This window comes from Halomonas sp. MMSF_3323 (assembly GCF_030733595.1).
Classification (GTDB): domain Bacteria; phylum Pseudomonadota; class Gammaproteobacteria; order Pseudomonadales; family Halomonadaceae; genus Halomonas; species Halomonas litopenaei.
Window position 1 is genome coordinate 1 of the sequence record NZ_JASHIT010000011.1, and the last position, 113,731, is coordinate 113,731.

General features: G+C 62.8%; 109 protein-coding genes, 1 tRNA gene and 3 pseudogenes (1 of these 113 cut by a window edge). 66 read left to right on the plus strand and 47 right to left on the minus strand.

Features of this window, described 5'->3' with window-relative positions; genetic code table 11:
* From RBB39_RS07210 to RBB39_RS07235, 6 genes are all read left to right on the plus strand, one after another.
* On the plus strand, window positions 1–1,047 hold a 1,047-nt coding region (locus RBB39_RS07210), incomplete at its 5' end, for an RHS repeat-associated core domain-containing protein (RefSeq protein ID WP_306168980.1).
* A gap of 3 nt (window positions 1,048–1,050) precedes the next feature.
* Window positions 1,051–1,503 carry a DUF2247 family protein gene (locus tag RBB39_RS07215; protein ID WP_124804585.1) on the plus strand — a complete coding sequence of 151 codons (453 nt, stop codon included), beginning with the start codon at window positions 1,051–1,053 and terminating at the stop codon, window positions 1,501–1,503.
* A 112-nt stretch (window positions 1,504–1,615) separates the two neighbouring features.
* Window positions 1,616–2,179, plus strand: coding sequence for an RHS repeat-associated core domain-containing protein (locus RBB39_RS07220; RefSeq protein WP_306168987.1), 564 nt, complete (start codon window positions 1,616–1,618; stop codon window positions 2,177–2,179).
* Complete coding sequence (locus tag RBB39_RS07225; RefSeq protein WP_124804583.1) at window positions 2,140–2,736, plus strand: suppressor of fused domain protein; 597 nt, start codon at window positions 2,140–2,142, stop codon at window positions 2,734–2,736. Before RBB39_RS07220 ends, RBB39_RS07225 begins: the two co-directional genes overlap by 40 nt.
* A gap of 215 nt (window positions 2,737–2,951) precedes the next feature.
* Window positions 2,952–3,749, plus strand: coding sequence for an RHS repeat-associated core domain-containing protein (locus RBB39_RS07230; protein WP_306168981.1), 798 nt, complete (start codon window positions 2,952–2,954; stop codon window positions 3,747–3,749).
* Window positions 3,743–4,210: a hypothetical protein gene (locus RBB39_RS07235; protein ID WP_157033025.1), complete on the plus strand. Its 468-nt coding sequence runs from the start codon at window positions 3,743–3,745 to the stop codon at window positions 4,208–4,210. The genes RBB39_RS07230 and RBB39_RS07235 overlap by 7 nt, the downstream gene beginning before the upstream one ends.
* A 573-nt stretch (window positions 4,211–4,783) precedes the next feature.
* Here RBB39_RS07235 and RBB39_RS07240 read toward each other — a convergent pair.
* From RBB39_RS07240 to RBB39_RS07260, 5 genes are read right to left on the minus strand one after another with little or no spacing between them, the layout of a single operon-like run.
* Window positions 4,784–6,502 carry a thiamine pyrophosphate-binding protein gene (locus RBB39_RS07240; RefSeq protein WP_045992097.1) on the minus strand — a complete coding sequence of 573 codons (1,719 nt, stop codon included), beginning with the start codon at window positions 6,500–6,502 and terminating at the stop codon, window positions 4,784–4,786.
* A gap of 36 nt (window positions 6,503–6,538) precedes the next feature.
* Window positions 6,539–7,312 (minus strand): CoA ester lyase, encoded by a 774-nt coding sequence (locus tag RBB39_RS07245; protein ID WP_052704300.1) that lies wholly within the window; start codon window positions 7,310–7,312, stop codon window positions 6,539–6,541.
* Window positions 7,313–7,315: 3 nt separating this feature from the next.
* The gene (locus RBB39_RS07250; RefSeq protein WP_045992098.1) at window positions 7,316–8,599 is read right to left on the minus strand and encodes a TRAP transporter large permease; all 1,284 of its coding nucleotides are present in this window, start codon (window positions 8,597–8,599) and stop codon (window positions 7,316–7,318) included.
* On the minus strand, window positions 8,596–9,096 hold the full coding sequence (locus RBB39_RS07255; RefSeq protein ID WP_071211098.1) for a TRAP transporter small permease: 501 nt from the start codon (window positions 9,094–9,096) through the stop codon (window positions 8,596–8,598). The genes RBB39_RS07250 and RBB39_RS07255 overlap by 4 nt, the downstream gene beginning before the upstream one ends.
* Before the next feature lie 5 nt (window positions 9,097–9,101).
* Window positions 9,102–10,079: a DctP family TRAP transporter solute-binding subunit gene (locus RBB39_RS07260; RefSeq protein WP_287163740.1), complete on the minus strand. Its 978-nt coding sequence runs from the start codon at window positions 10,077–10,079 to the stop codon at window positions 9,102–9,104.
* A 398-nt stretch (window positions 10,080–10,477) separates the two neighbouring features.
* Between RBB39_RS07260 and RBB39_RS07265 the strand changes: the two genes are divergently transcribed.
* Window positions 10,478–11,686 carry a M24 family metallopeptidase gene (locus RBB39_RS07265; protein ID WP_287163738.1) on the plus strand — a complete coding sequence of 403 codons (1,209 nt, stop codon included), beginning with the start codon at window positions 10,478–10,480 and terminating at the stop codon, window positions 11,684–11,686.
* 13 nt (window positions 11,687–11,699) lie between these two features.
* On the opposite strand, the gene RBB39_RS07270 is transcribed toward RBB39_RS07265, so the two are convergent.
* On the minus strand, window positions 11,700–12,596 hold the full coding sequence (locus RBB39_RS07270; protein WP_045992101.1) for a LysR family transcriptional regulator: 897 nt from the start codon (window positions 12,594–12,596) through the stop codon (window positions 11,700–11,702).
* Between the two features lie 270 nt (window positions 12,597–12,866).
* Here RBB39_RS07270 and RBB39_RS07275 point away from each other — a divergent pair, with 270 nt between their 5' ends.
* The 3 genes from RBB39_RS07275 (at window position 12,867) to RBB39_RS07285 (ending at window position 17,973) form a co-directional block, all read left to right on the plus strand.
* Window positions 12,867–14,348: a sodium:solute symporter gene (locus RBB39_RS07275; protein ID WP_045992102.1), complete on the plus strand. Its 1,482-nt coding sequence runs from the start codon at window positions 12,867–12,869 to the stop codon at window positions 14,346–14,348.
* A gap of 337 nt (window positions 14,349–14,685) precedes the next feature.
* Window positions 14,686–16,677, plus strand: coding sequence for a methyl-accepting chemotaxis protein (locus RBB39_RS07280; RefSeq protein WP_306168982.1), 1,992 nt, complete (start codon window positions 14,686–14,688; stop codon window positions 16,675–16,677).
* 165 nt (window positions 16,678–16,842) lie between these two features.
* The gene (locus RBB39_RS07285; RefSeq protein WP_204248930.1) at window positions 16,843–17,973 is read left to right on the plus strand and encodes a polysaccharide lyase family 7 protein; all 1,131 of its coding nucleotides are present in this window, start codon (window positions 16,843–16,845) and stop codon (window positions 17,971–17,973) included.
* A gap of 333 nt (window positions 17,974–18,306) precedes the next feature.
* On the opposite strand, the gene RBB39_RS07290 is transcribed toward RBB39_RS07285, so the two are convergent.
* Window positions 18,307–18,383: transfer RNA gene (locus tag RBB39_RS07290), tRNA-Arg, on the minus strand.
* A 242-nt stretch (window positions 18,384–18,625) separates the two neighbouring features.
* Here RBB39_RS07290 and RBB39_RS07295 point away from each other — a divergent pair.
* Window positions 18,626–19,495, plus strand: a complete 870-nt coding sequence (locus RBB39_RS07295) for a cytochrome c5 family protein (protein WP_239452525.1) — start codon at window positions 18,626–18,628, stop codon at window positions 19,493–19,495.
* A gap of 152 nt (window positions 19,496–19,647) precedes the next feature.
* On the opposite strand, the gene rep is transcribed toward RBB39_RS07295, so the two are convergent.
* From rep to pyrE, 3 genes are all read right to left on the minus strand, one after another.
* On the minus strand, window positions 19,648–21,714 hold the full coding sequence (gene rep, locus RBB39_RS07300) for a DNA helicase Rep (protein WP_045992104.1): 2,067 nt from the start codon (window positions 21,712–21,714) through the stop codon (window positions 19,648–19,650).
* Window positions 21,711–22,211 carry a tRNA (uridine(34)/cytosine(34)/5-carboxymethylaminomethyluridine(34)-2'-O)-methyltransferase TrmL gene (gene trmL, locus RBB39_RS07305; protein WP_045992105.1) on the minus strand — a complete coding sequence of 167 codons (501 nt, stop codon included), beginning with the start codon at window positions 22,209–22,211 and terminating at the stop codon, window positions 21,711–21,713. The genes rep and trmL overlap by 4 nt, the downstream gene beginning before the upstream one ends.
* A 98-nt stretch (window positions 22,212–22,309) precedes the next feature.
* On the minus strand, window positions 22,310–22,999 hold the full coding sequence (pyrE, locus tag RBB39_RS07310; RefSeq protein WP_045992106.1) for an orotate phosphoribosyltransferase: 690 nt from the start codon (window positions 22,997–22,999) through the stop codon (window positions 22,310–22,312).
* Between the two features lie 118 nt (window positions 23,000–23,117).
* Between pyrE and RBB39_RS07315 the strand changes: the two genes are divergently transcribed.
* A complete protein-coding gene (locus tag RBB39_RS07315; protein ID WP_045992107.1) occupies window positions 23,118–23,885 on the plus strand; it encodes an exodeoxyribonuclease III in 768 nt (255 codons plus the stop codon).
* Between the two features lie 109 nt (window positions 23,886–23,994).
* Here RBB39_RS07315 and rph read toward each other — a convergent pair whose 3' ends face one another.
* Window positions 23,995–24,732: a ribonuclease PH gene (gene rph, locus RBB39_RS07320; protein ID WP_045992108.1), complete on the minus strand. Its 738-nt coding sequence runs from the start codon at window positions 24,730–24,732 to the stop codon at window positions 23,995–23,997.
* Window positions 24,733–24,966: 234 nt separating this feature from the next.
* Here rph and RBB39_RS07325 point away from each other — a divergent pair, with 234 nt between their 5' ends.
* The 3 genes and pseudogenes from RBB39_RS07325 to RBB39_RS07335 form a co-directional block, all read left to right on the plus strand.
* Window positions 24,967–25,830, plus strand: a complete 864-nt coding sequence (locus RBB39_RS07325) for a YicC/YloC family endoribonuclease (protein ID WP_045992109.1) — start codon at window positions 24,967–24,969, stop codon at window positions 25,828–25,830.
* Window positions 25,831–26,204: 374 nt separating this feature from the next.
* The gene (locus RBB39_RS07330; protein WP_035414229.1) at window positions 26,205–27,425 is read left to right on the plus strand and encodes a site-specific integrase; all 1,221 of its coding nucleotides are present in this window, start codon (window positions 26,205–26,207) and stop codon (window positions 27,423–27,425) included.
* A gap of 170 nt (window positions 27,426–27,595) precedes the next feature.
* Window positions 27,596–28,624: pseudogene (locus RBB39_RS07335) on the plus strand (IS256 family transposase); the annotation flags it as partial.
* An 865-nt stretch (window positions 28,625–29,489) separates the two neighbouring features.
* Here the strand turns inward: RBB39_RS07335 and merR are convergent.
* The gene (merR, locus tag RBB39_RS07340) at window positions 29,490–29,897 is read right to left on the minus strand and encodes an Hg(II)-responsive transcriptional regulator (protein WP_045993860.1); all 408 of its coding nucleotides are present in this window, start codon (window positions 29,895–29,897) and stop codon (window positions 29,490–29,492) included.
* Between the two features lie 71 nt (window positions 29,898–29,968).
* Between merR and merT the strand changes: the two genes are divergently transcribed.
* From merT to RBB39_RS07380, 8 genes and pseudogenes are all read left to right on the plus strand, one after another.
* Entirely contained in the window at window positions 29,969–30,319 is a 351-nt protein-coding gene (merT, locus tag RBB39_RS07345) for a mercuric ion transporter MerT (RefSeq protein WP_045993861.1), read from the plus strand.
* A 12-nt stretch (window positions 30,320–30,331) separates the two neighbouring features.
* A complete protein-coding gene (gene merP, locus RBB39_RS07350) occupies window positions 30,332–30,628 on the plus strand; it encodes a mercury resistance system periplasmic binding protein MerP (protein WP_045993862.1) in 297 nt (98 codons plus the stop codon).
* 2 nt (window positions 30,629–30,630) lie between these two features.
* Window positions 30,631–30,888: a mercury resistance system transport protein MerF gene (gene merF / locus RBB39_RS07355; protein WP_045993863.1), complete on the plus strand. Its 258-nt coding sequence runs from the start codon at window positions 30,631–30,633 to the stop codon at window positions 30,886–30,888.
* A pseudogene (gene merA, locus RBB39_RS07360) lies at window positions 30,887–32,287 on the plus strand (mercury(II) reductase); the annotation flags it as partial. The gene merF and the pseudogene merA, both read left to right, overlap by 2 nt.
* A gap of 70 nt (window positions 32,288–32,357) precedes the next feature.
* Complete coding sequence (locus RBB39_RS07365) at window positions 32,358–32,672, plus strand: helix-turn-helix transcriptional regulator (RefSeq protein ID WP_201771152.1); 315 nt, start codon at window positions 32,358–32,360, stop codon at window positions 32,670–32,672.
* A gap of 54 nt (window positions 32,673–32,726) precedes the next feature.
* Entirely contained in the window at window positions 32,727–33,176 is a 450-nt protein-coding gene (locus RBB39_RS07370; RefSeq protein ID WP_045993866.1) for a hypothetical protein, read from the plus strand.
* A 15-nt stretch (window positions 33,177–33,191) separates the two neighbouring features.
* Window positions 33,192–33,404 (plus strand): rhodanese-like domain-containing protein, encoded by a 213-nt coding sequence (locus RBB39_RS07375; RefSeq protein ID WP_052704443.1) that lies wholly within the window; start codon window positions 33,192–33,194, stop codon window positions 33,402–33,404.
* Window positions 33,405–33,530: 126 nt separating this feature from the next.
* Entirely contained in the window at window positions 33,531–34,496 is a 966-nt protein-coding gene (locus RBB39_RS07380) for an arsenic resistance protein (RefSeq protein ID WP_045993867.1), read from the plus strand.
* Between the two features lie 172 nt (window positions 34,497–34,668).
* Here RBB39_RS07380 and RBB39_RS07385 read toward each other — a convergent pair whose 3' ends face one another.
* The 7 genes from RBB39_RS07385 to RBB39_RS07415 all read right to left on the minus strand — a co-directional run bounded on the left by RBB39_RS07385 (window position 34,669) and on the right by RBB39_RS07415 (window position 42,089).
* Window positions 34,669–35,232: an SCO family protein gene (locus RBB39_RS07385; protein WP_306168983.1), complete on the minus strand. Its 564-nt coding sequence runs from the start codon at window positions 35,230–35,232 to the stop codon at window positions 34,669–34,671.
* Between the two features lie 25 nt (window positions 35,233–35,257).
* Window positions 35,258–35,722 carry a copper chaperone PCu(A)C gene (locus tag RBB39_RS07390; RefSeq protein ID WP_035470183.1) on the minus strand — a complete coding sequence of 155 codons (465 nt, stop codon included), beginning with the start codon at window positions 35,720–35,722 and terminating at the stop codon, window positions 35,258–35,260.
* Window positions 35,700–36,473 carry a cytochrome c oxidase assembly protein gene (locus RBB39_RS07395; RefSeq protein ID WP_071211138.1) on the minus strand — a complete coding sequence of 258 codons (774 nt, stop codon included), beginning with the start codon at window positions 36,471–36,473 and terminating at the stop codon, window positions 35,700–35,702. The genes RBB39_RS07390 and RBB39_RS07395 overlap by 23 nt, the downstream gene beginning before the upstream one ends.
* Before the next feature lie 313 nt (window positions 36,474–36,786).
* The gene (locus RBB39_RS07400; protein ID WP_239452581.1) at window positions 36,787–37,782 is read right to left on the minus strand and encodes a L,D-transpeptidase family protein; all 996 of its coding nucleotides are present in this window, start codon (window positions 37,780–37,782) and stop codon (window positions 36,787–36,789) included.
* A 101-nt stretch (window positions 37,783–37,883) separates the two neighbouring features.
* Entirely contained in the window at window positions 37,884–39,356 is a 1,473-nt protein-coding gene (gene lnt, locus RBB39_RS07405) for an apolipoprotein N-acyltransferase (RefSeq protein ID WP_157033094.1), read from the minus strand.
* Window positions 39,357–39,390: 34 nt separating this feature from the next.
* Window positions 39,391–39,894 (minus strand): signal peptidase II, encoded by a 504-nt coding sequence (gene lspA / locus RBB39_RS07410; RefSeq protein WP_035470171.1) that lies wholly within the window; start codon window positions 39,892–39,894, stop codon window positions 39,391–39,393.
* Window positions 39,891–42,089 (minus strand): heavy metal translocating P-type ATPase, encoded by a 2,199-nt coding sequence (locus tag RBB39_RS07415; RefSeq protein WP_035470168.1) that lies wholly within the window; start codon window positions 42,087–42,089, stop codon window positions 39,891–39,893. Before RBB39_RS07415 ends, lspA begins: the two co-directional genes overlap by 4 nt.
* An 89-nt stretch (window positions 42,090–42,178) precedes the next feature.
* Here RBB39_RS07415 and RBB39_RS07420 point away from each other — a divergent pair, with 89 nt between their 5' ends.
* Window positions 42,179–42,637: a helix-turn-helix domain-containing protein gene (locus tag RBB39_RS07420; protein ID WP_045993872.1), complete on the plus strand. Its 459-nt coding sequence runs from the start codon at window positions 42,179–42,181 to the stop codon at window positions 42,635–42,637.
* Window positions 42,638–42,943: 306 nt separating this feature from the next.
* Here RBB39_RS07420 and RBB39_RS07425 read toward each other — a convergent pair whose 3' ends face one another.
* From RBB39_RS07425 to RBB39_RS07435, 3 genes are all read right to left on the minus strand, one after another.
* Entirely contained in the window at window positions 42,944–44,167 is a 1,224-nt protein-coding gene (locus RBB39_RS07425) for a M23 family metallopeptidase (RefSeq protein WP_197037084.1), read from the minus strand.
* Window positions 44,164–44,802, minus strand: coding sequence for a thioredoxin domain-containing protein (locus tag RBB39_RS07430; RefSeq protein WP_231498567.1), 639 nt, complete (start codon window positions 44,800–44,802; stop codon window positions 44,164–44,166). Before RBB39_RS07430 ends, RBB39_RS07425 begins: the two co-directional genes overlap by 4 nt.
* Before the next feature lie 139 nt (window positions 44,803–44,941).
* Window positions 44,942–45,856, minus strand: coding sequence for a cation diffusion facilitator family transporter (locus RBB39_RS07435; RefSeq protein ID WP_035470160.1), 915 nt, complete (start codon window positions 45,854–45,856; stop codon window positions 44,942–44,944).
* A 206-nt stretch (window positions 45,857–46,062) separates the two neighbouring features.
* Between RBB39_RS07435 and RBB39_RS07440 the strand changes: the two genes are divergently transcribed.
* Entirely contained in the window at window positions 46,063–47,445 is a 1,383-nt protein-coding gene (locus RBB39_RS07440; RefSeq protein ID WP_045993875.1) for a DegQ family serine endoprotease, read from the plus strand.
* A 280-nt stretch (window positions 47,446–47,725) separates the two neighbouring features.
* On the opposite strand, the gene cadR is transcribed toward RBB39_RS07440, so the two are convergent.
* The gene (gene cadR / locus RBB39_RS07445; protein WP_045991695.1) at window positions 47,726–48,133 is read right to left on the minus strand and encodes a Cd(II)/Pb(II)-responsive transcriptional regulator; all 408 of its coding nucleotides are present in this window, start codon (window positions 48,131–48,133) and stop codon (window positions 47,726–47,728) included.
* Between the two features lie 97 nt (window positions 48,134–48,230).
* On the opposite strand from cadR, the gene RBB39_RS07450 reads away from it, so the two are divergent.
* Both RBB39_RS07450 and RBB39_RS07455 read left to right on the plus strand, forming a co-directional pair.
* Window positions 48,231–49,127, plus strand: coding sequence for a cation transporter (locus RBB39_RS07450; RefSeq protein ID WP_045991694.1), 897 nt, complete (start codon window positions 48,231–48,233; stop codon window positions 49,125–49,127).
* Window positions 49,128–49,320: 193 nt separating this feature from the next.
* Window positions 49,321–49,542 carry a hypothetical protein gene (locus RBB39_RS07455; protein ID WP_045991693.1) on the plus strand — a complete coding sequence of 74 codons (222 nt, stop codon included), beginning with the start codon at window positions 49,321–49,323 and terminating at the stop codon, window positions 49,540–49,542.
* On the opposite strand, the gene RBB39_RS07460 is transcribed toward RBB39_RS07455, so the two are convergent.
* The 4 genes and pseudogenes from RBB39_RS07460 to RBB39_RS07475 all read right to left on the minus strand — a co-directional run bounded on the left by RBB39_RS07460 (window position 49,543) and on the right by RBB39_RS07475 (window position 55,144).
* Complete coding sequence (locus tag RBB39_RS07460; RefSeq protein WP_045991692.1) at window positions 49,543–50,163, minus strand: class I SAM-dependent methyltransferase; 621 nt, start codon at window positions 50,161–50,163, stop codon at window positions 49,543–49,545.
* A 67-nt stretch (window positions 50,164–50,230) separates the two neighbouring features.
* Window positions 50,231–51,883, minus strand: coding sequence for a multicopper oxidase family protein (locus RBB39_RS07465; RefSeq protein ID WP_035470148.1), 1,653 nt, complete (start codon window positions 51,881–51,883; stop codon window positions 50,231–50,233).
* A 38-nt stretch (window positions 51,884–51,921) separates the two neighbouring features.
* Window positions 51,922–54,321, minus strand: a pseudogene (locus tag RBB39_RS07470) (heavy metal translocating P-type ATPase).
* 100 nt (window positions 54,322–54,421) lie between these two features.
* Window positions 54,422–55,144 carry a cytochrome c biogenesis CcdA family protein gene (locus tag RBB39_RS07475; protein WP_045991691.1) on the minus strand — a complete coding sequence of 241 codons (723 nt, stop codon included), beginning with the start codon at window positions 55,142–55,144 and terminating at the stop codon, window positions 54,422–54,424.
* A 251-nt stretch (window positions 55,145–55,395) separates the two neighbouring features.
* Between RBB39_RS07475 and RBB39_RS07480 the strand changes: the two genes are divergently transcribed.
* The 13 genes from RBB39_RS07480 to RBB39_RS07540 all read left to right on the plus strand — a co-directional run bounded on the left by RBB39_RS07480 (window position 55,396) and on the right by RBB39_RS07540 (window position 67,333).
* Window positions 55,396–56,028 carry a peroxiredoxin gene (locus RBB39_RS07480; protein ID WP_045991690.1) on the plus strand — a complete coding sequence of 211 codons (633 nt, stop codon included), beginning with the start codon at window positions 55,396–55,398 and terminating at the stop codon, window positions 56,026–56,028.
* Window positions 56,029–56,110: 82 nt separating this feature from the next.
* Window positions 56,111–56,518 carry a heavy metal-responsive transcriptional regulator gene (locus tag RBB39_RS07485; protein ID WP_045991689.1) on the plus strand — a complete coding sequence of 136 codons (408 nt, stop codon included), beginning with the start codon at window positions 56,111–56,113 and terminating at the stop codon, window positions 56,516–56,518.
* Between the two features lie 87 nt (window positions 56,519–56,605).
* Window positions 56,606–59,095, plus strand: a complete 2,490-nt coding sequence (locus tag RBB39_RS07490; RefSeq protein ID WP_213229526.1) for a heavy metal translocating P-type ATPase — start codon at window positions 56,606–56,608, stop codon at window positions 59,093–59,095.
* 26 nt (window positions 59,096–59,121) lie between these two features.
* Entirely contained in the window at window positions 59,122–59,256 is a 135-nt protein-coding gene (locus tag RBB39_RS07495) for a hypothetical protein (RefSeq protein WP_023005305.1), read from the plus strand.
* 63 nt (window positions 59,257–59,319) lie between these two features.
* Window positions 59,320–60,150, plus strand: coding sequence for a thiol:disulfide interchange protein DsbG (gene dsbG / locus RBB39_RS07500; RefSeq protein ID WP_052704265.1), 831 nt, complete (start codon window positions 59,320–59,322; stop codon window positions 60,148–60,150).
* 57 nt (window positions 60,151–60,207) lie between these two features.
* Window positions 60,208–60,906, plus strand: a complete 699-nt coding sequence (locus tag RBB39_RS07505) for a TVP38/TMEM64 family protein (protein WP_045991687.1) — start codon at window positions 60,208–60,210, stop codon at window positions 60,904–60,906.
* 60 nt (window positions 60,907–60,966) lie between these two features.
* Window positions 60,967–62,955 (plus strand): heme lyase CcmF/NrfE family subunit, encoded by a 1,989-nt coding sequence (locus RBB39_RS07510; protein ID WP_045991686.1) that lies wholly within the window; start codon window positions 60,967–60,969, stop codon window positions 62,953–62,955.
* A complete protein-coding gene (locus tag RBB39_RS07515) occupies window positions 62,952–63,476 on the plus strand; it encodes a DsbE family thiol:disulfide interchange protein (protein WP_045991685.1) in 525 nt (174 codons plus the stop codon). Before RBB39_RS07510 ends, RBB39_RS07515 begins: the two co-directional genes overlap by 4 nt.
* On the plus strand, window positions 63,467–63,943 hold the full coding sequence (locus tag RBB39_RS07520; protein WP_045991684.1) for a cytochrome c-type biogenesis protein: 477 nt from the start codon (window positions 63,467–63,469) through the stop codon (window positions 63,941–63,943). The genes RBB39_RS07515 and RBB39_RS07520 overlap by 10 nt, the downstream gene beginning before the upstream one ends.
* The gene (ccmI, locus tag RBB39_RS07525) at window positions 63,940–65,187 is read left to right on the plus strand and encodes a c-type cytochrome biogenesis protein CcmI (protein WP_045991683.1); all 1,248 of its coding nucleotides are present in this window, start codon (window positions 63,940–63,942) and stop codon (window positions 65,185–65,187) included. The genes RBB39_RS07520 and ccmI overlap by 4 nt, the downstream gene beginning before the upstream one ends.
* A gap of 64 nt (window positions 65,188–65,251) precedes the next feature.
* Window positions 65,252–66,064, plus strand: a complete 813-nt coding sequence (lgt, locus tag RBB39_RS07530) for a prolipoprotein diacylglyceryl transferase (RefSeq protein WP_045991682.1) — start codon at window positions 65,252–65,254, stop codon at window positions 66,062–66,064.
* Window positions 66,061–66,570, plus strand: coding sequence for a protein-disulfide reductase DsbD N-terminal domain-containing protein (locus RBB39_RS07535; RefSeq protein WP_239452508.1), 510 nt, complete (start codon window positions 66,061–66,063; stop codon window positions 66,568–66,570). Before lgt ends, RBB39_RS07535 begins: the two co-directional genes overlap by 4 nt.
* A 31-nt stretch (window positions 66,571–66,601) precedes the next feature.
* The gene (locus tag RBB39_RS07540) at window positions 66,602–67,333 is read left to right on the plus strand and encodes a sulfite exporter TauE/SafE family protein (protein WP_045991681.1); all 732 of its coding nucleotides are present in this window, start codon (window positions 66,602–66,604) and stop codon (window positions 67,331–67,333) included.
* Here the strand turns inward: RBB39_RS07540 and RBB39_RS07545 are convergent.
* Window positions 67,330–67,758, minus strand: a complete 429-nt coding sequence (locus RBB39_RS07545) for a MerR family transcriptional regulator (RefSeq protein ID WP_083970235.1) — start codon at window positions 67,756–67,758, stop codon at window positions 67,330–67,332. The genes RBB39_RS07540 and RBB39_RS07545 overlap by 4 nt on opposite strands.
* A gap of 256 nt (window positions 67,759–68,014) precedes the next feature.
* Here RBB39_RS07545 and RBB39_RS07550 point away from each other — a divergent pair, with 256 nt between their 5' ends.
* From RBB39_RS07550 to RBB39_RS07585, 8 genes are all read left to right on the plus strand, one after another.
* Window positions 68,015–68,254 carry a hypothetical protein gene (locus tag RBB39_RS07550; protein WP_045991679.1) on the plus strand — a complete coding sequence of 80 codons (240 nt, stop codon included), beginning with the start codon at window positions 68,015–68,017 and terminating at the stop codon, window positions 68,252–68,254.
* A gap of 116 nt (window positions 68,255–68,370) precedes the next feature.
* The gene (locus RBB39_RS07555) at window positions 68,371–69,024 is read left to right on the plus strand and encodes a redoxin domain-containing protein (protein WP_306168984.1); all 654 of its coding nucleotides are present in this window, start codon (window positions 68,371–68,373) and stop codon (window positions 69,022–69,024) included.
* A gap of 64 nt (window positions 69,025–69,088) precedes the next feature.
* Window positions 69,089–69,529 carry a DUF411 domain-containing protein gene (locus tag RBB39_RS07560; RefSeq protein WP_035414165.1) on the plus strand — a complete coding sequence of 147 codons (441 nt, stop codon included), beginning with the start codon at window positions 69,089–69,091 and terminating at the stop codon, window positions 69,527–69,529.
* A 15-nt stretch (window positions 69,530–69,544) separates the two neighbouring features.
* On the plus strand, window positions 69,545–70,108 hold the full coding sequence (locus RBB39_RS07565) for a TlpA disulfide reductase family protein (RefSeq protein ID WP_071211088.1): 564 nt from the start codon (window positions 69,545–69,547) through the stop codon (window positions 70,106–70,108).
* Window positions 70,105–70,485, plus strand: coding sequence for a hypothetical protein (locus tag RBB39_RS07570; protein WP_185696437.1), 381 nt, complete (start codon window positions 70,105–70,107; stop codon window positions 70,483–70,485). The genes RBB39_RS07565 and RBB39_RS07570 overlap by 4 nt, the downstream gene beginning before the upstream one ends.
* A gap of 18 nt (window positions 70,486–70,503) precedes the next feature.
* Window positions 70,504–71,247, plus strand: coding sequence for a cytochrome c biogenesis CcdA family protein (locus RBB39_RS07575; protein WP_045991676.1), 744 nt, complete (start codon window positions 70,504–70,506; stop codon window positions 71,245–71,247).
* A 77-nt stretch (window positions 71,248–71,324) separates the two neighbouring features.
* The gene (locus RBB39_RS07580; protein ID WP_249742928.1) at window positions 71,325–72,131 is read left to right on the plus strand and encodes a YCF48-related protein; all 807 of its coding nucleotides are present in this window, start codon (window positions 71,325–71,327) and stop codon (window positions 72,129–72,131) included.
* A gap of 31 nt (window positions 72,132–72,162) precedes the next feature.
* The gene (locus tag RBB39_RS07585; RefSeq protein WP_249742927.1) at window positions 72,163–72,582 is read left to right on the plus strand and encodes a cytochrome c; all 420 of its coding nucleotides are present in this window, start codon (window positions 72,163–72,165) and stop codon (window positions 72,580–72,582) included.
* Window positions 72,583–73,302: 720 nt separating this feature from the next.
* Here RBB39_RS07585 and RBB39_RS07590 read toward each other — a convergent pair.
* Both RBB39_RS07590 and RBB39_RS07595 read right to left on the minus strand, forming a co-directional pair.
* Complete coding sequence (locus RBB39_RS07590) at window positions 73,303–74,160, minus strand: DUF3800 domain-containing protein (RefSeq protein WP_287163699.1); 858 nt, start codon at window positions 74,158–74,160, stop codon at window positions 73,303–73,305.
* Window positions 74,161–74,403: 243 nt separating this feature from the next.
* A complete protein-coding gene (locus tag RBB39_RS07595) occupies window positions 74,404–75,240 on the minus strand; it encodes a LysR family transcriptional regulator (protein ID WP_045991673.1) in 837 nt (278 codons plus the stop codon).
* 114 nt (window positions 75,241–75,354) lie between these two features.
* On the opposite strand from RBB39_RS07595, the gene RBB39_RS07600 reads away from it, so the two are divergent.
* Window positions 75,355–77,121: a SulP family inorganic anion transporter gene (locus RBB39_RS07600; protein ID WP_213229518.1), complete on the plus strand. Its 1,767-nt coding sequence runs from the start codon at window positions 75,355–75,357 to the stop codon at window positions 77,119–77,121.
* 38 nt (window positions 77,122–77,159) lie between these two features.
* On the opposite strand, the gene RBB39_RS07605 is transcribed toward RBB39_RS07600, so the two are convergent.
* A complete protein-coding gene (locus RBB39_RS07605) occupies window positions 77,160–78,449 on the minus strand; it encodes an aminotransferase class V-fold PLP-dependent enzyme (RefSeq protein WP_213229516.1) in 1,290 nt (429 codons plus the stop codon).
* A 330-nt stretch (window positions 78,450–78,779) separates the two neighbouring features.
* Here RBB39_RS07605 and RBB39_RS07610 point away from each other — a divergent pair, with 330 nt between their 5' ends.
* Window positions 78,780–79,496, plus strand: coding sequence for a GntR family transcriptional regulator (locus RBB39_RS07610; RefSeq protein WP_108131992.1), 717 nt, complete (start codon window positions 78,780–78,782; stop codon window positions 79,494–79,496).
* A 137-nt stretch (window positions 79,497–79,633) separates the two neighbouring features.
* Here RBB39_RS07610 and RBB39_RS07615 read toward each other — a convergent pair whose 3' ends face one another.
* From RBB39_RS07615 to RBB39_RS07640, 6 genes are all read right to left on the minus strand, one after another.
* Window positions 79,634–80,878 carry a cysteine desulfurase-like protein gene (locus RBB39_RS07615; protein WP_213229514.1) on the minus strand — a complete coding sequence of 415 codons (1,245 nt, stop codon included), beginning with the start codon at window positions 80,876–80,878 and terminating at the stop codon, window positions 79,634–79,636.
* Between the two features lie 101 nt (window positions 80,879–80,979).
* Complete coding sequence (locus tag RBB39_RS07620) at window positions 80,980–81,726, minus strand: amino acid ABC transporter ATP-binding protein (RefSeq protein ID WP_045991702.1); 747 nt, start codon at window positions 81,724–81,726, stop codon at window positions 80,980–80,982.
* Window positions 81,727–81,808: 82 nt separating this feature from the next.
* Entirely contained in the window at window positions 81,809–82,480 is a 672-nt protein-coding gene (locus tag RBB39_RS07625; protein ID WP_108131989.1) for an amino acid ABC transporter permease, read from the minus strand.
* A 62-nt stretch (window positions 82,481–82,542) separates the two neighbouring features.
* A complete protein-coding gene (locus RBB39_RS07630) occupies window positions 82,543–83,355 on the minus strand; it encodes a transporter substrate-binding domain-containing protein (RefSeq protein WP_213229512.1) in 813 nt (270 codons plus the stop codon).
* 67 nt (window positions 83,356–83,422) lie between these two features.
* Window positions 83,423–84,337, minus strand: coding sequence for an allantoinase PuuE (locus tag RBB39_RS07635; protein WP_213229510.1), 915 nt, complete (start codon window positions 84,335–84,337; stop codon window positions 83,423–83,425).
* A 283-nt stretch (window positions 84,338–84,620) separates the two neighbouring features.
* Window positions 84,621–85,475: a hypothetical protein gene (locus RBB39_RS07640; protein WP_306168985.1), complete on the minus strand. Its 855-nt coding sequence runs from the start codon at window positions 85,473–85,475 to the stop codon at window positions 84,621–84,623.
* Window positions 85,476–85,824: 349 nt separating this feature from the next.
* On the opposite strand from RBB39_RS07640, the gene RBB39_RS07645 reads away from it, so the two are divergent.
* The 3 genes from RBB39_RS07645 (at window position 85,825) to hpaI (ending at window position 89,550) form a co-directional block, all read left to right on the plus strand.
* The gene (locus RBB39_RS07645) at window positions 85,825–87,300 is read left to right on the plus strand and encodes a peptide MFS transporter (RefSeq protein ID WP_253554712.1); all 1,476 of its coding nucleotides are present in this window, start codon (window positions 85,825–85,827) and stop codon (window positions 87,298–87,300) included.
* 96 nt (window positions 87,301–87,396) lie between these two features.
* Window positions 87,397–88,671, plus strand: a complete 1,275-nt coding sequence (locus RBB39_RS07650) for an alpha/beta fold hydrolase (protein WP_306168986.1) — start codon at window positions 87,397–87,399, stop codon at window positions 88,669–88,671.
* Between the two features lie 21 nt (window positions 88,672–88,692).
* Window positions 88,693–89,550, plus strand: coding sequence for a 4-hydroxy-2-oxoheptanedioate aldolase (gene hpaI, locus RBB39_RS07655; protein WP_213229506.1), 858 nt, complete (start codon window positions 88,693–88,695; stop codon window positions 89,548–89,550).
* Window positions 89,551–89,614: 64 nt separating this feature from the next.
* On the opposite strand, the gene RBB39_RS07660 is transcribed toward hpaI, so the two are convergent.
* From RBB39_RS07660 to RBB39_RS07675, 4 genes are all read right to left on the minus strand, one after another.
* Window positions 89,615–90,556: an MvdC/MvdD family ATP grasp protein gene (locus RBB39_RS07660; protein ID WP_213229504.1), complete on the minus strand. Its 942-nt coding sequence runs from the start codon at window positions 90,554–90,556 to the stop codon at window positions 89,615–89,617.
* A 58-nt stretch (window positions 90,557–90,614) separates the two neighbouring features.
* Entirely contained in the window at window positions 90,615–92,177 is a 1,563-nt protein-coding gene (locus RBB39_RS07665) for a M43 family zinc metalloprotease (protein WP_213229502.1), read from the minus strand.
* Between the two features lie 108 nt (window positions 92,178–92,285).
* Window positions 92,286–92,591, minus strand: a complete 306-nt coding sequence (locus tag RBB39_RS07670; protein ID WP_045991662.1) for a hypothetical protein — start codon at window positions 92,589–92,591, stop codon at window positions 92,286–92,288.
* Window positions 92,592–92,717: 126 nt separating this feature from the next.
* On the minus strand, window positions 92,718–94,211 hold the full coding sequence (locus tag RBB39_RS07675) for a M28 family metallopeptidase (protein WP_213229500.1): 1,494 nt from the start codon (window positions 94,209–94,211) through the stop codon (window positions 92,718–92,720).
* A 576-nt stretch (window positions 94,212–94,787) separates the two neighbouring features.
* On the opposite strand from RBB39_RS07675, the gene RBB39_RS07680 reads away from it, so the two are divergent.
* Window positions 94,788–96,008, plus strand: a complete 1,221-nt coding sequence (locus RBB39_RS07680) for an MFS transporter (protein ID WP_213229498.1) — start codon at window positions 94,788–94,790, stop codon at window positions 96,006–96,008.
* A 230-nt stretch (window positions 96,009–96,238) separates the two neighbouring features.
* Here the strand turns inward: RBB39_RS07680 and RBB39_RS07685 are convergent, their stop codons facing one another.
* Window positions 96,239–97,195, minus strand: a complete 957-nt coding sequence (locus RBB39_RS07685) for a phosphatidate cytidylyltransferase (protein ID WP_287163690.1) — start codon at window positions 97,193–97,195, stop codon at window positions 96,239–96,241.
* A complete protein-coding gene (locus RBB39_RS07690) occupies window positions 97,188–98,036 on the minus strand; it encodes a 1-acyl-sn-glycerol-3-phosphate acyltransferase (protein ID WP_287163689.1) in 849 nt (282 codons plus the stop codon). Before RBB39_RS07690 ends, RBB39_RS07685 begins: the two co-directional genes overlap by 8 nt.
* A gap of 331 nt (window positions 98,037–98,367) precedes the next feature.
* On the opposite strand from RBB39_RS07690, the gene gmk reads away from it, so the two are divergent.
* From gmk to RBB39_RS07720, 6 genes are all read left to right on the plus strand, one after another.
* Window positions 98,368–98,985 (plus strand): guanylate kinase, encoded by a 618-nt coding sequence (gene gmk, locus RBB39_RS07695; protein WP_045991659.1) that lies wholly within the window; start codon window positions 98,368–98,370, stop codon window positions 98,983–98,985.
* A 243-nt stretch (window positions 98,986–99,228) separates the two neighbouring features.
* A complete protein-coding gene (gene rpoZ, locus RBB39_RS07700; protein WP_045991658.1) occupies window positions 99,229–99,486 on the plus strand; it encodes a DNA-directed RNA polymerase subunit omega in 258 nt (85 codons plus the stop codon).
* Between the two features lie 63 nt (window positions 99,487–99,549).
* Complete coding sequence (locus RBB39_RS07705; RefSeq protein WP_045991657.1) at window positions 99,550–101,682, plus strand: bifunctional (p)ppGpp synthetase/guanosine-3',5'-bis(diphosphate) 3'-pyrophosphohydrolase; 2,133 nt, start codon at window positions 99,550–99,552, stop codon at window positions 101,680–101,682.
* An 84-nt stretch (window positions 101,683–101,766) separates the two neighbouring features.
* Window positions 101,767–102,156: a RidA family protein gene (locus RBB39_RS07710; protein WP_045991656.1), complete on the plus strand. Its 390-nt coding sequence runs from the start codon at window positions 101,767–101,769 to the stop codon at window positions 102,154–102,156.
* 72 nt (window positions 102,157–102,228) lie between these two features.
* Complete coding sequence (gene thpR / locus RBB39_RS07715; RefSeq protein ID WP_083970231.1) at window positions 102,229–102,738, plus strand: RNA 2',3'-cyclic phosphodiesterase; 510 nt, start codon at window positions 102,229–102,231, stop codon at window positions 102,736–102,738.
* A 383-nt stretch (window positions 102,739–103,121) separates the two neighbouring features.
* Window positions 103,122–103,616: an acyloxyacyl hydrolase gene (locus RBB39_RS07720; protein WP_052704262.1), complete on the plus strand. Its 495-nt coding sequence runs from the start codon at window positions 103,122–103,124 to the stop codon at window positions 103,614–103,616.
* 338 nt (window positions 103,617–103,954) lie between these two features.
* On the opposite strand, the gene RBB39_RS07725 is transcribed toward RBB39_RS07720, so the two are convergent.
* Window positions 103,955–104,833, minus strand: a complete 879-nt coding sequence (locus tag RBB39_RS07725; protein ID WP_045991655.1) for an SDR family oxidoreductase — start codon at window positions 104,831–104,833, stop codon at window positions 103,955–103,957.
* A gap of 116 nt (window positions 104,834–104,949) precedes the next feature.
* On the opposite strand from RBB39_RS07725, the gene RBB39_RS07730 reads away from it, so the two are divergent.
* Together RBB39_RS07730 and recG are read left to right on the plus strand one after the other, a co-directional pair.
* A complete protein-coding gene (locus RBB39_RS07730) occupies window positions 104,950–105,867 on the plus strand; it encodes a hydrogen peroxide-inducible genes activator (protein WP_045991697.1) in 918 nt (305 codons plus the stop codon).
* Window positions 105,864–107,945, plus strand: coding sequence for an ATP-dependent DNA helicase RecG (gene recG / locus RBB39_RS07735; protein ID WP_045991654.1), 2,082 nt, complete (start codon window positions 105,864–105,866; stop codon window positions 107,943–107,945). The genes RBB39_RS07730 and recG overlap by 4 nt, the downstream gene beginning before the upstream one ends.
* A 45-nt stretch (window positions 107,946–107,990) precedes the next feature.
* Here the strand turns inward: recG and RBB39_RS07740 are convergent, their stop codons facing one another.
* The 3 genes from RBB39_RS07740 to RBB39_RS07750 form a co-directional block, all read right to left on the minus strand.
* On the minus strand, window positions 107,991–108,347 hold the full coding sequence (locus RBB39_RS07740; RefSeq protein WP_045991653.1) for a hypothetical protein: 357 nt from the start codon (window positions 108,345–108,347) through the stop codon (window positions 107,991–107,993).
* Window positions 108,348–108,438: 91 nt separating this feature from the next.
* Window positions 108,439–108,714 (minus strand): HU family DNA-binding protein, encoded by a 276-nt coding sequence (locus RBB39_RS07745; protein WP_045991652.1) that lies wholly within the window; start codon window positions 108,712–108,714, stop codon window positions 108,439–108,441.
* A 342-nt stretch (window positions 108,715–109,056) separates the two neighbouring features.
* On the minus strand, window positions 109,057–110,217 hold the full coding sequence (locus tag RBB39_RS07750; RefSeq protein ID WP_045991651.1) for an FAD-dependent oxidoreductase: 1,161 nt from the start codon (window positions 110,215–110,217) through the stop codon (window positions 109,057–109,059).
* Window positions 110,218–110,378: 161 nt separating this feature from the next.
* Here RBB39_RS07750 and RBB39_RS07755 point away from each other — a divergent pair, with 161 nt between their 5' ends.
* The 4 genes from RBB39_RS07755 to phoR all read left to right on the plus strand — a co-directional run.
* Window positions 110,379–111,017 (plus strand): chorismate lyase, encoded by a 639-nt coding sequence (locus RBB39_RS07755; RefSeq protein WP_083970230.1) that lies wholly within the window; start codon window positions 110,379–110,381, stop codon window positions 111,015–111,017.
* A gap of 197 nt (window positions 111,018–111,214) precedes the next feature.
* Window positions 111,215–112,108: a 4-hydroxybenzoate octaprenyltransferase gene (gene ubiA / locus RBB39_RS07760; RefSeq protein WP_045991650.1), complete on the plus strand. Its 894-nt coding sequence runs from the start codon at window positions 111,215–111,217 to the stop codon at window positions 112,106–112,108.
* Window positions 112,109–112,222: 114 nt separating this feature from the next.
* On the plus strand, window positions 112,223–112,912 hold the full coding sequence (gene phoB, locus RBB39_RS07765; protein ID WP_045991649.1) for a phosphate regulon transcriptional regulator PhoB: 690 nt from the start codon (window positions 112,223–112,225) through the stop codon (window positions 112,910–112,912).
* Window positions 112,913–112,972: 60 nt separating this feature from the next.
* Window positions 112,973–113,731 carry the 5' portion of a phosphate regulon sensor histidine kinase PhoR gene (gene phoR / locus RBB39_RS07770; RefSeq protein WP_045991648.1) on the plus strand. 570 nt of this gene lie beyond the right edge of the window, so the window shows 759 of its 1,329 coding nt (coding positions 1–759); its start codon is at window positions 112,973–112,975; its stop codon lies beyond the right edge, outside the window.

Here is a 113,731-nt window from a genome sequence, read left to right on the forward strand (position 1 = left end):
CGCATGCGCGCCCGCTACGCCTACGACGGCCTCGGCCGACGGGTGTGGAAAGAGGTGAACCGCCAGGGCCAGCCCAGCGAGCTGACGGTGTTCAACTGGGACGGTGACCTGCTGCAAAGCGAAGAGCGCTTTCTCGGTGGTCTGCCGCCGCTGTTTCGCCCCGAACGGCTCGAACTGGCCCGCGAGAACCCCGAGCGGCCTCACTCGCTACCGATCGCCCAGCGCTGCCATCGGCTCGAGTATCCCGGCCTCACCCCCGAACGGCGGGTGATCTACCTGTTCGAACCCGACAGCTTCGTGCCCGCCGCCAAGCTCGAAAACCGCTTCGAGGCCGTCCACACCCGCAGCGGCACCGGGGCGGTGCTCTACACCGAATACCAGCCAACCGAACCGACGCTCTACAGCATCCACACCGACCACCTCGGCACCCCGATGGAGCTGGCAGAATGCGACGGCAAGCTCGCCTGGGTCGGCCACTACCGCGCCTGGGGCAAGCTCATCCAGGCCAGTGACGGCCACGGCAACCCCAGCACCACCGACAACCCCCTGCGCTTCCAGGGTCAGTACCTGGATGACGAAACCGGGCTGCACTACAACCGCCATCGGTACTATGATCCAGAGACGGGACGCTTCACCACCCAGGACCCCATCGGCTTGGCCGGCGGCGAAAATCTGTACATGTATGCCCCCAATCCGACAGGATGGGTGGATCCGCTGGGGTTGAGTAGCAGAAAAGAATGCAATTGCCAACTTTCCGGTTCGGTTTTAAACAGCCCTCGCACAGGAAATGCCAACAAATTAGATGAAGAGCATGCATTCCCAGACATCGTCGATAATTATTCTGTTCGGGCTCAGCGCTTCGACATAGAAACGAAAGCACCGGGGGGTACAGTTGATAGAATTTCTGAGCTGAGACAAGTCGAGGGGAGTTTAAATGGAAAAGAGGGTGTTTTTGAATGGATTGTTGATCGTGGTAATGTAACACATAGAAGGTTTATTGCGGGAGGTACAGTGACGGGTTTCCCTAATCAAACGCCAAGTAGATAAGACATGTTGACAAAACTGCTTTCTAAGTTAGACGTTTTAACCATTGGAGTCGCTGCCTACGGTTACTCGCGACGATGGATAAACAAATGTGAACTGGGGTACTTGGCAAGCGCTGTTGTTGAGAAAAATAGGCTGTCAGAAGACTCAGAGTTAATCTACTTGTCCGCCCCAGGAATATTGGAGGATGAAGAGCTGGACAAACTGGTCCATATCGCAATAAAAGATGAAAAAGAGGATGCCATGAAAAAGATATGGTTGCTTTGCCACCTCTTAGAAATAGAGCAATCTGAGATGAAAGAAGATGATAAGCTTGCTACTCTTCAAGACGTTTATGTGAAATTCAACTACCCTGAAAACATGTCCGCGTGCAGCATTTACTCTCAGGATAAAACACCGCCTCTTATGGCAATGTCATGTCTGATATCTAAATTAGAGAAAGATACAGAGAGCTTTTAGGAATATCATAGAAGACATTTAATTAACGGAGCGAAGTGGCAGTCTCAATGAGCAGGTGCAACACGGCGGTCTCGATGAGCAAGTGCAACACCTGATCGATCACTATGCCTAGATCGGCCACTACCGCGCCTGGGGCAAGCTCACCAAGGCCAGTGACGGCCACGGCAATCCCAGCACCACCGACAACCCCCTGCGCTTCCAGGGTCAGTACCTGGATGAAGAAACCGGGCTGCACTACAACCGCCATCGGTACTATGATCCAGAGACGGGACGCTTCACCACCCACGACCCCATCGGCCTGGCCGGCGGCGAAAATCTGTACATGTACGCCCCCAATCCGACAGGATGGGTGGATCCGCTGGGGTTGGCTAAAGGCACTAATGAGCGAGGACAAATTACAAGCAGAACATCGTGGCGAAAAAGCACGGTTAGAGCCACTTGGGAGAACGCAAACGAAGGGCCATCAGGCGGGCGTTTATGTCCAAAGTGTGGAGTAGAGGTAAATGTAGCTCCAGAGACAGGGCCTAGAGATTGGCATATAGAGCATGATCCAACTCCATGGTCAAATCGAGATTTTCCTGACGATGTAACGAGGCCACAAGTCATAGAGAACTATCAAGAAGGAGTCATATTGAAATGCCCAAGATGCAATATGTCAGAAGGAAACAGGAAGTAAAAAACACTTTCATAGATCACTTCGAAAAAAGTCTAGGCGAGATAGAGAAAGGGTGGAGGATCTCCACTCTTTCTCGTGACATTCAAGTAGTAAAGAGCCACCCAGAATACTTCGACGGAGTGGTAGCTTACTCGACGCTTGGTTTAAGCAGCCGCCCGTACAGGCTGAAAAACTCTGAAAAAAACATCAGATGCGAGCTTTTCCTACTAATCCCTCAGGAATACAAGTTTTCTCACATCCCTTCGATATTCGAAGATGTTGTCAACATTATGGATTCTGAAGGAAATGCATTCTCTCGAGGAGACATTATTGGACCAAAAGGAGAACTTTTCAAAGGCTACAGATTTACCTCTTTGTATGTCGCACCTTCGTTTGTTCTTCCAGATTTTGCAAATGAATTCTTAATAGAAGGAAATGAAGTTATTTTTATATGGTTAGTGCCAATAACTACTAGCGAGTGCGAATTTGTAAAAAACCAGGGTTGGGAGATGTTTGAAAATCGCCTAGAAGAGGATGATGTCGACGCAGTTGATATCGAGAGGTCAGCTGTCGTATAAATTTTGCTCTCCATCATTGGGTGTGGAATTCCCTCATGAAGCGAAAACAACCGTGAGCGCTATCGCCATAACATTGAGCCTGGTCAGTTGCAGCGCACACTTGCACCTGACCCGAGCGGCGGGAGCAAGATTTTCACGGCTACACCCGCGTCTTTTTATACCCCCAGTACCAGCACAATCTGGTCACCCACTACGCCCACCGCAGTGGCCTGGCGGTGGAGCTCGAGTGGGACTGGCCGGGCAAGGCCGAGGGCGCCCTGCCCGCCGCCAAGCTCGAAAACCGCTTCGAGGACGTCCACACCCGCTGCGGCACCGGGGCTGTGCTCTACACCGAACACCAGCCAACCGAACCGACGCTCTACAGCATCCACACCGACCACCTCGGCACCCCGATGGAGCTGGCCGGGCAGGATGGACAACTCGCCTGGGTCGGCCACTACCGCGCCTGGGGCAAGCTCACCCAGGCCAGTGACGGCCACGGCAATCCCAGCACCACCGACAACCCCCTGCGCTTCCAGGGCCAGTACCTGGATGAAGAAACCGGGCTGCACTACAACCGCCATCGGTACTATGATCCAGAGACGGGACGCTTCACCACCCAGGACCCCATCGGCCTGACCGGCGGCGAAAATCTGTACATGTACGCCCCCAATCCGACAGGATGGGTGGATCCGCTGGGGTTGAGTGGCGCGGAAACTCCAACGAGAAGAGCTGAATTTAGAGCTGCCAAACGTCAAGCCGGCATACCACAGTCATCACAGTTTGATACCCACAAGTATGTTTACGACAACAATTACGAGAATCGAACAGTTTATCAGTTCGGAGAGCAGCCTGGGGACCGTCGCTATGTAGTTCTCCATGAAGATGATCAGTTTGGACGTGGGCCACACTTCCACGGCGCAACTGACTCAAAAGGCGATCCAATGGAGCCAGGACGATATGACCAGCTACCAGGGCATCACCCAGAAGATGATAGAGGTTTTTCAGCTAGCAGAAGGGGGTGCTCATGTTAGCTAGAAAGCAGCGCATAGAAGATTTAAAAGATATTCAAAGAATGAGAGGAATACTATTTTCTCTAAAAATTGAGGATTGCTTTTCTCCGAAAGACTTTACCACAGGTGGTTTGGCAGCAAACCTTATGCAAATAGCATTTGAAAAAGCAATATCTCATGAGATCGAAAAATTTAACTTTCCCAACAGCGACCCAATCGAAAAAAACACGTCAAATTCATTAACTTTTGAAAAAAAACAAGAAATAGTAGATGGATTTATTTCTCAATTAGACAATAAAAAAATAACACTTCTTTCTTGGAATAAACGAGTCTTTGGCCTGACCTTCAGCAGTAGAAACCTAGATTGCTTGAGGGTTGCGTTAAAAAACATTGAGGGAGATATTGTGCTTATTTCTGAAGATGCTGATCACGGGCTTTGTCTCTTAGAAGAAGAGAATTTTATCAGGCTCTCTGAGTGGTAAATAGCTGATCTTCGACGCTGGATGTCGCATTCAGTAAAAATAGCATTGGAAGTCACAATGCCTGCATCAACCAGCGCATCAACTTGATCTTACCCAGCAATCGTGGACACCTGCTTCGACGGGCGCACCCGCCACTACCGCTACGACGATGGCGGCGCCCTGATCGAGCTTCGCGAAGGTGAGCTGGTCACCACCTTCACCCGCGACGCCATGGGCCGGATGCTGGAACGCGAGAGCCAGCGACCCCATGGGCCAGCCGGCGCCCACCACCCGCTACACCGAATCACCCTTGTGGTGCCAATTTCGACACGGCGTTCTTCGGTCAATCAGAAGCTTACGCGCCCAACTGTCGAACCTGAGTGGTCACACCTGACCAAGCCCGCGCGGGGCCGATCCCCCTGCTCAGCGAGTCTTCAGGGACTTTAATCCGTCGCTACACGGGCCTGGACCAGGGCGCTCGCGCGCCTTTCTTTACCGGCGCTACCGCGCCTTTTTAGATTGGCGTTATCGCGGCTTATGCAATGGCACTAGCGCAGCTTATGCAATGGCACTAGCGCGGCTTATGCAATGGCGCTATCGCGCCAGGGCAGCCTCGCGGATGGCGCTCAGGCGCTTGCCCGGGGCGATGCCGTCGGCCTCGTAGCGCAATTCGATCAGCGCCGGACGGCGTTCGCGCTCGGCGAAGGCCAGGGCGCGCTCGAAGGCGGCGTCGAAGTCCTCGTCACGCTCGACGATCTCGCCCAGGCCGCCATAGGACTCGACCAGGGTGGTGAAGGCCGGGTTGGTGAAGGTCAGGGCGATCTCGCGGCCGGGAAAGTCGTTTTCCTGGTGGGCGCGGATGGTGCCCCACATGCCGTTGTTGAACAGAAGGATCACCAGGCCGACGTCGTACTGCAGCGCCACCCCCAGCTCCTGCAGGTTCATCTGGAAGCAGCCGTCACCGGCGAAGCACACCGCCGGGCGATCGGGGTGCTCGAGCTTGAACGAGATCGCCGCCGGCAGGCCGTAGCCCATGGAGCCCACCGTCGGCGCCAGCGAGCTGCCGAGCCCAGCGAAGCGCACGTAACGGTGGGCGTACAGCGCATAGTTGCCGGCCCCCACGCTGATGCAGCCCTGGCCGTCCAGGCGACGATCGACGCTGGCGGCGACCTTGTCGAGACTCAGCGGCCCCGGGGCCGGCTGGGGCTCAAGCGTCGCCAGGTAGTCGGCGCGCGCGGCGCGCGTCTGGTCGGCCCAGCGCGGTGAGGTGTCCGGCGCCAGCCCGTCCAGGGCGGCGGCGAAGCCCACCACGTCGGCGTTGATGGCAAGCTCGGCATGATAGACCCGGCCCAGCTCTTCGGGATCCGGGTAGACGTGCACCAGCGTCTGGCGCGGAGTCGGCGACTGGATCCACGAGTAGCCTTCGCTGGTGGCCTCGCCCATGCGGGTGCCGACGGCGATCAGCAGGTCGCTATGCTCAAGCCGCTCGCGCAGGGCGTCGTCCATGGCGAAGCCGACGTGGCCGACAAAGCGCGGATCGCGCTGGTCGAAGCACTCGAGCCGGCGCCAGGCCACCCCCACCGGCAGATCGAAACGCTCGGCGAAGGCCGCCATCTGGGCCTGAGCCTGTGCCGTCCAGCCGCTGCCACCGATCAGCAGGAAGGGCCGCTCGGCCTCGGCCAGACGCGCCTTGAGCGCCTCGAGCTGAGCCGCGCCGGGGTGGGAATGCAGCTTGGCCATGGGCTGGGCGTCGGCCACCTCGGCCTCGCCCCACAGGGTGTCTTCCGGCAACGCCAGCACCACCGGACCGGGACGCCCGCTGGTGGCGACGCGATAGGCCCGGGCGATGTACTCGGGGATACGATCGGTGGCATCGATCTGGGCGACCCACTTGGCCATGGGGCCGAACATGCGACGGTAGTCGATCTCCTGAAAGGCCTCGCGCTCGACGAAGTCGTTCCCTACCTGGCCGATGAACAGGATCATCGGGGTCGAGTCCTGAAAGGCGGTATGCACCCCGATGGAGGCGTTGGTGGCCCCCGGGCCACGGGTCACGAAGCAGATGCCCGGCTCGTTGGTCAGCTTGCCGTAGGCCTCGGCCATGTAGGCGGCGCCGCTTTCCTGACGACAGACGATGGGCTCGATGGCGCCCCGATGCTCGTTGAGGGCGTCGATGCAGGGCAGATAGCTTTCCCCTGGCACCAGAAAGACCCGGCGGGCGCCGTGGGCGCGCAACTGGCCCATCAGGATCTGGCCGCCATTACGGCGCGCAAGGGACGTGGTTGGCGAAAGCGTGGAGGCTGGCAGGCTCATGTCAGGGTTCTCGATATCGTTGTTGGTAAAGACGGTTCAGGCGTCTGTCAGGGCGCGGTGCAGCGGGGCGATGTGTTCGGGCAGCACCACGCAGCGGGCACGAAAGCCCCGCGCCATGGCCCACTCGAGGTCTTGCTCGAAGCCCTCGCGGTAAGGCCAGGGGCCGTCGATGGCCAGACACTCGGCCTTGGCGCAGGCGTCGACGAAGCGCTGGCGCCAGGGCGCCAGGACGCTGGCCCGCTCGCCTGGCTCGGCGTCGGCGGCGATGCCCAGATCACGCGACAGATCGCCACTGCCGAGAAGCGCCGCGTTTACCCTTGGACTTGCCTTGAGGATCTCCGCTGCGGCGCCCACACCGGCGGCGCTCTCCAGCGTCGGTATCAGCGCGGTACAGCCCTGTTCGAGGCCGACGCGACGCTCTTCGCGGGCCAGTGCCAGGGCCAGCAGCACGATGTCCATGGAGGACTCGACCTGGGGCAGGAAGATGGCCGCAGGTCGTGCCCGCATCAGCGCCGCCAGCTCGCCCTTGCCGCCCTGGGTCAGCGGGTTGATGCGCGCCATGGGCAGCCGCTGGTGCTGCCGGCAGCGCTCGGCGAAGGCGACAAAGTCGTCGCAGGCCTGGCGGCGATCGGCGGCCGGGGTGAACTCCTCCAGGTCGACGATGATGGCCTCGGCGCCGCTGTCCAGCGCCTGGTCCAGGCGTGCCGGGTCATGCCCCGGCACGAACAGCCAGCTGCGACACTGGGCCAGGGGCTTGGGGGACTGGGCCGAGGAGGCCCGGGACGAAGGAGTCGGGATCAGGGGCTCCATGGGTCACTCCATCAGGTTCGGCAGGAACAGCACGATGTCGGGCACAAAGGTGATCAGCAGCAGTACCGCGACCATCGCCCCGAGCATCAGCCCCAGGTAGCGCAACGACTCCATCACGCTGATTCCGGCGATGCGGCAGGCGGCCATCAGGTCGACCCCCAGCGGCGGGGTGTTGGCGCCGATCGCCAGGTTCACCGTCAGCAGCACCCCGAAGTGCACCGGGTCGATGCCGTACTGCACCAACAGCGGCATGACGATGGGGGTGACGATGATGATGATGGCGATGCTTTCCATGAAGGAGCCGAGCACCAGCAACACCACGGTCAGCAGCAGCAGTACGCCGTAGCGGCTGTCGGTGATCTCGCCGATCAGTGTGGCGATGGCCTGGGGCACCTGTTCGTAGGTCAGGCCCCAGGCGAACATGCCGGCGGCACCGATGATGACCAGGATGGCGCCGGAGGTCTCCGCGGTGGCAATGACGCTGTCGACGATGTCCCGAAGGCTCAGGCTGCGATAGACCAGGGTGCCGACGATCAGCGCATAGACGATGGCCGAGGCGGCGGCTTCGGTGGGGGTGAAGACGCCGAAGCGGATGCCTCCGATGATCAGCACCGGCACCAACAGCGCCGGCAGGGCGGCGATAAAGGCACGCTTGCGCTCGCCGGGCTCGGGCCGGGTACCGCCGGACCAGCCGTTGCGGCGTGACACATAGATGGCCACCCCCACCAGCGCCAGGGTCAAAAGCAGGCCGGGGATCACGCCGCCCATGAACAGCTTGCCCACCGAGGTGTTGGAGGTGGTGCCGTAGACGATCATCACGATGCTCGGCGGGATCACCGTGCCGATGGAGCTGGCGGTGCCCACCAGGGCGCTGCTGAAGCCGCGGTGATAGCCGCTGCGCTGCATCGCCGGCAGCAGCATGCTGCCGATGGCGATGACGTCGGCCACGCCAGAGCCTGACAGCGCCCCGAACATCATGCAGGCCAGCACCGCGACCACCGCCAGGCCGCCGCGGATGTCGCCCACCAGCGCCATGCACAGGCGCACCAGACGCTGGGTCAGTCCGGCGTGATTCATCAACTGGGCGGCCATCACGAACAGCGGAATGGCCAGCAGGGTGAAGCTCTCCATGCCCGCCACGAACTGCTGAGCAGAGACCATCATCGGCGCCGCGCCGAACATCAGCAGATAGGACAGCACCGCCAGGATCAGGCCGAAGGCGATGGGAATGTCGATCAGGATCGCCAGGGCGAAGACGCCCACCAGGGTCAAGGCACCAAGGGTCATGAGGCGTCCTCCTGTGGCAGCGGCTGGCGCGCCAGCAGATGGTCACACTGCGCCAGCGCCATGCCGGCGCAGCACACCGGCACCGACAGATACACCAGCCCCGCAGGTAGCTGCAGCGCCGTGGTGGTCTGGCTCATGGTCAGCCAGGCCAGGTCCCAGCCAGCCTTGGCCAGCAACAGCAGCATCACCAGCAGCAGCAGGTCAGTGGCCCGGGTGATCCCTCTGCGAACGGCGGGGGAACTCACCAGCAGCGGCATCAGTCCGGCGCTCAGGTGGCTGCGCTTGTAGGTGCAGGCCACGCCGGCCAGCAGCGCGGTCCACACCAGCACCAGCTGGGGCAGCTCTTCGGCCCAGTGGGGCGGTGCCCCCACCACCCAGCGCATGAACACCGAGTAGGCGACCAGCGCCGCCAGCAGGGCGGCGCCGATGCCGGCCAGCGCCAGGCACAGGCGCGAGACGAAACGCGCCACGGGATGCAGCAGGCCGTGCACGGTCATCGCGCTCACTGCCCTTCGCGATAGCGCTTCACCAGCGCCATCAGGTCGCTGCCAAAGACGTCTTCGTAGTCGGCCCAGACGCCCTGGACGGCGGCATTGAACGGCGCGGTATCGACCTCGTTGACGCTCATGCCCTCGGCCTCGAGCTCGGCCACAAGACGCGAGTCGTCCTCCTGGGTCATCCGACGCTGTTCGTCACGCCAGGCGTCGGCCAACTGCTGGACTACCGCCTGGTCGTCCTCGGACAGGCGCTGCCAGACGTTGTTGGCGACGGTCAGGCAGGCCGGTGCCCATACGTGTCCGGTCAGCGAGACGTAGTCCTGGACCTCGAAGAAGGACGAGGAATGGATGATCGACAGCGGATTTTCCTGGGCGTCGAATACCCCCTGCTGCAGCGCCGAGTAGAGCTCGCCGAAGGACAGCGGGGCCGGACTCGCGCCAAGCGCGGTGAAGGTATCCAGGCGCATCTTGTCCGGGGTTACCCGGATCTTCAGGCCGGCCAGGTCCTCGGGGGTCTCGACCGGGCCCTGGTTGTTGGTGACGTGGCGAAAGCCGTTCTCCCACCAGGACAGGATCTTCATGTTGTAGTCGGAAGCGATGGCTTCCAGCGCCTCGCCCAGCTCACCGTCGTAGGCGGCGTAGGCGTCCTGGCGGTCCGCCCAGGAGTAGGGCAGCTCGACGATGCCGAAGCGGGCGTCCAGCGGCTGGAAGGAGCCGCAGCCGATCACCCCGGCGGGAACGCTGCCGATCTGCATGCCTTCGACCATGGTCTTTTCGTTGCCGAGCTGGCCGCTGGGGAAGACCTGGAAGTTGACGCGACCCTCGGTGGCCTCGCGCACCTCGTCGGCGAAGCCTTCGGCGGCGATATGCCAGCTATGGGTCGGGGCCAGCACGTGGCCTAGCTTGATGTCGAGGGCCTGGGCCGAGGTAGAAAGACAGGCGAAGGCGCCAAGCGCCAGCAGGGGGAGCATCCTGGAGGTCATGGGGGTACCCGTTGAGTCGTTGTGATTGTGATCTGGGCCCGCCACCGCTTTGTTGACGGCAAGACAGGCGTCACTTGAGACTCGGCCAGGTAGGCGTATTAGACAATTTTCAAGATTTTATGCTTTGCATAAGCCTGATTTATGCAAAGCCATTGGACAGTGGCCAGGGTGGCCCTTCGACAGGCCTGGGGCGGCAACCACAAGCGCTTCCAGACACTCCTTTAGCGCACTGTTCAAGAACCATTTTTCTGGCGCAAATGGGGGCATTTGCGGTTGTGATTGGCGCCGTTGACGGCTCCACGGCGATAGTCGATCCAGCGTGGTGGTCAGCGTCAAGGCTGGCGCCAGCGCAGGATGAGAACCACCGCCCTGTCGGCCAAGAATTACAAGGAGCCCCTATGCAACTGCCCTCTCTGATCGAGATCCCCAACGGTGAAAAGGTCACCCCCACCTTCAGCGACGCCGAGATGCAGGGCCGCCTGGCCCGTCTACGCCAGCACATGGCCAAGCAGCAGGTCGATGCCGTGGTCCTGACCTCCTATCACAACATCAATTACTTCAGTGACTTCGTCTATTGTCGCTTTGGCCGCGACTATGGACTGGTGGTGACCCAGGAAGGCTTTACTACCGTTACCGCCAACATCGACGGCGGCCAACCGTATCGGCGCAACCGTCTGGGCGACAACATCGTCTACACCGACTGGCAGAAGGACAACTTCTTCAAGGCCATCATGCGGCTATGCGAAGGCAAGCGACGCATCGGGGTGGAGTTCGACCATCTGACCCTGGCCAACCGCGACAAGCTGGAAAGCGCCCTTGGCGAGGTGGAGCTGGTCGACATCGGCGTACCCACCATGCAGATGCGCATGATCAAGTCCGCCGAAGAGATCGCGCTGATCCGTCAGGGGGCGCGTATCGCCGACGTGGGCGGTGTCGCGGTACGCGACGCCATCGCCGCCGGGGTGCCCGAGTACGAGGTGGCCCTGGCCGGCCAGAGCGCCATGGTGCGCGAGATCGCCAAGACCTACCCGCAGAGCGAGCTGATGGACACCTGGGTATGGTTCCAGTCCGGCATCAACACCGACGGCGCCCACAATCCGGTCACCAGCCGTCGCGTGCGCCCCGGCGACATCCTGAGCCTCAACACCTTCCCGATGATCTCGGGCTACTACACGGCGCTGGAGCGCACCCTGTTCTGCGAGCACGCAAGCGATGCCCATCTGCGGCTGTGGGAAATCAACTGCGAGGTCCATGAGCGCGGACAGCAGCTGATTCGCCCCGGTGCCCGCTGCAGCGACATCGCCCACGAGCTCAACGAGATCTTCGCCAGACACGACGTTCTCAAGTACCGCACCTTTGGCTACGGGCACTCCTTCGGCACCCTGAGCCACTACTACGGCCGCGAGGCGGGTCTCGAACTGCGCGAGGACATCGATACCGTACTGGAGCCCAACATGGTGGTGTCGATGGAGCCCATGCTGATGATTCCCGAAGGCCAGCCCGGCGCCGGTGGCTACCGCGAGCACGACATCCTGGTGGTCAAGGAAGACGGCGCCGACAATATCACCGGCTTCCCCTACGGGCCGGCGCACAACATCGTGGGTTGAACCGATCCGGCGATCACCGGCCGGGACGTGACATGGGGGGCCGCTCGCCCCCCATGTCGGCGAGCCCGGCCCTGAGGTAGTTCAGCACGTGGTGCGCCGCCACGGACAGCTCGCCGGTCTGGTAGTGCAGGCCGAAGGTCACCCGTCCAAGCTCGGGCAGCCGGTCCGCCCCATCCACGCAGTGCAAGTGGTCGGGGCTGACGCTGCGCGCCAGGGCGGTCACACCCAGGCCCTCTTCCACCGCGGTGAAGATACCGAGCAGGCTGGTACTGGCGTAGCTCACCCGATAGGGCATCGCCCTGGCCCTCAACGCCGCTTCCGCCGCCGAGCGGTACAGGCACCCCAGGGGATAGGTGACCAGAGGCAGCGGCGCTTCACCCTCGAGCAATGCCGTGTCGCCGACCACCCAGACCAGGTCATCTACCCGGATATCCCGAGCATCGCGATCATCGTCGACCCTTTCCGGCTCCATCACCAGGGCGATATCGTAGTGATGCCGGTGAAAACGCTGGAGTATGACCCTGCTGATCTCACAGTCGACCTCGACCTCGATATTGGGGTAGACCCGCGCCAGATTCCTCAGCACTCGCGGCACAAATGCCAGCTCGAAATCGTTGGGAATACCTAGCCTTACCTTGCCACTGACGCCCCCTCCGCAAAGCTTCTCCACCAGCCGGTCATTGATCGCCAGCATGGCCCTGGCTTCCTGGTAGAGATAGTCACCATCCTGGGTCATTTCCAGCTGACTTCCGCGCAGAAACAGGCGAGTACCCAGCATCTCCTCGAGCTTCTTCATCTGCAGGCTGATGGCGGGCTGGGAACGCCCCAGGCGCTCTCCTGCCGCGGTAAAGCCTCCCAGCTCATTGATGGTCACGAAGGTACGCAATAACTCACTCGGTATCGTCTTCAACCTGGGGCCTCATTGGCATAGATCATGCATCGATTTGTCGTTCTTATTGGTCGCATCAGCGGCAAGAAAATACCTTGAATCTGTCGATGGAAATCGACGCTACCTCTCGACGACTGCCGATTGTCGACGTCCAACAACAAACAATAGAGGCTTCCTCATGAACTCCTGGGTATTGACCACCTTTGCCATTCTAACGCTCTACATGCTGATTCACACCGGTGCAGCCTACCTGCGTCGAGAACTCAAGGCCCGCCAACCGAGGTGACGCACATGGATTCCTTTACCCTGTTCAATTGGGCGCTTCTGCTGATGACCTTCGGCCTGATGCTCTATCTGGGCTACCTGTCCTCGCGGCGCATGCGCAAGGATGACGCCGCCGGCTTCCTGGTCGCCGGGCGCTCGCTGGGGGCCTTCGTCGGTGCCGGTACCATCGTTGCCACCGGATTCAGCGGCTGGGGCTTCATGGGCTCGCCCGGGGTCACCTACCAGTTTGGTGCCATCGAGGTGCTGGGCAACTTCTTCTTTGCACCGGCGATGGTCATCGCGGTGCTCTACTTCGCCCGCTTCATGCAGCGCAAGGCGATCGAGATGGGCAGCAACACCATCCCCGAGTACATCGGCCAGTCCCACGGCGGCGGCGCCATGGGGCGAGTGCTGCAGGCGGTATCGGCGATCATCACCGTAGTGCTGCTACTGGTCTTCCTGACCAGTCAGATCAAGGCGGTGGGGCTTCTGGGTGCCAGCTGGCTGGGCATCGAGCTCGACCAGAGCGCCATGCTGATGGTCGGGGTGATCATCCTCTACACCATGCTCGGGGGGCTGGCCGCGGTAGCCTGGACCGACACCATCATGGTCTGGGGCATGGCCCTGGCGGCGGTCATCATCGTCATCCAGATGCTGACCACCATTGACGTGAACGAGTGGGAAAGCGGCTTGAACGCCATCGACCCGGAGCTGCTGAACCCGACCAACGGGGCCCACTACGGCGCCTCCCGAGGCAACGTCTTCCTGGTCCTGCCCTACGCCTTTCTGTTCGCGGCGGTGCTGCCGTTCATGGCGATCCGCTTCCTGGCCTTCAAGCCCGAGGTCAAGCTGCACAAGGTCGGTATCTACGTCGCGGTGCTCGGCGGCCTGCTCAGTCTGATTCCGCTGGTCGGGCTCTACGTCAGGGTCAAGCTGCCGGGACTGGCGGACCCCGACAGCGCCATGCCGGTCTATCTCGAGCAGTTCATGCATCCGGCGATCCAGGGCGTCATCACCTTGTTCATCATCTTCGCCATGAAGTCCACCGCCAACTCCCTTTTGCACACCGTGGCCTCCAGCGTCTCCCACGACCTGCGCCTGGCGATCTTTGCCGAACGCCAGCCTTCGGCACGGCGTGTCCTGGGCCTGAACCGGGCCGCGGTGCTGGTGCTCGGGGTGCTGGCGCTGCTGATGATGCTCTACGCACCGCCCTTCATGCTGTCCTGGCTCGGTATCCTCGGCACCGGCACCCTGCTCGCCAGCCTGATCGGCCCGGTGTTCATCTCGACCTTCTGGCAGGGCTCGGCCTGGGGGGCGCTGGCGGCCATGCTCGGCGGCTTCTTCACCAGCGGCTACATGATGCTGTTCGCCGATGTGGGCTGGTTGATCGGTCCGCTGACCGGCTGCGTGGTGTCGTCGGCTCTGTATATCGGCGTGACCCTCGTCGGCCGTAGCCATCGCGCCCATGCCCGCCATCCGAACGCATCCCTCCCTGACCACCCTGCTTGACCGAAAACATCCCTCCGACTCGCCTCAGGACCAGGGTTCTGAGGTTTAGGCAAAAAGACAAGCCGCCTTCCGAGGCGGCCATTCTCGTGAAACCTCCGTCACCCAGCGAATAGTCGCGGTCAAACCTGAGCATCATGGCCGAGAACCGGCTGCTCTCATGACCCAGATCATTGGTGCGAAGCGCTTTAGCATATTCCTCTCAACTTGACGCTTTCATGGGTCGATAACCCTGGCATCGCTGCTAATCGGAGGCAGTCCGAGCGATGAGCAAGCCAGGAAATGACTTCGCTCATGCCAGGACTGCCGGTTGGCCCCTCCCAGCATGAGCCCGCTGCCAATGACATCACTCCTTGATCGCCTGACCATGGGAAGAAAGTTCTTCCTGGTGCTTTTCTTGCCGCTGCTTTCCATCCTGTGGATGACGCTCTCCACGGTGCTGGAACGTCAGGCGGTCGTTACCCGGATGGACAATCTTCAAGAGGTGGCGATCCTCGGGCGTCATTCGGCCAATCTGGTGCACGAACTTCAGCGCGAACGGGGGATGACGGCCGCCTTTCTCAGCAGTCAGGGCCGCAACTTTCATACAGAGCTACCAGTGCAACGTGAGGCGACCAATACCCAGGCCGAATCATTTGACCGCTACATCGCTGACATCGATTTTTCCCGTCACGACCCTCGAATCGAAGCACAGGTCGATCTGGCGAAGCGTCTGCTTGAGGGAAAGGATGACCTACGGCGCAAGGTCGATGGTCTCGACATAACTGCCGAAGCATCGACAGACGCTTATACCAACATCAACGAGGCACTGATCGATATCGTCGCCAAGCTGACCTTTGGCGTCGACCAGGGAGAGGTCGCCCGTCAGCTGACGGCCTATTATGACCTTTTGAACATCAAGGAGCTGGCCGGCATAGAACGGGCGGTACTGGCGGCATCTTTCAGCGCCGACGCGATATCGCCTGCAATGTTCAGGAAGCTGCTTTCGTTGATCGTGAAGTCCGATGTGCACAAGAAGAACTTCTTCGAGCTTTCATCACCGAGGGTTCAGGAGGAGCTCAAGACGCTGACCGACAGCGCACTTGGCGAGCGTTTGAATGCCATGCGCAGCGTGGTCCTCGAAAAGGCCTCAAGCGGCGGCTTCGGTATCGATCACCAGGAGTGGTTCGAGGCCCAGACCGAGTATATCGATGGCATTCAGCAGATCTCCCGGTCGGCAGAGCAGTACCTTCTGGCACGTATTGACGACTTGCAGAAAGCGTCCTTCAGCTACCTGCTCAAGCACGCCCTGGTCATGCTTGCCGTCTTGCTCGTCACCCTTGCCTTTTCGATCATCACCGCCCGTAGCGTGGTTCGTCCCCTCAAGGCTGCCCTGGCAGACATCCGCAAGCAGAAGGATGACCTGACCAAGCGACTGGAGGTCCCTGGCAAGGACGAGCTGTCTCAGCTTTACCGCGCCTTCAACGACTCGCTGAGCAATATTGCCAGCCTGGTGGTCAACCTGAAGAAGAGCGCCAGCGCCGTCGAGGTGGTCAGTGGAGAAATCACCCGGGGCAACCAGGACCTGGCGAGCAGAACGGAGCAGCAGGCGGCCTCACTGATCCAGACCGCTTCCAGCATGGAGCAGATCACCGCCACCGTGAAGCAGACCTCGGACTCCGCTCGCCAGGCGCAGGAAATGACCCGTGAAGTCGCCTGCCGCGCCAACGACCTGAGCCAGACCGCCGCCCAGACCCACACAGCCATGGAACAGATTCGCGACGCCAACCAGGAAGTCACCAGGATCGTCGAGGCCATCGACGACATCGCCTTCCAGACCAATATTCTGGCCCTGAACGCTTCGGTGGAGGCGGCACGCGCCGGCGACCAGGGTCGAGGGTTTTCGGTGGTGGCCTCGGAGGTGCAGAAACTCGCCAGCCGCTGCGCAGAGGAAGCCACCCTGATCCGCCGGTTGATCACCACCAGTACGCAGCGGGTCGACAAGGGGGAGCGACTGGTGGCTTCCACCAGCGAGGCGCTGGTCACCATCTCCGAGCATGCCCAGCAGACGGCGACCCTGGTGTCGGAGATTTCCACCGCGGCGACCGAGCAGTCGCTGGGTATCGAACAGATCACTCAGGCACTGGCGCAACTCGAGGACGTCACCCAGCGCAACACCGGCCTGGTCGAACGCGTTGCCACCGCCAGCGAGTCCCTCGACAAGCGGGCTCGCGACATGGCCTCGCTGGTGGGCCGCTTCAAGGTCGATGTGCCAACGGCCCTTCACGCCACGTCGGAAGACGGGCCGCTTATCGGCTCACCCCAGGCCACCCTTGTCGACTGCCACGCGTAGGCCCTACAGGTTCCCCGCCTTGCCGCCCTTCCGGGCGGTTTTTTTATCAGGCATGGAACCCATACAAACAAAACCTCGTTTTATTTTTGATGAATCATCTTTGACAATATTGAAACGCAATTCTAGCCTTGCTGATGCCACCCCAGCACAACAAGGAACAACGCCGTGCTCGAACACGACCATCTCAGCCGTTTTCTCTCCCACCGCCATTCCCTTTGCCAGCCCCTTTACCAGTCTCTTCGACACCCCCTTCGCAAGCCCCTGATCGTCGCGCTGTCGGCCCTGGCCGTCTCCTCCTTCGGTGTATCCTCCATGGCCGCCGACGAGGGTACGCCACCGGCGCAGGTCTTCGACCTCACGACCTGGAAGTTGACCCTGCCCATGGACGCTGACGGCGACGACGACGTCGACGAGATATCGGTCGGCGAGCTTCAGTCCTATCAACATCCGGACTACTACTATCTGAACAACAACAATCATCTGGTCTTCGTGACCCCCAATAGCGCCTTCACCACCCCCAATTCCAGCAATGCACGCACGGAACTGCGCCAGATGCTGGCCGGCGCCGACGACGCCTTCGGCCCCAAGGCACCTGAGCAGAACTTTGCCCTCGCCTCCCACCCCGAGGCTGACCGCTACGCCCAGATCGGCGGCTACCTCGATGCCACCCTGCGGGTCGATCACGTCGCCGAGCGCACCGACAAGCCCGACCGGGCGGCAGCCTACTCGGTGGTCATCGGCCAGATCCACGCCGGCAAGGACGAAGCGGTGCTGGCCCAGGACAATGGCTTCGGCCACGGCAACGAACCGCTGAAGATCTACTACAAGAAGTTTCCCGACCACGAGACCGGCTCGGTGTTCTGGAACTACGAACGCAACCTCGAGAAGGATGACCCCGAGCGCATCGATATCAGCCACGCGGTGTGGGGCAACGACTGGAGCGGCAGCGAGGATCCGGGCGAGGCGGGCATCGCCCTGGGCGAGAGCTTCCGCTATCGGGTCGAGGTCAAGGACGACGTCATGCACCTGACCTTCGCGTCAGACGGCCACCCCACCCGCACCTTCGAGCAGAACCTGGCCGACAACGTCGGTCCCGACGGCGAGGTCGACGAGGCCGACCATCCGCACGGCTACGCCGGTGACTGGATGTACTTCAAGGCGGGTTCCTATAACCAGTGCAACACCAAGCCGGAATCTGGCGCCTGCCTGGGTACCGGGGTGTGGGAGACCGACCAGCAACACGGCGACTACGCCCAGGTCGTGTTCAGCGAGCTGGATAGCGGCCCGGTCGAGTAAGCGTCTAGCGAGCGCCCGGAAACGTCCACGCCAGAGAAGAGCAACGTCCACGTCAGAGAAGCGTAACGTTCACGCCAGGGGCGAAGCTGCCGCTTGCTCCTGGCCAACGGCGTTCGGCAACAAAGGCCGACTTGATCCAGATCAGCAAAGACGCTTTCGCCTCAAGGGCGAACTTCGGCAGAAAACCGTGCACTTTCAAGCATGTGCTCGTGCAGCAATGGGCAAATTCAACGGCAGTAAATGGCCCGATTCGAGCGCTCGATGCCCCCCTGCCGACCTACCATCCAGACATGAAAAAGGGCCTACGACAGTGTCGTAAGCCCTTGAATTCTATGGCGCGCCCTAAAGGATTCGAACCTTTGACCTTTGCCTCCGGAGGGCAACGCTCTATCCAGCTGAGCTAAGGGCGCGCGGTGCCGCCTGAACCTGTCACGCGGCGAGCCATATCCTACCTTGCGCACCCGCTGGTGTCCACCCAAGGCCGTGCCCGAGGCCCGTGGCGCCACCTTCCCGGCGACGGGCGACATTTTCCCGTCTCGAGCGATCTCGCTATACTGCCGGCACAGCGTGACGCCCGGCGATAGGGACGATGGCCGTGCTCGGCGCCACCAACAATAACTTCCATCAAGCGACCGTTACAGAGGTGGTGAGAGTGAAATCCAGCAAGCTGATCATGGGGTGTCTGATCACCCTGGGCCTGGGCTCCGGCCAGGCGATGGCACAGGACGATGCCGAGCGTGAGGCCATGGCCGAGCGCCTGGCCCCGGTAGGTTCTGTGTGCCTCGAAGGCCAGGAATGCGGCAGCGCCATGGCCGCCGCGTCAGGCGGCGGTGACGCCGCAGCGTCGGGCGGTGGCGTCGATGGCGAAGCCGTCTACGGCGGCATCTGCATGGCCTGCCACGATACCGGCGTCGCCGGCGCACCCAAGCGTGGCGACGAAGCGGGCTGGGCCGAACGCACCACCAAGGGCTTCGACACCCTGCTGGATCACGCTCTTAACGGTTTCAATGCGATGCCGGCCCGTGGCGGCAACCCGAACCTGTCCGATGAAGAAGTCCATGCGGCGGTGGCTTACCTGGTCGAGCCGGTGATGGAAGTGCCGTCAAGCGACGCAGGCGCCAGCGAGGCGGCCCCTGCCGAAGAGACAGCATCGGATGACAGCGCCGCTGCCGGTGAAGCAGCAGCAGGTGAGGACGCTGCCGCCACCGATGCGGCTGGCGACGAAGCAGGTGGCGACGACGCCGCTGCGGCCAATGCAGGCTCTGCCGAGGTCGACCCGGCGGTGGCGGCCATCGATGGTGAAGCGGTATACGGCGGCATCTGCATGGCGTGCCATGAAGCCGGTGTCGCCGGCGCCCCGGTTCGCGGTGACGCCGCCGCCTGGGAGCCGCGCCTGGCCAAGGGCATGGACACCCTCTATGACCACGCCATCAACGGTTTCAACGCGATGCCGCCCAAGGGTGGCAACCCGAGTCTGTCCGATGACGAGATCAAGGCGGCCGTCATTTACATGACCCAGTAAATCGACTCACGCGATATAGCAGCGGGGCGCCCATGGGCGCCCCGTTTGCGTTGGTCTGCTGGCGAGGCCTGGTCCTGCACTCGGGTCGTGCCAAGCCTTGATGCCATCGGGCTTATCCACAGCCTGTGGCGATCCAGCGACTGTGGATGGATTCAGTCCAGCAGCGAGCGCAGCCCGGCGATGGCGCTCTTGCCCCGCTCCTGCTTGCGCTCGGGGTCCTCCCGGTCGGCGCGTCCTTCCCACTCCAGATCATCCGGCGGCAACTCGTCGAGGAAGCGGCTCGGGGCGCAGTCCATCAGCTCTCCGTAGGCCTTGCGCTGGCGCGCCAGCGTCATGGTCAGGGTACGCCGGGCACGGGTGATGCCAACGTAGGCCAGACGGCGCTCCTCCTCAACGGTGCCGGCCTCGATGGAGTTGCGGTGAGGCAACAGCTCTTCCTCGAGACCCATCAGGTAGACGTGGGGGAACTCGAGGCCCTTGGAGGCGTGCATGGTCAGCAACTGCACACGATCCGAGTCATCTTCTTCCGCTTGTTGCTCGAGGATATCGCGCAATACCAGGCGCGAGATCGCCGATTCCACGTCGTCGGTTTCGGTATCGGTGCTGGCGGTGTTCTCTTCCGGATCGGCCTGCATCGACTTCTCGAGCTGGTCGATCAGGATCCACACGTTGGCCATGCGCCGCTCGGCGATGGTGGGGGCGCTGGCGTTCTGGTAGAGCCAGGCCTCGTAGTCCATCTCGCGTATCATCTCGCGGATCGCGGCGATGGCATCGCCCTGGTCCATGCGTCGGCGCACGCCATCGATAAAGTGGGTGAACCGCGTCAGGCGCTCCACCGCGCGGGCCGGCAGCTGCTCGGCCAGGCCCAGCTCGTGACAGGCGGCAAACAACGAGACGCCGCGCTCGGTGGCGTAGTTGGCAAGCTTTTCCAGGGTGGTCGGGCCGATCTCGCGACGCGGCACGTTGACGATACGCAGGAAGGCGTTGTCGTCGGCCGGATTGATCAACAGCCGCAGGTAGGCCATGGCGTCCTTGATCTCGCCCCGGGAGAAGAACGAGGTGCCGCCGGACAACTTGTAGGGAATCTGGTAGTGCTGCAGCTTCAATTCCAGCAGGCGTGCCTGGAAGTTGCCGCGGTAGAGCACCGCGAAGTCGCGCCATTCGGCGCGCTCCTTGATCCGGCGGGTCAGGATCTCGCTGGCGACCCGCTCGGTCTCGGCCTCCTCGTGGCGCGTGACCACCACCCGGATCGGATCGCCCTGGCCCATGTCCGACCACAGGGTCTTGTCGTAGACGTGGGGGTTATTGGCGATCAGGGTGTTGGCGGCGCGCAGGATGGTGCCGGTGGAGCGGTAGTTCTGCTCCAGCTTGATCACCTTGAGCCGCGGAAAGTCCTCGCCCAGGGTCACCAGGTTCTCCGGCCGGGCACCGCGCCAGGCGTAGATCGACTGGTCATCGTCGCCGACCACGGTGAAGGTCTGGCGCTCGGCCATCAGCATGCGTACCAGCATGTACTGGCTGACGTTGGTGTCCTGATACTCGTCCACCAGCATGTAGTGGATCTTGCGCCGCCAGCGGGCCAGCGCCTCGGGGTCGTCGCGCAGCAGCACCACCGGCAGCAGGATCAGGTCATCGAAGTCCACCGCGTTGTAGGCCTTGAGGTGGCGAACGTAGGCCTCATAGACCCGGGCGGCGTACTGCTCGTCTTCGGTGGCGGCGTGGGACAGCGCCTGGCCGGGCAGGATCAGGTCGTTCTTCCAGTTGGAGATCACTCCCTGGACCTGATTGATCTGGTCGGCGTCGACCTGGGCGTCCTTGTTCATCAGATCGCGCAGCAGCGCCTTGGCGTCTTCCGGATCGAACAGTGAAAAGCCCGGCTTGTAGCCCAGCGCCTTGAGCTCGCCGCGAATGATGTTGAGGCCGAGCGTGTGGAAGGTCGACACCGTCAGGCCGTGGCCTTCACGCCCCTGCAGCATCGAGCTGACCCGCTCCTTCATCTCGCGGGCGGCCTTGTTGGTAAAGGTCACCGCGGCGATGCGCCGGGCGCTCATGCCGCACTCCTGGATCAGGTAGGCGATCTTGGTGGTGATCACGCTGGTCTTGCCGGAGCCGGCCCCGGCCAGCACCAGGCAGGGACCGTCGATGAAGTGCACGGCCTCGCGCTGACGCGGGTTGAGGCCACGGATGCGTTCACGGATCGTCTTCACAGGTGCATTCATGCGTCGTCCTGGGCGCCGGGCTGGACATCGAGTCGCGCCGCGCCGTCGAAATCGAGTTGTCGCCAGGCCTCGAACACCAGCACCGCACAGGCGTTGGACAGGTTCAGGCTGCGGCTGTCCGGCAGCATCGGGATGCGCAGGCGCTGCTCCGGCGGCAGTGAATCGAGCATCGCCTGGGGCAGGCCACGGGTCTCGGGGCCGAACACCAGGGCGTCGCCGGAACGATAGTCGGGCTCGTGGTAACCACGCCGCCCGCGGGTCGAGACGGCGAAGACCCGAGAAGGCGAAACCTCTTCGATGAACGTCTGCCAGTCGGCGTGGACCCGGACCCGCGCCCACTCATGGTAGTCCAGCCCCGCGCGCCTGAGGCGCTTATCGTCTAGGGTAAAGCCTAACGGCTCAATAAGGTGCAGGCGAAATCCGGTATTGGCGCACAGGCGTATCAGATTGCCGGTGTTCGGCGGAATCTCGGGTTGATAGAGCACCACGTCGAGCATTGGACATCACCAGGATCGCGGCGGAGGACGATGTGAGGCAGGGAGATCACCGAGGCCTTCCAGGGAGGAAGACCTCGGCGCAAGGAAGCCATAGCGACTCAGGCGCTGACGCCGTAGCGTTCGCGGTAGGCACGGATGGCCTCGGCGTGGGGTTTGAGGGTATCGCCCCCGCTCTGTTCGAGGTAGGCCAGCACCTGGTCGAGGCCGACGATGCTGACCACCGGGATGCCGAACTCGGCCTGCACCTGCTGGATGGCGCTCTTGTCGGTGTCGTCGCTGGCGCGCTCCTGCCGATCCAGCGCCACCACCACCCCGGCGGCCTGGGCGCCGGCGCCGTCGATCAGCCCCATCACCTCACGGATCGCCGTACCGGCGGTGATCACGTCATCGATGATCATGATGCGACCGTCGAGCGCGGCCCCGACGATGTTGCCGCCTTCGCCGTGGTCCTTGGCCTCCTTGCGATTGAACGCAAAGGGCAGATCACGGTCATGATGATCAGCCAGCGCCACGGCGGTGGTCGCCGCCAGCGAAATGCCCTTGTAGGCCGGCCCGAACAGCACGTCGGCCTCGATCCCGCTTTGCTCGATGGCCTTGGCGTAGAAGCGCCCGAGGCGCGCCAGGGCGCGGCCGGTCTTGAACAGGCCGGCGTTGAAGAAGTACGGGCTCACCCGCCCCGACTTCAGGGTGAACTCACCGAAACTGAGCACGCCCTCGCCGATGGCGAACTCGATGAACTCCCGCTGGTAGGGATGAAGGCGCGCCGCGCCTGGCGGTTGAGGTGCCATGTCAGCCACGAGGCCTCCTGTCCAATTGCCTGGCCTTATCACGTTTTTCTCGACCGGCCATTTACCCAAACGTCGAAACGTCGGGTATCATACACGCGCGACGCAAAAGGGACCACGTATGAAAATCGCCACCATCAATGTAAACGGCATCCGCGAGGCCGTCGGTCGAGGCTTTCTCGACTGGCTCGCCAACCAGGACGCCGACGTTGTCTGCGTCCAGAACATCAAGGCCAAAAGCTTCGAGCTGGACGACAGCATTCTTTATCCTGAGGGCTACGAGGGTTACTTCCTCGACGCCGAACAGGACGGTTTCTCAGGGGTCGGCCTCTACTGCCGCAAGATCCCCAAGGCCATCATGTACGGCCTGGGCTTCCCCCAGTGCGACCATGAAGGACGCTTTCTGCAGGCCGACTACGATCGCTTCTCGATCGCCAGCTTCCTGATGCCCGACGGCAGCGATCCTGACGCCAAGCAGGCGTTCATGGCCCAGTACCAGGAATACCTGTCGAAGATGGCTCGCAAGCGCCGCGAGTACATCATCTGCGGCACCTGGCACATCGCCCACAAGACCATCGATCTGGCCAACTGGGCCGACAACCAGACGACGCCCGGCTTCAAGGCCGAAGAGCGCGCCTGGATGGACCAGGTGTTCGGTCCCACCGGCTTCATCGACACCTTCCGCGAGATCAACCGCGACGGTGACGAGTACACCTGGTGGCCGGCGCTGGACCAGGATCAGCCGCGCTCCCGTCAGGAGGGCTGGCGCCTGGACTACCAGATCGTCGGGCCGAACTTCCGTCGCCATATCACCGACGCCTGGATCGACTACGACGCCACCTTCTCGGAGTTCGCGCCGCTGATCGTCGAGTACGACCTGCAACTGTAAGCCTCCCTTCGTCGCCGTCTGGCCCGAGTCCGGGGCCGGACACGAAAGCGCCGGCCCCTCAGGGGGCCGGCGCCTTCGTTCATGCGACTCATCTCGTCACGGCGACCGCTCAGGCGCGATTGCCGAGCGCCTCACGCTGGTGCTCGAACAGCTCGTTCCCGGCCTTTTCGGCCAGATCCAGCATGGCGTTGAGCTGACCACGGGTGAAGGTGCCGGACTCCGCCGTGCCCTGGACCTCGATCAGCTCGCCGGATTCGCTCAGCACCACGTTCATGTCGGTATCGGCGCTGGAGTCTTCCGGGTAGTCGAGATCCACCACCGGCTGACCGCGATAGAGCCCCACCGATACTGAGCTTACCAGCTGCGAAAAGGGGTCGGTCTTGATCAGCTTCTCGCGCTGCAGGTAGCGGATGGCGTCGATCAGTGCCACACAGCCCCCGGTAATCGAAGCGGTACGCGTGCCACCATCGGCCTGGATCACGTCGCAGTCCACGGTGATGGTGAACTCGCCAAGCTTCTTCAGGTTCACCGCCGCGCGCAGCGAACGCCCGATCAGACGCTGGATCTCCAGGGTGCGGCCGCCCTGCTTGCCGCGTGACGCCTCGCGCCCGCTGCGCGAGTGGGTCGCCCTCGGCAGCATGCCGTACTCGGCGGTGACCCAGCCCTGCTTCTTGCCCCGCAACCAGCGTGGCACGCCGGCCTCGACGCTGGCGTTGCACAGCACCTTGGTGTCACCGAACTCGACCAGCACCGAGCCTTCGGCGTGGCGGGTGTAGTCACGGGTGAGACGAATCTCGCGGGTCTGGTCAAAAGCGCGTCCGCTGGGACGACGGATGTCCGTGGACATGGCACCTCTCTTGGTCGACACGCCTCTTGCCGCGGCATCGCCTGGCGCAGCGAAGGGGACGACGTCGATCATGGAATGGAAAACGAAGGCCGCCCATTCTACACGCCTTGGCCGATGAATCGGGTACACTGCGCTCACCGGTGTCGAGCCCACCCTCGACGGCCCTGCGACACCACCGTGCCCGACGCCAGGAATTCGCCAGGAATTCGCCAGGAAATCGCCAGGAGACCGACCATGGTTCACAGCATGACCGCCTTTTCGCGCCAGGACCTCGAGGCCGAGTGGGGCAGCCTGCAGCTCGAGCTGCGCAGCGTGAACCAGCGCTACCTGGAGCCGCACTTCCGACTGCCCGAGGCCCTGCGTGACCTCGAACCCGGCTTCCGCGACGCACTGCGCAAGCGCCTGGCCCGGGGCAAGATCGAGTGCACCCTGCGCTTCGATGCCAGCGACAAGAGCGACAGCCTGAGCGTCAACCACGAGCGCCTCGCCGCCCTGTCATCGGCACTGGCCGAGGTACGCGCCACCCTGCCCGAGGTGCACATGCCCGACGCCCTGGCCATGCTCGGCCATCCTGGGGTGCTCGAAGGCGGTGGTCTCGATCTGGACGCGGTCAAGCAAGCCGCCAACCAGATGTTCAAGCAGGCCCTGAATGACCTGGTGGAAGGCCGTGCGCGGGAAGGCGAGCAGCTCAAGGCGCTGATCGAGGAGCGCCTGGCGGCCATCCATGAGCTGGTGGCCGAGGTACGCGAAAGGATGCCGCAGATCCTCGAACGTCAGCGCACCCAGCTCGAGGAGAAACTCGCCAACCTCAATGTCGAGCTCGACCCCCACCGGCTCGAGGCCGAGGTGGTGCTGATGGCCCAGAAGGCCGACGTCGCCGAGGAGCTCGACCGCCTCGATACCCACGTCACCGAAGTCGGCCGCCAGCTTAAGCAGAAGGGCCCCATCGGCCGTCGCCTGGACTTCCTGATGCAGGAGCTGAACCGCGAGGCCAACACCCTGTCGTCCAAGTCCGTGGTCGCCGACACCACCCGCTGCGCGGTGGAATTGAAGGTGCTTATCGAGCAGATGCGCGAGCAGATTCAGAACATCGAGTAGAATCCACCAAAGGCCATCAAAAACCATTAAACCACTGTTTTTAAATGGAAAAAAGGTGCAAGAAGTCCACCAAGTTCCACCAACCTCCCCGGAAATCCAGATCATATAGGGGAGTAAAACGGGGAGAAAAAGTATTGCCTCTCCTCCCTCCGACACATACCCTTACAGATACTCCCCAACTATGTCGATCCGAGTGCATGACCGGGAGCAAGTGGGGGGGTGCCCGCTGGCACTCTAAATGCCGTTGGAAAAAGGCCCACTAGGCGCCAGTGACGAGCTCATATGACATTAAGCCGACTATCTAGCCCAAGCCTAGCCCGAGTAGTTATCAAACGGTCGTTTGTTTTATTTTCCGCGGGGGACGAGAGGAAATAATGGGAAGCCTTACCGCCAAGAAGAGCCAGTCGCTTGTCAAGGAGGGTAAAGCAGGGCGCTACAGCGACGGCAACGGCCTATACCTGATGATACCGAGGAAAGGAACTCCTTACTGGATGTTGCGATACACGCTGTTTGGCAAGCGGCGTGAGATGACGCTGGGCAAACATGCCCACCTCTCTCTCGCCGAGGCTCGGACGAAAGCGGTTGAAAACCAGAAGTCTATACGCGAAGGCCTTGACCCCATCGAGGAACGCAAACGCGATAGCCAAGCCTTGATCAGGACAGTGGAGGACCTGTTTGCTGACTGGTACCCAGAGCTAGAGAGAAGACTCAAGCACCCAGCTATCCCAAAGCGGATATACAAAAAAGAAGTGGCGCCCCTCATCGGGGGTAGATCGCTGGATGCTGTCACCCCAATTGATATCCGTGAAATAATTAGAAGAGTAACAAATAGCGGTAGGCCGACAATAGCTAATGACACACTGATGTATCTTAAACAGATGTTCAACCACGCCATAAAACTGGGAATTTTAACTTACAACCCAGCATCCGCTTTCAACGTCAACGACGCAGGCGGTATTGAGAAAAGCCGCGATAGGGTTTTGAGCCTCGATGAGATTCGCAACGTTTTCCAAGCCTTCAGAGACAATAGCGACAGCTTCAGCCGCGACAACTACCTCGCCTGCGCGCTACTGCTCGTCCTGGGGGTACGTAAGACCGAACTTACCGAAGCCCAGTGGTCAGAATTCGACCTTAAGAACGGCCGGTGGAACCTGAGCGGTGAGCGCAGTAAGACAGGCGCCGGGATCGTCATTCCCCTCCCACCGCAAACCATCGGCTGGCTGGAAGAGCTCAAGATCCGTGCCTGCGGCTCGGACTATGTCTTTCCTAATCGCCGCAGCAGTAAGCGGGCCCACATGGGCAAAGACACGCTGAATCGTGCCATTGCCAAGCTATTTGGCAAGGAGCCTGGCAAGAAGCCGCAACCAGAGAACCGGATGGGCGATATCACCGAGTTTACTGTGCATGATCTACGCCGCACCTGCCGCAGCTTGCTCGCTGCCGTTGGTGTACCGGGGCATGTCGCGGAGCGTTGCTTGAATCACAAGCTCAAGGGCGTCGAAGGCATCTACGACCGTTACGACTACTTCGACGAGCGAAAAGAAGCGATTATCAAGGTCGCAAACCTTCTTGGCCCTGCAATAAATCTTCCCTAACTCACAACGTAAATTTCTACACACCAACGAGCTATGGTGATTTCTGGTGTACGGGAGGAGGTCGGAAGGGTGGCGTATCCTGTTGATTGATCACGACCAAGATCTCAATCAACACGAGTGGATACGCCATGACCGATTCTGCCCTCCGAGCCCTATCGCAGCCAGAACCCGAGGTCACCGTCAAGGTGCCCAAGGTACGGGACCGGAGTGGCGGCAAGGCCTGCTTCAACAGCACCCTGTTGCCGCCCTACCTGAAGCGGGCCCGCAGCGTCGAGGAGCTGATTCCCTGGCTCTATCTCAAGGGCATCTCCACCGACGATTATCAGGAGGCTCTGTCGGCTCTGCTGGGTGACCAGGCGAAGGGCCTGTCGGCCAACACGGTCTCGCGATTGAAGGCCCAGTGGTTAGACGAACGCAAGGCCTGGTGTCAGCGGGATCTGGCGGACCGCCGTTACGTCTACTGGTGGGCCGATGGCGTCTACAGCAACGTGCGTCTGGATGACCGCCTGTGTTTGCTGGTGATCGTTGGCGTCACGGCACATGGCCGCAAGGAACTGGTTGCCGTCGAGGATGGCCATCGCGAGTCGGAAGCCAGCTGGAAAGAGCTGCTCACGGGCCTGCGAGAGCGTGGCCTGACGGAATCCCCCAAGCTGGCGATCGGCGACGGTGCGTTGGGCTTCTGGAAGGCACTGAGCAAGATCTATCCAGCCACGGCGCACCAGCGTTGCTGGGTTCACAAGACCGCCAATGTGCTGAACAAGCTGCCCAAGTCGGTGCAGCCCAAGGTCAAGGCCGACCTTCACGAGATCTGGATGACTGAGACGCGCGAGGCAGCCCATCAGGCCTTCGACCGCACGCTGAAGCGCTTTGGCGCCAAGTACCCCCAGGCGATGGAATGCCTGGCCAAGGATCGGGATGAACTGCTGGCGTTCTACGACTTTCCGGCAGAGCACTGGGTGCACATCCGCACTACCAACCCGATCGAGTCGACCTTCGCCACGGTCCGTCTGAGGACGAAGCGCAGCCGGAACTGCGGCTCCCGGGATACGACCCTGGCGATGGTCTTCAAACTGCTCCAGACTGCCCAGAAACGCTGGAGGCGGATCAAGCACTTCCAGAAGTTGGAGCTGGTCGTCAGCAACGTCAAGTTCCAGGACGGGGAGCAGGTAGCCGATCAATCAGACAGGAATGCGGCCTGACCGCCATCCACCAGATTTGACGATAACTCCAAAACGAGCAGCAACAGGCTCATTGCTTAACACAGGTTCCGATGGGCTGTAGGGCCAAGGTGCATTGAGTACGCTCTGAGTTTCGGGGTCGTGAAAGAGCGACTTCACAGTGACCGGTGGCTCATCGTGTGATGCATTGGGAAACGAAAAAGAAGGTCCTGTATCGGGCATAGGTGAAGTCTCTGCGGCATCATCAAGCTCATCAGAAGCCACCTTCCTAGCTTGCTCACGCCAATGCTCACTCAGGCCAAACCTCTGCCGCCGGTGCCTGGTACTAGCTCCCTCGTGTCCCACTGGATGAGACTCGTAGTTATCCTGACTATGATCCGTCATTCCCTACCTCGTGCCTTTTCGCCATCGAATATCTCGCAAAGCCTATCACACGGACCTCTGGCACCCGCTCTTCCCGATCCCCCTCGTTAGCGGTGATACCTCAGGCTTCTCAAGCTAGGCGACTACACGGCCGAGACAGTAGAGGCGACTTATCGTCTCGATCACCACCCTCTTTCCCACGAAATGGCGCTGAGCGGCCCAGAGCCGCTTTTATGCTGTGAGATACGGAAATCATTAGGTAGCGACATAAAACGCCGCACAAGGCGGCACGGCGCAATAACGTCGCCATCTCTATCCACAGCCCACTAACTTGGGAGGCCAAGCATGAAATTTTCACCCAACAGACGTATCAACTCCATCATGGAAGCCCTGCTGGCCCCCAACAGCTGTCAAGGTCTTCGCTGCATCGCATGTCGGAGTTCTTCAAGACTGTAAGTTTCAAAAGATGGCTGCATGGAATGTCAGAAGCTGGCAGCACCACAACGACGAGCCCCTGCATGACCTACCAGTCATGCAGGGCGGCGATCAGCGGGCACGACACCTTCCCTTGATGCACATGGCATTCATCGACCAGCCGGGATAAGGCGACCTCGATGCGGGTCAGATCAGCCAGCCGGGCGCGCACGTCGTCAAGCCGCTGTGACGCCAGTTCCGCCGCCTCGCTGCAATGAGCACCATCCTCCAGAGCCAGTAGCTGCCCGATCTCGTCCAGGCTGAATCCCAGCCGCTGCGCCGCTTTCACGAATTTCACGCGCGCCACGTCGGCGCTGCCATAGCGCCGGATGCCGCCAGGAGGGCGCTCCGGCGTCGGCAACAACCCCCTGTGCTGATAGAAGCGGATCGTTTCCACATTGACCCCGGCCGCTTGGGCAAAGGTGCCGATGGTCAGATTTTCCGGTGCCTCATTCATCGAGCTTGACTCCGTAGTTGACTACGGAAGTAACGTTAGCGTATCGACCAAGAATTCAGAAGGACAATCTCATGCCGGAATCCAAGAACGGTCGTGGTGCCCTGGCAGCCGGCGGCCTCGCTGCGATCCTCGCTTCGACCTGCTGTCTCGGGCCGCTTGTGCTGGTCGCACTGGGCTTCTCGGGCGTCTGGATCGGCAACCTGACGGCCCTGGAACCCTATCGCCCGTTCTTCGTGGGAGTGGCACTGGTGGCGTTGTTTTTCGCCTGGCGCCGAATCTACCGGCCTGCCACCGCTTGTAAGCCAGACGAAACCTGCGCGATGCCACAGGTTCGCACGACGTATAAAGCCATCTTCTGGATCGTCGCTGCCTTGGTGCTGATCGCGCTGCTGTTTCCTTACCTCCTGCCCCTGTTCTATTAAGAGGAGATCACTATGAAACGACTCGCTGCCTGTATTGTGCTTTCCGCGACGCTCGCTACGTCGGCCTGGGCCGCCCCGCAGACCGTGACGTTGTCGGTGCCGGGCATAACCTGTGCCGCTTGCCCTCTCACCGTCAAGGCCGCCCTCAACAAGGTAGACGGCGTCTCGCAAGTCGATGTGAGCTACCCGGATCGTGAGGCGGTGGTCACCTTCGACGATTCACGAACGTCCGTCGAAGCATTGACCGAAGCCACCACCAACGCCGGCTACCCCTCATCCCCGACACCCTCGGAAGCGGATCGGGAGTGACCATGAAGAATCCCAAGACCCTGCTGCGCGCAAGCGTGATTGGCACCGTCCTGATGGCGCTGTGCTGCTTTACACCCATCCTGGTGATCCTGCTTGGCACCGTTGGCCTGGCGGCACTGACCGGCTATCTGGACGTGGTGCTGCTTCCTGCCCTGGCCTTCTTCATCGGCCTGACCCTCTATGCGCTATGGCGCAAGAAGCAATACGACGCCTGGGGTGACAACGCCTCTACCGATTCAAGGAATTCCCCTCATGAGTGATGACAAGAACCCGCACATCGCGGTGATCGGCAGCGGTGGAGCCGCCATGGCGGCGGCTCTAAAGGCCGCCGAACGCGGCGCCCGCATCACCCTGATAGAACGCGGCACCCTCGGCGGCACCTGCGTCAACACCGGCTGTGTACCTTCCAAGATCATGATTCGCGCGGCCCATATCGCCCACTGGCGCACGGAAAGCCCCTTCGATGCCGGCCTGAGCAGCCAAGCGCCGGTGGTAGATTGGGCCAAGCTGCTCGAGCAGCAACAGCGGCGTGTCGAGGAACTGCGCGATGCCAAGTATGAAGGCATACTCCGCGCCCACCCGGCCATCACGGTCCTGAAGGGGGAGGCGCGGTTCGTCGATGCCCATAGCCTGACGGTCACGCTGAATGAGGGCGGCGAGCAAACCGTCCGCTTCGATCGCGCCTTCATCGGCACCGGCGCCCGACCGGCAGAGCCGCCGGTGCCGGGCCTGGCCGATACCCCATACCTAACCTCCACCAGCGCACTGGCCCTGGACACCCTTCCCGAACAGCTGATCGTGATCGGGGCCTCGGTGGTGGCCTTGGAACTGGCCCAGGCCTTCGCCCGGCTGGGCAGCCGGGTCACGGTGCTGGCCCGCAGCCGTCTGCTCTCCCAGGAAGACCCGGCGGTGGGTGAGGCCGTAGAGGCAGCCTTCTACTGCGAGGGCATCGAGGTGCTCAATCAGTCCCAGGCCAGCCGCGTGGACTATACCAATGGCGAGTTCGTGCTGGACACCAACGCCGGGACCCTTCGTGCGGACCAACTGCTGGTGGCCACCGGACGGACACCCAATACCGAGGCCCTGAACCTGGCGAGCATCGGCGTGGAAACCGTGCGCGGGGCGATTCTGGTGGATGAGCACCTGCAAACCACGGTACCGAGCCTCTATGCCGCCGGTGACTGCACCGATCAGCCGGAGTTCGTCTATGTCGCCGCCGCCGGGGGCAGTCGGGCCGCCGTCAACATGACCGGGGGCGATGCCACCCTAGACCTCAGCGCCATGCCGGAGGTGATCTTCACCGATCCTCAGGTGGCCACCGTCGGCCTCACGGAAGCCCAGGCACTCGAGCAGGGCTTTGACGTGGAGACCCGCGTGCTCGATCTGGAGAACGTGCCGCGTGCGCTGGTCAATTTCGACACCGGTGGTTTCATCAAGATGGTGGCCGAACGCGACTCGGGGCGGTTGCTGGGGGTGCAGGCGGTGGCGGGGGACGCCGGCGAGCTGATCCAGACGGCAGTGATGGCACTCCGCGCGCGCATGACGGTACAGGCCATCGGCGATGAGCTGTTCCCCTACCTGACCATGGTGGAAGGCCTCAAGCTCTGCGCCCAGACCTTCACCAAGGACGTGACGCAGTTGTCCTGCTGTGCGGGGTAATGATTTCAATATTGCATGAAATCATTGTTTCATCTAACGTTGAATCATGGACCAATATGATGATGACCTCGTGGCAGCCAAGCTAGCCGCTCTTGCTCACCCCGTCCGCCTGGCGGCCATTCGTCAGCTAGCGGCGGCAGGGCCTGCCGGCCTGGCGGCAGGCAAGCTCGCCGAGCGGCTGGGTACGGCGCCGAATGCACTGACCTTCCACTTGCAGAAACTCGCGGTCGCAGGCCTGGTTGCGTCGCGCCGTGAGGGCCAGTTCGTCTATTACCGCGCGGAGTTCGACGCCTTGCTGGCAATGACGGACCACCTGGTCGGCGCTTGCTGTCGTGAGTCAGACGCCAGCTGTGGCCCCCGCTGCCCCACCTCCGGCAGCCGGTAAGGTGCCGCCGGTTTCTCAAAGATCACTCATCAACGTCATCAAGAGGAGCGCAAGATGATCCAAACCACTCGCGCCAAACCTTCTTGGCTCAGGTCTATCGGCATCGGCATCGCGGTGTCGGCGCTGACCGCCATCGTGATGGTGACATTGCTGAAAGCCGGCGTATCGCCCTTCCCGCAGCCACCTTCCCTGGCCTTCGCCGAGACTCTGCTAGGGCGGTCTCTGCCGTTGCCAGTCGGCCTGCTCTTCCATACGGCCTACGTGACTTTCTGGTCGGGGGTGTTCGTGCGCTATTTCCCGCGCAAGACCCTACCGACCGCGCTGGGCCTGGCCGCCGTGCTATGGGGGGTGATCCTGGTGGTGTTCTTCCCCGTGGTGGGCTGGGGGTTCGCCGGCCTGGCGATCGGTCCCCAGCTGATCCCGGCGTCCGCCCTGCCGCACCTGCTGTTCGGCCTGCTACTGTGGGGACTGGACCGCTACGTTGCCAAGCCGTCTCACGCCTGAGCCCGGAGATCTGCCATGCCAACGATCGATACCGCGACCCTGCGGGATTGGCAGCGGCGGTACCGGAACGTCGCCCTGGTGGATACCCTGCCGGCCGCTGCCTTCGCCAAGGGGCACCTGCCGGGGGCCATCAACATCGTCTCCGACGATATCCTGGACGAGGCGCCCCGACGGCTTCCCGACAAGCAGGCGACCATCGTCGTGTACTGCGCCAGCGAGGACTGCTAGCGGGCCGGCCGTGCCGCCGAGCGCCTGACCCGCCTCGGCTACACGGCGGTCTTCCACTATGTGGGCGGTAAACGGGCCTGGCAGGCCGACGGGTTGTTACTGGAACACTGAGAGGGACGCTTGCCCGTGCGCGACTGGATGGAACGGCAGCAATCCTGGATCTATCTACTCTTTATCCTGGCGGGCCTGGCCATCGGGCTTCGCCAGCCAGACGCGACTGCCCGGCTCGAAGCCTTCCTCTGGCCGCTGCTTGGTGGGTTGCTCTATGCCACCTTCACCCAGGTGCCGCTGACGCGGATCGGCCAGGGCTTCAAGGATTGGCGCTTCCTGGCGGCGCTGCTGCTCGGTAATTTCGTGGTGATTCCCATGGTCCTAGGTGGGCTGATGGCCATGTTGCCTCTGAAGCCCGCCGTGCAGGCCGGCGTACTACTGGTGCTGCTGGTCCCCTGCACCGACTGGTTCATCAGCTTCACCCACCTAGGCAAGGGCGATGCGGGCCGAGCCATTGCCGCCACGCCGGTGCTGTTGCTCATGCAGTTGCTGGCTTTACCGGTCTATCTCTGGCTCTTTCTGGGCGCGGAGTGGTTCCAGGCAGCGATCAGCACCCACCTCCTCAGCGCCTTCGCGGGATTGATTCTCACCCCCTTGGCCCTGGCCTGGGTGACCGAGCGGCTGGCCGAGCGTCACCTCAATGCCAGACGGTGGGTTCATGGCCTGGGCCTACTGCCCGTACCCCTGCTGGCACTGGTGGTCTTTGTCATCGCGGCCTCCCAGGTGACGACCGTGGCCGGCCTCGGCGGGGTCTTGCTGCAAGTGCTGCCGATCTTCGTCGCCTACCTGGCCTTTGCCGCCATCCTGGGCAAGACCCTCGGCAGGCTCTTCCGGCTCTCCGCGCCATCAGCCAGGACTCTGACCTTCAGCTTCGGCACACGCAACTCCTTCGTGGTGCTACCCATCGCCCTGACGCTGCCCGATGCCTGGCAAGCCGCCGTGGTGGTCATCGTCTTCCAGTCGCTGGTCGAGCTGTTCGGCATGGTGGTGTACCTGAGATGGGTGCCAGGCAAGTTGATCCCGGAGCCCTCTCACACATAGCCCTTGCAGCTCCCCATCCAATTTCCAGGAGTAAAATGTGATCGAACGTGGTGTTCGGCTGCCTCAAGGCGCAACGACGAACCTTGCACCGTACTCCTAGCCAAGCCCCCTCGGCAGCCCCCTGAACCGTACCGATCCTCTACGGAAGATAGGGGCGATGGACAGTGACTACTCAGGCACCGCTGGCAAGCCTTTCGAGGTCGGCAACCACGGCCTCCATAGGATCGCTGTCGCGGATCAGCAGGCGCGCCTCTCCCTGATCATTGAAGGCGAAAACAGCGCTGGAGTGCGACACATCATAGTTGCCTTCGCTGTCCTCTTCGCCATACCCGTAGGTCACCCGATAGCGGCGTGTCAGTTCATCGAGGGCCGCTTTATCCCCCGTGAGGCCGATGAACTGGGGGCCGAAGGCATCCGTGTACTCTCGCAACTTCTCGGCGTCATCGCGACGAGGGTCGACCGAGACGAAGAGCACCTGAATGTCGTCGCGCGCCGCCTCATCCATGCGTTGGGTGGCGGCGTCGAGGCGCGCGAGGGTGGTGGGACAGACATCGGGGCAGTGAGTGAAGCCGAAGAACAGCAGTGTGCTCTTGCCGAGGAACTGATCGGCGTTGACGTCTTTGCCGTTCTCGTCGACAAGCTCGAACGCCAGGGGAGGCATGAGCCCCGAGATATCCTTGGTCTGCCAAGGCGGCTCGCTGCAGCCCGCAAGCCATAGGGTCACGAATAGTGCCATGATCCATCGGTGCATCCTGCTCCCCCTACTGTGCTGTCGGCGCCACGGCGCGGAAGGTGACACGCTGTCGCTGCTCGCCGGCGAAATGAAGGTTCACCTCGATGTCGTCACTAACAACGAGGGGGCGAGTCCGTTTCATGAGCATGAGATGATAGCCCCCCGGTGCGAACTCGATCTGCTCCCCCGCTGCCAGTTCTAATTGGGCGACGGGTTGCATACTGGTGATGCCATCCTGATTGACAGTGCGATGCATGGTGACATTGCCGAAAGCGGGGCTATCCGCTCCTGTCAGGGTGACGCCCTTCTCACTGGTATTCGTGAGGGTGAAATAGCCTGCCGCGGGCAGGTCCCCGGGCAGAAGCCGAAGACGCGCCTCGCTGACCTGCAGTTCGGCAGCAGCCACCGTGCCGGGCGTCGCGATCAGCAGCAGGAAGGCCCAGCACCAGCGTTTCGCCAGGCGCGGCAGACTAGCGTGTGGCGTGAGAGACATCAGCGGCATCCTCCTTGCGGGCGTCACGGAACAGAAAGCTGAGAATGATCAGAACCCCAATGGCACTCATCATCGAGGCGGGAATCCAGGTCAGCAGGCCGCCGAGGAGTTGGTCAGTCAGAGGATCCAGCGGCCAGGCGCGACCGCAAACCTCGTAGACATCGAAGATCACGTCGCGACTGAAGGTGATATAGGCGCCCAGGAGAATTTGCGGGGGGATCACCGCCAACAGGATGGCGACACGCTTGCCATAGCCGAGACCGCCTTGTTGCGGCGAGCGGCGATCCAGGATCAGCCACCAGAACAGCAACCCATCCAGCGCCATGCTCCAGTTCATCACCTGATAGAGATCAGCGCTGAGCATGGCGTCGAAGTGGATCTCGGGAATCAGCCAGAAATAGATCAGCCCGACGAACAGTAGGGGGGCGATCAGTGGATGCTGCAGAGTCCGATAAACAGGACGCAGCAGGCGCGCGGCCAGGCTCCACCCGGGGAAGGGTCTGATTCGAGTCGGCAAGCCGTCTGCCAGTACCGGCAAGGGGGCGGCCAGGGCGATCAGGAGGGGGCCGGCGTGATGCAGCACCAGGTGCTGGGCCCGATGGGTAAAGAACATGTACTGGGCGAGGTAGTCGTAATGAGTCTGGGTGACGCCATAGATGGTGGCGACACCCAGCAGGTAGGCCAGGATTCGGCCCGCGCCGGTGGCCTCGCCGCGCCGTCTGCGCTGCCGCAGGCCTCGCAGGTAGAGCACGATGGCCAGCAGGCAGCTCGCCGACCAGGTCAGTGAGAACTCCCACGGCAGCAGGTAGCCCAGAGCGACGTCGAGCTCGATAGCCCTTCCCTCCCCAGAATCGGCACGCCAATGGTGAGCTTAGGAGCCCGCCGCACCATGCGGCAAGGTGGGCCTATAAACGCAGGCAAAGCCAGAGCCCGCACCTCGGTGCCTGGTAGGCGAGGAAGGCCGAGCCCCAACGCACCGCCAGTGGCCATGCAGAGGGCGATAGACCTTGGATAAGCCACGACCGAGTCAGCTCACGAGACTGACAAGACTCGCCATGTCGTCGTCATGGCCTACGCAGCGCGATTTCTGCGTAGATACCCTTGTAGCCAGTGTCGTGCTTTCTATCCGGTTCCGGCGCCGGCTTGGGGTTCAGGGACACCATGCGACCGCTGGGGTCATCCAATAGGCCGCGAAGCTGTCCATCATCGAAGCTCAAGCCCTCGACACCGCGTTGGTTGAGGCGTGTGACGGTGTCTTCCAACGCGGACATGCTGTGCCCTTCTTCTTCCAGCGGCGGGAATGCCTGAACCAGCGGCTGCTCTTCCTCCCAGCCGATCTTGATGGGTTGGTTGACGATTTGGACCTGGGTGTTCGGTGGCACGCGGTCGAAAATCGACTCGATGTCCTCAGGGAACATGCGAATACAGCCACGGCTGGCACGCATGCCGATACCATCCGGCTGGTTGGTGCCATGAATCAAGTAACCGTCGAAACCCAGGATAATGGCATGATCCCCCAGTGGATTATCCGGACCCGGAGGCACCACGCTGGGCGCCTTCTCACCGCGTGCCCTGGCTTCACGCTGGACCGACTCGGGTGGGTACCAGGCAGGGTTCTCGATATTCATGGTGGTTTCGGTGACACCGAGGGGGGTACCGAAGCCTTCACGACCGATGCCGATGGGATAGGTCTCAACGCGTGGCGTTTCACCATCGTCAACCTCCGGATAGTAGTAGAGGCGCAGCTCGGCGATGTTGATGACGATCCCGGTGCGCTCAGCATCGGGCAGGATGAAGCGCCCGGGTATGGTCACCTCGGTACCCTCGCCGGGAATCCAGAGACTCACATCCGGATTGGCGCGCACAATCTCCCTGTACCCCAGGTTGTGTCGCCTGGCGATATCGAGCAGGGTATCTCCTCGATCATCCACAGTTATGCGGTAGGTGTCGCCGATCACATTGCCTTCCTCAGGCAGCGGATAGTGGCCGCGGGGCCACTCGTTCTCCTCTTCGGCCTGAGCAACGCTAATGAGTGCCAGCCAACCGACCAGCACCCCCACCACTGAGCGTGCTCGGAGCTGCCACCATGGACCTTTCCTCGCTGTACTAGAGTGACGTTCCGATAAAGCCATTATTCTCTCCCTTTTCGACTGGACTATTATCATCCAGACCGACGTGTGTTGAGTTTCCATCCAAGCAGCACCAGTAAGGCGGCCAACACCCAGGTCGGCCAGCTACCGGTACGTGTGAACGGTGTGTTCCCCACCATGGGCAGCGCCTCGCCGCGGAGGCTCGTCGCCAGGAACTGTGGTGCGCGGGCCGTGACACGGCCCTGAGTATCGACGATGGCGGTCACCCCGTTGCTGGTGGCGCGGATCAGATAGCGGCCGTTCTCCAGGGCGCGCAGGCGGGCCATCTGCAGATGCTGCAGGGGGCCGATGGAGCGTCCGAACCAGGTGTCGTTGGAGACCGTCAGCAGCAGCTCGGCGTCGCGCGCCTGCTCGGCCACCCGGTCGGCATAGATGATCTCGTAGCAGATGGCGTTACCGATGGTGGTTCCGGCGGCGCGCAGCGGTTCCTGATCGTCGGTGCCAGGCGTCATGGTGGGCATGGGCAGGTCGAAGAAGGCGATGGTGCCGGCGAGCAGGCTCTCCAACGGCAGGTACTCGCCGAAGGGCACCAGGCGCGCCTTACGGTACTTTCCCTCGGCGTTACCCAGGCCGATCACGCCGTTGTAGTAGTCGCCGCCGTCGCGCTGCAGGATGCCGGTGAGCAAGGCGGTGTCGGGGGCGAGGTTGGACTGCACCCGCTCCAGTATTGGCCGGGCCTCCTCCTCGAGCATCGGCAGGGCCGCCTCGGGCCAGACAACCAGGTCGAGGTCGTTGGACTGTGCAAGGGTCAACGCCGTATAGATACTGGCCGCCTCGCGCTGCCCCTCGGGAGTCCACTTGATCGCCTGATCCAGGTTGCCCTGCAGCAGGGCGACCCGCAGCGGCTCGCCGGCCGGGAAGGTCCACTGGGTCGGCAAGGCCATCGGGGCTAGCCAGAGAACAGCGATGGGCGCCGCGGCCCACCAGCGTCGTCTCAGCAGTTCCACGCCCAGGGTGCCGGTCAGGGCGGTGATCAGCGACAGCAGATAGACCCCGCCCACCGGGGCCCAGGCCGCCAGCGGCGAGTCTACCTGGGACGTGCCCAGCAGCAGCCAGGGAAACCCGGTAAACAGCCAGGTGCGCAGCCACTCGCTGAGTACCCAGATGCCGGCGAAGCTGAGGAAGGCCAGGCGTGGGCCCGTGACGCGGCGATAGAGCCAGAAGGGGACGGCGAAGAACAGCGCCAGGCTGGCCACGAACAGGCCGGTGAGGAAGAGCGCCAGGGGCGCCCCCGTATAGCCGTAGTTGTGGATCGCGACGAAGACCCAGGAGGCACCGGAGCCGAACAGGCCCACCCCATAGCACCAGCCGCGGAGGCCGGCCTGAGCGGGTGTCAGGACATGGATGCCGGAATAGACCAGTGCCACCGCCACCGGGCCCAGCCACCACAGCGCAAAGGGCGCGGCGCTGAGAGTGGTCAGTCCCCCGGCGGTCAGGGCCAGGAAACAGCCGAGGGCCGGAGAGATCCGGCCGGCAAGCGTCATGTACCGGACTAGCAGGTTCTCTGCATCCATGCCGTTACTCAGACGCTCTGGGGGAGGGACGCTCACGTAAGGCCGCAATCGCAAAGGCGATGACACCCAGGAACAGGGCGATATCCGCCAGGTTGAAGGCGGGCCAGTGCCACTCATGCCAGTAGACGTCCAGGTAGTCTACGACATACCCTCGTACCAGGCGGTCGATGCCATTGCCCAGCGCGCCACCCAGCATCAAGCTGTACCCCAGCGCCTCCAGACGGGGCCTGGGCCTGCACAGCAGGATCGTCAGGACAATAGTCACCATCCCCGTCAGGCCCAAGAAGAGATAGCGCTGCCAGCCGCCTGCATCGGCGAGGAAGCTGAAGGCCGCTCCCGTGTTCCACCAGTGGCCCCAATTGAAGAACGGGGCTAGCGGGATGGTCTGGCCATACGGCATCAGCGCCTGCACCAGCCCCTTGATGGCCTGGTCGGCCAGGCCGACCATAACGGCCAATGCCAACCAGTACCAGCGGCGCGGCACTGTCGGTATCCGCTCTGTCCTCATGACGTGGCTTCCTGGTAGCGCGGGCTTGCCGAGCCAGTCGTGGCATTATTGCCTGGCGAGAAGCGATAGCCCAGCAGCCGCATGGCGTTCAGGGTCACCAGCACGGTGGCGCCGGTATCCGCCATCACCGCGATCCACATGCCGGTGATGCCCAGCGCCGTGGTCACCAGGAAGATGGCCTTCAGGCCCAGCGCCAGGGCGACGTTGGTCTTGACGTTGCGCAGCGTGGCCCGGGACAGGGCGATCAGCTCGGCGATGCCGCCGACGCGGTTCTTGAGCAGCGCCGCATCCGCGGTTTCCAGTGCCACATCCGTGCCGCCGCCCATGGCGATGCCCACCTCTGCCGCGGCCAGCGCCGGCGCATCGTTGATACCGTCGCCCACCTTGCCGACTGGGCCTCGGCCGGCGGCCTGCCAGTCACGAACGCGCTGGGCCTTTTCCTCGGGCATCAGCTCGCCATGTGCCTCGATGCCCAGGCTGTCACCGATGGCCGCGACGGTACGCGCATTGTCACCGCTGAGCATCACCGCCTGCACGCCCAGGCGCGACAGCGCCGTCAGCCCCTCCCGGGCATCGTCGCGAGGTTCATCGCGCACGGCGATCAGGCCCAGCGGGCGCTCGCCTTCGACCAGCACGGCGAGAGTCTTGCCGGCGTGTTCCAGCTCGGCGATCCGAGCGGTCAGATCGTGATCGAGGGCGGCCTGCTCTGCCAGGTGGCGGGGGGTGATCAGGCTCAACTCACGCCCCTCGACCCGACCGGAGACCCCTCGGCCCGACAGGGCGCGGCTCTCACTCGCCAGTGGAAGGGAAAGGCCCAACTGCTCAGCGTGGGCGAGGATGGCCGTGGCGATGGGGTGGCTGGAGTCACGTTCCATCCCAGCCGCCAGCCTCAGGATCTCTTGCGTGCCCTGGCCAGTGGCCCAGTCCTCCACGTCGGTGACCTTGGGGGTGCCGGCGGTGAGGGTGCCGGTCTTGTCCAGCGCCACCGTCCGCAGCTTACCCAGCTGTTCGAGCACCGCGCCGCCCTTGATCAGCAGGCCCCGCCGGGCGCCCGCCGAGAGGCCGGCAGCGATCGCCGCGGGGGTTGAGATCACCAGAGCACAGGGACAGGCGATCAACAGCAGGGCCAGGGCGCGATAGATCGATTCCGACCAGGCCATGGTCGAGACCAGCGGCGGCACCACCGCCATCAGCAGGGCGAGCCCCACCACCGCCGGCATGTAGTAGCGAGCGAAGCGGTCGATGAAACGTGCCACCGGCGCCTTGGCGGCCTGGGCCTCCTCCACCAGGCGGATGACCCGTGCGATGGTGTTGTCCTCGGCGCCGCGGGTTACCTCCACCTCCAGGGCGGCATCGAGGTTGACCGTGCCGGCAAAGACGTCGTCCCCCGGCGCCCGCGTGCGGGGCACCGACTCCCCGTTGATCGGTGACTCATCCAGGTCGGATTCGCCGGTCAGAATACGTCCATCGCAGGGCACGCGGTCGCCCGGTCGCACCAGGACTCGCTGCCCAGGCGTGAGCGAGGCGGCCGAGACCTCACGGGTATCCCCATCCTCCATCAGCCTCGCCGTGGACGGCGTCAGGTCCGCCAGGGCCGAGATGCTGCGTCGCGCCCTCGACGCGGCCACCCCCTCCAGCAACTCGCCTACGGCGAACAGGAAGACCACCACCGCCGCTTCGGCGGCGGCATTGATGGCCAGGGCCCCCAAGGCGGCGATGCTCATCAGCATCTCGATGGTGAAGGGGTTGCGCATCTTCAGCGCACCCCAGGCGCCTTGTGCAATGGGCACCAACCCCACCAGGGTGGCCGCTACGAAGGGCCAGTTGCCTAGGCTAGGCCAGACCAGGCGGAGAACGAAGGCCAGAGCCAGCAGCCCCCCCGTGACGAGCACCAAGCGTCCCTTGGCGGTCTGCCACCAAGAGGCCGGAGCGGCATCCGCCTCATCTCCCTCATCATCGGTGGCAAGCTGGTAGCCGAGCTCGTTAAGGATCCGCTCGATCGCCTCATGAGAAGGCGTCGTATCCTGTTGAGGGTGAATCCTCACCGATCCGGTGACCGAACTGGCCGACACCTCCCCGATGCCCTCCAGGCGGCCCAGAGCGGCCTCTACCTTGCGCTCGCAGCCGCCGCAGTCCATGCCTTCCACCTGCAGTGTCAGCGTCGACGGGATGGTGCCTTGCGTTGGTTCGGTCATGGCGCTGCCTCTCCGAATGTCTTAATCTTGTCCGGAAGCATAATCCCTGTAGCAACTACAGGTTCAAGTCATGCAAGAGGAGCATCAGGATGCCGGAGATTAGCCATGCCATCGGTATCGGGGAGTTGGCTCGCCGTACCGGCTGCCAGCCTGAAACGGTGCGTTACTATGAGCGCATCGAGCTGCTGGAAAACACCTTACGGACTGAAGGGGGTCAGCGTCGCTACGACGAGCGCGCCGTCAGACGGCTGACCTTCATTCGCCATGCCCGGGACTTCGGCTTCTCGGTGGATGCGGTACGTGAGCTACTGGCGATGTCCGACCAGCCCGACATGTCCTGTCAGGAGGTCGATGCCGTTGCCAAGCATCACCTGGAGGAAGTGGAGACACGTCTGCAGCGGCTCTCGGCACTGCGTGACGAGCTCAGGCGGATGGTGAGCCAGTGTGATGGGGGGAAAGTCGAAAGCTGCCGGATCATCGAGGTGCTGAGTGATCACCAGCTGTGTATCAGTGAGACAGCCCACAAAGGCGCTCACGACTTTGGGTAACCTCCTGCGCGTCCCAGCGTGCCCTAGTTGAGACATTCAGGAGCAGCATGATCACCATGCTCCATTGAGACTCCCAGGGTCGCCTTGTTCTGGTGACCGCTGCGATGGTCTCGGGAGTGATCTCATGGCCAATGACATACACCATCACGCCGGCGGTGAGGCTGCCTAAAAACCCAGCGTGACTGTCGAGATACCTTCCATAACCCCTTCCCGGGTGAAGCGATTGCCGCTGAGGCGGTAGGGTCTCATGACGATAGGCAGATCGTGCCCACCGAGGCGGGTTGCATCGCAACCCCGCCTGGTGGCTTATCGATTGTCCAATGCGGCCAGATCGGGAGCAGCGGACGTTCCAATGTTTTTTTGCAGACGTGTCCGAGCCTCGAAAAGTGCGCTGCGATACTCCTGGCGTGTGGGTGACTCACTCAGAAGGATGAGTTGCCCTTCCTCGAGAGGATCCACGGGGCGGTCATCCACTCTCACCTCGTAGTGCAGGTTGGGCCCCGTGGCGAGTCCGGAGGCCCCTACCTCACCCAGTTTTTCGCCGGCCTTGATGGAGTCCCCGACCGCCAGCCTGGCGACGAACCGGCTGAGGTGCGTATAGCGACTGATGGTGCCCGTCTCGTGCTCTATCTCGACGACACGACCATAACCTCCCCGGCGACCGATGAAGGAAATGCGCCCCCGTGCGGTGGCCATGACCGGGGTGCCGCGAGGCGCGGCAAGATCGATACCGTCATGACGTCGGACCTCTCCGGATACGGGATGGCGCCGGTTGCCGAAGGGAGATGTCAGGCGTGCGCCGAGAACCGGAATCTGCAAGGAGTCCAAGAGGCTACCATTTTTAAATAGCATCACGGTGGTTCTCTGGTCCGCCGGCCACAGCACCTCCAGCCGCTCCCCCTGGTCAACCAACCTCATATAGGTCAGACGGGGAGGCCCGACTCGAGTGCCATCCTCACGGCGATCTTCTTCCCACAGTAATTGCAGGCGCTCGCCCCCCGCGATATCACGGCGTGTGTCCATGAGTCCGCCCAGCAGCATGTCAAGCTCTGCTGCGAAACGCCTGGGTATCTCCTCAGCCTCCAAGGCGGCATAGAGTGACGTCTTGACATCTACTTCACGACCCAAGGTCAGGGTGTCGAGGCGAGGCTGGACAATGCGCGTCGACGGACGCTCACCCAGGGTGACGACGTACTGAATACCCGAGTCACGCTCGATGGCCACCGACACCGGCTGTCCCGTCGCCATAGAGGTGAAAGTGATACGATCTCCGGGCAGCAATCGTCTCGGGTCGAACCTGTTCGCCAGCGAGGTCGCCGCTTGGGTGCGCATCTCGGCATCCACGCCAAGCTGCTGCAGCAGTGCGTCCAGGGTATCCCCTGGTGCCACAGTGAGCTCTTGGGCGACGCGACCTTGTGCCCTGGCCGATACCGGCTTGGCCGGTGATAATCCGGCACGCTCTTGCCAACGGGCTTCAGCCAACACGGGGCTCAGGACCATCAGTCCCGCTAGCAACCAGCGTCGTGTCATGATGCATCCCCTTCGCCGGAGACCTCGGCTACCTCACGGTTAACGGCGTCGACCAGCTCCTGCATGCCGAAGGGGTCCAACAGCTCGCCATTGACGAAGAAGGTCGGCGTCTTGCTGATCTGGTTGGCCTCGACGTCAGCCTTGTCCTGGTCGAAGACCGCCTGTACCTCTGGTGAATTGAGCTGCTCTTCGGCTGTGGCTCTGTTCAGTCCGGCCTCGCTGGCGATCTCCATGATCGCTTCCTCATCGACACTGCCATGAGCCGCCCACTGGCTCTGCCGAGCCAGCAGCGCCTCCAGCACCGGTTGGAAGGCATCCTGGCGCCTGGCCACTTCGAGCACGCGAATGGCGGTTTCGGATACGTCTCCGTGGAAGGGGGTGTAGCGCACCACCAGCCGCACCTTCTCGGGGTAGGCTTCCAGGATGCGTTTGGTCAGCGGATAGAAGGCACGGCAGGCCTCACAGGCCGGGTCGAAGAACTCCACGACCGTCACCGGTGCCTCTTCCGATCCTAGGACCGGCGAGTGCGCGCGCACCAGCGAATTCTCGGCCTGTGCACCCTCTCGGCTCGCCGTCTCGGCGCCCATGCCCAACAACGAGGGCCTCGACACGATCACGATGATGGCCGTCAGCATCAACGCTCCGGCCAGGACAAACGTCGCCTTTTTGTACATTTTTCTCTCAATTTCAAAGAGTTAGGTTTAAAAAAGCTCAGGATACTGCTGAGTGGAGCTCAGCCGCTGTTGGGTGCCTAAGTCGGCGAATAGTGGCGTGTTATCCATGCCCATAAAGGTTGGCATCCTGATGTGCATAATCAATATGCTCGAATTCCAAGCTGGAGTGGCCAATGCCAAAGCGCGCTTTCAGCTGAGCTTTGATATCCGCCTTGATCGCCTCGAGCTGCTGCCAGCCGGCTTCCGTCGTCACCACGTGGCAGTCAAGCGCGGCGGTATTCTCCTGCATTTGCCATAGGTGAACATGATGCACATCCTCAACCCCTTCGACGCTGCGCAGGAGATCAATGACGGATTGACCATCGACATCGGGTGGCGAGCCCAGCATCAGTGTCCGGATAGGGGTACCTATCTCCGTAAAGGCAAGATAGAGAATATAGAGTGCAATACCGATCGTAATCGCGGGGTCTACCCAACGCATGTCATACAGCAGAATCAGTGAGCCCCCGATGATCACGGCGATGGACGCAAAGGCATCAGACAGGTTGTGCAGGAAGAGGGCGCGGATATTGACGCTATGTTTTTGCATCGACCAGGTGAGCAAGGCCGTTAGCGCATCGACAAGAAGAGCGACAATGCCAATGATAACGACTATCCAGCCCTGAATCTCTGGCGGGTTGATCATGCGCATGAAGCCTTCGTAAATTAGATAAATGCCAACGATAATGAGGGTGGTGTAGTTGATCAGCGCTGCGACAACCTCGATTCGGCCATAGCCAAACGTCATCTGTGAGTCGGGCGGTCGTCTCGCGATCTTGCGGGCAGCAAACGCAATGACAAGCGCAGCCATGTCGGAAAAATTGTGCAGCGCATCCGCGATCAGCGAGAGGCTTCCCGCCAGAATGCCCCCAACGATCTGGGCAAGGGTCAATATCCCGTTGGCCCAGATGGCGATACTCACCCGACGGTCACCAGAGGTGGGGGCAAGATGGGGATGATCGTGATGATGTCCCATGCGTCATCCTTGTGGTGTCACCTGATGACCCAGCAGTATAAAACCTATAGCAACTCAAGCTTCAAGCCCGAACTCTGTTGAAGGCCGAGCCGGGGTTAGGAGTACGGAACTTTGCATAGTGGGCACTGTACCAAGTTGGCTACCATGTTCCATGCCCCCGGAAGGAGCCCATTGTGATACCCAAGCCTTACTCGCACGCCTGGCTGATGAGCTTAGCTTTACTGCTGATGGTGGCAACGCCAGCCCTCGCCGAGCCACAGCTGCCGGACTTCACGGAACTGGTCGACGAGGCCGCGCCGGCCGTGGTCAACATCTCCACCTCCCGCAAGGTCGAGAGGTCCATGACGTCCTCACGGCAATTTGGGGGGCAGGAGGTGCCGGAGATCTTCCGTGACTTCTTCGACGACCGCTTCCCGATGCCACCTGGCGGTGCGCCCAATCGCAATGAAGAGCCGCGTCGGTCACTGGGGTCGGGCTTCATCTTCGATCAAGACGGCTACATCATGACCAACGCGCACGTGGTCAAGGAGGCCGACAAGATTCTGGTGCGCCTCAACGACCGTCGCGAACTCTCGGCCGAGCTGGTGGGGGCCGACGAGAAGACCGATGTGGCGGTCCTCAAGGTCGAGGCGGATAACCTACCCACCCTGCAACTGGGCAACTCCGACAACCTCCAGGTCGGCCAGTGGGTCGCCGCCATAGGCTCACCCTTCGGCTTCGACCACTCGGTGACGTCCGGGATCATCAGTGCCATCAACCGCACCCTGCCCCAAGACGTCTACGTTCCCTTCATCCAGACCGATGTGGCGATCAACCCGGGCAACTCGGGCGGACCACTGTTTAACCTCGACGGTGAGGTCGTGGGCATTAATTCCCAGATCCTGACCCGTAGTGGAGGCTACATGGGCCTCTCCTTCGCCATTCCCATTGATGTGGCACTGGATGTGGCCAACCAGCTCCGTGAAGAGGGGTACGTGAGCCGCGGCTGGCTGGGCGTCAGCATCCAGCCGGTATCCAAGGACCTGGCGGAGTCCTTCGGCATGGAGCAGGCCGAGGGTGCCTTGATTGCCCAGGTCGAGCCCGGCAGCCCTGGGACAGAAGGCGGCCTCAAGGCCGGTGATGTCATCCTTGAGGTGAACGGCCAGGAAGTGGACCACTCCACCACGCTGCCGCGCCTGATCGGTGAGACGGCCCCCGGCGAAGACGTTGATCTCTCCGTGTTGCGCGATGGTCAGCAGGAGACCATCACGGTGGAAGTTGGCGAGTGGCCGGATGCCGGCCCCGGTCAATCCGATGGCGACCCGGTTCGACTGGGCATCGCGGTTCAGCCGTTGAACGACATGGAGAAGCGTCGGCTTGGCATCGATCACGGGGTGCGCATCGTCAAGGTGGCCCCCGCCGGACATGCCGCTGCCGTCGGCATTCGCCCCGGCGATGTGCTGGTCAGACTGGGCCAGCAGCCGGTAGAGAGTCCGGAACAGCTGAAGGAGATGCTGACCCGCCTGCCAGATGATCAAGCGGTGCCTGTTCTGCTCAACCGCGAAGGCCGCACCTACTTCGTGGCCCTGCGAGTGGGCAATGGTGACTAACCGCGACTGAGTAGCGTTCAATACATCAGCACAGCGGCGCCCTGGCGAACAGGATCGCTGGGGCGTTTCTTCAGACTCTCGTACATTCTAGGCTCTGTCCGAAAAGTCGGCGAGCGAAGGTTAGACAAGGCAAAAATCGGTGAGACAGCGCAGCTTACGGGGTGTAAATGAGCATGTTGATCCGATTTTTAACGCCGTATTACCGAGCGTAGGCACTTTTCAGACAAGCCCTAATGCACGGCTGGGGGGGGTATCCGGATTTAATGGTTGATGCGTCAACCTACTGTTGGTGCATGCTTCCCTCGCTAATTCCAGCAAGAACCCCACACGCCTCAACTTCCCGGCCATCGTTGCAACTCGCTCTCAGTGAAACGAGTTGTTTCTCAAGCGCCTGTAGAGCGGTTATCTGCGAGCGCACGTGAGAGATGTGATCATCGAGCAAAGCGTTCACGGCGGCACAAGGTTGGTGAGGGTCGTCCTGATACCTCTGTAGCTCGTGAATCTCTGCTAGCGACAGGTCCAGGATTCTGCAGCGACAAATGAAAGCCAGCCGCTCACCATGTTCCTCGGTATAGACACGGTAACCGTTCTCCTGCCGTTCAGGCGACGGTAACAGGCCCTGTCGTTCATAGAAGCGGATCGTCTGTGTATCGACCCCTACCAACTCTGCCAACTGACCAATACGCACCAAGCTCCTCCTCAACGGATTCTCTCCGCTCTGTTGACCTTATAGTGACTATATGGTTTTAAATGATAGCCCGATAATATTCAAGTGGAGTCGTATCATGAGCAAAACCTGTGGAGCCCCCTGTGACGGCGATGCGACGCCCATAGCGGATACCGATATGCGTCGCTCCTCCGAAGCATCGGGGAAATGGGTCAGCGTTTATGCCGTGCCGAAGATGGACTGTCCATCGGAAGAGCGAATGATTCGCCTTGCCCTGAACGGCTTTGAGGAGATTCGGGTGCTGTCCTTCGACTTGTCGAACCGCCGATTAGAGGTCGTGCATGACGGCGAGGTCGAGCCCATCACCGCAAAACTGACAACCTTGGGGCTAGGAGCCTCGCTTCAGGAAACGGCCGCTGCCGATCCTGAGTCGATCAAGGCGGTCGGTGACACGTCGGCCTCTGCCGCGCAGGAGTCCGGCACCCTGCGTTGGTTGCTCGGTATCAATGCGGTCCTGTTCGTGGTGGAAATGACGGCCGGCCTGATCGCGCACTCCACCGGCCTGATTGGAGAATCCCTGGACAATTTTGCCGATGCGGCCGTGTACGGGCTCGCCCTGTATGCGGTTGGGCATAGCGTAAAAATGCAGGTGCGTGCCGCGCATCTTGCAGGTGTGCTCCAACTGATTCTGGCGGTTGGCGTACTCGCAGAGGTGGTCAGGCGCTTTGTATTCGGTAGCGAGCCTGAATCGCTGATGATGATGGCTATCGCATTCGTCGCATTGATTGCCAATACCAGTTGTCTGCTGCTGATATCCAAACATCGAGAGGGCGGGGCGCACATGAAGGCAAGCTGGATATTCTCGGCCAATGACGTGGTGATCAACCTGGGGGTCATCACCGCCGGCGCCTTGGTCGCGTGGACCGGAACCAATTATCCGGATCTGATTATCGGCACCATCGCGGGGGTCATTGTGCTCAACGGTGCCAGGCGCATTCTGGCGCTCAAGGGTTAAATAATGTCTATTAATAGCTATTCAGTGGCCTGCTGAGCCAGTTCACCTAGCAAAGTCACCTCAAGCACGACGCCAGTGTTGCGAAGACACTCTGGAGCCTGGTGGCCTCCCTCGCCACGGGCAATGGCGCGCGTCCGATCTGGACGCCTTTCGTCAGGATCCGGTCACGGCGAAGCTGCTGGGCATCGAGACCGTGCCGGCGAGAGGCCGCCTCGGCAAATACCTGGTACGCATGGGGGCGGTCCACCTCGACGCGCTCCAGAGCATCGCTCGCTACTGGGCAAGGCACTTGGCGCCGCCGATCCTGGACTATCAGGTCAAGACCCTGAGCTATGTGCCAGTGTTCGTGGATGGCACCGCCATCGAAGTGGATGGCCAGTTGTTCGGGGAATCGCCTCATTACACGCGAGCTTGATCAGCGGGGAACAGCAGCCCCCCAGAAATTGAAGCCAGCGAACCTCGGGACCTTCGAAAGATAGCCCGTCTCCATCCGCTGGATACCGAAGCCTGCGTGCCCGATAAGCTCGGGTATGTCGCGGTTGAGATGGCAGCCCCCCGCCACTCTGCGCCACAGGGGATTGATACGGCGCTGCCACTGGCGTACGGCTTCGTCGGGCGCCGTGCCGTGTTCGCAGAACAGCAGTTGGCCACCCGGCTTGAGCACGCGACGCATCTGCTCCAACGCCCGGTGCCAGTCCGGAATCGTGCACAGGGTGTAGGTGAGCACTACGGTATCGACACTGTTGTCGTCGAGAGGGACCTCCTCGCCCGGCAGGTCCAGCCAGCGCACCTCGAACTGTGCGCTGGCGACGTTGTGGCGGGCCTTGCGTCGCATGCCTTCGGAAGGCTCGAGCCCCCAGACCAGCTCGACCCGGTCCGGATCGTAGTGGGGAATATTGAGCCCGGACCCCATACCCACCTCCAGAACACGGCCCCGGGCTTGCGGCACCACGGCCGCCCGCTGACGATCGACCACCGTGTTGCCACACGCCAGGTGGAGGAAATGCGGCAGAACACGATTCTCGTAGAAGGACATCTGTATCGTCATCCCGTGTGGTTGCCAGGTGATCGAAATACGGTGTGATCGAAACCAGACCGGTTCGTTATGCCACCACCTTGAAGTAGCGCATCATACCGGCATCCTCATGCTCCATGGTGTGGCAGTGGTACATGTAGAACCCCTCGAAGTCCTTGAAGGTCAGAGCGATGCGCACCCGTTCCTCCGGGAACACCAGCACCGTGTCATGCAATCCCGCGTCGATGATCCCATCGTGCAGGTCCGTCTTGCCGCCCGCCGATATCCGCTCCTGAACCAGGAATTGCAGTCCATGAACGTGCATGGGGTGCGGCATCATGGTGTTGTTGACGAACTCCCAGATCTCCGTCTGCGCCAGCCGGACGATCTCGTCATCTGCCACCGTCGCGCCCTCCATCTGCCGGCCGTTGATCGTGAACCCCTGCATCATGCGCATGCCCAGCTCGAAGCGGCGTACTGGCGTATCGGCCTGAACCGGGGAGGCCGGCAGGTCTTGAGCCAAGCGTTCCGGCAGGGTTTCCGCATCGTTCGCCCGTGCGACGACGGCGAAGGTAACTAGCGAGAGCCGCTCGCTTCCCATCATGTCGCGCATCATGCCTCGATCCATCATCTCGCCCATTCGATCACCCATCATCCCTCGATCCATCATGCCGCCCATTCGATCGCCCATCATGCCCCGGTCCATCATGTCGCCCATTCGCTCGCCCATCATGCCGAGTTGGTACTCCTCGCTCACCAGCTGTACGGACTCTCCCGGCTCGGTGTCGCCAAAATCGACCCACAGATCGATCCGTTGGGCCGGCGCCAGTGTGACCGAGCGGCGCCGCTCGGGCTTGGCGAGCAGGCCACCGTCGGTGCCGATGACGGTCACCGCCCGGCCATCGCTCCAGGCCAGCTTGTAGATGCGCGAGTTGGAGCCGTTGAGCAGGCGCAATCGATATGGCTGCGTGGACACCTCGCGTCGCGCGTCCGGGTGGCCGTTCACCAGTACCCGCTCCCCGCGAAAGCCCTGCATGCGGGTCATCATCGCCCCCATGCCACCATCGTCGATGTACTGAAGCTCATTGCCATTGCTAAAGGTGCGATCCTGCAGGATGAGGACCAGTTCCCGCTCTCCGTCGGGGAGCTCCAAGGCACGCTCGGCGTCGTCGTTGATGATCAGTGGACCGGCAAGGCCGGCGTAACTCTGAAAGCCAACCCGGCCACCATCGGGGCCGTGAGGATGGGGGTGGTACCAGTACAGACCGGCACGATCCACGACATCGAAGGCGACCGCCATGCTCGTCGCTGGCGCGATCGGCAGGCGCGGTTGACCATCCACGTCCGGTGGTACGTGCAGACCATGCCAATGCACGGTGGTGTCTTCGGGGAGATCGTTGTCGATGCGTACCCGCAAGCGCTGACCACGACGCAGGCGAATCAATGGCCCCGTATAACTCTCACCCACGGGCGTCAGGGTATCTTCAGGCCCGACGATTCGCTCGGCCGTGTAGCGCCAGACGTCGCTCGGCGCACCGGGCAGGATAGCCACCTTGTCGGGACGGGCTCGCACACGCAGGTCGACGTCGAAGGGCCCCTCCATGGCCGTTGACGCGGACGCCGCCCGCAGAGCGGGGCGATATCTCCCGGTCCATACCCCGGCCCCCACCAGAGTCGACAACGCCGCCACACCGCCGATGCGGCGCAATACGCTACGTCGCTGCAGGTCGACATAAGCCATGATGCTCCCCCTCCTCTATGGTTGTCGGCGGCCCCGGCTCATAGCTTGGCGGCGCGTAGCCGCAGTGCGTTGGCGATGACCGAGACCGAGCTCAGGCTCATCGCGGCGGCGGCGTAGATGGGACTGAGCAGCCAGCCGGTGAACGGAAACAGCGCCCCGGCGGCCAGAGGCACCCCCAGGCTGTTGTAGACGAAGGCGAAAAACAGGTTCTGGCGGATATTGCGCATCACCCGGCGACTGAGATGCCGGGAGCGAACAATGCCGGAGAGATCCCCTCTCACCAGAGTCACCCCCGCGCTCTGGATGGCGACATCGGTCCCCGTGCCCATGGCGATACCGAGGTCAGCCTCGGCCAGGGCGGGGGCGTCATTGACGCCGTCGCCGGCCATGGCGACCACGCGCCCGGCCTCGCGATGCTCGCGCACGATACGCCCTTTATCTTCCGGCAGTACGTCCGCTTCAATTTAGTCGATACCAAGTTGGCGCGCCACGGCTTCGGCGGTGGTACGGTTGTCGCCGGTGAGCATAACCAGGCGCAGGCCATCCTCTTTGAGCGTCCGGATCGCCTGTGCGGTGGTTTCCTTGATCGGGTCCGCGACACCGATGAGTCCCATGACCTGATCATCGGCCACCAGGAACATCACGGTTTGCCCTTCGGCTTGCAGCGTCTCGGCACGCTGCGTCCATTCCCGCGCCTCCACACCACGTGTTTCGAGCAGCCGGGCATTGCCAAGCGCAAGCTCGCGTCCTTCGACCCGACCGGTGACCCCCATGCCGGTCACCGCCTCGAAATCGCTGGCATCGCTCAGCTCGACATGATGCTCTTGCGCAGCACTGACAATGGCCTCGGCCAACGGATGTTCGCTGCCTCGCTCGAGGCTGCCGGCAAGTTGCAGCAACTGCGCTTCATCACTGCCGGAAACGGGCTTGAGGGATACGACCCGGGGTTTACCCTCTGTGAGGGTGCCGGTCTTGTCGACGACCAGGGTGTCGACTTTCTCGAAACGTTCCAGTGCCTCGGCATTCTTGATCAACACGCCCGCCCGGGCCCCGCGACCGACCCCAACCTGGATCGACATCGGCGTCGCCAAGCCGAGCGCACAGGGACACGCGATGATCAGCACCGATACCGCGGCGATCACCGCGTAGGCCATCGCCGGCGGTGGCCCCCAGATCCCTCAGGCAATAAATGCCAGGATCGCCACGATAACCACCGCGGGGACGAAATAGCCGGCGACCACATCGGCAAGCCGCTGAACGGGCGGCTGCGAACGCTGCGCTTCGGCCACCATTTCCGCGATCTGCGAAAGCACCGTGTCCTCGCCGACCTTGTCGGCGCGCATGACGAAGCTGCCCTGACCACTCACGGTGCCGCCGATGACCGTGTCGCCCTCGCGCTTCTCGACGGGAAGGGACTCCCCGGTCACCATCGACTCGTCCAGCGTGCTGTGGCCTTCGAGCACCTCGCCATCGACCGGCACCTTGTCACCGGGGCGTACCCGTAGACGGTCACCGGTACACAGCTCGTCGAGCGAGACCTCCTCGTCATTGCCCTCGGCATCGATGCGTCGTGCGGTCGGCGGCGCGAGATCGAGGATCGCGCGCAGCGCACTGCCGGTCTTCTCGCGGGCGCGGGCCTCGATCACTTGACCGAGCAGGATCAGCACGACGATCACCGCCGCCGCCTCGAAATACACGCCGACCGAGCCATCGGCGTCACGGAAAGTGGCCGGGAATATCCCAGGGGCGAGCGTGGCGACGACACTGTAGCCATAGGCCGCCCCCACACCGAGGGCGATCAGCGTGAACATGCTGAGGTTGCGTGTGACGAGGGACTTCCAGCCACGCAGGAAGAATGGCCATCCGGCCCATAGCACCACGGGCGTGGCAAAGATCAGTTCGATCCAGTGACCACTGCCGGCGGGCAGCACCTCATCCACCCAAGGGCCGATACCGGGCAGCACGCTGCCCATGGCGACGAACAACACCGGCAGCGTCAGCAGGCCGCCCACCCAGAAGCGTCGGAACATCTCGAGAAACTCGAAGCTGCGTTCCTCTCCGGAAACGCGGGTGAGCTCGAGTGCCATGCCACACTTGGGGCAGTCGCCGGGCTCATCCTGCCGCACCTCCGGATGCATGGGGCAGGTATACTGGACCCTCGACGACGGTTGCGGCTTGACGGGTTCCAGCGCCATGCCGCACTTGGGACACTCCCCCGGCTCCTCGCTCTCTACGCCAGAACACATGGGGCAGAAATAATTGGCCTTGCCACTGGGCTTCGACGCAGCCGCCGAGGTGGCGGCAAGCACGGCGCCTGGATCCTCGCGAAAGTGCTCGGCGCACTGCTTGCTACAGAAATAGTAACGCTCACCGCGATGCTCGACGCTCTCCGTCGAGGCGGGATCGACGCTCATGCCACAAACGGGGTCTTTTTCCATGAAGAACCCTCCATTGTACAAAAGGTTTCTGTTGCGTGGTCGGTGGCGTTTCTCCTCGCTGATATGAACAGGTTACACCTTGCCACCGCCGCCGACCCGACTATCCCAGTGTCGCCAGCGAGGGAAACCAGTCGACCATGATGCTGGAAAGCCGCGTCATGGTGCCCGAGACGATGGCGATGCCCATCAGGATAACGATCGTGCCGGCGACTGGGCGAGCATAGGCGCTCCACCTACCCAGACTTTGCCGATGCAGGGCGAATCGATTGATCAGCAGGGTGCTGGCGAGAAAAGGCAGCGCCAGGCCCGCCGAGTAGGCGCTGAGATAGAGCATGCCGGCCTGGGCACTGGCGGCGCTGGAGGTGGCCATCAGGATGGCGCCCAGGATGGGGCCGATACAGGGCGTCCAGCCGATGGCGAAGGAGATCCCGAACACCGTCGCCGACAGCGGGGAGCCACCCTGGACGTTCGGTGTGAACTGAAGGGTGCGCTGGAACAGCGGCAACCGGAACACACCGGTCATGAACAGGCCCAGCACGATCACCGCCGAGCCGGCGACCCAGTTGAATTCCTGGCGATACCCCCGCATCAGCTGGCCGATACCACTGGCGCCGAGTCCCAACAGGATGAACACGACGCTGAAGCCGAAGACGAAGAAGGCACTGAGGATCAATGCCTCCAGGCGTCTATCGGCCTTGCCGGCACTCCCGCCCGTGACCACCGACAGGTAGGCCGGCAACAGCGGCAAGGTGCAGGGCGAGAAGAAGGAAACCAACCCGCCGGCGAAGGCGCCAATCAGACCGATAGAAGAGAGAGATTCCAAGGCGTTACGCTTCCTGGGGGGGGCAAGGTGCTGGGCGCGAAGCAGCCTGGGGCCGGCCGCCTACTTCGGACATGGTTAGGCAGAGAATTCTAAGGGTTGCGCCTACCTCAAAGTCATCCATGAGTTAATGCCTTTTGATATAACGTAAAAGAATAGACTCCTTTCCTCGAAAGCCCTTGACCTTAAAGTTGACTTAAAGGTTATCGTGCGTAGTGCATCATCCGACACTTACCATAGATAAGGATAGTGAGATGACCCTACAGCTAGGGGAGATAGCTCCCGATTTCACGATCGAATCCACCGAAGGCACGCTTGGCTTTCATCAGTGGCTGGGCAAGGACTGGGCCGTACTGTTCTCGCACCCCGCCGATTATACGCCAGTCTGTACCACGGAACTTGGCGCGTTTGCCAGGCGAAAGGACGAGTTCGCCGCGCGTGGCGTCAAGCTGGTGGGAGTATCGGTCGACCCCCTCGCTTCTCACCACGACTGGGCGAAGGATATCGAGCAGACCCAGGGCGCGGCCCTGAACTATCCCCTACTGGCGGACGAAGACCAGGTGGTGGCGACGCTGTATGGAATGATCCACCCGAAAGCCGACCCCAAGGTGACGGTGCGTACCGTCTTCATTATCGATTCCGACAAGAAAATTCGCCTGACCTTGACCTATCCGCCCAGCACCGGGCGCAACGTCGACGAAATCCTGCGGGTCATCGACTCGCTTCAGCTAACCGACAAGCACAAGGTTGCAACGCCCGTCGACTGGCAAACCGGTGACGATGTCATCATCTTACCATCGCTCACGGATGACGACGCCAGACAACACTTCCCCGACGGCTGGGATGCCAAGACACCCTATCTGCGGGTCGTGCGCCAACCGGACTAGTCGAAGTCACGACTCGTGACTCAGGCTGCCCGGCCCAGTCGGGCGGCTAGAAGCTCCGATTCACAGTACGAGAGGTGAAGCCATGCAAACCCTCAGTATCGGTGAGCTTGCCGAACGTAGTGGGATCGCCAGTCAGGCGATCCGATATTACGAGAAAGAGAAGCTCATGCCCGCCCCCCCACGGACGGAAGCCAACTATCGGCGTTATCCCCTGGATGCCGTGGCCCGGTTGCAATTCATCGTCCATGCCAAGCAGTGGGGCTTTACGCTCGACGAGATCCGTGAGCTGTTGATCCTCCAGGATGCCAACGGCGACCGGGCACAGGCCAAGCGCATCGCCGGCGAGAAGCTGCACAAGATTCGCGAGCAGATCAAGCATCTCTCGCAAATCGAGGCTGTGCTGTCCAAAACGCTTGAAGAATGTACAGGCGAAGGACCGATGCAGGAAGGCTGCCCCATCGTCGACGCCATCGCCGATAGGGACGAATGAGCGGCCTCGTCGCTTCTGGCAGTGTAACGCAGGAGTCCCGAAGCGCGCACGCTGGGCTGATGAAGAACCAAGTTGGGGGAGACCGCAATGGCGGAAAACGTCGATATCGAGATTCGGGGCATGTCCTGTGCGTCCTGCGTCGGACGGGTTGAGCGGGCCCTCGGCCAGCAGCCGGGCGTGATTAACGCTCAGGTGAACCTGGCCACACAGAAGGCGGCGATCCAGATAGAGGGAGGCTCCACGACGGCCAGCCTGCTCGACGCTATCGTAACGGCGGGCTATCAGCCGGTGGTGGAGAGCCTCGAGATTCCCGTCGCCGGCATGAGCTGCGGATCCTGCGTCTCGCGGATAGAACGAGCGCTCGGCAAGCTGCCCGGCATGGTGGAGGTGAGTGTCAATCTCGCCACCCAGAAGGCCTTCGTCCGTTTCCTGCCGGGGACCGTATCGCTGGCACGCATTCAGCATGCCATCCGCGAGGCGGGCTATGAACCGCAGGAAACCGAGTCGCAGCAGCAGGCGGACGACGAGGATCGCGAGGGACGACAGCTTCTCCACCGGGTCATTCTCGCGGCAGTGCTCACCATCCCGGTGGTCATCATCGCCATGGGAAAAGTGATTCCCGACTTTGATGCGCTCTTGGCGAGTCTGATGCCGCATCGCGGCTGGATGGGCGTCGAGTGGCTGCTGACCACGCCCGTGCAGTTCTATGCCGGGGCGCGCTTCTATCGCGGTGGTTATGCCGAACTTCGACATCTCAACCCGGGCATGAACAGTCTGGTCATGATCGGCTCGAGCGCCGCCTACTTCTATTCGGTCGCCGCTCTGCTGGTACCCGGCTTTTTCCCGGCTGATACCGCCGTGAGCTACTTCGAGGCGGCGGCGGTGATCGTGACGCTGATCCTGTTGGGACGCTACTTCGAGCACATCGCCAAAGGCCGTACCTCCGAGGCGATCAAGAAGCTCCTGCAGTTGCAGGCGAAAACCGCCCGCGTCATCCGCGATGGCGAAGCGGTCGAGGTGCCGATCGAGGCCGTCGTGCCCGGCGATCGCATCCTGGCCCGCCCGGGCGAGCGTATCCCGGTGGATGGCATCGTTGAAGAAGGCCATTCCTTCGTCGACGAGTCGATGATCAGTGGCGAACCGGTACCGGTTGCCAAGCAGCAGGATGCCGAAGTCGTCGGCGGCACCATCAACAAGAACGGCGCGCTTACCTTCCGCGCCACTCGGGTCGGTGCCGACACCGTGCTGTCACAGATCGTCAAGATGGTGGAAGCGGCACAGGCCGAGAAACCCCCGATCCAGCAGTTGGCCGACAAGATCGCCGGTGTCTTCGTGCCCGTGGTCATCGCCATCGCCCTGATCACCTTCGGGGTGTGGTTCGCCGTCGGGCCGGCCCCGGCGCTGTCCTTCGCCTTCGTCACCACGGTGAGTGTGCTGCTGATCGCCTGCCCCTGCGCGATGGGCCTGGCCACCCCGACTGCGATCATGGTCAGTAGCGGCAAGGGGGCCGAGATGGGGGTGCTGTTTCGCAAGGGCGCGGCGCTCGAGACGCTGGCCAAGATGGATACCGTCGTGCTGGACAAGACCGGCACCCTGACTCAGGGTCGCCCCGAGCTGACCGACTTCGAAGTGATCGAGGGGCACGAGAATGAGGTGCTGCGACTGGTCGCGGCAGTGGAAGCCCAGAGCGAGCACCCCATCGCCGATGCCATCGTGCGCGGCGCCCAGGCGCGTGGACTCGAGCTGCCGGCCGTCAGCCATTTCAGCGCCGAGCCGGGCTACGGCATCGAAGCCGACGTCGCCGGTCACCGGCTTTACGTAGGGGCCGATCGCTACATGAACCGGCTCGGGATTGGGCTCGGCAAGGCGGAAGAGCGCGCCAAGGCGCTTGCCGAGGATGCCAAGAGCCCCCTCTATGCCGCGGTGGACGGCCGACTCGCCGCGGTCATCGCGGTGGCCGATCCGCTCAAGGAGGGCTCGGCCGAAGCCATTTCAGCACTCAAGGCGCTGGGGCTGGAAGTGGCGATGCTCACCGGCGACAACCGCGCCACCGCCGACGCCATCGCCCGACAGGTCGGCATTCAGCGCGTACTCGCCGAGGTGCTGCCTGACCAGAAGGCAGACGAGATCAAGCGACTACAGGCCGAGGGCGGTAAGGTCGCCTTCGTGGGCGACGGGATCAACGATGCGCCGGCGTTGGCGCAGGCAGACGTGGGCATCGCCATCGGTACCGGGACGGATATCGCCATCGAGGCCGGTGATATCGTGCTGATGCGTGGCGACCTGCGGGGCATCGTCAATGCCGTGGCACTCTCCAAGCGCACCCACCGGACCATCATCGGGAATTTCGTCTGGGCCTATGGCTACAACGTGGCGCTGATCCCCGTGGCGGCGGGCGTGCTCTATCCGTTCATCGGCGTATTGCTCAGCCCCATGCTGGCGGCAGCCGCCATGAGCGTCTCCAGCGTCTTCGTGTTGACCAACTCGTTGCGGCTACGCCGCTTCACGCCGGATATCGATGACGCTTCGCCGGTGACGAGCGGTGAACCCCAGGCGGTTCGGGCCCACCAAGTCTGAGTAGCAAAATTTAATAGGAGACCAAGATGATGGGAAGCGAAGCATGCACGTGGGGGATGGCGGGGATGGGGCTCATTTCCATCCTGCTGATTATTGCGTTGGTGCTTGGCGTCGCCGCGCTCGCCAAGTATCTGTTCTTCGGAAAGAAGCGTGATAGCTGACAACCAATCGCTACGACAGGTTCGATTCCCCGGGTTGATCAGAGAGCGATGAAGAGGCCGTTCATGAAGAAAATCATCTACTCCACTTATTGCCTTGCTGTTGTAGGGCTGTTCGGTCTCATTACGCTCCCCGCTCTGGCGGAGGAAACGGGGGGCGATTCTCTTGACGGCCACCAGGCCATTAGTACAGCCGATACGGGAGCCCCCCTACCCGCATCGATTACGGCATTATTGGATCAAGGACTCAAATTCCACGGAACCTTTAATGCCCCGGGAGATATACAAGGTTATGCCTTGTCCTATGATAATGAGCCCGTGGCGGCTTATATTCCCTCCACTTCCGACCACGCCATCATCGGTACCTTAATTGATCCTCAGGGCAACGCTGTAATGGAAAACCAACTTCAAGCTCTGGTGCTGGAACCGATGCTGGAAGCTACCTGGAGCGCGTTCGAGGACACTCGCTTTATTCCGGAAGGACCTGATAGTGCGTCACATATCGTGTATACGCTGACCGACCCCAATTGTCCCTACTGCAATGCGCTGTGGAAGAGCTCACGGTCTCTAATCGATCAAGGTGAGCTTCAGCTTCGTCATGTGCTGGTCGGCGTTCTGTCAGAGGACAGTCTCCGCAAGGCGGCCGCGATCCTTGAGTCGAATGACCCAACCAAAGCCCTCGAAACCCATGAATTGAACTTCCGCAATGGCGGCATCAGTCCGGTGGTGCCGTCGGAGGAGAGTCGAGCGCTTCTTAGGCGGCATGCCCAGCTCATGCGCGAGGCCGGCGCCACGGGAACGCCGACCAGCTATTACCGCGATGAAGAAGGTAATGTGCAGCGCATCAATGGTGCGGTGTCGACCGACCGGCTTCGCGACATATTGGGTGTCGAATGACACGCCATAACGGCACAGGGGTGACATGAGATGTCATCTCACACAACTGAGATGAGTATGGCAAGCACGCTCGGTGTAAAGCACAGGCTCATATTGGGAGCTTCTGTGCTGATTGGCTTGGTGACCCTCTATTGGATCCTGATGGAGACCGGTGCCTTATCGACGCTCACCAATAAGCAGGCTCTGCGTGAGTGGGTTGGCCAGTTGGGGGGCTGGGGGCCATTGACCATTATCGCCATGATGATAGCGGCCATTGTCATGAGCCCGATACCCAGTGGGCCGATCGCCATGGTGGCCGGTGCGATCTACGGCCCTCTATGGGGGACGGCGTATGTGGTCATCGGTGCCGAGGCCGGCGCGTTGCTCGCCTTCGGCATTGCCCGCCTGCTTGGCTGCGAGGTGATCCATCGCTGGTCGCGCATACGTCCTATGTTGGATTGGCTGGGAAAGGAGCGCTCTCAGACAGGGTTGATGCTTTTCGTTTTCGCCTCGCGTTTGGTGCCATTTATTTCATTCGATGCCGTCAGCTATGCGGCGGGCCTGACACCGCTGGCCTTCTGGCGTTTCTTGATTGCCACGCTGGCCGGCGTACTTCCGACGGCGTACCTGATCGTCATGTTCGGCGAAGTCCTGATTACCGCCGACTCCCGCGGCCTCACGGTCGCGCTGATCCTGGCCAGTGGGGTCACGCTCCTGCCGCTCCTGGCGAAACTCGTTTGGACTCGGCATCGAAAGCGACGGACTAGCTCGAATTGATGGGCTGCCGAGGCCGATCGCCTCGCCCCAAGAAATCACGCGACTCAAGATGGAATCCCTATGCTCGTCAAAATCATTCCTGAACTCGGTCTCTTCGCGCTGATCATGGCGCTGGGCCTGGCGTTTATACAGGCGCTGACTCCGTTAGCGGGCGTCACGCTCCGCCGCCCACTCTGGATGGCCTTCGCCGAGCCCATGGCATGGGGGCAGTTCGCCTTCTTGCTGGTGGCCTATGCCAGCCTGACCGCGAGCTTCCTGCTCGACGATTTCAGCGTGTCCTATGTGGCCAACAACTCCAACTCGATGCTGCCGTGGTATTACAAGCTCACGGCGGTGTGGGGGGGGCACGAAGGCTCGGTGCTGCTATGGAGCCTGATCCTCAGCGGCTGGGGCTTCGCCGTCAGCCTGTTCTCGCGCAACCTGCCGCGTGACATGCTGGCCCGTGTCCTGGGGGTCATGGGCATGGTCAGCACCGGATTCTTGCTGTTCATCCTGATCACCTCGAGCCCTTTCGAACGTCTGCTGCCGGGAGTGCCTCAGGACGGCGCCGATCTCAACCCGCTGCTACAGGACGTCGGGCTGATCCTCCATCCTCCCATGCTCTATATGGGCTATGTGGGCTTCTCGGTGGCTTTCGCCTTTGCCATCGCTGCCTTGCTGGGAGGGCGGCTCGATGCCGCCTGGACACGCTGGGTGCGGCCCTGGACCAATATTGCTTGGGCCTTCCTCACCATGGGCATCGCGCTGGGTAGTTGGTGGGCCTACTACGAGCTGGGGTGGGGCGGCTGGTGGTTTTGGGACCCGGTGGAGAACGCCTCGTTCCTGCCCTGGCTGACCGGGACGGCGCTCATCCATTCGCTGGCGGTCACGGAAAAGCGTGGCACCTTCAAGAGCTGGACCGCCCTGCTGGCGATCTTTACCTTTTCGCTGTCGCTGCTGGGCACCTTCCTGGTGCGCTCCGGGGTGCTGACGTCGGTGCATGCCTTCGCCAATGACCCGTCACGGGGCATCTTCATTCTGGCACTGCTGGGGTTCACGGTGGGCGCTTCCTTGCTGATCTTTGCCCTGCGTGCGCCGCGGATGAGCGGCAATGTGGGCTTCGGCTGGTTGTCTCGTGATGCGCTGTTGCTGATCAATAATATCCTCTTGGTCGTCATGACCGTGACCGTTTTGCTGGGCACGGTCTATCCGCTGATTCTCGATGCCCTGGGGCTGGGCAAGATCAGCGTCGGCCCACCGTACTTCAATACGCTATTCGTGCCGCTGACCGTGCTGCTGTGCGCCTTCATGGGGCTAGGCCCCGTGGCGCGCTGGAAGCAGATGGCGGGGCGCGAGTTGATGCGCCGACTACTTTGGTCCGGCATCGCCGCGCTGATCATGGCGGCGGCGGTTCCGTTCCTCTACGGCGGAGAATGGAACGCCGCCGTGGCGCTGGGGCTGGTCATGGCCCTGTGGGTCGTGCTGGCGTTGATGCGTGACCTGTTCGACAAGACCCGCCATGCCTCCTCACCCCTGGCCGGCTTGCGCAAGCTGTCGCTGGCGCATTGGGGCATGGTAGTCGGCCATCTGGGCATGGCCATCACCATCGTGGGCGTGGCCATGGTGTCGAACTATGCCATCGAGCGTAACGTACGTCTTGCCGTGGGGGAGCGTGTCGAGATAGGCGGCTACAGCTTCACCATGACCGACCTGAGCGAGCGCCGCGGTCCCAATTTCCTGGCCGATACGGCAGCCCTTGAGGTGGCACGTGATGGCCAGCATGTCACCACCCTACGGCCCGAGAAGCGATTGTATATTGCCCGCGGTCAGCCCATGACCGACGTCGCCCTGCGCCCTGGGCTGCTGCAGGACATTTACGTGGCGCTGGGCGAAGACTTGGGTGACGGTGCCTGGGCCATGCGAATCCAGATCAAGCCGTTCGTACGCTGGCTCTGGCTGGGGGCGTTGTTGATGGCCACTGGCGGTCTGCTGGCGGTGGCGGACCGTCGCTATCGGCGTCAGCGCTCAGTGGCAGCTGACTCCACTCTCCTCCGTGAGGTCCATACATGAAACGGCGACTGTTACTGCTTTTCCCCTTGCTGGTTTTCCTGGGACTGGGTTTCTTTCTCTACCGAGGCTTGGCCATGGATCCCAGTACCCGCAATTCGGCACTGCTAGCCCAGCAGTTTCCTGCCTTTTCCCTCTCGACACTGAAGGATCCCGGTGCCCGGGTCGATGAGTCGCTGTTGCACGGGCAGGTCACGCTGGTCAATGTCTGGGCCGAGTGGTGCCCGACCTGCAAGGAGGAAATGCCCCAGCTGCTGACACTCGCTGAGCGCGGCGTGCGCTTGGTCGGCATCAACTACAAGGACACCCGCGTCAAGGGGCGGGAGTTTCTCGACGAGTTCGGCGACCCCTTCGAAGTCAATATCTTCGATCCGGATGGCGACCTGGGGTTCGAGCTCGGCGTCTACGGTGTGCCGGAGACCTTCCTCGTCGATGCCGAGGGCATCATTCGCTATAAGCACACGGGCTATATCACTCCCGAGGATGTCGAACGTGTCGTGCAGGAGGTGGGCAGATGGCGTTGATGACCCGGGCCGGCCTGCTGTTGCTCTTGTTGATAACGTCGGTCCCTGTGCTGGCGGATTCGGCTATCGAGGTGCGTGACTTCGAGAGGCCAGTAATGGCCGAACGCTATCGTGATCTTACTGCCTCATTGCGCTGTCCCAAATGCGATGCCCAGGCCATCGACAGCTCCAACTCTCCGGTGGCTGCCGACATGCGCGAACGCGTCGCAGATTTGTTACGCGACGGGCGATCCGATAAAGAGATCCTCGATTACATGGTCGCGCGCTTCGGTGAGTTCGTGCTCTATAACCCGCGACTCGACGAGCGTACCTGGCTGCTGTGGGGACTGCCGGCCGCGCTGGTATTAATCGGCGGGCTGATCGTGGCGGTCTTCGTCCGCAAACGAAAGCATGTCCGGGTTCGAGCGCTCAGCGCCGAGGAGCGCGAGCGCCTCAACGCCCTGATTAACCGCGAGGGGAGCAAATGAATCTGCTCTGGTTGGGCATCGCCCTGGTACTGTTGCCTGCCCTGTGGCTCGTGATCCTGCCGCTGAGACGGACCCGCCCGCTGCACGATGCTCAGCAGGCCTTCGAAGCCAAGCAGCGCACCGATGCACAGAACGTGGCGGTCTATCGTCAGCGCCTGGCCTCGCTGGAAACGGCCCATGCACGCGGCGAGCTCGACACCGCGCGAGTCGAGGAGGGTCGGCTGGAGCTCGAACGCAGCCTGCTCGAGGATACCCAGGTACGCCGCCGCACACCGCTTGAGTCGCCCCAGGCCGGCCGACTATTGGTACCGCTGGTGATGGTGGCGTTGGTGGTGGCCAGTCTGCTCTGGTATCAGCGGGAAGGCGCGGAGGGCGATCTGGCACTGTATGCCGTGCATCAGGAGGTGCGCAACTCGCCTGACGGCTCGCTGACGATGCTGATCGAGCGGCTCGAGGAGCAGGCCAAGCGACAGCCGGACAATCCCAAGGTGTGGATGTCGCTGTTTCCGCTGTACCGGGACGGCAATCGGGGACGTGATGCCATCGCCGCGATCGAGCGCCTGATCGAACTGGAGGGTCGACAGCCTTCCCTGCTGGCGCAGTTGGCACAGATCCAATTCTTCGTCGCCAACCGCTCGCTGACCGACGAGGTCCAGGCACTGGTCGACGAGATCCTCGGTCAGGATCCACGCCAGCCCACCGTGCTCGGCATGCTGGGCATCCATGCCTTCGATCGCGCCCGCTATGAAGAGGCCATCGATTACTGGCGGCGCGCGATCGCCGGTTTCGACGACCCCGGCTCGGCGGAGGCGCTGCGGGAGGGCATTGCCGTGGCACAACAGCGCCTGGACGCCTCGTCCGACCAGGTCGATGCTCATCAGGCCGCGCAGGATGGCGCGTCGCTCGCGGTCAGGGTCGGCCTCGCCGAATCGCTCCGCGAGCGGGCCGCGCCGGGCGACACGGTGTTCGTCATCGCCCGCGACGTGGCCGGTGAATTGCCGCCACTGGCGGTGGAGCGGGTCACGGTTAGCGACCTGCCACTCGAGCTGACCTTGGGCGACAACGATGCCATGACACCCCGGGCGCGACTCTCCCAAGTCAATGAGGTGCGCCTGACGGTGCGCGTCTCCGCATCGGGCGAAGCTACCCCGCAGCTAGGCGATCTTGTCGGCGAGGCGGGACCGGTGACACTCGGCGAGTCGGACTCGCCGGTCGAAATTTCCATCGATCGCATCGTTGAGTAGCCAGGCTGATCGTAAACGCAGTCTCGGCAACGCGACTTGGCTGTCAGAGCATTAAGGAAGAACCATGCTGCAATACCCTCAGATTGATCCCGTGGCCATTTCCCTTGGTCCCGTGCAGATTCACTGGTATGGCCTGATGTACGTGGTCGGGCTGGTCGCCGCCTGGTGGCTGGGGCGTCGTCGTGCCCACCGCCTGGGCCTGAGCCACGATGATATCGGCGATCTGATTTTTTACGGTGCCGTGGGGGTCATCTTGGGTGGCCGCCTGGGCTATGCGCTGTTCTACGGGCTCGACCAGTTGCTGGCTAACCCCTTGTGGCTCTTCAGGGTCTGGGACGGGGGCATGAGCTTCCATGGCGGGTTGGCCGGTGTGCTCATCGCCGCCCTGCTGTTTGCCCGCAAGCACCGTCTGGCCTTCTTTCAGCTGACCGATTTCATCGCCCCGTTGGTGCCGATTGGCCTGGGCGCCGGGCGCCTCGGCAACTTCATCAATCACGAGTTGCCGGGGCGCATCAGTGACGTTCCCTGGGCCATGGCCTTCCCCCCTATGATGGGGCTGGGGCCCGAGCCGCGGCACCCTTCAGCGCTTTATGAGTTCACCCTGGAAGGCGTGGTGCTGTTTGTCATGCTGTGGTGGTTGTCGCGTCGACCTCGCCAGCGAGGCCTCATCTCGGGGCTGTTCCTGGTGCTGTATGGCGCTTTCCGCTTCGCCGTGGAGTTCGTGCGCCTGCCCGACCCCCAGTTGGGTTTCATCGCCTTCGGCTGGCTGACCATGGGGCAGCTGTTGACCCTGCCGATGCTCATCGCGGGGCTGGCTCTGGTTGTCTGGTCAATGCGTCAGCCAGTGGATAGGGCGAAAACGGCGGCGGCCTCATGAACACGGCCTTCACCTTTCTGCTGGTGCTGCTGTTCGTCGCCACACCGGTAGCGGCCCGTGGAGAGTTTCCCGCGGGCAGTGGCAAGAGCTCCCCCTTCGGTACCTCGGCTCAACGGGAATTCCTGGCGACTAAAGAAGCCTTCCGGGCCAGCGCCTGGCGAGACGATAGGCGGCTCTACGTCGGTTTCGTCATTGCCGAGGACTATTACCTCCACCGCCATCGGTTTGCACTGGAAAGTCGCTCTCCGGGCGTCAGTTTCGGTGAGCTGGCAATTCCCCCCGGCGAACCCATGGTGCACGCGTCTCTGGGGGAAATCGAGGTGTTCTATGACCAGGTGGTATTCAGTGCGTCCATCGAGGCGAGCGACACCGCTGCCGAGCCGCTGGCCATCACGGTGACCTTTCAGGGGTGTTCCGACCTGGGACTCTGCTATCCGCCCGAGCTGGTCGAGCTCGACGCGCTGTACGGTTCCCCCTCCGGCAGCCTTCGATTCTCCTCCTCGTGATACTGGGAATAGCGAAGAAGGAGCGCCTTGATTGGATCCCACCGACCTCAGCCTGCCGCCGCTGGCGGCGGCCTTCGTCTTCGGCCTGCTCGGAGGGGCGCACTGCATCGGCATGTGTGGCGGGATCATGAGTGCCCTGACCTTTGCCGTGCCCTCCAGCATGCGGCAGCCGGGACGCCTGGCCGGCCTGCTGCTCGGCTACAACCTGGGCCGCATCAGCAGTTACATGATCGCCGGCGCTCTGGTGGCGCTACTCGGCTCCGTGCTCAATCATGCCCTGGACGGCATCGCCCTGGTGCTGCGTATCCTGGCGGCGGTCATGCTGATTCTGATGGCGCTGTATATCGCCAACTGGTGGAAGGGGTTGCTACGTATCGAAGCCCTGGGTCGCTCCCTGTGGTGGCGTATCGAACCGCTAGGTCGAGGCTTGATGCCCGTCGTGAAGGTACCCCAGGCCTTCGCGCTGGGCTCGATCTGGGGCTGGATGCCCTGCGGGCTGATCTATTCAATGCTGGCCTGGAGTCTGGCCGTAGCCGAGCCGCTACGCGCCGCGGCGATGATGGGGGCCTTCGGGCTTGGCACCCTCCCCGTCGTCCTGGCGACCGGTATGGCTGCCCGGCGCATCTCGCTATGGATTCGCCATCCAGCGACCCGCACGCTGGCGGCGTTGCTGATCATCGCGTTTGCCGTCAGGCAACTCTGGCATCTGCACTCCATGACCGGCATGGACGATATGGCCAGCATGGCGCCGTCGCATCACTAATGGCAACCGCACGGGCCATCCGTCACGATAGCCGGTTGTGCCGATCCCAGCGATTCGATCAGTTGCTTCAGGCTAGGGGCCTCGGAACCATCATCATGGTCGATGCTTTCCAACCATCGCGCTATCGCCTGGAGTTCATGGATCCGCGAGCGAATGTAGCGCCCTTGTTCAGCCAGGGGAGCGTACGTATCGCTAACCGGAGGCATGTCGTGCTCCGCCCAGGTCAATATCTGCTTGATGTCTGGGAGACCGACTCCCAAAGAGCGAAGGCAATTAATGAGACGCAGGCGACCCAGTGCCTTCTCGTCATAGAGTTGATAGCCGTTGCGCGAGTCCCGTTGCGGTCGTAACAACCCCTCACGGGTGTAGTGGCGTACCGTTTCCGCAGTGACCCCACCAGCCCGAGCCAGTTCAGTGACTCGCATTGTCTTTTCCTCACCTGCCCGTTTTCAGACAGCCTACAACCGTGAGGCCGCCCAAAGGTCAAGGTATGGCTGTAGCGTTCAACTGGTGGCCTGCTGCATAAAGCGGGAACGCAAAAAATAAAGTCTTGACCTTGAAGTTGGCTTTAAGGATATCTTTCCAGCAAGCAGCGCTGCTGCCAGGTAGAAATCCAAGCCAGGCCTTCTATCAGCCTTGCTGGTGGAAAGGTGATTCCCAGAAAGATTGAGGAGAAGTGTCATGCGGAAACGTCACACAGCAATCTTGACTGCCGCCATCATCGTCGCCAGCAGCTTCGGAGCCGGCTCGCTTCTTGCGCAGGAAGAGAATCAGCAGACGCCAATGGAGGGCGACATGATGCAGGAGGGCAGCATGCACGACATGATGGGAATGATGCGTGAAATGAATACCATGATGAAAAACTGCAATGCCATGATGGAAAATATGCAACAAGGCCATGAAACCGACAGCAACACCTGAAGTGGCACTGGCCGGGGCTGCTCCGCATAGGAGCAGCCTTCGTTAGCACTGGGTAACGCGAAGGGAGGACGGTACGTGAAAAAGAGCTGTATACACCACTACTCGTCTTGGCATTGATGCCCAGTTCTCCTGTCTTTTCCCATTCCCTCGAAGATACCGAGGAAGAGCTGCAAGAGTGGGAACGTTACGCCCAATTCATCGACCAGCCATCGCCGGAATTTTCGTTGAATAATACAGACAGCAATGGCGTGTCGTCTTCCGACTTGGAACAAAGCGTCGTGGTGCTCAATATCATCCACTTGCGCTATCAAGAAGCCTGCCCGGTGCATATGAACCTGATTGCCGAGGTGCAAGAGCGAGTCAACGATACCGGCCTACGAGATGATGTTGAATTTATCACCATCGCTACCGACAGCGAGGACTTTGCCGGCACGCACAACAACATGCGGGCCTACGGTGAAAATTTCGATCTGGACCCCGCCAACTGGCGGTTTCTTTATCGAAGCGAAAATGAGTTTGTCGACACCACACGCCAGGTCGCGGAAGCCTACGGTCTGAAATTCGACGATGTGGCCGAGGGCGTCCAGGCGCATGGCGTTGTGACTCATGTCATCGACCAATCAGGACGGATACGGGCCCGCTTTCATGGGCTCAAATTCGATCCGGAGCACCTAGTTTACTATGTAAAGGTGTTGGCAGAAGGACCAGAGACATTATCCACCGGTGTGTGGGATCGCATTCGCCATACTGTCGTCAACACCTTCGATTAATGCCGCGAGAGTATAGCCGGCCTAGCTGCCGAACGTTCTCGTGAACTCTATGGAGCCTTAGCGTATGAAACACTGGAAAGCGCTGACCATCGCTTCTCTATTGACCTTCCCCCTGACAGGGTTGGCAGCCGAGACGTCGGCAACCCTCTACAAGAACCCCAACTGTGGCTGTTGCGCCGAATATGCCAAGTATCTCGAACGAAACGGGTTCGAAGTGGAGACAATCGATACTCACGATCTCGCGAAGATGAAAGCCGAACACGATGTTTCCGAGAAACTGCAGGGTTGCCATACCACGCTCATCGACAACTATGTCTTCGAGGGCCACGTACCCGTGGAAAGCGTCACCCAGGTACTCGAAGAGAAACCTTTCATCAAAGGCCTGAGCGTACCCGGAATGCCACTTGGCTCACCGGGGATGTCGGGCGAGAAACAGGGCCCACTGGAGGTTTACACCCTGGCCTTTCAGCCGACCGATACCCCTGAAGTTTACGCCACCCACTGAAGGTGAGCCTTGGTCATGAGACAACTGATCGGGACCAGTTGGGTAGCGGTGGCATTGTGGGGAATGATCACCTCTTTGGCCGTCGCCGAACCACCCAAACGTGTGGGGCCGAATGGGTTTCTTCTCTGGGAAAGCCCACGCGAGGTGTCGGAAATTAGCTTCGAGGCTGGCGACGGTACCCCGCTGACGCTGACCACTTTCGGAGGAAAGCTGATCCTGCTCAACATCTGGGCGACATGGTGTGGCCCTTGCCGCGAGGAAATGCCCACCCTGGATGCCCTCCAGGCTGAATTGGGTGGTACGGATTTCGAGGTCGTCGCACTCTCGATCGATCGCAAAGGCATCGAGGTCGTCAACGAATTCTATCAGGAGGTGGGGATCGAGCATCTCGCTCCCTACGTCGATCCAACCGGCATGGCCAGCGCGAACCTCAGTGCCGTGGGTATTCCCACGACGCTTCTGCTCGACCGCCAGGGCAGGGAGATCGGACGCCTGGTCGGGGAGGCCGAGTGGGATACCCCTGAAATGATCGACTTTCTTGCCGAAACCATAGAAACCACCCAGGAGGACGCGCCATGAGTTGCTGTGACGACAAGCCCCAAAAGGGCCAAGAGAAAGCCGGACTGAAAGGCCTGGTAACAGGCCCACGCCGCTGGATGCTGCTGGGCGCTGTGGCGGTGGCTGGTGGTCTTGCCATGGGCTGGGATCAACTGGTCCTGCTGGGCATCGCCCCTATCCTGGTGACCCTGTTGCCTTGCCTCGTCATGTGTGGAGCAATGTGTATGCTGAAATGCAAGGACAAGAAAGGCAAGGCTACCGAGCCGGGCGAAGCCCCTGACGTCCAAGCCAACGTGGAAGCCTCTACCGCGGTAACCACGGAGACGGCATCTGCCAATCGCCAAGCAGCGGATCACCAGGTGCCATCCGAGCGCCCCGACTCCAAGCTCCAAGCCTAGCCACGGGATTAAGGGGGGATGTGGGAAGTTGCCAATATCGGCCTGGCCACGGCCTTTCTGGCGGGCCTGACCTCGTTCGCTTCGCCCTGTGTCTTGCCGCTCGTGCCTAGCTATCTCTCCTTCGTGGCCGGGCGCTCGCTGGGGCAGATACGGGAAGCGGACCGGCGGGAGCGGCTCCGGGTATTGACCCAGTCAATATGGTTCGTGCTCGGGTTCTCCACGGTATTCCTGATGCTGGGTGCCAGTGCCACGGCCATCGGTCGCCTGCTGCTGGTCTACCGCCAGGAAGCCAACCTGGTCGGCGGTATCATCGTCATCCTGTTCGGTGCCTTCATGACCGGGCTCATTCCGCTGCATTGGTTACAGCGAGAATGGCGATTTATCGGCAGGCTTAAGGAAGCGGGCGGGGGGCCCAGTGCGGCTTATCTGCTGGGTGTGGCGTTCGCGTTCGGCTGGACCCCCTGTATCGGCCCGATCCTGGGCGCCATTCTGACCGTCAGCGCCTCGACGGCCAATGCCCCGAGCGGAATGGCGTTGCTCGGCATCTATTCGCTGGGCCTGGGGGTGCCCTTTCTGTTGACGGCGGTGTCACTCGATCGCTTCCTGCAACACCAGAAATTTCTGCGCCGCTGGGGCCGGGTCACGCATCTGGCGGCCGGGCTGATCATGATCCTGATGGGCATCTTGATGATCACCGGCAAACTGACCGAGCTGTCCTATTGGTTATTGCGCACCTTCCCGGCGCTAGGCAGCATCGGCTAGCCATTATTCGAGGAAATATTGCAATGAACAAGATCACGAGTCGCTTCTGGCGTGCCCTGTCACTGACGAGCTGGGTCATGGCCAGTCTGAGCTTCGTCAGTATGGCCGGGGCCGCCGAGGAGGCATTGCCGTCGCTGAGTTATGACCAAACAGGCGAACGGCTGCTCAAGGTCCAGGCCAACCAGCTTTTCGAAAGCACGGATGGCCGAGCGGCCTGGACGATGATTCCCTTGCCCGACGAAGTAGCGGAGGGACGGTTGGTAACGGTATCGGCAACAGCCGAACATGCCCTCTATATCGCCGGCCCCTCGATCGGGGTGCAGCGCAGCACCGATCATGGAGAAACCTGGCAGGAACTCAACGATGGCTTGCCTAACCAGGACGTTACCGCCTTGGACGTGCACCGCCATCAGCCCGAGACACTCTATGTGGTGATTGCCGACGACGGCCTCTACCAGAGTGAGGATGCCGGCACGACCTGGAAGAAGATGGATAGCGGTCCTGCCCAGGCCGTTCGCCGGCTCATCCACTCCGATATGGAGGGGAGCATGCAGACTGGCTGGCTCTATGCGGTGTCCGACGATGCGGTTCGCCTGTCGATGGATTGCTTCTGCGGCTGGCGACCGACCGGGGAGCTCGATGCCGGCAGGGTCTATGATCTGGCCTACAAGCTCGACGATCCCGAACACGTCTATGTGGCCACGGAGCAAGGCCTGTGGCGCAGCGACAATGGCGGCCAGGAGTGGCAGCAAGTAAAGGGTGATGGCCCGACGTTCGTCACGCTTACGCTTGCGCCGCAGGGAACGCTCTATGCCCTGGATCGCGAGGGGGAGCTCATGCGCAGCGAAGATCAGGGCCAAACCTGGACACCCCCCGATGCGTAAGCGCTGGATCCTCGTCACAACGTGGCTGCTGATGAGTGCCGCCTGGCAGGCCATGGCGGGGGGTGGCCCCTCTTCGCGCGATACCTCTCGGCTGGAAGAGGGAGAAAGGATCTACCAGCAGTACTGTGCCAGCTGCCACGGCAGCGAGGGCGAGGGCCAGCCGAACTGGGAGCGCCAGAATGCCCAGGGCGAATTGCCCGCTCCCCCTCACGGGCCGGAGGGGCATACCTGGAAACACTCCGATGCGATGCTCTACCGAATCGTCGCCGAGGGATGGCGCGATCCCTGGAACAAGACCGAGAGACTCACCATGCCGGCCTTCGAGAATGTCCTGACCCCCGCCGAGATCCGCTCCGTGGTGAACTATCTCAAGACGCTATGGACGCCGGAGCAACGACGTCATCAGGCGGAAGAAAGCGAGGGAGCCCCATTTCCGTCGCAGAGTGATTAGCTGTGGGGCTAGGGAAGCGCTGCGTAAACACCTCCGCAGCTGACGGAGAGTCAACCGCAGGGTAAAACCTGGCTTTCTTGCCACTGTCTGACCAAAGCCAACCGATGAAGCAGATTTCTGTCGCTCAGGCTCAGCAACAGAACAAGAAGAAGGTTCCCCGCAGCGAACGGTGTCTGGGAAGCCTTGAACAGGACATCATGCACGCCCCCAAGGTCAGTAGCGGCATTTTCACCACTACGCTGCTGACATTACTCTCAATACCAGCCCAGAGATGGTGGACATTTCATCGCACGCACGAAGCCCCCTGCGAGAGCGTCACCTTGAGCTGATTGTGGTAGGTTTGCATTTGCTCTCAGCTAGGACTGTCTCTCTCCTACCAGATGGGGAGTAAGATGGGTAGGAACAAACAAAAAACTATGCACAAAATAAAACCAACCAACTGTTATATAAATAAAAAAACATCAAATTACATCTTCATATTCAGAATATTGAGTGAGGGCCGCTGTATCCGCCAAGGCCAGCCGAGCGCTCAGCACAGAAGACGTCTTGACCCTGGCTAGCGAATCTACTAGCATGATAGTCAAGTGGATTGGGAGTTCCCGGTCGGCGCTACAGCCTCGGTGGTTTCATCGGGGCTTTTCGCTTTTTTGTGTACATGCTTAGGCTTATCAAAAAAGCCGGCAAGCGCAAACACTTTAGACAAGCCTTAGCGATACGAACTCAGGTTTCCGGATAGACCTTCATACCCCTTCCCTCGTATCCATCTCCCGCATCTTCCCGGCCACCATCGCAATAGAACTTCTTTTTCAGTATATCAAACGCTTTGTTTCTCTGTTCTTTTCTAATAACTTTTAGACCGATAGGACGGGCGACGAGGTCCGAAAGCTGAAGTCCTGAAGACATGGTCTTTTTGTCGGAAAACACCACGTCAAATGGCAGTTGAATCCCTGCCTGATTGCTTCCATCACAGATCCGACGAAATTCCAACTCCAGTTCTCTATCTTCTTTTTTCCCTCGACACTCAACCACTACGTGAGTCTTTTTATTTTCCTCACCTTTTTCCTGAAGAAATTCGTACAAAGTTTCCATACAGAAACGTAAAGCAAGATGATATGGGTTTGATTTATTACCATTCTGCTTCTTCAGTTCCCGCTTATCTATAGTACAGCTAATAAGGATGAAATTGCTTTTTTCTACGATGCCAGACAGCCCCGACATGAACTGGTTCTTATGATCTCGATTTTTGAAAAAACTAAATGCTCCTTTTTCCTTTCGAATCTCATGCTCATGCAAAACCACTTGATCATGCCCAAAATAGTTGAACTTGAACTTTTCCAAAGAAGGAACAATTGCTTCACTATAATGACGCTTATGAAAAACACAAAAGGCTAGAACAAAGACTGGATAGTTTGGATCAATACTTGAAAGACCATGATCGCCACTTTCGTCTACATATACGATATATTTCCCGAATTCATCATGCATTTCATCAGATGACTCTGTACTAGATCTCGAAACATTAACATTTTCCTCACTGAACTCGAAAAGGGGAAGTTGACCCGCCTCACCATCCTTCATCTCTACCACCTCTCTTCCGCACCAAGCTCTAAAGGAACTTCCATCTCTCTAATCCAAAATACTACTATCAAACGCCATCCGCTTCGGCTTCCTTAACTCCCAGCGAAAGTTTCTCTGCCAAGTGATTGCGGAAGGCCAAGATAGAACAGCGCCTTCACTCCCCCCCGACCGATCAGTTGCTTGAGCAAGGCTCAGGAACAATGACGCAGCGACCTGCGCAAGCAACACAGACTCCATAGCAGATCACCCCAGATGCTCGATCAACTCGCTGATCAATTCGCGGTGCTCGCCGTGCCAGTGGTAGGCCACATAGGCCTTTAGCTCGATGACGGGCGCATCCTTGACCACGAACAGCCGCTGCCGGTCACACCAGGGGGCGACGATGTCCTGGGGCAGGTAGGCGGCGCCGCCACACTCAAGAAGCAGGCCGAGGGCGATGCGGCCGCTGTTGACTCTGCCGCGCGCCAGTTGGCGCTGCGGAAAGCTGCTCTCGTGGATGCTGGCAAACGCCGTGCCCCATTCGACCCGGATGTAGCCTTCGCCCACTGCCTGCTCGGCGCGTCTATCCGGCTGGCTTGAGACCATCACCAGCGGGATGGTCGCCACCTCCTCGACCCCTACGCCACTGATGCGCGGGGTGTCGTAGAGGAAGCCGACGTCGACCATGTTGCGCTCCAGCTTCTCGACCACCCGCAGCGGGGTGCTCTCTTCGGCGCGAACGCCCAGGGTCGGGTAGGCGCGATAGATGGTGGCGAGCCAGTCCTGCAGGAAGATATCCCAGAGGCTGGCGACCCCCGCCACCACCAGCCGCCGCTGGTGCCGCTCGCTCAGGGCGGTGTCCTCGTAGGCTCGCTCCCAGGCGTCGAGCAGAAAGCGGGCGTGGCGCTCCATGCGCTCGCCGGCCGGGGTCAAACCGATGTGGTGATGGCCGCGGCTGAACAGCGACAACCCCAGCTGCGCCTCGAGTTGGCGTATACGTGCGCTGACCGTCGAGGGCGAGACACAGAGGCTCTCTGCGGCCTTGCCGAAATTGCGCAGCCGGCTGACCTCGAGAAAGGTCTTCAGCAGTTGGGTATCCACGGCTCACCTATGCGGTTTTTTTGTTCGTGAAGCGCAAAAAATTTTGTTTTTCAGGATACCCGCATTTCTCTAGGCTTGCCCGACCCCCTACTTCTGCCCACCTGAGGTTCCGCCATGGCGTCTTCCCCCAAGCGTTATCTGCCCTTCCTGCGCTGGGGACGTGGCCTCGACCGCCGCACCCTGTCGGCGGACATGATGGCGGGCCTGACCGGCGCCATCCTGGTACTCCCTCAGGGTGTCGCCTATGCCTTCATCGCCGGGCTGCCACCGGAGGTCGGGCTCTACACGGCGATCGTCGCGGCCACGGTGGCGGCGCTGTTCGGCAGTTCCTGGCACATGATCTCAGGCCCCACTGCGGCGCTCTCCATCGTGCTGGCCAGCGTGATCGGCGGCCTCGGCACGCTGACACCCGACCAATACCTGGGAGCGGCGCTGACCATCACGCTCCTGGTCGGTCTGATCCAGCTGGCCATGGGGCTCTTGCGCCTCGGCAATCTGGTGAGTTTCATCTCTCACACGGTGGTCATCGGCTTCACCTCTGGTGCGGCCATCCTGATCGCCACCAGTCAGATGGAGCACCTGCTTGGCGTGTCCATCGACGCTCAGGGATTCCTGGCCGAGCTGTCAGCGCTGTTCCGGGCGCTGCCGGATATCAACCTCTACGCATTGGCCATCGGGCTGATCTCGCTGATCACCTCGCTGGTAGCACGACGCCTCCATCGTCGTAGTCCTCACCTGCTGCTGGGCCTGGCCGCCGGCAGCCTGGCCTGCTGGTTGATGGATGGCGCCGCCCACGGTGTGGCGCTGGTCGGCACCCTGCCCGGGACCCTGCCACCCGTTACGCTGCCCGAACTGACGCCGGACAGCCTGCGCGTGCTGACCTCCGGCGCCTTCGCCATCGCCCTGCTGGGGCTGATCGAAGCGGTATCCATCGCCCGCGCCATTGCCCTGCGCTCGCGTCAGGTGATCGACGGCAATCAGGAATTCATCGGCCAGGGCCTGTCCAATATCGTGGGGGGCTTCTTCTCCTGCTACGCCAGTTCGGGCTCCTTCACCCGCTCCGGTGCCAACTATGACGCAGGCGCCCGCACCCCGCTGGCCTCGGTGTTCGCCGCCCTGCTGCTGTCGCTGATCCTGATCTTCGCCCCGGGCATCACCGCCTACCTGCCGCTACCCGCCATGGCTGGAGGCATCCTGCTGATCGCCTGGAACCTGATCGACGTCCCGCATATCGTCCATCTGGTGCGCGTCAGTCGCCACGAGGCGATGGTGCTGGTCGCCACCGTCTCCGCTACCCTGCTCGTCGCACTGGAGTTCGCCATCTATATCGGCGTGCTGCTGTCACTGGTGCTCTATCTAAAGCGCACCTCGCGCCCTACCGTCATGGAAGTGGCGCCGCGCCAGGATCATCCCCGGCGGCTCATTCGCAACGTCAGACGCTACCAGCTCGAGCAGTGTCCACAGCTCAAGATACTGCGCATCGACGGCTCGCTGTTCTTCGGCGCCACCGACCACGTACAGCGGCATCTTCGCGCCTTCACCGCCGAGCCGGGCTCCCGTGCGCTGATCATCGGCAAGGGCATCAATTTCATCGACACGGCGGGCGTGGAGATGCTGCTGCAGGAGGTCCGTCGCCTGACGGACCAGGGGGGCGAGCTGATGATCAGCTCGCTCAAGGGTACGGTGATGGATGAGCTGTGCCGTCGCGGGGATCTGAAGCGAATCGGCGAAGCGCGCTTCTTCGAGACCACCGAGGCGGCCATCACCTCCATTACCCCGGCGCTGGATCCAGACGTCTGCCAGGGCTGCGCCAAGCGTGTCTTCGGCGAGTGCGCGTCGAAGCCCTCGCCTGAACACGGTGTCCTGGCAAGCCAGATCTGATCAGCGCCGGACCGGGTGGACGAAGCAGCGGAGCCGCTTCAGGCTCCGAGGACGTCCTTCAGCGCCGCCAGGCAGGCGTCCACTTCGAGTGGGGTGTTGTAGTGGGCCAACGACACCCGGGTGACCGAGGGCAGGCCCAGGGGGCGCAGGATATTGCCGGAGTAGGCGTCGTCCTTGCGGGCGTGGACGCGGATGCCACGCTGGCCAAGCTCGGCGACGATCTCCAGTGCGTCTCGGTGCTTCACGCAAAACGAGACCGCCCCCTCCCGCCAGGGCGAATCCGCCTCGCCGATCAGGGTCAGGCCGGGCAGGTCCCTGAGTCCGGTGACGCCATCGGCGCCGTCGATCAGCCGACGCATCAGCGCCGCCTCCTGATCATGCATGGCCTGGCCGGCGGCCAACAGCCGCTGCCGGCGCTCGCTCTTGTCAGTGAAATGTCCTCCCAACCACTCGAGATAGCAGACCATCTCGCGGGCGCCGGCCCAGGCGGCAGGATCGCGGCTACCCAGCTCCCAGGCGTCGTCCGGCTTGCCCGCCAGGCGGTCGTGATCGGCGCAACCCAGTCGCGGCGAGACCCAGGCGTAGCCGTCGTTGAACGGGCAGAACACCTTGTACAGCGACACCGCGTAGGCATCGACGCCGTAGTGCGATACCGCCAACGCACCATGGGGGGCATGCTGGATGCCATCGACGATGATGTAGCAGTCCGGTGCGATGGCGCGAATCGCCTCGGCGATGGCGGCCACGTCCTGGGTCATGCCGGTCACCGGGCTGGTGTGCAGGATAGTGGCCACACGGGTCTCCGGCGTCACGACGCGGACATAGTCCTCGGCGGTGGCGCGCCCCTGATGCGGATCGAAGGGCACCGTCAACCGCTGCCTGCCGGTGCGCCTCGCCCACTGCGCGGTGGCGTCAAAGGTGGCGGGATGCTCGAGCTCGCAGGCGACGATGTTGCCACCCGCTGGCGCGGCACTGGCGGCGGCGCGAATTACCCGGAACAGGCACTCGGTGCCGGTCTCGCCGCCAAACACGATGCCGTCCTCTACCCCCAGCAGGCTGGCCATGGCGTCGCGACCGTCATCGATCATGCACGAAATGGCCCGGGAAGCGTCATTGTCGCGATGATCGTTGTCCGGCAGTGCGGCGACTTCGGCCATGCGTGCCACCACGGCCTTGAGCGTCAGGGAACCGCCGGCGTTTTCGAAGAATATCCGGGGGCCGGTGTAGGGGCAGCGGTCGACGTGGTGAAAGCGAGCGCGCACCTGACTCATCAGGGCGTCGTCAAATACCGCCACGCTCGCCTTGCTGGAAGGCTTCAATGTCTGCATCTGATCGTTCCTTGGTGGCAGCGGAACAGCAAACCTCACCCCCAGCCGGGCGCCAGAACGAGGCAAGGGACGCTACCCGATCCTTCCTGGTTCGTCCGGAGTTATCGAGAAGCTTGCTCATAGTAGTACGCCCTGGCTGACCGGATGGCAAAAATGCAGCACACTGGGCGCCTGAACTTTGGTCGATCCAACGTTACCGTTCGAGTGACATCGTGATAATCTGTGCCTTGCACGACGGCCGTAAATTGACGCTATTTCACCTTTCACAATGCTCAACCATCCCGGTGATTTCCCCCTGATGATGGTCGAGCCTTCTGGCGAGACCATGCCATGACGAGTGACGCCACCTCCGCTGCACCATCCAAGCCGGAAGCCCTGGCCGAGGAGCTCGTCTATGACCGCATCGTCGACGCCCTGATCGACAAGCGTCTGCGTCCCGGCGAGCGTTTGAACGAAGCCAAGCTCGCCAGCGCCTTCAAGACGCCGCGTAGCCGGGTACGTCGCGCGCTGAACCGGCTGACGGCGGAACGCCTGGTACGCTTCGAGATGCACCGGGGCGCCTTCGTCTCGCTGCCATCGGTGAAGGAAGCCTACGATATCTTCGAGACGCGGCTGCATATCGAGGGCGCGGTAGCGCGGATCGCCTGCGAGCGCATCGACGCCGAAGGTATCGCCACGCTACGTCGCCACCTGGCGCTGGAACATCAGGTCTTCGAGGAGCACCAGCCCAGCGTCAATCGTATCTCCGGCGACTTTCACCTGATGCTGGCGGAGCTGACCGGCAATGACGAGCTGATTGCCATCGTGCGCCCGATCATTCGACGCTTCTGCATCATCCAGTCGCTCTACGAACGCTCCACCGGCGTGCTGTGCCTTACCCATGAGCACCAGACCCTGGTCGATCTGATCGAAAAGCGCGACGCCGAGGGCGCCGCCGCGTCGATGATGGAGCACTGTCGCCACATCTTCTACAGCCTGGACCTGTCCGAGCGCCGCCGCGCCGAGGCCAACATCTACGATATCGACATCGACGATCCGCTGGGCTAAAGGGCCGGCCATGCCGAAAACCCGCCTAAGCAGGAGACAAGGCCGGCCCTGAGGCTGGGACATGCGTAGCAGAAAAGGGGCCAGAAGCCCCTTTTCTGCATTTCCACGACGTCATTGCCAGCTTCTGGCCCACGCCCTCAGAGTGCGGCGTCCAGCGCCTCGATCAGTCGGTCCACCTCGGCCTCGGTGTTGTAATGCACCATGGACACCCGCACCACGCCCTGGATGTCCATCAGACCGAGGTCCTCGGTCAGGCGGCGGGCGTAGAAGTCGCCGTAGCGGATTCCTACCTTGGCCTCGTCGATCTTGCGCACGATCTCGTCAGACTGATGCCCTTCCACAGTAAAGCTGATGGTCGCGACGCGATGTTCGATATCGGCATCCCGCCTTCCGATGATGCGAACGCCTTCTTTTCCAGAGAGATAATCGAGCAGTTTCTTGCTCAATATTGCTTCATGCTTGGCGATGGCATCGAAGGATGTTTCCAGCTTTTTCCGCTTGTCACCTTCACCATTATCGCCCGTCAGCGAGGTCAGATAATCCAGGATACCGGTGGCAGCGTAGGTCAGCTCGTAGTTGGGATTTCCAGGCTCCATCTTTCCTGGAATCTGCTCGCGCGTGAAGAAGTGATGGTAGATATTATCCAACTCCAGCAGGCACTCCTTTTTCACATAGAGCACCGCGTGATGGGGGCCAAATACCTTGTACAGACTGAAGCCATAGTAGTCGACATCCCAGTCCTGGACGTCGATGGCCCGGTGGGGGGCGAAGGCCACCCCATCGACACAGATGCGAGCACCGGCGTCGTGGGCCATGGCGGCGATCCGCTTGATCGGATTGATGGTGCCGAGCAGGTTGGAGACGTGGGTCACGCAGACCAGACGAGTGCGCTCGTTGAGCAGTTCCGCCAGGGTGTCCAGCTCCAGCTCCAGGGTCTCGGGATTGCAGTTCCAGAAGCGCAGCTTGACGCCGCGCTGCTCGAGGCGCATCCAGGGGCCGACGTGGCTCTCGTGGTCGGTGTTGGTAACGATGATCTCGTCGCCCGGGGCGAACTGGCTGGCCATGGCGTCGGCCAGCAGGCGGAACTGGATGGTCGAACTGGGGCCAAACACCAGCTCTTCCACGTGGCGAGCATTGACCAGCGTCGCCACCGCCTGGCGACCGGCGTCGACCTTGGCCTTGGAATTCTGGCTGGGGGCGTAGCTCGCGCCGAGCTGCACGTTGTCGCCCAGCAGATAGTCGCTGATGCGTTCCACCACCATCTTCGGCACCTGGGCGCCGCCGGCGTTGTCCATGAACACCCAGTCGCTTTCAAGCGAGGGAAACTGGGCTCTGACGTGTGTCAGATCAAGGCGAGCGTCTGAGGATGAATCGAGTGACATGGGAAGTCCTTGAATAGGGGTCGAGAGGCGATACATGGACGTCGAGAGACAAGGCTGGGGCGAAACAAGCGCCGAGCCAGCCGTCGAACAGGCGCCACGACTCAGTGAGCCAGCACCGACTGGAAAAAGGCGCGGGTTCGGTCTTCCTGCGGCGCCGAGAAGATCTGTTCGGGAGCGCCTTCCTCGACGATCTGGCCGGCCTCCATGAAGATCACCCGGTCGGCGACATGGCGGGCGAAGCCCATCTCGTGGGTCACCAGCAGCATGGTCACGCCGGTGCCGGCCAGGGTCTTGATGACGTCGAGCACCTCGCCGACCATCTCCGGGTCCAGCGCCGAGGTGGGCTCATCGAACAGCAACACGCGCGGTTCATTGGCCAGCGCCCGGGCGATGCCGACCCGCTGCTGCTGACCGCCGGACAGGGCGCTTGGATACTTGTACATCTGCTCGGCGATGCCGACCTTTTCCAGCAACTCCTTGGCCCGCGCCTGGGCATCCCCCGGGCTCATGCCACGCACCCGGATCGGTCCCAGGGTCACGTTCTCCAGCACCGTCATGTTGGGAAACAGGTTGAAGCTCTGGAACACCATGCCGACGTCCTTGCGCACCTCGATCAGCTCGGGGCCGGGCTGGACCCGCACGCTGTCGACGTAGATGTCGCCGGCGCTGTAGGCCTCCAGATGATTGATGCAGCGGATCAGCGTCGACTTGCCGGAGCCCGACGGGCCGAGGATCGCCACCACCTCGCCTTCGCGTACCTTGAGGTCGATGTTCTTGAGGGCGTGGAAGTCGCCATAGTACTTGTTGACCCCTTCGAGCGAGATGATCGCTCTGGGCGCCTCGGGCAGACCAGCCTCGAGCGGGGGAAGGGTAGTGCCCTGGGTAGTGCCCTGGGTCGTCCGGGTTTCATTGATCATGGCAGTTCTCCTGTCAGGCCCGGCCCTGGGCGAAGCGTTTCTCGAGCAGACCGACCAGGCGCACCAGTGGCAGCAGCACCGCCAGGTAGAGTAGCGCCGCGCCGATCAGCGGTGTCGGGTTGGCCGCCAGCGCCTGGGCCTGGGTGGCCTGCTTGAGCAGGTCGGGCATGGCCACCACCGAGGCCAGGGCGGTGTCCTTCATCACGTTGATGCAGTTGCTGGTCAGCGGCGGAATGATCAGCCGGATCGCCTGGGGCAGGACCACGTCGCACATCACCCGATACTGGCTAAGGCCGATCGACTGGGCGGCCTCGAACTGGCCCCGTGGCACCGCCTCGATACCGGCGCGGTAGATCTCGGCGGCGTAGGCGCTGGAGATCATGGTCAGGGCGGTACAGGCCGCAGCGAACGGTGACAGGGTGATGCCGACGAACGGCAGCGCGTAGTAGACGATGACCAGCCACACCAGCACCGGCAGTGAGCGAAAGACGTCGATGTAGGCGATGGTGAGAAAACGCAGCGGCTTGGGGCCGTAGAGGCGCAACAGCGCCAGCCCCAGCCCGCCGATCAGCCCCAGCAGGATGCTCAGAAAGCCCAGCATCAGGGTCATGCCGAGCCCCTGCAGGAGCATCGGGAAGGTGCGCACCAGCACCTCCCAGTTGAAGAATGTCTGGACCAGGTCCATGGATCGTCTCCACGATCGAGGGTAATACGCTGGCCGCGGCCACGGGACTTGCTGGGCCAGGTTTACTGGGCGGAAGGCATATCGCGCACTTCGACGGTGCTGGTGCCGGCATCCGGAGCGGCGCCGAACCAGGTCTCGTGCAGCTCGGCGACAAAGCCTTCCTGCTTGAGTTCGCTGATCACTTCGCTGGCCTTGGCGGCAAGCTCGGCGTCCTTGGCGAACATCATCGAGTACTGCTCACCGCTGGGGATGCGACTGACCACCTCGAGGCTGGGCTTGTCACGCACGTAGTACTGCACCGCCGGAATGTCCGAGATGTAGGCGTCCAGGCGGCCGCTGGACAGGTCCAGCATGGCCGGCTGCAGGCCTTCATAACGACGGATTTCCTTGATGCCGTACTGCTCCTGGTTCTCGCTGGTCCAGATGTCGCCGGTAGAGCCGGTATCGACGCCGACCACCTTGCCGTCCAGGTCCTCGAGCCCGCTGATGCCCTTGCTGGTGTGGGTCGCCAGGGACTGGTCGCTGTCGTAGTAGGGCTGGGCGAAGGACACCGACTCCAGACGCTCGTCGGTGATGGTGATGGAGGACACCGCCACGTCGATGCGCCCAGACTGTACCGCCGAGAACAGGCCATTGAACGGAATGTTGCTGATCTCGACCTCGTCGTAGCCCAGGCGGCTGCCGACCTCGTTGACCAGGTCGATCTCGAAGCCAACGTAGTCACCGCTGTCGTCCTGGAACTCCCAGGGCAGGTTGCCGATGTTGGCACCGACCTTGAGGGTTTCGGCCATCACGCCGCCTGCTGCCAGGCCGGCGGAAAGGGCGGTGGCCAGCACCAGGGAACGCTTGGAGAAGGTCTTGTAGGAAAGGCTCATGGGATATTTCCTCTGGTTATTGTCGTTGTTGCGGGTACAGCAGAAAACACGGGGTTCATCGGCGACGTCAGACGACGCCGGTCGCTTCACCTTCCCGGGCAAGCCAGGCCCGGGCGATCTCTTCACGGGTGGCGAACCATACGCCCTCGTGGGCCTGGGCGTAGGCGATAAAGTCCTTGAGCGCGCGAATCTTGCCGGGGCGCCCGACCATGCGCGGGTGCAGGCCGACGGACATCATCCTGGGGCCGCGGGCCGACTCCTCGAACAGCACGTCGAAGCCTTCCTTGAGGTTGTCGAGAAACTCGCGCCCCGAGGTAAGCCCAGGAGAAAGCCAGAAGCGGAAGTCATTCATGTCGGTGGTGTAGGGCACCACCAGCTGACGACTGCCCACCACTTCGGTGAAGTAGGGTACGTCGTCGTTGTAGGCGTCGGAGTCGTAGAGGAAGCCACCCTCTTCTACCAAAAGGCGCCGGGTGCGCACGCTGGGTCCGTAGCGGCAGTACCAGCCCACCGGGCGCTTGCCGGTGGTGGCGGTGATCGACTCGATGGCCAGGCGGATGTGCTCGCGTTCCTCGTCTTCGCTGAGGCGAAAGACCTCCTCCCAGCGATAGCCGTGACTGCAGAATTCATGGCCATCGGCGCTGGCGACACGGGCAACGCGGGGGTTCTGCTCCAGCGCCACCGCGCAGGCAAAGAAGGTCGAACGCACGTCGGCCTCGCGCAGGATGTCGAGGATGCGCCAGATGCCGACCCGCGAGCCGTACTCGTACATCGACTCCATCGCCAGATTACGGGTTCCAGCGGGAGTTACGTAACTCCCCCACTCGGTCATCGACTCCTGGTCGTCGTCGCCCATGGCGAAGGACCTTTCAGAGCCCTCCTCGTAGTTGACCACGATATTGACCGCCAGGCGGGCGCCATTGGGCCAGGCCCCGGTGGGGGGAGTATCGGCGTAGCCGACCAGATCACGCTGCGGGAGCATCCCGTTTCTCCTGAGGTCGCCAAGCAAGTGACGACCCTGGTTATTGGTGTTGTTATCGACCGTCTGGCGGCCCTGTCAGGATTGCACGCAATTCTGCGTGCGATGTGAACAATAAAGCACAACCGTACTCGCAGCGCAAATGGCAACTAGCCAATGGTGGGGTATGGGGTTGGGGCCTGCTGAACAGGTAGTCGAACCCCGGCCAGGGACTCGACGGGAAGGAAAGCAATCGAGAGGCGGGAAGGCGCTGCCGGTGGGGGCCTGCAGCGCCTTGTTGTGGGCATTACCAGCTCGGCGCGGTCTCGGCGTCCAGTTGCTCGATGGCGCGATGAAGCTTGCCGGTGGACAGCGCGGACCCAAGCAGACGCAGGCGCCAGGTCAGGTCGATGAAGGGTCGGATGGCCTCGGGCACGACGGGGGCGTCGGCCATGCTGCGCCGCTTGAGGAAGGAATTGTGCCAGTCGATGACCCAGCCCGGACCGACCCCGACCAGTTCGTTGTCGATCACCACAAAGCGGCCGCTGCCTTCTTCCATCACGATATTGGCCAGCGACAGGTCAGGGTGGCTGAGCCTGGCGCCCACCGCTGCGCGGTGGCGGTCGTCCTCACGCTGCCAGCGGGCCAGAAAGCTACCGATCGCATCCAGGTGCTTCCAGCCGTCCACCCGTCTGAGCAGGTAGTCGTCGATGTAGCAGAAGGCCCCGGAGTATTCGTCGGCCAGGGCGCGAAAACGCTCGTCCGACTGCGTCATCTCGAGAAAGCGATTCACCGCCTCCGCCGCCGAAGCGATAGGCGCCTTGTCTGCCCTGGAGCGTTCGATCTGCTTGAGAGATGGCCCCTGGATCCACTCTTCGACGACCAGCTCGTCGTCGTGGGCGAGTATCGCCGGGAAGCTGAGCCCCGACGCCGGCAGTTCGCGAATGGCGTGACTCAACGCGATCTGACGCGGCGAGAAGGCGCTATAGACCTTGACCTTGCGACCGTTCATCCAGCCGGCAAACGACAGCCTGCCGGCCTTGGTCATGCCGGGAGAATGCTTGCTGCCCAGAGGCGTCAGATCGGTGATGGTCCGGTCCTGGACGGTGATGCTCCCCAGTGGCGTTTCGGCCACCTTTTTCTTGAAAAACGTTCTTATCATGTCGCCTTCTGACGTTATCCCTGCACATTCGCGCGGATAGTAGCACGCTAAACGTGCACTACCTATGCGCCGAAAGGGGCGGGCTATGCGTCGAAAGGGGCGGGGCCCGTGCCGCCCAGCCAGGCAGGCCTTCTCCCCCACGACGGGCTGTCTCCAGAGCATCACTGTGCAGCAGCAGCTCCGCTCGTTTTGCTGTGAGCCAACGTCCTCGCTCCCGCTTGTCGTTTTTCGTCGTGGCCTTTCCGATCGCGGACATGGGTTTTGCCCTGTAATTAGCAACGCTTTAGGGTTTTCATGGGCGAAAAATGTATTTTTCGTTCCGATTTTCTCGTCAAAGCAGGAGCTCCCGATGAAAACCACCGAGGCCGCCGCCCGCCAGCACGGCGACAGCGGCAAACGCCGCTTCTTCGGCCATCCCTGGCCTCTCGCCACCCTGTTCGGCATGGAGGTGTGGGAGCGCTTTTCGTTCTATGGCATGCAGGCGATCCTGTTGATCTACCTGTACTACGAGGCCAGCCGCGGGGGCCTGGCGATCGACCAGTCGGTGGCCATCGGTATCGTCGGTGCCTACGGCAGTTCGGTCTATCTGGCCACCATCCTCGGCGGCTGGTTCGCCGACCGGGTGTTCGGCGCCGAACGCACCCTGTTCTATTCGGGCATCGTGGTCATGCTCGGGCATATCGCCCTGGCCATCCTGCCCGGTGTCTACGGCGTCACCGCCGGCCTGATCCTGGTGGCGCTGGGCAGCGGCGGGGTCAAGGCCACCTGCTCGGCGCTGGTGGGGTCCCTGTACGAGCCCGGCAGCCCCCGGCGCGACGCCGGCTTCTCGATCTTCTATCTGGGTATCAATATCGGCGGCTTTGTCGGCCCGCTGCTGACCGGTCTGCTGCAGCAGAACGCCGGCTTCCACTATGGCTTCGGCATCGCCGCCGTGGGCATGGCGATCGGTCTGGCCCAGTACACGGCGGGACGCAAGGGGCTGCCCGATGATCAGAAGGCCGCGCCGGACCCTATCGCGCCGGCGACCCTCAAGCGCTACCTGGGTATCGCCCTGGTGGTGCTCGCCCTAGTGGTCGGCGCGGCCCTTGCGGGCTGGATCCGTGCCGACAATCTGTCCGGGGTGATGCTTGGCATCATCGCTGTGGCGGCGCTCTGCTACTTTGCGGTGATCCTGCGCTCCACCCACGTAAGCCCCGAGGAGCGCAGCCGGGTGCTGGCGTTCATTCCGCTTTTTCTGACCAGCGCCGCCTACTGGGCGCTTTACAGCCAGTCCTACACCGTAATCACCGCCTTCTTCGATCAGCGCGTGGATCGCAGCCTGTTCGGCTGGGAGATTCCGGTGGGCTGGCTGGTGTCGGTGCAGGCGCTGACCATCATCCTGTTCTCGGGGGTGTTCGCCTGGCTGTGGACGACGCTGGGCAAGCGCCAGCCGTCGTCGGCCGGCAAGTTCGTGATCGCCATGGCGATCATCGGCGCTACCTTCCTCGGCTACCTGCCGTTTCTCGGCAGCGAAGGGGCGAGCATGCCGCTGGCCATGCTGGTGCTGTTGCTGCTGGGCTTCACCGCCTCGGAGCTGTGCCTGTCGCCGATCGGGCTGTCGGTGACCACCAAGCTCGCGCCGCGGGCCTTCCAGACCCAGATGATGGCACTGTTCTTCCTCTCGCTGGCGCTCGGCTTCGCCGCCGGCGGCAAGCTCGGCGCCTTCTATACCGAGGACACCGAAGTCGGCTACTTTATTGCCATGGCGGCCATCGGTGGTGTCAGCGCCCTGCTGCTGGCGGCCTGCCTGCCGTTCATTCGCCGGGCCATGCGCGGCGCGGACTGAGCTACCGCCAGGGTCGGCCAGCGCTGGCAACAAGAAGCTGGCCGACCTTGTCTCTTTCGGCACTCTTTCGACCCTCTCTCGACACAGGATGTAGGCATGCCTCCCGACCACGCCATCCCGGGCCTTTCCATCAGCGACCATCGCCTCGAGGTGCCGCTGGACTGGTCCCACCCGGACAGCGGCGAGACCCTGAGCCTGTTCTACCGCGAGGTCTGCGCGTCAGACCGTGTCGACGAGGAGCTGCCGCTGTTGCTGTTCCTGCAGGGGGGCCCCGGCGGCAAGTCGCCACGCCCCACCGCCAATGGGCCGGGATGGCTGCACGAGGCGCTCAAGCACTTTCGGGTGATCCTGCCCGACCAGCGTGGCACCGGGCGCAGTTCGCGCATCACCGAGGCCACCATGGCCGCCTTCGACAGTGACGTGGCCGGCGGTGACTACCTGGCCTGCTTCGACGCCCACGCGGTGGTCGCGGACTTCGAGCACCTGCGCAAGACCCGCTACCAGGGCGCCACCTGGACCACGCTGGGCCAGAGCTACGGCGGCTTTCTGACCCTGACCTACCTGTCCTACGCGCCCCAGGGCCTGAGCCGCTGCTATATCACCGGCGGTCTGCCGGCGCTCGACGCCGACCCCGATGAGGTCTACCGCCGCACCCACCGTCGGGTGGAGCGCAAGCTTGAGGCGTATCTGGCGCGCTTTCCCGATGATCGCGAGCGGATCGACGCCATCGCCGACCATCTGCTGGACCACGATGTCCGCCTGCCCGACGGCGACCGCCTGAGCGTGCGCCGCTTCCAGAGCCTGGGACTGATGCTGGGCATGGGTGACGGGGCCGAGCAGCTCCACTGGCTGCTCGAGGAGGCCTTCGCCGACGACACGCGAAGCGCGCTCAACCATCACTTCCTGGTGGAGGTGATGACGCTGACCGGCTTCGACGAGAATCCGCTGTTCGGCGCCATCCACGAGAACATCTACGCCAATCCTGAGCGCCTGTGCGACTGGGCTGCCGAGCGCCAGCAGGGGCCACAGTTCGACGAGCGTCATCGCCCGCTCAGGCTGACCGGCGAGATGATCTACCCCTGGATGTTCGACGAGATCCGTGCCCTCAAGCCCTTCCGTGGGGCGGTACACCAGCTGGCCCGGCGACCTCTGGCCAGCCCCTTCTACGACGCCAGACAGCTCGCCGCCAACCGGGTGCCGGTGGCGGCGCTGATCTACTTCGACGACATGTACGTGGACGCCGAGCTGTCGCTGGCCACCGCCGAGGCGATCCCGCGACTACGCTACTGGATCACCAACGAGTACGAGCACGACGGGCTGCGCCAGGACCCAGGGGTGTTCCGTCGGCTCAAGGCGATGCTGGACGATTGACACTCATCAAGGACGCAGCCCATGACCCCTTCCCACTGCGCGGGTGTCCCCGCCGGCAATCCCTTCAAGACCGCCATGGCCAGTGGCCAGGCCAGAATCGGCCTGTGGCTGTCGCTGGGCGACCCCTACTGCGCAGAGATGTGCGCCAGCGCCGGCTTCGACTGGCTGCTGATCGACGGCGAACACGGCCCCAATGATGTGCGCTCCATGCTCGCCCAACTGCAGGCGGTCGCCGCCTACGACAGCCACCCGGTGGTTCGGGTGGTGAACGGCGAGACGGCACGCATCAAGCAACTGCTGGACATCGGCGCCCAGACCCTGCTGGTGCCGATGGTCGACACCCCGGAGCAGGCCCGCGCCATGGTCGCCGCCACCCGCTACCCACCGGACGGGGTGCGAGGTGAAGCCTCCGCCATCGTCCGGGCGTCACGCTGGAATGCACGGCCTGACTATGTGCATAGGGCCAACGACGAGATCTGCCTGCTGGTCCAGGCGGAGAGCGTGACCGCGCTGGATAACCTCGAGGCGATCTGCGCGGTGGACGGCGTCGACGGAGTCTTTGTCGGGCCCGCCGACCTGGCCGCTTCCATGGGCCATCTCGGTGACGCGGGCCATCCCGAGGTCCAGGCCGCCATCGACGAGGCCATCGCCCGCATCGTTGCCAGCGGCAAGGCCGCCGGCGTGCTCACCGGTGACCCGGAGCTTGCCAGACACTATCTCTCCCTTGGTGCCAGCTTCGTGGCGGTGGGGCTCGACGTCAGCCTGATGATGCAGGCGGTGCGCCAGCGTGCATCGGAGTTTGCGCTTGGCCCGCAGGCAGTCGACTCGCAGGAAGACTCATCCACCAGCGCTGGCCCCCGGTCCCAGGGCCCCTACTGACCTGACTCCGACCGGGGGCCCTGATCACACCGACCGGGGGCCCTGCTGCCACCGGCTGGGGACGTCACCACTCGCCGCCGCCGCGCTCCAGGGCGGCGGCGATGGCCTGGGGAATCGGTTGGCCGCTGCGCTCGCTGGCGAACAGGTACTCGCCGGCCGGATTGACCTCGAAGAACACATGACGCCCCTCGGGTGTGACCCTTAGATCGATGGCGCCGTAGGCCAGTCCGAGCTCTCTCATCAGCGCGCGCAGTCCCGCCTCCACTTCATCCGGCAGGGTATAGGGGAAAACCTCGGCGCTGCCCACGCCACTGCGGTAGTCGACCTCGTACTGCGGCTCGCTCCTGAAGGCGGTCGCGAACATCTCGCCGACCACCGCGGTGACGCGCAGATCCAGCGCCAGCGGGATGTATTCCTGAAAGATCACCGGCGCCAGACGAACCGCCTCGAGCCTGGCCATCTCGTCCTGGCCGACCTTGAGGGTCTCTCGCGGCGCCTCGACGATATTGCGAAAGGCCTTGCGCACCACTCCACCATCGCCGTGGCGGGCGATAAACTCGGCAGCGGCGTCCGGGCGATTGGTGATCAGGGTATCGGGAATCTCGAGCCCCAGCCGGTGGGCCAGACGATGCTGGGTCAGCTTGCGCTGGGCGCGTTCGTCGGCCAGCGGATGGTTCATCCAGAAGCTATCCAGGGCATACCACAGTCCAAGCACCGCCTCCTGGGTCTCGGACCAGGCAAACAGCCGTTCGGTGCCGTCGCCCAGGGCAGGGTCCAGGTCAAAGGAACGGATGCGCCGGTTCCATACCGAGCGCACCTCGTCCAGCGCCAGCCGGCGCCCGTCGCCAAGTTCCAGCCACAGGCTGTCACCGCTGGCACCTGCGTAGGCCAGGATTCCCAGGCGCCGGGGGAAGTCGGCGACGTCGATCACCTCCACCGGCGAGTGAAGATGGGGCAGTACCCGCTCGACATGGGCATTGTCGGCAAACGACAGGATCAGGATCATGCTCGGCTCCCTCGAAAAAGGCGGGCACCGACAGGGTGCCCGCGGGTCCTGTCATCGCTCACCGTCCACCAAGCTGCACGTAGGCCGCCCAGGCCTGCTGCCAGGCCAGCATCCCCTGCTGATCGAGCATGCCCTGCTGGTAGAGCTGGGCGTACTGCGCCAGCAGTTGAGCGTACTCGCCAAGCAACGCCTGGCTCTGATCCTGCTCGCCTCCGCCGTCCGCCACCGGCGGCTTGAGCGAGGCGCCCGACGGCGCCTGACCGGTGGCCAGCACAAAGGGCTGCAGCGGCTGGGCTGGTTGCATTGGTTGCATCGGCTGGACGGGCTGGTTGCCCCAGCCCCCCGGTAGCGGATTCTCGAAGGCCTGCTTGCCGCCCACGGGGCCTTCCACCAGTTGCTTGGTCGGCACTTCGAAGATCTGCTTGGGAGGCGGGTCAAGCGGCTTCCATTTGCCCGGCTCCAGGCCTGGATCCTTGCCAAAGTCCTTGGGGTTGTCCTTGGGCAACTCCTTGCCGCCGTCCTTGATGCCATCCTTGATCAGGTCCTTCGGTCCCTCCTTGACGCTCTCCTTGACCGGCTCCTTGACGAACTCCTTGGGGTTATCCTTGGGCCGCTCTTTTGGCGGATCCTTGATCGGTTCCTTGGTGAACTCCTTGGGGGTGTCCTTCGGCAGCGCCTTGGGGTGCAACGGCGTGCACGACACCATCTCGCCGATGGCGCTGCGGGGGCCATCCAGGCAGGCCTGCATTCGTGCCACCTGGCCCTCGGTGAACATCACCATGGTGTCGTCGTCGACGTAGTCCATGTAGTTCATGAACATGTCGCCATCGGGGCCGTTGTCGCAGGACACCTTGGGAAAAGTCGGCTTGCCCAGGTTGGCGCCGCCCTGGTTGGGGGTGTCGTCGACGAAGTCCGAGCCGGAGCAGCCGGTGCCGTCGTCTCCCCAGATATGAAAGAGATTGAGCCAGTGGCCTATCTCGTGGGTAGTGGTGCGCCCCAGGTCGAACGGCGCCCGGGCGGTGCCCATGTTGCCGAAGCCGGTGTAGGTCACCACCACGCCGTCGGTGGCGGCGGGACCGCCGGGGAACTGGGCGTAGCCGAGCAGGCCACCGGAAAGCGGGCAGACCCAGATATTGAGGTATTCGTCTGCGGGCCAGGCATCCTTGCCGCCGCTGGCGTCGGCCTTGACCTTGTCGTCATCGACAAAACCGCTGACGTCGGTGCGGGTGCGGGTGATGCCATCGGTGGGGTTGCCGTCGGGATCGCTGGTGGCCAGCGCAAACAATAGCCTGGCATCGGCGGCCACCGGCGCGAAGGGCGCAGGTACCGTCGAGACGTCGGCATTGGCCTTGCGAAAGTCCTCATTGAGGATCTCGATCTGGCTGTCGATCTGCTCCCGCGAGATGTTCTGCTCGTCGGTGTTGTAGACCACGTGGACGACCACCGGGATGCGGGTGCACCCCGGACGCTGGACGATGGTGCCACGCATGGCGCGAAAGGCGTGTTCCTCGATGCGCGATCGCCGCCTGGCATAACCGGGGTCCTGGTCCAGCAGTCGCCGGTGAACCGCCATGGTGCCACAACAGCGACACCGTTCCGGATGGGTGGTGTTATCGGACATGCAAGCCTCCCCGCCGGCCAGCCGGTCGGCGTCGTGAGTACAGGTTCAATGGCCAGCAACTGGCCTCAAGTGGCCCCACAACGCACGGTATTGGCGGCGTTGGTGGCCTCAATGACGGGTAATGATCAGAAGATCGTCCTCCAGCGCATCGATATCGTAGTCACCGTCCCAACCGGGCAGTGTCAGGTGCAGTTGATCGCCATCACGCCGCCACTGACCACGGGCATCGCAGGCAAGGCGGTCGGCGGCGTCTCCGGTGTGGAGCTCGACGGCGCCGTCCTGGTGCAGACACAGGCGCCTTCGCGGCATCCGCGAGGGGGTGACAGCCGGCGAATCCGGGTGCCGCAGCACCGTGCAGTCGCCGATGCCTTCCTCGCGCATCTCGATCCAGTCTCCGCACAGGTCCTTTGGCATCACATCCTCCTGATCGGTCTTGTCTTGCTTTACCTGATCTTGTCTTGCCTGTTCTCGTCTCGCCGGGGCGTCACTCGATCACTGGCTGGGTGAGTGGCTGGGTGAGCGGCCTTGCCACTGGCTCGTTCAACGGCCCGTTGACCGAGACCGTCGCTCCCATTCCCTGCGCGAGCGCAGCAGCGCCAACCGCTGCCAGGCCTGACGCCAGCCGGCGTCCAGCTGCGCCGACCAGACGCCTTGTCCCTGCCAGCGACGATACTGGGCCAGCAGTGCTTCATGGTGGGCCTCGAGCTGGCGCCAGGGGTCGCCCAGGTGGTGGCGCTCGTCGCCACGACAGTGGCATTCCGGCAGGGGCGCGGCGTCAACCGCGTGCAGGCCGGCGCTGGTGGCCACAAACCCCAGGTTCATTGCCACGATCTTCATGGCGTAGGACGGATCCACCGTGGCCAGTAAATCGTTCGGTCCGTGGATGGCGTCATTGGCGCCGTCGGCCCCTTCGATGGTCAGCACGGCGGGTATCCCGGCGTCGATAAAGGGCACATGATCACTGGCAAAGGGGTTGAGCGAGACCTGCAGTTCGAGATCGGTGAAGCGGCCTCCCGCCGCACTCAGGCCATCGATCATGTCCTGGCTGAGGGGCGCGCCTTCCAGCAGTACCGCCGCCGGTGTGGCGTTGATCGAGCCGATCATGTCCATATTGAGCACCCCGGCGATGCGCCCCCGCTCGGCAGCGGAGAGTCCCGCCACGAACTGGCGGCTACCGTGCAGCCCCTGCTCCTCGCCGCCGAACAGCACAAAGCTCAGGTCATCGTCGAAACGCTGCCCGGCCAGCACCTCGGCCATCAGCATCAGCGCCGCCGAGCCACTGGCGTTGTCGTCGGCGCCCGGCGCCGGCGCGGACGGACCGCCCTGATGGTTGACGCTGTCCAGGTGAGCGACCACCAGCCAGTGACGGGGGCTGGCGGCCCGCCCCGGCAGCCGCGCCAGCAGGTTGATGCTGCTGGCGCCGCCGGGCAGCGTTACCTGCTGGCGATCCACGGCCAGCCCCGCCGTGGTCAGCTGAGACTCGGCCCAGTCCACCGCCTGGGCGTACTCGGCGCTCGATGATAGGCGCGTCGGATAGGACACCAGCTGACTCAGCAGGGTGACGTAGCGGGCCTGGGAGGCCGACGCGACGACAGCGTCGACGGCCCGGGATCCTGCGGCGTCGCGACGAGGCGCAACCTGGCGAAACAGACGGGTCGATTCGCTTAAAGGGAACAGGCGGAAGCAGGGCGCTTCACTTTGCTCAAGGGGTTTGTTGATCCTGGTGGCCTCTGACCTGGACAGGTCCACCACCAGATAGCGCCCCGCATCCAGCAGCACCGGGACCTCGGGATGGGCCTGCTGGAACAGCCGACCCTTCTGGCAGACGCCGTGCAGTCTTCCCTGGCCCAGGTCCTGCACCATCGCGTCATCGGCGTCATGCAGGCTGGTGGCCTCGCGGACGGCCCGCCAGCGGGCGTTGGCGGCGACCAGCAGCCGTTTGCGTCCAGCCTCCACCAGCCAGCCACCAGCTTTCTCGACGCGCTCGGTCAGCGTCGCGTCGCCGCTCCTTGCCTGATGCAGTTCGACCTTCATGTCGACTCCCTGCCGTCAGCGCGTGCACCGAACCATCGGTTTCGGCGTCGCCACGACGACCGCCGCTGAACCGAGGAATGGGGCTCAACGGACTTAGTCGGGTGGTACTGAACTACTAAGGTAGTTCGTTCCTCACTCGCCGCCATCACTCGTCACGACAATCACGCGTCGACATCGGCACGATCACTTGCCGGTGAACACATGCCAGGCTATTGATTTTCAATCAAATATTAAGCGCAGTGGAGAATTTTGAAGAGATCAGCCTGCTGGTCGTGTCAAAAAAAGAGCACAGAAAAACAGTACACTGCGTATAGGTGAAACTTCTTCAACAGAAATGCGCTAAAGCTGAGCGCTTTTTCACAGTGGTAAAATTAACAACACGATAGCTCGCCGTGGCGCTGGAGAGCTCCCCGGCTCGACGACACATAACCGTCACTTACCCGCATTTTAGCCCTATCTAATCGACAAGATTGACGTTTTCGGCGCTAGAACCCACCTTTCGGATGCCTTATACTTTTGTCGTAAATTTACGATCTCGACACCCGTCGGGATCGTTTTCGTTTTCCAGGAGGCCCGATGGCAATCTCCATCACCCATCTCAGAGCTCGTCATCCTCGCCTGGCGGAGCTCGCCCTGGCCCTCGGTGGCTTTGGCATCGGTACCAGCGAGTTCGTGATTATGGGCTTGATGGAGCGTGTCGCCCAGGACCTGTCGGTCAGCGCCGCCGACGTCGGCTACGCCATCTCCGCCTATGCCCTGGGGGTAGTGGTCGGTGCGCCGCTGATCTCCGCGCTGGCCGCGCGGGTACCTCGGCGCACCCTGCTGATCTGCCTGATGCTGGTGTTCGCCGTGGGCAACATCGCCAGCGCCCTGGCGACCAGCTTCTGGCCCTTTGTCGGTCTGCGTTTTCTTGCCGGCCTGCCCCACGGCGCCTACTTCGGCGTGGCCGCCCTGGTGGCCGCAGCGGCAGTACCGGTGGAAGAACGCGCCCGAGCCATCAGCCGGGTCATGCTGGGGCTGACCAGCGCCATCGTGATCGGCGCGCCGCTGGCCACCTGGGCCGGCCAGTGGTTCGGCTGGCAGTTCGCCTTCTTCGCGGTGGGCGTCGTGGCCTTTGTCTCCATGGGCATGATCAAGCTGTTCGTGCCGCGCCAGCCGCATGACGTCAAGGCCAGCCCCAAGCGCGAACTGACCGCCCTGGTCAAACAGCGGGTGCTCTACACCCTGGGCGTGGCCAGCATCGGCTTTGGCGGCATGTTCTCGGTGTTCAGCTATGTGGTACCGACCCTGCGCGCCCAGGCCGACATGCCCGAGATGGTCGGCCCCTGGGTGCTGGCGATCTTCGGCATCGGCGGCATCATCGGCAATCTGGTGGGCGCCCGGGCAGCAGACAAGAACCTGATGAAGGCGGTGCCACGCATCCTGCTGTGGTGCCTGGTGGTCCAGGGCGCCTTCTACTTTGCCGCCGACAACCTTTACACCGGCATCCTGTTCGTCGGCCTGGTCGGCACCAGCATGGCGCTGGGTCCGGCGCTGCAGACACGCCTGATGGACGTGGCCGGCGACGCCCAGACCATGGCCGCCTCGATGAATCACGCCGCCTTCAACTGCGCCAATGCGCTGGGCGCCTATCTGGCCGGGGTGACCATCAAGGCCGGTGCGCCCTGGTCCTCCAGTGGACTGGTCGGCGCCGGGCTCGCCCTTGGCGGCCTGGTGGTGTTCTATATCGGCCTGCGCGCCGAGAAGCGCAGCGACAGGCGCCGCGCCGCGGCCACCGACTGCGCCAGCGAGAGCTGATCGTTCGCCCCGGACTCAGGCGCCGCCTTCGTTGAGCGGAAAGCGCAATGTCAGGCACCGCCTTCGCCAAGCGAGAACCGCAATGACAGGCGCCGCGCCGCGTCCCCAGGCTTAGTTACCGCCTTCGGCAAGGAAACGATGCAGGCGCCGCGCCCTTGCCCAGGCGGTCCAGCCGCCCATGGCGATGAAGCCCACCAGTCCATGCATTGCGCTGTGACGCCACCAGGGCCTCATGCCACCGACCAGAAGTAGCGCACCACGTGGAAGAAGATCGGTGCCGAGAAGATCACCGAATCCAGACGATCGATAAAGCCGCCATGCCCCTCGATCAGGTGCCCCCAGTCCTTGATCCCGCGATCGCGCTTGATCGCCGACATCACCAGTCCCCCGACGAAGCCGAGCAGCACGATCATCAGCGCCAACAGCGCCGCCTGGCCCATGGAAAAGGGGGTCATCCAGGCCAACCCGGCGCCGACCAGGGTGGCACTGGCTACCCCACCGAGGAAGCCTTCCAGGGTCTTGGAGGGCGATAGCCGGGGGGCGATACGCCGGCGTCCGAGCAGCTTGCCCCAGACGTACTGCAGGACATCGCTGAGCTGCACCACCACGATCAGAAAGGCGATCAGCAGCACGTTGCGCCCCTCGTAGCCGGGGATTTCCAGGCTCAACAGCGCAGGCACGTGGGATACGCAGAAGACGCACACCATCAGCGCCCACTGGACCTCGCTGACCCGCTCGAGAAAGCCCTGGCTATCTCCTCTCAGGGCCGCCACCACCGGCAACAGCAGAAAGGCGTAGACCGGAATGAAGATCGAGTACATGCCGTAGTACTGGTGCCAGATGAACAGGTACTGCACCGGCAGCACCACGAAGAACACCAGCGCCAGGGCCCAGTGATCGGCCCGTCGTGACGGCACCAGGCCGATGAACTCGCGCAACGCGGAAAACGAGGCGAAGGCAAACAACAGCACCACCCCGGTCCTGCCGCCGAGCAGGGCGATACCCATCAACAGCGTCATGATCCACCAGGAGCGGATGCGCTGGTTGAGGTTCTCGATCACTTCGTTTTCGCCCTCGGGCGAATAGCGGCGGGCCAGTACGAAGCCAACGCTACTGGCCACCAGCAAGATCCCGACGATGGCGGCGAGCAGGGTGCCGAGACCGGCGGGAATCACGATATCAGTCATTCGGCGCCCCCTCCCTGGGGCCAGATGCCTCGGTGGCGGAGCCTGGGGTGCTGTTAGCTGGGGTGGTAGAACCTAGATGCGCGGTGTCTGGGGTGGTGGTGTCTGGGGTGGTGTTAGCTGGGGTGGTAGAGCCAGGGGTGGTAGAACCTGGATGCGTGGTGTCAGGTGGCGCGGTGTCGGGAGACACGGGGTCGCTGGGAACGCTGGCCCCGGCCGGCGCCAGCGCCTGCAGCGCCCGCTTCGCCCGGGCGAGAAAATCGGCCTTGTCCTCGCCCTCTATCCGAGCCAGCGGCTCGCCGTAGTTGAGCGTGCATAGCAGCGGCAGCGGTACCACCTCTCCCTTGGGCAGCACCCGATTGAGGTTATCGATCCATACCGGCACCAGTTCTACCTCGGGATAGTCGCAGGCCAGGTGGTAGAGCCCCGGTTTGAACGGCAAAAGGCCCTTGTCATCGGTATTGCGGGTGCCCTCGGGAAACAGGATCAGCGAGTCGCCGCCGTCGAGCGCCTCACGCAGCACCGCCAGGGGGTCAGGTTGGCCGGGCTTGCGCTGGCGGTCGACCAGCACCCCCTTGAAGACGTCGTGGATCAGAAAGCGCCGCAGCCGTGACGCCAGCCAGTAATCGGCGCCCGCCACGGGGCGGGTGCGCGCCCGCAGGCGCGGTGGCAGGGTGGTCCAGATCAGCACGAAGTCGCCATGACTCGAGTGATTGGCAAAGTACAGCCGCTGACGTGCCACCGGCGCGACTCCCGACCAGATCGGCCTGGGCGCCGTCACCAGCCGTGCCACCAGCCGGATCAGCACCCCCGTCAATGCCGCCCGCCAGGCTGTTCCTCTCATGTCTTATGCTCCCTTGCCCATGCTCGGACGTTGTTCCGCCCCGGCTGATTGACGCTCCCCGGATCCACCGCCGCCATCGGCTTGCCTTTTTCCGATCTCGCCGCACGCCCAGGCGGTCCTGTTTCCCTCTCCACGGCGCTTTTTCACGGGAGTTCAGGGGGAATTCACGGAGAGTCCAGGGGGAGCGATGGCCCCACCGAGCGACGTCGCGGGTCAGCCTGGGCGGATGCAGGCCCAGGCCCAACTGTGCCATACTTCGCCACCTTGTCGCCCGCGAAGTCGCCCGCGAACGGCGCACGATCCCCAAGGCCTCCAAGTGAAGACCCCGCCCATGTCCCAAGGTACGCTGTTTATCGTTTCTGCCCCTTCCGGCGCCGGCAAGACCAGCCTGGTGCGTGAATTGATCGAGGGTCTCGACGGCATTCAGGTCTCGGTCTCCCACACTACCCGCCCCATGCGCCCGGGCGAGGTCGACGGCGTGAACTACCACTTCGTCGACATGGCCACCTTCGAGGCGATGATCGAGCAGGGTGACTTCTTCGAGCACGCTCGGGTCTTCGACAACTGCTACGGCACCTCGCGCAGCGCAGTGGAGACACTGCTGGCCGCCGGTCAGGACGTGATCCTGGAGATCGACTGGCAAGGCGCCCGCCAGGTTCGCGAGCAGATGCCAGAGGCTGTCTCGGTGTTCATCCTGCCGCCTTCGCGGGAAGAGCTTGAACGCCGCCTGTCGAGCCGCGGCACCGACGACCATCAGGTGGTCAGCGCGCGCATGCGTGAGGCGGTCAGCGAAATGTCCCACTACAGCGAATACGACTTCCTGGTCATCAACGACGACTTCACCACCGCCCTGGACGAGCTGCGCGCCCTGGTAGTGAGCCAGCGCCTGGCCACACCACGCCTTGGCCAGCGCCATGCCCCGCTGCTCGAGGCGCTTCTGTCCGACTAGAACACGCTATCAAAGGCAAGTCGCCGAGGAGCGCGGGCAACCCACGGCTCCCACGGCTCGCTTTTCGGCGCTGCAACCAGACCCCGGCGTCTTGTCACAGGCGGCGTGACTCGAGTAATCTAGCCTGTCACTTCGCAGGTGCAACCCCCGGGCGCAATCGTCGACGGGGGCACAGTCCGTCTCGCCGACCGCGAAAGGCCAGCACCTGCCCGACACACCGTCTGTCAGATCAGGAAGGGCCCAATGGCGCGAGTTACTGTCGAAGATTGTCTGGAACACGTCGAGAACCGTTTCAAGCTGGTGATGATTTCCACCCAGCGCTCCCGGCAGCTGGCCCGTGGCTCACGCGACGCGCTGCTTCCCTGGGAAAACGACAAGCCCACGGTCATGGCGCTGCGCGAGATCGCCGAGGGCCTGATCGACCACAGCGTGCTGGACGAGCCGGTCGAGGCGCCCAGCCGCTTCCGTCCCGAGTACCAGGCCTCGCCCTCCGAGGAATGATCGTGCCGAAGGCGGCCGCGGGTCGCCCTTCGGACCTCTCATCACGCAGTCAGGGCACGCCACATGTTCACGATCGACGATCTGTCTGACCGACTCGGAGGCTATCTGCCCGCCGAGGAAATCCAGCAGGTCAGGCGTGCCTTCTATTATGCCGAACAGGCCCACGACGGCCAGCGTCGTCGCTCCGGCGAACCCTATGTGACCCACCCGCTGGCGGTGGCCAATATCCTCGCCAACATGCACATGGACCATCAGAGCCTGATGGCGGCCATGCTGCACGACGTCATCGAGGATACCGGGGTCTCCAAGGATGCCCTCGCCGGGCAGTTCGGCGAAGCCGTGGCCGAACTGGTCGACGGCGTCTCGAAGCTCACCCAGATCACCTTCGAGGACAAGGCCGTCGCCCAGGCGGAAAACTTCCAGAAGATGGTCATGGCGATGTCCCGGGATATCCGGGTAATCATCGTCAAGCTGGCCGACCGGCTGCACAACATGCGTACCCTGGGCGCGCTGCGCCCGGACAAGAAGCGCCGCATCGCCCGGGAGACGCTCGAGATCTATGCCAGGGTGGCCAGCCGCCTCGGCATCAATACCATCAGGGTCGAGCTGGAGGACCTGTCGTTCCAGGCCATCCACCCGATGCGCGCCGAACGCATCAAGCGCGCCGTGGCCAGCGCCAGAGGCAACCGTCGCTCGGCCATCCGTCAGGTGCAGAATGCGCTGCAGACCCGGCTCGACGAGCACGAGCTCAAGGGCACGGTGATCGGGCGCCAGAAGCACCTGCTGTCGATCTATCGCAAGATGCGCGACCAGCGTAAGTCCTTCGCCGAAATCATGGACGTGTTCGGCTTTCGCATCATCGCCGACGACGTCGACAGCTGCTATCGCATCCTCGGCATGGTGCACAATCTCTACAAGCCAGTCCCGGGGCGCTTCAAGGACTACATCGCCATCCCCAAGGCCAACGGCTACCAGAGCCTGCATACTACCCTGTTCGGCAACAGCGGCATGCCCATCGAGGTCCAGATCCGTACCCGGGAAATGGAGGCGATGGCCAACAACGGTATCGCCGCCCACTGGCTGTACAAGGCCGGGCAGACTTCCCACCCGATCGCCGAAGGCAGCCGCGCCAGGGCCCGGGAATGGGTCAAGGGGCTGCTCGAGATGCAGCGCCATGCCGGCGATTCGCTGGAGTTCATCGAACACGTCAAGAACGACCTGTTCCCCGATGATATCTACGTGTTCACGCCGAAAGGCGACATCATGGAGCTGCCGCAGGGCGCCACCGTGATCGACTTCGCCTACGCCGTGCACACCGAGATCGGCAACACCTGCATCGCCTGTCGCATCGACCGCCATCTGGCCCCGCTGTCATCGCGCCTGGAGAGCGGCCAGACGCTGGAGATCATCACCTCTCCGGGCGGCAAGCCGAACCTCGCCTGGCTCAATTTCGTCGTTACCGCCAAGGCGCGTTCGGCCATCCGCCATGCGCTCAAGCATCAGCAGCATACCGAAGCGGTACAGCTGGGACGCCGCCTGCTGACCAAGGCGCTGGGCGAGTTTGGCGTGCATCTGGAGGACGTCGGCGAAGACGTCATGGCACGACTGCTCAAGGAGATGGAGCTGCAGAGCGAATCCGCCCTGCTCGAAGCCATTGGCCTTGGCAATCGCATGACCCAGGTGATCGCCCGTCGCCTGGTGGAACTGCACCGTGGCGAGCGAATTTCCCATAGCGAGGCCGCCGAGGACAGCTCCAGGGTCACCATCAGCGGCGTCGAAGGCATGGTGATCAAGTTTGCCCGCTGCTGCCACCCGCTGCCGGGAGACCCGATCATCGGCCATCTGTCGGTGGGCAAGGGCATCGTGGTACACCGCTCCGAGTGCCGCAACCTGCAGGAATTGAAGAGCGACCCGGAGAAGCTGCTGACGCTCAACTGGTCGGACACCATCGACGAGGACTTCCCCGTGGCGCTTCGCCTCGAGGTCGAAAGTCGTCGCGGCCTGGTGGCCGAGCTGGCCGGCCTGATCACCGACGCCGACGCCAATATCGAGCGCATCGGCATCGAGGAGCGTGACGCCCGCCTCTCGATCGTCAATCTGACACTTTCTGTGCGTAATCGGACCCATCTGGCACGCATCATCAAACGACTGCGTAACCTTTCGCATATCGGCAAGATCTCTCGACTTGGCAATTGAGCCCCGACGCCAGGGCCGTCATCCCGATGACGGCCCTGGTGGTGGTGTTGCTATTTGCCGCTGACACGACATCAGGAGTCAACAATGAGCAACAAGGCTGTCATCAACACCGACCAGGCGCCCGCCGCCATCGGCCCCTACGCCCAAGCCATCAAGGCCGGCAACACCGTCTACATGTCTGGCCAGATTCCGCTGGACCCGGCCACCATGGAGCTGGTTTCCGACGACTTCGAGGCCCAGGCGCGCCAGGTCTTCACCAACCTCAAGGCGGTGTGTGAAGAGGCCGCAGGCACGCTGCAGGACATCGTCAAGCTCAACCTCTACCTGATCGACCTGGACAACTTCGCCACCGTCAACAAGGTGATGGAAGAGGTCTTCACCAAGCCGTACCCGGCGCGTGCCGCGGTCGGCGTCAAGGCCCTGCCCAAGGGCGCCCAGTTCGAAGCCGAGGCGGTAATGGTCATCGGCGACTGATGGACGGAGCCTGAGGTCAGGGCCCGAGGCGTCTGGATTTCCGGCCTCGCTCCCTGCCTGGGCAACCCGGGGATGCGACTGTTTCTTGCGCTCACGCCGCCGACTGCGCTGCGCCAACGCCTCGGCGGGCTGGCCGACCGGCTGCACGCCGAACTGGGCGGGCGCCGCATCCCCGACGACAACCTTCATCTGACGCTGGCCTTCCTCGGTGAGCAGAGCGACACCACCGCCTTGAAGCTGCGTCGCTGGGTCCAGCGCTACCCCTGTGCGCCCGGTCGGCTGACCCTCGACCACGTAGGCTACTTCCACCGGCCCGGCATCGTCTGGATCGGTCCTTCCTCTCCCCCCGACTCCCTTCTCAAGCTGCAGAGCGACCTGTCGCGACAGCTCACCCGATGGGGCCTGCCCCACCAACCGCAGCAATTTCGTCCCCATGTATCGTTACTGCGTAGTGCGATGACTCAATCAGCACAACCTTTATCAGAAGATTGTTTCTGCTGGCCTTATACTTCAATTCAACTAATACAGTCATCAATTAGTCATGAAGGCAGCCGATATACCACGCTGGCATCCAGTCGATAACTCGGTATGGGTAGCTCTGCCATCTGACCGATAGTGGCACCCTTGAGCGTAGGCTCCGGCCAGGCACAGGAACACCACCTTTCGTACACCCGGAGGGTCTGCCTGTTGACCGATCTACCTGGGGTTGGCCCATCGACAAGAGCTTTTCCGCTGTGCAGAAACCTCACGGCTATGCAGAAGAATGTGACCTGAATCACGAACGATGGTGGGACCCGGGACTAGCGTATTACAGCACAGCAACGTCAACGATATCCGGGCAAGACGCGACAGTGGCACGAGTGCGAATGCCAGTGTCGAAAGCCATTTGCAAAAGACAATAACGAACAGCGCTCGGGCCAGCCGGATTCACGACCCGAGGACACAACAAGGATAGGGGAATCGCCATGACTACCTCACTCGCCCGCCCGCTGGCCTGCTGCCTGCTCATGGGACTCGCCTCTACCGCCACGGCAGGCCCCACCCTCGGCCTCGGCTCCACCAGCGAGGGCACCGGGGCACTGGATCTGGGCTATGACTGGACCTTCGACCTGAGTCGCTATCATCCCTCACTGGACCTGCGCCTGGGCACCGGGGTGATCCTGTTCGAAGGCGACGACCGTAGCGCCAACCAGGCCTTCTACCTGCGTCCTGCGCTGCGCTACAGCTGGGACCACGTCTTCGTGGAAGGCGGCATCGGTGCCTCGGCCTTTATTGACACCCATATCGAGGACCGTGATCTGGGGAGCTCCTTCCAGTTCGAGGATCGTCTCGCCCTGGGTCTACGGATGGGCCCCTACGGCGATCTTTCGATCAGTGCCACCCACTACTCCAACGCCAGTATCAAGGAGCCCAACGATGGCTTCGAGCTGTATGCGCTCAACTGGCGCCTTGCCTACTGAAGCCTTGCGGGATGTGACCGACAAGGGTCAGACCCTGGCGATGCATTCGGCGCACTCGCGACACCAAAACGAATACGCTTTTATCGGACAAGACGTGCGCTGCACTATCTTGTCATGCCATTTTTAGCGGTGACTCCCGTTCGTCCTGAACAAGACGGGGCAAGCGATCGCCTCTGCGTTGCCACTACCGCAAAAAAGTCCGCAAGAAAAAGTCGCTAAGAAAAAGCCCGCAACCTTGTTGCGGGCTTTTTCTGCTATCTGGCCGGCAGTTTTCCGTTGCCGGCCTTGCGCTGTCGGACCTTTTGAAACCCTCGTCGATCCGGTGCTCGACGCCAGCCTTACTCCACCACGCCGGCCTTGAGAAAACCGCCTTCCTTCAGCACCTGGGTATAGCCGTCGCGGAAGGTCGGGTAACGGAAGCGATACCCGCTGTCGATCAGCAGGCTGGAGTCGCAGCGCTTGCTGGCCCTGCGACGCAGCGGTGACTGGATGGTTTCGGTACATTCCACCTTGAGCTGTTTCGCCAGCCAGGTCATTACCTCGTTGAGCGGGGCCGGCTCGGTGTCACTGGCCAGGTACAGGGGCTCGAGGGTGGCTCCCTCCAGCGCCTTGCCGATCAGATGGGCCAGCACCCCGGCGCAGTCATCGCGGTGGATACGGTTGGAGTACATGGTCGGCGACGCCGGCGCGATGCGGCCCTCGCCCACCTGGCGGATCAGGCGGTCACGCCCAGGGCCGTAGATGCCGGAGAAACGCACCACGCTGCCGGGCAGATCATGTTCGATCAACGCCTGCTCGGCCTCTCGCATCAGCACACCGGAGAAGCCGGTGGGTTCAGCCGGGCTGGTCTCGTCCACCACCTCGCCGTCGCGCTGGGCGTAGACGCTGGTGGAGGACACGAAGAACACGTGGCGAGGCGCCTTGTCACGGGTGGTCATGGTCGCCAGTACCGCCTTCAGGCCCTCGGGGTAGGCGGCGCGATAGGCTTCCTCCTCGAAGCGGTCGGCGCTGACCACGTAGACCAGGATGTCGGCATCGGGCAGTTCAGCCAGCGTCTCGGGGTCGGCAAGATCGACCTTGACGCCTTCGATACCCGAATCCGCCAGGCGCTCGGGCCGGCGACGCGCGCCGATCACCCGGTGTCCACTGGCGAGCAGCTCGCGTCCCAGCGTTATGCCAATGTCGCCACAACCAACAATCAGTGTCGTTGTCTTCACCTTTACCGCGTCCCCCTGATATAAAATCCCTATGAGGCTCCGGCCCGGAGACCCGCGCGTCCAGCGTCTGGCGCCTCGATCAATACCCCGGATAGAGGATGCCGATCGGCACCATCATGACTCTAACAGAACTCCGCTATATCGTAACCTTGGCTCAGGAGCGCCACTTTGGCCGCGCCGCCGAGCGCTGTTTCGTCTCCCAGCCGACCCTCTCGGTGGCGGTGAAGAAGCTGGAAGAGGAGCTGGAGGTTGCCCTGTTCGAGCGCTCCAAGTCCACGGTACAGGTCACACCCCTCGGCGAAAAGATCGTCGAACAGGCCCAGCGCGTACTGGAGCAAAGCAGCGCCATCAAGGAACTGGCCACCGCCGGCCGGGACCAGTTGGCAAGCCCCTTGCGTATCGGTGCGATCTATACCATCGGGCCCTATCTGTTCCCGCACCTGATCCCGGAGCTGACCCGCGGCGCGCCCCAGATGCCGCTGTACATCGAGGAAGGCTTTACCGGCGGGCTGCGCCGCAAGCTCAGAAATGGCGAGCTCGACGCCATCATCGTGGCGCTGCCGTTCACCGAGACCGACGTCGTCACCAAGCCGCTCTACAAGGAAGACTTCGAGGTGCTGCTGCCGGCGGAGCATCCCTGGGCCGAGCGCGAGACCATCGCCAAGGAAGACCTCCTCGATGAACGCCTGCTGTTGCTGGGCGAAGGCCACTGCTTCCGCGACCAGATCCTCGAGGCCTGCCCGGCGATCAGCCACAAGCTCAACAGCCCCAACAATACCCTCACCGCCGAAGGCGGATCGCTCGAGACCATCCGCCATATGGTGGCCTCGGGACTCGGCATCACGGTGCTGCCACGCTCGGCCATCGGCACCAGCCACTACGAGAGCGGCATGCTGATCAGCCGCCCCTTCACAGCCCCCCCCGGACGTACCGTGGCGATCGCTTGGCGCGCCAGCTTTCCCCGGCCCAAGGCCATCGATGCGGTGACCGAAGCCATCGCGCGCTGCCGCGCCGCCGAATCGGAGACTCCGTGAGCGGGCTGGCGGACCCGGTCACGACGCTCAAGGGGGTCGGCGAGGCGCTGGCCCTGAAGCTGGCCCGGCTCAAGGTGGAGCGAATCGAGGACCTGCTGTTTCACCTGCCGTTGCGCTACCAGGACCGCACCCGGATCACCCCTATCGCCACCCTGCGAGGGGGACACGAGGCGGTGGTCGAGGGTGAGGTATCCGCCGCCGACGTGGTCCGCGGTCGCCGCCGCAGCCTGCTGGTACGACTACGTGACGGCAGCGGCATCCTCAGCCTGCGCTTCTTCCACTTCTCGCCGGCGCAGCAGCAGCAGTTTCGCCCCGGCGTGCGGGTGCGCGCCTTTGGCGAGGCCCGCGCCGGCGCGACCGGTCTGGAGATCTACCACCCGGAATATCGTCTGATCGGTGGCAGTGAACCGCCGGTGGAAGACCACCTGACACCGATCTACCCCACCACCGAGGGGCTTGCCCAGGCACGTCTGCGGGCGCTGATCGACCAGGCCATGACGCTGCTCGAAGAGACCCCCGAGGCGCTGCCGGACTACCTGCCGGAAAACCTGCGTCAGCGCTTCGGCCTGGCCTCGCTGCACGATAGCCTCGCCACCCTGCACCATCCGCCCCCCGACAGCGACGTCGAGGCGCTAAGCGACGGGCATCACCCGGCCACCCGGCGATTGGCCATGGAAGAGCTGCTGGCCCACCAGTTGAGCCTGCGCGAGGTGCGCCTGCGCATTCAGTCGGACGGCGCGCCGGAGCTGCCCAGCGGTCGAAGCCTGAAGACTCGCTTTCTGGCCCAGCTGCCGTTTTCGTTGACCGGCGCCCAGCGTCGCGTGCTCGACGAGATCGGAGCCGACCTGGCCAGGCCCGCGCCAATGCTGCGCCTGGTCCAGGGCGACGTCGGTTCGGGCAAGACCGTGGTGGCGGCGATGGCGGCACTGACGGCCATCGCCGGCGGCTGCCAGGCCGCCATCATGGCCCCCACCGAACTGCTGGCCGAGCAGCATTACCGCGCCTTCCGCGACTGGTTTGCGCCGCTGGACATCGACGTGGCCTGGCTGTCGGGCAAGCTCAAGGGCAAGGCGCGCCTGGACACCAAGGCCGCCATCGCCGACGGTCGAGCGCGCATGATCGTCGGCACCCACGCCATCTTCCAGGATGATGTGGTGTTCTCTCGTCTGGGCCTGGCGATCATCGACGAACAGCACCGTTTTGGCGTGCATCAGCGTCTGGCGCTACGCGAGAAGGGCGAACAGGGCGGGCTGACGCCCCATCAGCTGGTGATGACCGCCACCCCGATTCCTCGCACCCTGGCGATGAGCGCCTACGCCGACCTGGACGTCTCGGTGATCGATGAGCTGCCGCCCGGGCGTACCCCGGTGACCACCGCTGTGGTGCCGGACGAACGCCGGCCCGAGGTGATTCAGCGCATCCGCTCGGCCTGCGACGAGGGCCGCCAGGCCTACTGGGTCTGCACCCTGATCGAGGAGTCCGAGGCGATGACCTGCCAGGCCGCCGAGGTGACCCACGAGGAGCTGACCGAGGCTCTGCCGGGCCTGGCCGTCGGCCTGGTCCATGGGCGCATGAAGGCGGCCGAGAAGGCCGAGACGATGGCCGCCTTCAAGAGCGGCGAGCTGGACCTGCTGGTTGCCACTACGGTCATCGAGGTCGGTGTCGACGTGCCCAACGCCAGCCTGATGATCATCGAGAACCCCGAACGTCTGGGGCTATCGCAGCTGCATCAGCTGCGTGGCCGGGTGGGGCGCGGCAGTACCGAGAGCTACTGCGTGCTGCTCTACCATCCGCCGCTGTCGGAGTCTTCCAAACAGCGCCTGTCGGTCATGCGCGAGACCACCGACGGCTTCCGCATCGCCGAGAGGGACCTCGAGATTCGTGGCCCCGGAGAGGTGCTGGGCACCCGCCAGACGGGGCTGGCCCAGATGAAGATCGCCGACCTGGAGCGCGATGCCGACCTGTTGCCGCGCATCACTCCACTGGCCGATGCCCTGCTCGAGCAGGCAGCGGAGGCCAGCAGGCCACTGATCAGGCGCTGGCTGGGCGAGGAAGCCGGCCGCTATGGCCAGGTGTGAACCGGGTGTGGGCCAGGCGTGGGCCGGGTATGAATCAGGTGTGCGTCACAGGTGCTTGAGCAGGCGCTGCAGCCGATCAAGATCCTGGGCGTCGCCCACCAGTCGCAGCTGGCCGGCCATCATGGCATCGAGGAAGGTGCGCTGGGAGGGGCGCCGGAGTACCTTGATCGCGGTCTGACTGTCCTGGAAGCGTAGTTCCAGATCGAGATCCACTGGCAGTCCGCGCTGACTCTCGATCCCCGTGGGACGCATGCGATAGTGGCGCGCGATGGACAGATCTTCGGTGGCGATGCCCCAGTCGAGCCCACCCCGGTCTTGCAGACGTTCGCGGAATCGCGCCTTGCGCTTGAAGGCCCGCTTGAGCATGACGCCCAGCAGCCACAGCATCAGTCTCAGGGTCATGTTGCCTCACCGGTCGACGGGTAGGCGCGGCCCGCTACCGGGCCGCGATATCGATCCACCGCCTGGAGGACAGGCGGTGGTAGTCGTCACCTCAGCGGGCGACTGCGTCCTTGAGCCCCTTGCCGGGCTTGAAGGCGACTGTCTTGCTGGCGGGAATCTTCAGCGGCTGGCCCGTCTGAGGGTTCTTGCCGGTGCGGGCGGCACGCTCGCGCACGGTGAAGGTGCCGAAGCCGATCAACGACACGTCCTGGCCGGAAGACACGCTACCGGTGATTTCGTCGAGGATGACGTTCAACACCTGGCTGGCCTTGTCCTTGGATAGATCGGCACGCTCGGCAATCGCCGCGGCGAGTTCTGGCTTGCGCATACAGCCCTCCTGGTTTGGCTTGATACTCCGGTGCCGTGACACCGGCATCATTGTTATGGAAACACTGTCCGAGTGTCCACACGGGCAGTCCCCGGCCCTGCGCCGTGACAACAGGATCGTTGACCACGACGATGAACATCACGGTGCGCTCAGCGCTTCCTGACTGTCTTTCGACTAGCGAGAGCCACCGCCGACGGGACCTTGCCTCTTCCATCGGTACGAAACCGGCGATACGACACCGGCCAGCCACACGTCGTGGCGGTCGTCCCCGATAGAATTGCCCTGCCTCGGTGGCACCTTCAACGACGGCTGTATCGCGTACAACCCGCGCCGTTGACGAACCTAGCCTAGCAACGGCGGTGCCGCCCGCGCCAGTTCGACTTTCCGACGAACGCATTTTCCCGTCAACGCAAAGCCCTGCAGACGCCCTTCGTCATCCTCGGCCAGGGCGCTGATATCCTCGCCGTCGGCCTCGATTCGCCAATGCACCTTGTCGGTCATCGGCGGCAGCGCCACCACCGGCAGCAGCGGCGTCTTGACCAGCACCGGCCAGGGGCCGTAGCGCACCTGGGTGGGACGACCGCACAGGGTCGCAGCCAGCGCCTTGGCTGAAGCCTGCAGCGGCTGCACGTACATGGCATTGACACCGTCCACCGAGGCCACATCACCCAGCGCATGAACACGAGGATCGGAGCTTTTAAGGTAGCGATCGACGGCGATGGCATCATTATCTGTCGCGATACCGGCCTCTCGCGCCAACCGAGAGCGCGGCTTCAGACCGGTGGCCACCAGCACCATATCCGCCTCCAGCTCATGGCCGTCGTCGAGGTGCACACCGATGTCACCACCGGCACCTTCGAGCCTGCTCACCAGACGGCCATGGATGACGTCGATGCCGGCCTCGATGAAGGCCTGGCTCAGGGTCTGACCCAGCCGCCGGGGCAGCAACCTGGGCAGCAACGAGGGTTCAGGGCCGACCAGGCAGACGCGATGACCACCGGCGTGCAGATCGTTGGCAAATTCACAGCCGACCAGTCCGAGGCCGACGATGGCCACCCGAGCCGGGCGCCCCAGCGCCTCGAGGCCTGCCGAAAAACGCCGATAGTCGTCGAGATCATTGATCGAGAACACCCGTCCGGCCAGGGCATCGGGAATCTCGAAGGGCGCCACGGGGCTGGCACCGGTGGCAATCACCAGATCCGACCAGGGCAGGCGTTCCTGGCCCAGGCTCAGGGTGCGCGACGCCAGATCGATGGCATCGACCCTGGTGTGGGGACGTACCACCGCGCCCAGTTGATCGGCCAGTTCCAGCGCCGAGCGCGCGGCCAGCCGGTCCGCCGCCAGGCCCTTGGCGAAGCCGGTGGACAGCAGCGGTTTGGAATAGTCATCGCCTGAGTCGGCGCTGATCAGGGTGATCGGTCGGTGGGCGTCCAGCGCCCGCACCTGGCGTGCCAGGCCTATGCCCGCCATGCCGGTACCGATGATGGTCAAGGGTCCTTGCATCGCTTCCTTCGACTCTGCCGACGACCGCCGGGCGGTCGCTGTTGAAGCTGGGCCGGCCCGCACGGGGCCACACCAGCGGGTGAGTGCTGGGCCACATGGTACACTATGCGCCGACCGACCGGAGCACCGCCGTCCGGTGACGACAGCCCTGCCGAGGCCGCATGACACAGCTTCCTTCCACATTCCGCTCCCTGGAGGAGCGCTCGGGGTCCGAACCGGGTAATCCCGCGCCAGCCACAGCCTCTTCGCCGAATGCCGACGCGGCCGATATCGTCGACCCCGGCTGGGTGTCGCTGGCCTCCGGTGGCATCGCGGTGCCCGCTGACTGGCACGCCTGGCTGGCCTCGCGGGACTCCCTGACAGAACGCCTGATCGAGGCGGCAGGCGCCGGGCACTTTCGCGTACGCCTGCTGGCGGAGGCCAAGGGCCTGCCGTGGCCTGACGAGGCCCACCTGCTGGGTCTGGCCAGCGACGAGCAGGCCTGGCTGCGCGAGGTCGCCCTGTGCGTGGACGAGGAGCCCTGGGTGGTGGCGCGCAGCGTGGCACCGATCGTCGAGCGTCACGACGCTCCCTTCGAAGGCCTCGGCGAGACCTCTCTCGGCAGCTGGCTGTTTCGCCAGCCCGATCTCGAGCGCAGCGCCATTCAGATCGGCCGTAACACCAGGCCGATCCACGGCTATACCGGACTGTGGCAACGCCGCTCGGTATTTCGTCACAGCGGCTGGGTGCTGCTGGTGCAGGAGAGCTTTATGCCGACCATGGGCCGAGCGTTGTCGCTGTCGGCCTCTGCCACCGGCTGACTAGCTGTCGCTCACCGGCTGTCACCCCGCCATCGCCCTTCCGTCGCCAACTTCGGAGCGAGCCGCCTGGCTGGTCATGGCCGTCGGCTCGCGCTAGGCTGCGCCAAGGCTTCTCGGCGATGTTTCTCCGAGGAGCGACTGTTGCCCGGCTTACGCCTCATTTTCGCCTGACCTGCGCCAGAGCATGAGAGAAACCGATGGATCGTTCGCTGCTGCGTCCCCCTGGATACCTGAACCGAATTCCCGACTTTCTGGCGCTGATGCGTCTGGACCGCCCCATCGGTACCTGGCTGTTGATGTGGCCGACCCTGTGGGCGCTGTGGGTGGCCTCCGAGGGCATTCCGGCCCGTGACACCCTGCTGATCTTCGTCGCCGGCGTCTACCTGATGCGGGCGGCGGGCTGCGTGGTCAACGACTACGCCGATCGCCACTTCGATGGCCACGTCAAACGCACCAAGAACCGACCGCTGGCCACCGGCCGCATCAGTGAGCGGGAGGCCAAGGTGCTGTTCGTGTGCCTGCTGGGATCGGCCTTCGCGCTGGTCTGGCTGACCAACGGCTTTACCGTGTGGCTGTCGTTGATCGGAGCGGTGCTGGCCGCCAGCTATCCCTTCATGAAACGCTACACCCACTTCCCCCAGGTGGTGCTGGGCGCAGCCTTCTCCTGGGCCATTCCGATGGCCTTCGGCGCGGTGCTCGGCGAAGTCCCGATGGTCGCCTGGCTGCTGTTTACCGCCAACGTGCTGTGGACCGTGGCCTACGACACCGAATACGCCATGGTCGACCGCGACGACGACCTCAAGATCGGCATCAAGTCCACCGCGGTACTGTTCGGCCGCTGGGACACCCGCATCATTGCGCTATTGCAGCTGGCTACCCTGGGGCTGCTGGCCTGGGCCGGCAGCCTGCTGGCGCTGGGCGGCTTCTTCTGGCTCGGCTGGCTGGCCATGGGCGCGACCTTTGTCCACCAGCAGCGGCTGATCAAGAGCCGTGACCGCGACCGTTGCTTCCAGGCCTTTCTCAACAACCACTGGTCGGGCCTATTGCTGTTCGCCGGACTCGGACTGAGCCTCTATCCCTCCCTCGGGTGAGGGAAATGCCCGTCTCGGTCGCTCGACAATGGATACAATGTCATCTAATTGTCACATTGACGTGGTGTCATTTGTCACCGTCGAGTGTAAGACCCTGACCAAGAGGCTCCCGGGATGACCGCCAAGACCGTACTGATCGTCGATGACGAAGCCCCGATCCGCGAAATGATCGCGGTGGCGCTGGAAATGGCCGACTACCGGGTGCTCGAGGCGGACAATGCTCAGGCCGCCCACGCCATCATCGTCGATGACCAGCCAGACCTGCTGCTGCTGGACTGGATGATGCCGGGCACCAGCGGCATCGAACTGGCCCGCCGGCTCAAGCGCGAGGAAACCACCGCAGAGCTGCCGATCATCCTGCTCACCGCCAAGGGTGAGGAGGACAACAAGATCCAGGGCCTCGAAGCCGGCGCCGACGACTACATCACCAAGCCATTCTCGCCGCGAGAACTGGTGGCCAGACTCAAGGCAGTTCTGCGACGCGCCACTCCGCGGGGCGTCGAGGACCCGGTGGAGGTGGAAGGCCTCAAGCTCGACCCGGTCAGCCATCGCGTCAGCGTCGACGGCAAGTCACTGGACATGGGCCCCACCGAATATCGCCTGCTGCAGTTCTTCATGACCCACCAGGAGCGCGCCTACACCCGTGGCCAGTTGCTCGATCAGGTCTGGGGTGGCAACGTCTACGTGGAAGAACGTACCGTCGACGTGCATATCCGCCGCCTGCGCAAGGCCCTGGGGGAACCCCATCAGCAACTGATCCAGACCGTACGCGGTACCGGTTATCGCTTTTCGGCCAAGGTCTGAGCGAGCCATCGACGCAACGCAGCACCAGGAGGGATGAGGTGAACGGAGCCGAGAACTGACGTGGGTCGTCTGTGGAGACGAGAAGTCTGGCGCCTGGCCGTGCTGGTGGGTCTCGGCGCCTTGCTGGGCTGGCCCTTCTCGCTGTCCAGCGTAGGCATCGGCCTTGGCCTGGCGCTTGGGCTCAGCTATCACCTGCGCAACCTGCACGCGATGCACGACTGGCTGACCCACCGCCCCCAGCAGGAACCTCCCACCGCCAGTGGCCTGTGGGGCGAGCTGTTCGATCGCCTCTATCGCTATCAAAAGGGCCAGCGGATCACTCAGCGCCGCCTGCGCTCGACCCTGCAGCGTATCCAGGAGTCGTCCGAGGCGATGCGCGACAGCGTGGTGATGCTCGATCGCCACGGCGACCTGGAGTGGTGGAACAGCTCCGCCGAGCGCATGCTCGGCCTGAAGCCGGCACTGGACCGCGGCCAGCACATCACCAACCTGCTGCGCGACCCGCGCTTCGTCGGCTACTTCAATGCCCGTGACTACCGCGAACCGCTGAGCCTGCCCTCCCCCATCGACGAGAACATGATCCTGCAGTTCCAGATCACCCTGTACGGTGACGATGAACGCCTGGTCATGGCCCGCGATATCACCCGTCTGCATCGCCTGGAACAGATGCGCCGCGACTTCGTCGCCAACGTCTCCCACGAGCTGCGCACGCCGTTGACCGTGCTCACCGGCTACCTGGAGACCTACAGCGACATGGCCGGCATGCTGCCGGAGCGCCTGGGCAAGGGGGTCGCCCAGATGCAGAGCCAGACGCGCCGC

Coding starts and splice junctions, on each gene's coding strand:
- RBB39_RS07215 (WP_124804585.1), top strand. CDS start 1,051: ATGTTGACAAAACTGCTTTCTAAGTTAGACGTTTTAACCATTGGAGTC.
- RBB39_RS07225 (WP_124804583.1), top strand. CDS start 2,140: ATGCCCAAGATGCAATATGTCAGAAGGAAACAGGAAGTAAAAAACACT.
- RBB39_RS07235 (WP_157033025.1), top strand. CDS start 3,743: ATGTTAGCTAGAAAGCAGCGCATAGAAGATTTAAAAGATATTCAAAGA.
- RBB39_RS07240 (WP_045992097.1), bottom strand. CDS start 6,502: ATGAGCCTGCCAGCCTCCACGCTTTCGCCAACCACGTCCCTTGCGCGC.
- RBB39_RS07245 (WP_052704300.1), bottom strand. CDS start 7,312: ATGGAGCCCCTGATCCCGACTCCTTCGTCCCGGGCCTCCTCGGCCCAG.
- RBB39_RS07250 (WP_045992098.1), bottom strand. CDS start 8,599: ATGACCCTTGGTGCCTTGACCCTGGTGGGCGTCTTCGCCCTGGCGATC.
- RBB39_RS07255 (WP_071211098.1), bottom strand. CDS start 9,096: ATGACCGTGCACGGCCTGCTGCATCCCGTGGCGCGTTTCGTCTCGCGC.
- RBB39_RS07260 (WP_287163740.1), bottom strand. CDS start 10,079: ATGACCTCCAGGATGCTCCCCCTGCTGGCGCTTGGCGCCTTCGCCTGT.
- RBB39_RS07265 (WP_287163738.1), top strand. CDS start 10,478: ATGCAACTGCCCTCTCTGATCGAGATCCCCAACGGTGAAAAGGTCACC.
- RBB39_RS07275 (WP_045992102.1), top strand. CDS start 12,867: ATGGATTCCTTTACCCTGTTCAATTGGGCGCTTCTGCTGATGACCTTC.
- RBB39_RS07280 (WP_306168982.1), top strand. CDS start 14,686: ATGACATCACTCCTTGATCGCCTGACCATGGGAAGAAAGTTCTTCCTG.
- rep (WP_045992104.1), bottom strand. CDS start 21,714: ATGAATGCACCTGTGAAGACGATCCGTGAACGCATCCGTGGCCTCAAC.
- trmL (WP_045992105.1), bottom strand. CDS start 22,211: ATGCTCGACGTGGTGCTCTATCAACCCGAGATTCCGCCGAACACCGGC.
- pyrE (WP_045992106.1), bottom strand. CDS start 22,999: ATGGCACCTCAACCGCCAGGCGCGGCGCGCCTTCATCCCTACCAGCGG.
- RBB39_RS07315 (WP_045992107.1), top strand. CDS start 23,118: ATGAAAATCGCCACCATCAATGTAAACGGCATCCGCGAGGCCGTCGGT.
- rph (WP_045992108.1), bottom strand. CDS start 24,732: ATGTCCACGGACATCCGTCGTCCCAGCGGACGCGCTTTTGACCAGACC.
- RBB39_RS07325 (WP_045992109.1), top strand. CDS start 24,967: ATGGTTCACAGCATGACCGCCTTTTCGCGCCAGGACCTCGAGGCCGAG.
- RBB39_RS07330 (WP_035414229.1), top strand. CDS start 26,205: ATGGGAAGCCTTACCGCCAAGAAGAGCCAGTCGCTTGTCAAGGAGGGT.
- merR (WP_045993860.1), bottom strand. CDS start 29,897: ATGAATGAGGCACCGGAAAATCTGACCATCGGCACCTTTGCCCAAGCG.
- merT (WP_045993861.1), top strand. CDS start 29,969: ATGCCGGAATCCAAGAACGGTCGTGGTGCCCTGGCAGCCGGCGGCCTC.
- merP (WP_045993862.1), top strand. CDS start 30,332: ATGAAACGACTCGCTGCCTGTATTGTGCTTTCCGCGACGCTCGCTACG.
- merF (WP_045993863.1), top strand. CDS start 30,631: ATGAAGAATCCCAAGACCCTGCTGCGCGCAAGCGTGATTGGCACCGTC.
- RBB39_RS07370 (WP_045993866.1), top strand. CDS start 32,727: ATGATCCAAACCACTCGCGCCAAACCTTCTTGGCTCAGGTCTATCGGC.
- RBB39_RS07375 (WP_052704443.1), top strand. CDS start 33,192: ATGCCAACGATCGATACCGCGACCCTGCGGGATTGGCAGCGGCGGTAC.
- RBB39_RS07385 (WP_306168983.1), bottom strand. CDS start 35,232: ATGGCACTATTCGTGACCCTATGGCTTGCGGGCTGCAGCGAGCCGCCT.
- RBB39_RS07390 (WP_035470183.1), bottom strand. CDS start 35,722: ATGTCTCTCACGCCACACGCTAGTCTGCCGCGCCTGGCGAAACGCTGG.
- lnt (WP_157033094.1), bottom strand. CDS start 39,356: ATGACGCTTGCCGGCCGGATCTCTCCGGCCCTCGGCTGTTTCCTGGCC.
- lspA (WP_035470171.1), bottom strand. CDS start 39,894: ATGAGGACAGAGCGGATACCGACAGTGCCGCGCCGCTGGTACTGGTTG.
- RBB39_RS07415 (WP_035470168.1), bottom strand. CDS start 42,089: ATGACCGAACCAACGCAAGGCACCATCCCGTCGACGCTGACACTGCAG.
- RBB39_RS07420 (WP_045993872.1), top strand. CDS start 42,179: ATGCCGGAGATTAGCCATGCCATCGGTATCGGGGAGTTGGCTCGCCGT.
- RBB39_RS07425 (WP_197037084.1), bottom strand. CDS start 44,167: ATGACACGACGCTGGTTGCTAGCGGGACTGATGGTCCTGAGCCCCGTG.
- RBB39_RS07430 (WP_231498567.1), bottom strand. CDS start 44,802: ATGCTGACGGCCATCATCGTGATCGTGTCGAGGCCCTCGTTGTTGGGC.
- RBB39_RS07435 (WP_035470160.1), bottom strand. CDS start 45,856: ATGGGACATCATCACGATCATCCCCATCTTGCCCCCACCTCTGGTGAC.
- RBB39_RS07440 (WP_045993875.1), top strand. CDS start 46,063: ATGAGCTTAGCTTTACTGCTGATGGTGGCAACGCCAGCCCTCGCCGAG.
- RBB39_RS07450 (WP_045991694.1), top strand. CDS start 48,231: ATGAGCAAAACCTGTGGAGCCCCCTGTGACGGCGATGCGACGCCCATA.
- RBB39_RS07460 (WP_045991692.1), bottom strand. CDS start 50,163: ATGTCCTTCTACGAGAATCGTGTTCTGCCGCATTTCCTCCACCTGGCG.
- RBB39_RS07465 (WP_035470148.1), bottom strand. CDS start 51,883: ATGGCTTATGTCGACCTGCAGCGACGTAGCGTATTGCGCCGCATCGGC.
- RBB39_RS07480 (WP_045991690.1), top strand. CDS start 55,396: ATGACCCTACAGCTAGGGGAGATAGCTCCCGATTTCACGATCGAATCC.
- RBB39_RS07485 (WP_045991689.1), top strand. CDS start 56,111: ATGCAAACCCTCAGTATCGGTGAGCTTGCCGAACGTAGTGGGATCGCC.
- RBB39_RS07490 (WP_213229526.1), top strand. CDS start 56,606: ATGGCGGAAAACGTCGATATCGAGATTCGGGGCATGTCCTGTGCGTCC.
- RBB39_RS07495 (WP_023005305.1), top strand. CDS start 59,122: ATGATGGGAAGCGAAGCATGCACGTGGGGGATGGCGGGGATGGGGCTC.
- dsbG (WP_052704265.1), top strand. CDS start 59,320: ATGAAGAAAATCATCTACTCCACTTATTGCCTTGCTGTTGTAGGGCTG.
- RBB39_RS07505 (WP_045991687.1), top strand. CDS start 60,208: ATGGCAAGCACGCTCGGTGTAAAGCACAGGCTCATATTGGGAGCTTCT.
- RBB39_RS07510 (WP_045991686.1), top strand. CDS start 60,967: ATGCTCGTCAAAATCATTCCTGAACTCGGTCTCTTCGCGCTGATCATG.
- RBB39_RS07515 (WP_045991685.1), top strand. CDS start 62,952: ATGAAACGGCGACTGTTACTGCTTTTCCCCTTGCTGGTTTTCCTGGGA.
- RBB39_RS07520 (WP_045991684.1), top strand. CDS start 63,467: ATGGCGTTGATGACCCGGGCCGGCCTGCTGTTGCTCTTGTTGATAACG.
- ccmI (WP_045991683.1), top strand. CDS start 63,940: ATGAATCTGCTCTGGTTGGGCATCGCCCTGGTACTGTTGCCTGCCCTG.
- lgt (WP_045991682.1), top strand. CDS start 65,252: ATGCTGCAATACCCTCAGATTGATCCCGTGGCCATTTCCCTTGGTCCC.
- RBB39_RS07535 (WP_239452508.1), top strand. CDS start 66,061: ATGAACACGGCCTTCACCTTTCTGCTGGTGCTGCTGTTCGTCGCCACA.
- RBB39_RS07545 (WP_083970235.1), bottom strand. CDS start 67,758: ATGCGAGTCACTGAACTGGCTCGGGCTGGTGGGGTCACTGCGGAAACG.
- RBB39_RS07550 (WP_045991679.1), top strand. CDS start 68,015: ATGCGGAAACGTCACACAGCAATCTTGACTGCCGCCATCATCGTCGCC.
- RBB39_RS07555 (WP_306168984.1), top strand. CDS start 68,371: ATGCCCAGTTCTCCTGTCTTTTCCCATTCCCTCGAAGATACCGAGGAA.
- RBB39_RS07560 (WP_035414165.1), top strand. CDS start 69,089: ATGAAACACTGGAAAGCGCTGACCATCGCTTCTCTATTGACCTTCCCC.
- RBB39_RS07565 (WP_071211088.1), top strand. CDS start 69,545: ATGAGACAACTGATCGGGACCAGTTGGGTAGCGGTGGCATTGTGGGGA.
- RBB39_RS07570 (WP_185696437.1), top strand. CDS start 70,105: ATGAGTTGCTGTGACGACAAGCCCCAAAAGGGCCAAGAGAAAGCCGGA.
- RBB39_RS07575 (WP_045991676.1), top strand. CDS start 70,504: ATGTGGGAAGTTGCCAATATCGGCCTGGCCACGGCCTTTCTGGCGGGC.
- RBB39_RS07580 (WP_249742928.1), top strand. CDS start 71,325: ATGGCCAGTCTGAGCTTCGTCAGTATGGCCGGGGCCGCCGAGGAGGCA.
- RBB39_RS07585 (WP_249742927.1), top strand. CDS start 72,163: ATGAGTGCCGCCTGGCAGGCCATGGCGGGGGGTGGCCCCTCTTCGCGC.
- RBB39_RS07590 (WP_287163699.1), bottom strand. CDS start 74,160: ATGAAGGATGGTGAGGCGGGTCAACTTCCCCTTTTCGAGTTCAGTGAG.
- RBB39_RS07600 (WP_213229518.1), top strand. CDS start 75,355: ATGGCGTCTTCCCCCAAGCGTTATCTGCCCTTCCTGCGCTGGGGACGT.
- RBB39_RS07605 (WP_213229516.1), bottom strand. CDS start 78,449: ATGCAGACATTGAAGCCTTCCAGCAAGGCGAGCGTGGCGGTATTTGAC.
- RBB39_RS07610 (WP_108131992.1), top strand. CDS start 78,780: ATGACGAGTGACGCCACCTCCGCTGCACCATCCAAGCCGGAAGCCCTG.
- RBB39_RS07615 (WP_213229514.1), bottom strand. CDS start 80,878: ATGTCACTCGATTCATCCTCAGACGCTCGCCTTGATCTGACACACGTC.
- RBB39_RS07625 (WP_108131989.1), bottom strand. CDS start 82,480: ATGGACCTGGTCCAGACATTCTTCAACTGGGAGGTGCTGGTGCGCACC.
- RBB39_RS07630 (WP_213229512.1), bottom strand. CDS start 83,355: ATGAGCCTTTCCTACAAGACCTTCTCCAAGCGTTCCCTGGTGCTGGCC.
- RBB39_RS07635 (WP_213229510.1), bottom strand. CDS start 84,337: ATGCTCCCGCAGCGTGATCTGGTCGGCTACGCCGATACTCCCCCCACC.
- RBB39_RS07640 (WP_306168985.1), bottom strand. CDS start 85,475: ATGATAAGAACGTTTTTCAAGAAAAAGGTGGCCGAAACGCCACTGGGG.
- RBB39_RS07645 (WP_253554712.1), top strand. CDS start 85,825: ATGAAAACCACCGAGGCCGCCGCCCGCCAGCACGGCGACAGCGGCAAA.
- RBB39_RS07650 (WP_306168986.1), top strand. CDS start 87,397: ATGCCTCCCGACCACGCCATCCCGGGCCTTTCCATCAGCGACCATCGC.
- hpaI (WP_213229506.1), top strand. CDS start 88,693: ATGACCCCTTCCCACTGCGCGGGTGTCCCCGCCGGCAATCCCTTCAAG.
- RBB39_RS07660 (WP_213229504.1), bottom strand. CDS start 90,556: ATGATCCTGATCCTGTCGTTTGCCGACAATGCCCATGTCGAGCGGGTA.
- RBB39_RS07665 (WP_213229502.1), bottom strand. CDS start 92,177: ATGTCCGATAACACCACCCATCCGGAACGGTGTCGCTGTTGTGGCACC.
- RBB39_RS07670 (WP_045991662.1), bottom strand. CDS start 92,591: ATGCCAAAGGACCTGTGCGGAGACTGGATCGAGATGCGCGAGGAAGGC.
- RBB39_RS07675 (WP_213229500.1), bottom strand. CDS start 94,211: ATGAAGGTCGAACTGCATCAGGCAAGGAGCGGCGACGCGACGCTGACC.
- RBB39_RS07680 (WP_213229498.1), top strand. CDS start 94,788: ATGGCAATCTCCATCACCCATCTCAGAGCTCGTCATCCTCGCCTGGCG.
- RBB39_RS07685 (WP_287163690.1), bottom strand. CDS start 97,195: ATGACTGATATCGTGATTCCCGCCGGTCTCGGCACCCTGCTCGCCGCC.
- RBB39_RS07690 (WP_287163689.1), bottom strand. CDS start 98,036: ATGAGAGGAACAGCCTGGCGGGCGGCATTGACGGGGGTGCTGATCCGG.
- gmk (WP_045991659.1), top strand. CDS start 98,368: ATGTCCCAAGGTACGCTGTTTATCGTTTCTGCCCCTTCCGGCGCCGGC.
- rpoZ (WP_045991658.1), top strand. CDS start 99,229: ATGGCGCGAGTTACTGTCGAAGATTGTCTGGAACACGTCGAGAACCGT.
- RBB39_RS07705 (WP_045991657.1), top strand. CDS start 99,550: ATGTTCACGATCGACGATCTGTCTGACCGACTCGGAGGCTATCTGCCC.
- RBB39_RS07710 (WP_045991656.1), top strand. CDS start 101,767: ATGAGCAACAAGGCTGTCATCAACACCGACCAGGCGCCCGCCGCCATC.
- thpR (WP_083970231.1), top strand. CDS start 102,229: ATGCGACTGTTTCTTGCGCTCACGCCGCCGACTGCGCTGCGCCAACGC.
- RBB39_RS07720 (WP_052704262.1), top strand. CDS start 103,122: ATGACTACCTCACTCGCCCGCCCGCTGGCCTGCTGCCTGCTCATGGGA.
- RBB39_RS07730 (WP_045991697.1), top strand. CDS start 104,950: ATGACTCTAACAGAACTCCGCTATATCGTAACCTTGGCTCAGGAGCGC.
- RBB39_RS07740 (WP_045991653.1), bottom strand. CDS start 108,347: ATGACCCTGAGACTGATGCTGTGGCTGCTGGGCGTCATGCTCAAGCGG.
- RBB39_RS07745 (WP_045991652.1), bottom strand. CDS start 108,714: ATGCGCAAGCCAGAACTCGCCGCGGCGATTGCCGAGCGTGCCGATCTA.
- RBB39_RS07750 (WP_045991651.1), bottom strand. CDS start 110,217: ATGCAAGGACCCTTGACCATCATCGGTACCGGCATGGCGGGCATAGGC.
- RBB39_RS07755 (WP_083970230.1), top strand. CDS start 110,379: ATGACACAGCTTCCTTCCACATTCCGCTCCCTGGAGGAGCGCTCGGGG.
- ubiA (WP_045991650.1), top strand. CDS start 111,215: ATGGATCGTTCGCTGCTGCGTCCCCCTGGATACCTGAACCGAATTCCC.
- phoB (WP_045991649.1), top strand. CDS start 112,223: ATGACCGCCAAGACCGTACTGATCGTCGATGACGAAGCCCCGATCCGC.